Origin of the sequence: Neobacillus muris (genome assembly GCF_943193175.1) — a bacterium.
In the GTDB taxonomy this organism is placed as follows: Bacteria; Bacillota; Bacilli; order Bacillales; family Cytobacillaceae; genus Neobacillus; species Neobacillus muris.
On record NZ_CALPDF010000008.1, the window covers coordinates 1 to 115,343 of the forward strand.

The 115,343-nt window shown below is 41.3% G+C and carries 98 protein-coding genes, 1 rRNA gene, 1 pseudogene and 1 riboswitch (1 of these 101 running past the window's edge); of the genes and pseudogenes, 16 read left to right on the top strand and 84 right to left on the bottom strand.

Annotated features, from left to right (window positions below):
* Window positions 1-81, bottom strand: a 16S ribosomal RNA gene (locus tag NFS43_RS07980); the annotation flags it as partial.
* 250 nt (window positions 82-331) lie between these two features.
* Between NFS43_RS07980 and NFS43_RS07985 the strand changes: the two genes are divergently transcribed.
* On the top strand, window positions 332-544 hold the full coding sequence (locus NFS43_RS07985) for a hypothetical protein (protein ID WP_251551117.1): 213 nt from the start codon (window positions 332-334) through the stop codon (window positions 542-544).
* A 522-nt stretch (window positions 545-1,066) separates the two neighbouring features.
* Here the strand turns inward: NFS43_RS07985 and NFS43_RS07990 are convergent.
* Both NFS43_RS07990 and NFS43_RS07995 read right to left on the bottom strand, forming a co-directional pair.
* Window positions 1,067-2,476 (bottom strand): extracellular solute-binding protein, encoded by a 1,410-nt coding sequence (locus tag NFS43_RS07990; RefSeq protein ID WP_251551118.1) that lies wholly within the window; start codon window positions 2,474-2,476, stop codon window positions 1,067-1,069.
* A gap of 250 nt (window positions 2,477-2,726) precedes the next feature.
* On the bottom strand, window positions 2,727-6,185 hold the full coding sequence (locus tag NFS43_RS07995; protein WP_251551119.1) for a hypothetical protein: 3,459 nt from the start codon (window positions 6,183-6,185) through the stop codon (window positions 2,727-2,729).
* 380 nt (window positions 6,186-6,565) lie between these two features.
* On the opposite strand from NFS43_RS07995, the gene NFS43_RS08000 reads away from it, so the two are divergent.
* Entirely contained in the window at window positions 6,566-7,522 is a 957-nt protein-coding gene (locus tag NFS43_RS08000; RefSeq protein WP_420910309.1) for an LCP family protein, read from the top strand.
* A gap of 67 nt (window positions 7,523-7,589) precedes the next feature.
* Here NFS43_RS08000 and NFS43_RS08005 read toward each other — a convergent pair whose 3' ends face one another.
* Window positions 7,590-8,246 (bottom strand): SIMPL domain-containing protein, encoded by a 657-nt coding sequence (locus NFS43_RS08005; protein WP_251551121.1) that lies wholly within the window; start codon window positions 8,244-8,246, stop codon window positions 7,590-7,592.
* Window positions 8,247-8,452: 206 nt separating this feature from the next.
* Between NFS43_RS08005 and NFS43_RS08010 the strand changes: the two genes are divergently transcribed.
* Window positions 8,453-8,635, top strand: a complete 183-nt coding sequence (locus NFS43_RS08010) for a DUF2187 family protein (RefSeq protein WP_338150595.1) — start codon at window positions 8,453-8,455, stop codon at window positions 8,633-8,635.
* 440 nt (window positions 8,636-9,075) lie between these two features.
* Here NFS43_RS08010 and NFS43_RS08015 read toward each other — a convergent pair whose 3' ends face one another.
* The 5 genes from NFS43_RS08015 to NFS43_RS08035 form a co-directional block, all read right to left on the bottom strand.
* A complete protein-coding gene (locus tag NFS43_RS08015; protein WP_251551122.1) occupies window positions 9,076-10,545 on the bottom strand; it encodes a sodium/proline symporter in 1,470 nt (489 codons plus the stop codon).
* A 441-nt stretch (window positions 10,546-10,986) separates the two neighbouring features.
* Window positions 10,987-11,745 carry an SDR family NAD(P)-dependent oxidoreductase gene (locus NFS43_RS08020; RefSeq protein WP_251551123.1) on the bottom strand — a complete coding sequence of 253 codons (759 nt, stop codon included), beginning with the start codon at window positions 11,743-11,745 and terminating at the stop codon, window positions 10,987-10,989.
* Window positions 11,746-11,764: 19 nt separating this feature from the next.
* The gene (locus tag NFS43_RS08025; RefSeq protein ID WP_251551124.1) at window positions 11,765-12,862 is read right to left on the bottom strand and encodes a Glu/Leu/Phe/Val family dehydrogenase; all 1,098 of its coding nucleotides are present in this window, start codon (window positions 12,860-12,862) and stop codon (window positions 11,765-11,767) included.
* Between the two features lie 23 nt (window positions 12,863-12,885).
* Window positions 12,886-13,710, bottom strand: coding sequence for a thiamine pyrophosphate-dependent enzyme (locus NFS43_RS08030; protein ID WP_251551125.1), 825 nt, complete (start codon window positions 13,708-13,710; stop codon window positions 12,886-12,888).
* A 10-nt stretch (window positions 13,711-13,720) separates the two neighbouring features.
* Entirely contained in the window at window positions 13,721-15,397 is a 1,677-nt protein-coding gene (locus NFS43_RS08035) for a 2-oxoacid:acceptor oxidoreductase family protein (RefSeq protein WP_251551126.1), read from the bottom strand.
* Between the two features lie 131 nt (window positions 15,398-15,528).
* Between NFS43_RS08035 and NFS43_RS08040 the strand changes: the two genes are divergently transcribed.
* A complete protein-coding gene (locus tag NFS43_RS08040; RefSeq protein ID WP_251551127.1) occupies window positions 15,529-16,182 on the top strand; it encodes a GntR family transcriptional regulator in 654 nt (217 codons plus the stop codon).
* Window positions 16,183-16,252: 70 nt separating this feature from the next.
* Here the strand turns inward: NFS43_RS08040 and NFS43_RS08045 are convergent, their stop codons facing one another.
* The 6 genes from NFS43_RS08045 to NFS43_RS08070 form a co-directional block, all read right to left on the bottom strand.
* On the bottom strand, window positions 16,253-16,459 hold the full coding sequence (locus NFS43_RS08045) for a capping complex subunit for YIEGIA (protein WP_251551128.1): 207 nt from the start codon (window positions 16,457-16,459) through the stop codon (window positions 16,253-16,255).
* Window position 16,460: 1 nt separating this feature from the next.
* Window positions 16,461-17,369 carry a YIEGIA family protein gene (locus tag NFS43_RS08050; RefSeq protein WP_251551129.1) on the bottom strand — a complete coding sequence of 303 codons (909 nt, stop codon included), beginning with the start codon at window positions 17,367-17,369 and terminating at the stop codon, window positions 16,461-16,463.
* Window positions 17,370-17,546: 177 nt separating this feature from the next.
* Window positions 17,547-18,737 (bottom strand): M20 family metallopeptidase, encoded by a 1,191-nt coding sequence (locus tag NFS43_RS08055; protein WP_251551130.1) that lies wholly within the window; start codon window positions 18,735-18,737, stop codon window positions 17,547-17,549.
* A 24-nt stretch (window positions 18,738-18,761) separates the two neighbouring features.
* Window positions 18,762-20,102 carry a M20/M25/M40 family metallo-hydrolase gene (locus NFS43_RS08060; RefSeq protein WP_251551131.1) on the bottom strand — a complete coding sequence of 447 codons (1,341 nt, stop codon included), beginning with the start codon at window positions 20,100-20,102 and terminating at the stop codon, window positions 18,762-18,764.
* Window positions 20,103-20,130: 28 nt separating this feature from the next.
* A complete protein-coding gene (locus NFS43_RS08065; protein ID WP_251551132.1) occupies window positions 20,131-21,756 on the bottom strand; it encodes an alpha/beta hydrolase family protein in 1,626 nt (541 codons plus the stop codon).
* Window positions 21,757-22,297: 541 nt separating this feature from the next.
* On the bottom strand, window positions 22,298-23,872 hold the full coding sequence (locus NFS43_RS08070; protein WP_251551258.1) for an ABC transporter substrate-binding protein: 1,575 nt from the start codon (window positions 23,870-23,872) through the stop codon (window positions 22,298-22,300).
* A gap of 129 nt (window positions 23,873-24,001) precedes the next feature.
* Here NFS43_RS08070 and NFS43_RS08075 point away from each other — a divergent pair, with 129 nt between their 5' ends.
* Window positions 24,002-24,898, top strand: a complete 897-nt coding sequence (locus NFS43_RS08075) for a LysR family transcriptional regulator (RefSeq protein WP_251551134.1) — start codon at window positions 24,002-24,004, stop codon at window positions 24,896-24,898.
* A gap of 57 nt (window positions 24,899-24,955) precedes the next feature.
* On the opposite strand, the gene NFS43_RS08080 is transcribed toward NFS43_RS08075, so the two are convergent.
* The 10 genes from NFS43_RS08080 to NFS43_RS08125 all read right to left on the bottom strand — a co-directional run bounded on the left by NFS43_RS08080 (window position 24,956) and on the right by NFS43_RS08125 (window position 37,613).
* Complete coding sequence (locus tag NFS43_RS08080; protein ID WP_251551136.1) at window positions 24,956-26,167, bottom strand: threonine synthase; 1,212 nt, start codon at window positions 26,165-26,167, stop codon at window positions 24,956-24,958.
* A gap of 184 nt (window positions 26,168-26,351) precedes the next feature.
* Entirely contained in the window at window positions 26,352-27,800 is a 1,449-nt protein-coding gene (locus NFS43_RS08085) for a M20 family metallopeptidase (RefSeq protein WP_251551138.1), read from the bottom strand.
* A gap of 30 nt (window positions 27,801-27,830) precedes the next feature.
* On the bottom strand, window positions 27,831-29,189 hold the full coding sequence (locus NFS43_RS08090; protein WP_251551140.1) for a CapA family protein: 1,359 nt from the start codon (window positions 29,187-29,189) through the stop codon (window positions 27,831-27,833).
* A gap of 39 nt (window positions 29,190-29,228) precedes the next feature.
* Window positions 29,229-30,554: an amidohydrolase gene (locus tag NFS43_RS08095; RefSeq protein WP_251551141.1), complete on the bottom strand. Its 1,326-nt coding sequence runs from the start codon at window positions 30,552-30,554 to the stop codon at window positions 29,229-29,231.
* Window positions 30,555-30,588: 34 nt separating this feature from the next.
* Window positions 30,589-31,602 carry an ABC transporter ATP-binding protein gene (locus tag NFS43_RS08100; protein WP_251551142.1) on the bottom strand — a complete coding sequence of 338 codons (1,014 nt, stop codon included), beginning with the start codon at window positions 31,600-31,602 and terminating at the stop codon, window positions 30,589-30,591.
* Complete coding sequence (locus tag NFS43_RS08105) at window positions 31,592-32,593, bottom strand: ABC transporter ATP-binding protein (RefSeq protein WP_251551143.1); 1,002 nt, start codon at window positions 32,591-32,593, stop codon at window positions 31,592-31,594. The genes NFS43_RS08100 and NFS43_RS08105 overlap by 11 nt, the downstream gene beginning before the upstream one ends.
* A 36-nt stretch (window positions 32,594-32,629) precedes the next feature.
* Window positions 32,630-33,532, bottom strand: a complete 903-nt coding sequence (locus NFS43_RS08110) for an ABC transporter permease (RefSeq protein WP_251551144.1) — start codon at window positions 33,530-33,532, stop codon at window positions 32,630-32,632.
* A gap of 29 nt (window positions 33,533-33,561) precedes the next feature.
* Window positions 33,562-34,515: an ABC transporter permease gene (locus NFS43_RS08115; RefSeq protein ID WP_251551145.1), complete on the bottom strand. Its 954-nt coding sequence runs from the start codon at window positions 34,513-34,515 to the stop codon at window positions 33,562-33,564.
* Between the two features lie 173 nt (window positions 34,516-34,688).
* A complete protein-coding gene (locus tag NFS43_RS08120) occupies window positions 34,689-36,284 on the bottom strand; it encodes an ABC transporter substrate-binding protein (RefSeq protein ID WP_251551146.1) in 1,596 nt (531 codons plus the stop codon).
* A 72-nt stretch (window positions 36,285-36,356) separates the two neighbouring features.
* A complete protein-coding gene (locus tag NFS43_RS08125; RefSeq protein WP_251551148.1) occupies window positions 36,357-37,613 on the bottom strand; it encodes an amidohydrolase in 1,257 nt (418 codons plus the stop codon).
* A gap of 298 nt (window positions 37,614-37,911) precedes the next feature.
* Between NFS43_RS08125 and NFS43_RS08130 the strand changes: the two genes are divergently transcribed.
* A complete protein-coding gene (locus NFS43_RS08130; RefSeq protein ID WP_277613912.1) occupies window positions 37,912-38,691 on the top strand; it encodes an alpha/beta fold hydrolase in 780 nt (259 codons plus the stop codon).
* A gap of 49 nt (window positions 38,692-38,740) precedes the next feature.
* Here NFS43_RS08130 and NFS43_RS08135 read toward each other — a convergent pair whose 3' ends face one another.
* The 11 genes from NFS43_RS08135 to NFS43_RS08185 all read right to left on the bottom strand — a co-directional run bounded on the left by NFS43_RS08135 (window position 38,741) and on the right by NFS43_RS08185 (window position 51,695).
* Window positions 38,741-39,805 (bottom strand): C45 family autoproteolytic acyltransferase/hydrolase, encoded by a 1,065-nt coding sequence (locus tag NFS43_RS08135; RefSeq protein ID WP_251551150.1) that lies wholly within the window; start codon window positions 39,803-39,805, stop codon window positions 38,741-38,743.
* A 178-nt stretch (window positions 39,806-39,983) separates the two neighbouring features.
* On the bottom strand, window positions 39,984-41,165 hold the full coding sequence (locus NFS43_RS08140) for a class I SAM-dependent methyltransferase (protein WP_251551152.1): 1,182 nt from the start codon (window positions 41,163-41,165) through the stop codon (window positions 39,984-39,986).
* Window positions 41,166-41,542: 377 nt separating this feature from the next.
* On the bottom strand, window positions 41,543-42,202 hold the full coding sequence (locus tag NFS43_RS08145; RefSeq protein ID WP_251551154.1) for a vWA domain-containing protein: 660 nt from the start codon (window positions 42,200-42,202) through the stop codon (window positions 41,543-41,545).
* A gap of 77 nt (window positions 42,203-42,279) precedes the next feature.
* On the bottom strand, window positions 42,280-43,284 hold the full coding sequence (locus tag NFS43_RS08150; RefSeq protein ID WP_251551156.1) for a macro domain-containing protein: 1,005 nt from the start codon (window positions 43,282-43,284) through the stop codon (window positions 42,280-42,282).
* Window positions 43,285-43,464: 180 nt separating this feature from the next.
* Window positions 43,465-43,713: a hypothetical protein gene (locus NFS43_RS08155; RefSeq protein WP_251551158.1), complete on the bottom strand. Its 249-nt coding sequence runs from the start codon at window positions 43,711-43,713 to the stop codon at window positions 43,465-43,467.
* Window positions 43,714-43,719: 6 nt separating this feature from the next.
* On the bottom strand, window positions 43,720-46,917 hold the full coding sequence (locus tag NFS43_RS08160) for a tetratricopeptide repeat protein (protein WP_251551160.1): 3,198 nt from the start codon (window positions 46,915-46,917) through the stop codon (window positions 43,720-43,722).
* A gap of 17 nt (window positions 46,918-46,934) precedes the next feature.
* Window positions 46,935-47,408, bottom strand: a complete 474-nt coding sequence (locus NFS43_RS08165) for a GNAT family N-acetyltransferase (protein ID WP_251551162.1) — start codon at window positions 47,406-47,408, stop codon at window positions 46,935-46,937.
* Between the two features lies 1 nt (window position 47,409).
* Window positions 47,410-48,207 carry a nucleotidyltransferase domain-containing protein gene (locus NFS43_RS08170; protein WP_251551164.1) on the bottom strand — a complete coding sequence of 266 codons (798 nt, stop codon included), beginning with the start codon at window positions 48,205-48,207 and terminating at the stop codon, window positions 47,410-47,412.
* Window positions 48,208-48,289: 82 nt separating this feature from the next.
* Window positions 48,290-49,810, bottom strand: a complete 1,521-nt coding sequence (locus NFS43_RS08175; RefSeq protein ID WP_251551166.1) for a hypothetical protein — start codon at window positions 49,808-49,810, stop codon at window positions 48,290-48,292.
* 242 nt (window positions 49,811-50,052) lie between these two features.
* The gene (locus tag NFS43_RS08180; RefSeq protein ID WP_251551167.1) at window positions 50,053-51,015 is read right to left on the bottom strand and encodes a S8 family peptidase; all 963 of its coding nucleotides are present in this window, start codon (window positions 51,013-51,015) and stop codon (window positions 50,053-50,055) included.
* Window positions 51,016-51,323: 308 nt separating this feature from the next.
* Window positions 51,324-51,695, bottom strand: coding sequence for a hypothetical protein (locus NFS43_RS08185; protein WP_251551168.1), 372 nt, complete (start codon window positions 51,693-51,695; stop codon window positions 51,324-51,326).
* A 185-nt stretch (window positions 51,696-51,880) separates the two neighbouring features.
* Between NFS43_RS08185 and NFS43_RS08190 the strand changes: the two genes are divergently transcribed.
* The 7 genes from NFS43_RS08190 to NFS43_RS08220 all read left to right on the top strand — a co-directional run bounded on the left by NFS43_RS08190 (window position 51,881) and on the right by NFS43_RS08220 (window position 58,851).
* The gene (locus NFS43_RS08190; protein WP_251551169.1) at window positions 51,881-52,426 is read left to right on the top strand and encodes a PadR family transcriptional regulator; all 546 of its coding nucleotides are present in this window, start codon (window positions 51,881-51,883) and stop codon (window positions 52,424-52,426) included.
* Between the two features lie 154 nt (window positions 52,427-52,580).
* Window positions 52,581-53,219 (top strand): response regulator, encoded by a 639-nt coding sequence (locus tag NFS43_RS08195; protein ID WP_251551170.1) that lies wholly within the window; start codon window positions 52,581-52,583, stop codon window positions 53,217-53,219.
* 1 nt (window position 53,220) lies between these two features.
* The gene (locus NFS43_RS08200; RefSeq protein WP_251551171.1) at window positions 53,221-54,327 is read left to right on the top strand and encodes a sensor histidine kinase; all 1,107 of its coding nucleotides are present in this window, start codon (window positions 53,221-53,223) and stop codon (window positions 54,325-54,327) included.
* Between the two features lie 116 nt (window positions 54,328-54,443).
* Window positions 54,444-55,370, top strand: a complete 927-nt coding sequence (locus NFS43_RS08205) for an ABC transporter ATP-binding protein (protein ID WP_251551172.1) — start codon at window positions 54,444-54,446, stop codon at window positions 55,368-55,370.
* Between the two features lie 24 nt (window positions 55,371-55,394).
* Entirely contained in the window at window positions 55,395-56,507 is a 1,113-nt protein-coding gene (locus tag NFS43_RS08210; RefSeq protein ID WP_251551173.1) for an ABC transporter permease, read from the top strand.
* The gene (locus tag NFS43_RS08215; protein WP_251551174.1) at window positions 56,507-57,652 is read left to right on the top strand and encodes an ABC transporter permease; all 1,146 of its coding nucleotides are present in this window, start codon (window positions 56,507-56,509) and stop codon (window positions 57,650-57,652) included. Before NFS43_RS08210 ends, NFS43_RS08215 begins: the two co-directional genes overlap by 1 nt.
* 401 nt (window positions 57,653-58,053) lie before the next feature.
* Complete coding sequence (locus NFS43_RS08220) at window positions 58,054-58,851, top strand: HAD family hydrolase (protein WP_251551175.1); 798 nt, start codon at window positions 58,054-58,056, stop codon at window positions 58,849-58,851.
* 79 nt (window positions 58,852-58,930) lie between these two features.
* On the opposite strand, the gene NFS43_RS08225 is transcribed toward NFS43_RS08220, so the two are convergent.
* The 16 genes from NFS43_RS08225 to NFS43_RS08295 all read right to left on the bottom strand — a co-directional run bounded on the left by NFS43_RS08225 (window position 58,931) and on the right by NFS43_RS08295 (window position 75,147).
* On the bottom strand, window positions 58,931-59,389 hold the full coding sequence (locus NFS43_RS08225; RefSeq protein ID WP_251551176.1) for a GNAT family N-acetyltransferase: 459 nt from the start codon (window positions 59,387-59,389) through the stop codon (window positions 58,931-58,933).
* A 122-nt stretch (window positions 59,390-59,511) separates the two neighbouring features.
* Window positions 59,512-60,153 (bottom strand): GntR family transcriptional regulator, encoded by a 642-nt coding sequence (locus NFS43_RS08230; protein WP_251551177.1) that lies wholly within the window; start codon window positions 60,151-60,153, stop codon window positions 59,512-59,514.
* Between the two features lie 642 nt (window positions 60,154-60,795).
* The gene (locus tag NFS43_RS08235; protein ID WP_420910310.1) at window positions 60,796-61,911 is read right to left on the bottom strand and encodes a M20 peptidase aminoacylase family protein; all 1,116 of its coding nucleotides are present in this window, start codon (window positions 61,909-61,911) and stop codon (window positions 60,796-60,798) included.
* Between the two features lie 505 nt (window positions 61,912-62,416).
* Complete coding sequence (gene queE / locus NFS43_RS08240; RefSeq protein ID WP_251551178.1) at window positions 62,417-63,145, bottom strand: 7-carboxy-7-deazaguanine synthase QueE; 729 nt, start codon at window positions 63,143-63,145, stop codon at window positions 62,417-62,419.
* The gene (gene queD / locus NFS43_RS08245) at window positions 63,138-63,620 is read right to left on the bottom strand and encodes a 6-carboxytetrahydropterin synthase QueD (protein WP_251551179.1); all 483 of its coding nucleotides are present in this window, start codon (window positions 63,618-63,620) and stop codon (window positions 63,138-63,140) included. The genes queE and queD overlap by 8 nt, the downstream gene beginning before the upstream one ends.
* A 4-nt stretch (window positions 63,621-63,624) precedes the next feature.
* Complete coding sequence (queC, locus tag NFS43_RS08250; protein WP_277613917.1) at window positions 63,625-64,293, bottom strand: 7-cyano-7-deazaguanine synthase QueC; 669 nt, start codon at window positions 64,291-64,293, stop codon at window positions 63,625-63,627.
* Window positions 64,294-64,341: 48 nt separating this feature from the next.
* A riboswitch (PreQ1 riboswitch) is annotated at window positions 64,342-64,384 on the bottom strand.
* A gap of 146 nt (window positions 64,385-64,530) precedes the next feature.
* On the bottom strand, window positions 64,531-65,016 hold the full coding sequence (locus tag NFS43_RS08255; protein WP_251551181.1) for a carbonic anhydrase: 486 nt from the start codon (window positions 65,014-65,016) through the stop codon (window positions 64,531-64,533).
* A 55-nt stretch (window positions 65,017-65,071) separates the two neighbouring features.
* On the bottom strand, window positions 65,072-65,437 hold the full coding sequence (locus NFS43_RS08260; RefSeq protein ID WP_251551182.1) for a Na-translocating system protein MpsC family protein: 366 nt from the start codon (window positions 65,435-65,437) through the stop codon (window positions 65,072-65,074).
* 93 nt (window positions 65,438-65,530) lie between these two features.
* Window positions 65,531-68,143, bottom strand: a complete 2,613-nt coding sequence (locus tag NFS43_RS08265; RefSeq protein WP_251551183.1) for a DUF2309 domain-containing protein — start codon at window positions 68,141-68,143, stop codon at window positions 65,531-65,533.
* Window positions 68,140-69,675, bottom strand: coding sequence for an NADH dehydrogenase subunit 5 (locus NFS43_RS08270; RefSeq protein WP_251551184.1), 1,536 nt, complete (start codon window positions 69,673-69,675; stop codon window positions 68,140-68,142). The genes NFS43_RS08265 and NFS43_RS08270 overlap by 4 nt, the downstream gene beginning before the upstream one ends.
* Before the next feature lie 475 nt (window positions 69,676-70,150).
* Entirely contained in the window at window positions 70,151-70,966 is an 816-nt protein-coding gene (locus NFS43_RS08275; protein WP_251551185.1) for a CPBP family intramembrane glutamic endopeptidase, read from the bottom strand.
* A 202-nt stretch (window positions 70,967-71,168) separates the two neighbouring features.
* Window positions 71,169-71,831 (bottom strand): response regulator transcription factor, encoded by a 663-nt coding sequence (locus tag NFS43_RS08280; RefSeq protein WP_251551186.1) that lies wholly within the window; start codon window positions 71,829-71,831, stop codon window positions 71,169-71,171.
* A complete protein-coding gene (locus NFS43_RS08285) occupies window positions 71,828-72,907 on the bottom strand; it encodes a sensor histidine kinase (protein ID WP_251551187.1) in 1,080 nt (359 codons plus the stop codon). The genes NFS43_RS08280 and NFS43_RS08285 overlap by 4 nt, the downstream gene beginning before the upstream one ends.
* A gap of 160 nt (window positions 72,908-73,067) precedes the next feature.
* Complete coding sequence (locus NFS43_RS08290) at window positions 73,068-74,228, bottom strand: sensor histidine kinase (RefSeq protein WP_251551188.1); 1,161 nt, start codon at window positions 74,226-74,228, stop codon at window positions 73,068-73,070.
* A gap of 123 nt (window positions 74,229-74,351) precedes the next feature.
* Window positions 74,352-74,480, bottom strand: a complete 129-nt coding sequence (locus tag NFS43_RS24360; protein WP_277613913.1) for a hypothetical protein — start codon at window positions 74,478-74,480, stop codon at window positions 74,352-74,354.
* Between the two features lie 115 nt (window positions 74,481-74,595).
* Entirely contained in the window at window positions 74,596-75,147 is a 552-nt protein-coding gene (locus NFS43_RS08295; RefSeq protein WP_251551189.1) for a hypothetical protein, read from the bottom strand.
* 266 nt (window positions 75,148-75,413) lie between these two features.
* Here NFS43_RS08295 and NFS43_RS08300 point away from each other — a divergent pair, with 266 nt between their 5' ends.
* The 3 genes from NFS43_RS08300 (at window position 75,414) to NFS43_RS08310 (ending at window position 77,510) form a co-directional block, all read left to right on the top strand.
* Window positions 75,414-75,623 carry a hypothetical protein gene (locus NFS43_RS08300; RefSeq protein ID WP_251551190.1) on the top strand — a complete coding sequence of 70 codons (210 nt, stop codon included), beginning with the start codon at window positions 75,414-75,416 and terminating at the stop codon, window positions 75,621-75,623.
* A gap of 19 nt (window positions 75,624-75,642) precedes the next feature.
* Window positions 75,643-75,828, top strand: a complete 186-nt coding sequence (locus tag NFS43_RS08305) for a hypothetical protein (RefSeq protein ID WP_251551191.1) — start codon at window positions 75,643-75,645, stop codon at window positions 75,826-75,828.
* 290 nt (window positions 75,829-76,118) lie between these two features.
* Window positions 76,119-77,510, top strand: coding sequence for an amino acid permease (locus tag NFS43_RS08310; protein ID WP_251551192.1), 1,392 nt, complete (start codon window positions 76,119-76,121; stop codon window positions 77,508-77,510).
* Window positions 77,511-77,664: 154 nt separating this feature from the next.
* Here NFS43_RS08310 and NFS43_RS08315 read toward each other — a convergent pair whose 3' ends face one another.
* The 32 genes and pseudogenes from NFS43_RS08315 to NFS43_RS08470 all read right to left on the bottom strand — a co-directional run.
* On the bottom strand, window positions 77,665-79,152 hold the full coding sequence (locus NFS43_RS08315) for an amidase (protein ID WP_251551261.1): 1,488 nt from the start codon (window positions 79,150-79,152) through the stop codon (window positions 77,665-77,667).
* Between the two features lie 268 nt (window positions 79,153-79,420).
* Window positions 79,421-80,395, bottom strand: a complete 975-nt coding sequence (locus NFS43_RS08320; RefSeq protein WP_251551193.1) for a P1 family peptidase — start codon at window positions 80,393-80,395, stop codon at window positions 79,421-79,423.
* 3 nt (window positions 80,396-80,398) lie between these two features.
* Window positions 80,399-80,950, bottom strand: a complete 552-nt coding sequence (locus NFS43_RS08325; protein WP_251551194.1) for an ECF transporter S component — start codon at window positions 80,948-80,950, stop codon at window positions 80,399-80,401.
* Between the two features lie 21 nt (window positions 80,951-80,971).
* Window positions 80,972-81,814 carry an energy-coupling factor transporter transmembrane component T family protein gene (locus NFS43_RS08330; RefSeq protein ID WP_251551195.1) on the bottom strand — a complete coding sequence of 281 codons (843 nt, stop codon included), beginning with the start codon at window positions 81,812-81,814 and terminating at the stop codon, window positions 80,972-80,974.
* Complete coding sequence (locus NFS43_RS08335) at window positions 81,798-82,694, bottom strand: energy-coupling factor transporter ATPase (RefSeq protein WP_277613914.1); 897 nt, start codon at window positions 82,692-82,694, stop codon at window positions 81,798-81,800. Before NFS43_RS08335 ends, NFS43_RS08330 begins: the two co-directional genes overlap by 17 nt.
* Window positions 82,695-83,546, bottom strand: coding sequence for an energy-coupling factor transporter ATPase (locus NFS43_RS08340; RefSeq protein WP_251551196.1), 852 nt, complete (start codon window positions 83,544-83,546; stop codon window positions 82,695-82,697).
* A 76-nt stretch (window positions 83,547-83,622) separates the two neighbouring features.
* Window positions 83,623-85,080: an aldehyde dehydrogenase family protein gene (locus NFS43_RS08345; RefSeq protein WP_251551197.1), complete on the bottom strand. Its 1,458-nt coding sequence runs from the start codon at window positions 85,078-85,080 to the stop codon at window positions 83,623-83,625.
* 3 nt (window positions 85,081-85,083) lie between these two features.
* On the bottom strand, window positions 85,084-85,824 hold the full coding sequence (locus NFS43_RS08350; RefSeq protein WP_251551263.1) for an SDR family NAD(P)-dependent oxidoreductase: 741 nt from the start codon (window positions 85,822-85,824) through the stop codon (window positions 85,084-85,086).
* Window positions 85,824-86,909, bottom strand: a complete 1,086-nt coding sequence (locus NFS43_RS08355; protein WP_251551198.1) for a tartrate dehydrogenase — start codon at window positions 86,907-86,909, stop codon at window positions 85,824-85,826. The genes NFS43_RS08350 and NFS43_RS08355 overlap by 1 nt, the downstream gene beginning before the upstream one ends.
* An 87-nt stretch (window positions 86,910-86,996) precedes the next feature.
* Window positions 86,997-87,707, bottom strand: a complete 711-nt coding sequence (locus NFS43_RS08360; RefSeq protein ID WP_251551199.1) for a FadR/GntR family transcriptional regulator — start codon at window positions 87,705-87,707, stop codon at window positions 86,997-86,999.
* A 461-nt stretch (window positions 87,708-88,168) separates the two neighbouring features.
* Window positions 88,169-92,632 carry a coiled-coil domain-containing protein gene (locus tag NFS43_RS08365; RefSeq protein WP_251551200.1) on the bottom strand — a complete coding sequence of 1,488 codons (4,464 nt, stop codon included), beginning with the start codon at window positions 92,630-92,632 and terminating at the stop codon, window positions 88,169-88,171.
* Window positions 92,610-93,356, bottom strand: a complete 747-nt coding sequence (locus tag NFS43_RS08370) for a DUF6063 family protein (RefSeq protein WP_251551201.1) — start codon at window positions 93,354-93,356, stop codon at window positions 92,610-92,612. Before NFS43_RS08370 ends, NFS43_RS08365 begins: the two co-directional genes overlap by 23 nt.
* The gene (locus tag NFS43_RS08375; RefSeq protein WP_251551264.1) at window positions 93,357-94,868 is read right to left on the bottom strand and encodes a hypothetical protein; all 1,512 of its coding nucleotides are present in this window, start codon (window positions 94,866-94,868) and stop codon (window positions 93,357-93,359) included. It lies immediately after the preceding gene.
* Window positions 94,859-95,932, bottom strand: a complete 1,074-nt coding sequence (locus NFS43_RS08380) for a Wadjet anti-phage system protein JetD domain-containing protein (protein ID WP_251551202.1) — start codon at window positions 95,930-95,932, stop codon at window positions 94,859-94,861. Before NFS43_RS08380 ends, NFS43_RS08375 begins: the two co-directional genes overlap by 10 nt.
* Before the next feature lie 298 nt (window positions 95,933-96,230).
* On the bottom strand, window positions 96,231-97,019 hold the full coding sequence (locus NFS43_RS08385) for an enoyl-CoA hydratase/isomerase family protein (protein WP_251551203.1): 789 nt from the start codon (window positions 97,017-97,019) through the stop codon (window positions 96,231-96,233).
* A 422-nt stretch (window positions 97,020-97,441) separates the two neighbouring features.
* On the bottom strand, window positions 97,442-98,617 hold the full coding sequence (locus NFS43_RS08390) for a GNAT family N-acetyltransferase (RefSeq protein WP_251551204.1): 1,176 nt from the start codon (window positions 98,615-98,617) through the stop codon (window positions 97,442-97,444).
* 119 nt (window positions 98,618-98,736) lie between these two features.
* A complete protein-coding gene (locus NFS43_RS08395; protein ID WP_251551205.1) occupies window positions 98,737-99,423 on the bottom strand; it encodes an N-acetylmannosamine-6-phosphate 2-epimerase in 687 nt (228 codons plus the stop codon).
* Window positions 99,424-99,731: 308 nt separating this feature from the next.
* The gene (locus tag NFS43_RS08400) at window positions 99,732-100,136 is read right to left on the bottom strand and encodes a DnaA N-terminal domain-containing protein (RefSeq protein ID WP_251551206.1); all 405 of its coding nucleotides are present in this window, start codon (window positions 100,134-100,136) and stop codon (window positions 99,732-99,734) included.
* A 280-nt stretch (window positions 100,137-100,416) separates the two neighbouring features.
* A pseudogene (locus NFS43_RS08405) lies at window positions 100,417-100,811 on the bottom strand (acetyl-CoA C-acyltransferase); the annotation flags it as partial.
* A 72-nt stretch (window positions 100,812-100,883) separates the two neighbouring features.
* Window positions 100,884-102,116 (bottom strand): CaiB/BaiF CoA transferase family protein, encoded by a 1,233-nt coding sequence (locus NFS43_RS08410; RefSeq protein ID WP_251551207.1) that lies wholly within the window; start codon window positions 102,114-102,116, stop codon window positions 100,884-100,886.
* A 25-nt stretch (window positions 102,117-102,141) separates the two neighbouring features.
* Window positions 102,142-103,002, bottom strand: a complete 861-nt coding sequence (locus tag NFS43_RS08415) for a helix-turn-helix domain-containing protein (protein ID WP_251551208.1) — start codon at window positions 103,000-103,002, stop codon at window positions 102,142-102,144.
* 76 nt (window positions 103,003-103,078) lie between these two features.
* The gene (locus tag NFS43_RS08420) at window positions 103,079-103,822 is read right to left on the bottom strand and encodes an SDR family oxidoreductase (RefSeq protein ID WP_251551209.1); all 744 of its coding nucleotides are present in this window, start codon (window positions 103,820-103,822) and stop codon (window positions 103,079-103,081) included.
* A 58-nt stretch (window positions 103,823-103,880) separates the two neighbouring features.
* On the bottom strand, window positions 103,881-105,011 hold the full coding sequence (locus tag NFS43_RS08425) for a serine hydrolase domain-containing protein (RefSeq protein WP_251551210.1): 1,131 nt from the start codon (window positions 105,009-105,011) through the stop codon (window positions 103,881-103,883).
* Window positions 105,012-105,044: 33 nt separating this feature from the next.
* A complete protein-coding gene (locus tag NFS43_RS08430) occupies window positions 105,045-106,226 on the bottom strand; it encodes a CaiB/BaiF CoA transferase family protein (protein ID WP_251551211.1) in 1,182 nt (393 codons plus the stop codon).
* Window positions 106,227-106,268: 42 nt separating this feature from the next.
* The gene (locus tag NFS43_RS08435; protein ID WP_251551212.1) at window positions 106,269-107,273 is read right to left on the bottom strand and encodes an ABC transporter ATP-binding protein; all 1,005 of its coding nucleotides are present in this window, start codon (window positions 107,271-107,273) and stop codon (window positions 106,269-106,271) included.
* A complete protein-coding gene (locus NFS43_RS08440) occupies window positions 107,270-108,271 on the bottom strand; it encodes an ABC transporter ATP-binding protein (RefSeq protein ID WP_251551213.1) in 1,002 nt (333 codons plus the stop codon). The genes NFS43_RS08435 and NFS43_RS08440 overlap by 4 nt, the downstream gene beginning before the upstream one ends.
* A 17-nt stretch (window positions 108,272-108,288) precedes the next feature.
* Window positions 108,289-109,128 carry an ABC transporter permease gene (locus tag NFS43_RS08445; RefSeq protein WP_251551214.1) on the bottom strand — a complete coding sequence of 280 codons (840 nt, stop codon included), beginning with the start codon at window positions 109,126-109,128 and terminating at the stop codon, window positions 108,289-108,291.
* Between the two features lie 16 nt (window positions 109,129-109,144).
* Window positions 109,145-110,089, bottom strand: a complete 945-nt coding sequence (locus NFS43_RS08450) for an ABC transporter permease (RefSeq protein WP_251551215.1) — start codon at window positions 110,087-110,089, stop codon at window positions 109,145-109,147.
* Between the two features lie 61 nt (window positions 110,090-110,150).
* Window positions 110,151-111,719 (bottom strand): ABC transporter substrate-binding protein, encoded by a 1,569-nt coding sequence (locus NFS43_RS08455; protein WP_251551216.1) that lies wholly within the window; start codon window positions 111,717-111,719, stop codon window positions 110,151-110,153.
* A 19-nt stretch (window positions 111,720-111,738) separates the two neighbouring features.
* Entirely contained in the window at window positions 111,739-113,226 is a 1,488-nt protein-coding gene (locus NFS43_RS08460) for a carboxylesterase/lipase family protein (protein WP_251551217.1), read from the bottom strand.
* 897 nt (window positions 113,227-114,123) lie between these two features.
* A complete protein-coding gene (locus tag NFS43_RS08465) occupies window positions 114,124-114,576 on the bottom strand; it encodes a glycine zipper domain-containing protein (protein WP_251551218.1) in 453 nt (150 codons plus the stop codon).
* 235 nt (window positions 114,577-114,811) lie between these two features.
* Window positions 114,812-115,343: the 3' portion of a class I SAM-dependent methyltransferase gene (locus NFS43_RS08470; protein WP_251551219.1), read on the bottom strand. The gene runs 245 nt beyond the window's last position; the window shows 532 of its 777 coding nt (coding positions 246-777); its start codon lies off the right edge, out of view — the gene reads right to left on this strand; its stop codon occupies window positions 114,812-114,814.

Genomic DNA, 115,343 nt, shown 5'->3' on the forward strand with positions numbered 1-115,343 from the left:
GCTCCCAAAGATCCGCTCGACTTGCATGTATTAGGCACGCCGCCAGCGTTCGTCCTGAGCCAGGATCAAACTCTCCACAAAAGATGAATTTGATATAGCTCATAAAAATAACGTTGGCTTCGTTTCAAAAAGAAACGAATGTTTATTGTTGACGTATTTGTTTGTTTAGTTTTCAAAGAACAATTTCTCTCTGTCAAGAACGACTTACCTATCATAACACTAAAGATTATATAATACAATAGTATTTTTTTCGTACCTTCCTTTCATCCCAAGACCATTACCCCGCCATTCCACTTTCCGTATGATTAAAGGTTAAACGGGGATATTATCAATGTATCTTCAACTGCCGTCCGAAATGGTGTTTCTTCAGTTAAAACACGCTTCGGCAAATTATGATTATTTCGAGGTGAAATCAATGGATGAAAAAACAAAGAGCTTTCCTAATGTAAGTTTAGGCGGAGAAAGGGCTAAAGACAAAGGTGAGATTGATTCTGGCCAATTACGTTATGGTGAGGATCACAAAGGCAAAGGAAGAACAAAATAAGGCCAAAATAATGCTGGACTTCGATCCAACATTAAAAATACTTGGAATGAAAACAAGAGCGGCCCTTGGTGGACTGCTCTTATTTCTTATATTCCCTTCTCTCTATTTCATAATAGCACAAATGTAATTAACATAAATTTTTATTATGAGCTGATAGCGAGTAATGTCCCTTAGTATATTTCGGTGCTTTGGCATTTCCACATGAAATGCAAGAATCAGCAGCTTGATGGCTGTTTTTACTTTTCCATTGATCATATGTTAATAAACCTGAACTGTCATCATTTAAATATTTGATGAAATCATGTCCATAAATATATATCAAAGGAATCACCTCCATTCATCCATTAATAATGTATGCGCTTTCAATTATAAAGAACACCCTTTTCAGAAAAATGTGCGGATTGAAAGTTTGTGAGTTTCTTTCTTGGACCAATAAAAATGAAAATTGGGAATAGTCCTGTGACTACTCCCAACTTGTATTTATTGGTACAGTTTTTCATCGACGCAGACGTATCATTCATTTCATTCTATTTTTTTAGTCACTTGAATAGGAGATAATTTTGTCTTTAGCCGCTGCAGGAAAATTTTATCGTCCATAAAATCTGAAAGAAAAATGCGCAATTCATTTCGCAGTTTTAATATATCCTTTGAATTTAACCCAAGGTCTGAGAAAAGCTTAAAAGTCGGAATGATTTCCCTAAATAAATGGAATCTGGATGGCTTATAAACTACTTCCCCATCTGATTTCTCCGCAACCCGCTTCATTGCAGGAATACTTAGGGTTGTAGTGCGAATTTCTTCTTGAGCTGATTCACCCGACATAAAATCCACAAATTTTTTTGCTGCTTCTTTCTTTTTCGTGTGCTTATTGATTGCCAGACCAATTATTAATAACAAGGAACCTGGGTCTTTTATGTAAGGTAAAGGCGCAATATCATATTCAACTGGATGCTTTCTAATCTCATTTAAACTGAAATAGGAGGTAACAATCATCGAAGCCTGGTCCTCAACAAATAGCTTTTCAGCGTCCCGGTCATTATCTGATAAAAAAGAATGGGAAATCCCTTGTTCATCAAAAATCTTTCGGATGAAACTGGCACTTTCTAGCATTCTATCGGCTGGGAAGCTAATATTCCCTAATGAATCTCGTTTAAACCATACACGATTTTGCAGCATAAAAATCGGCCATCTATTTATGGAAAGAGGATGAAAGTAAAGTCCGCAGGCTTTGCCGTGATCCTTCATGAAAGATCTGGCTGTTTTTAATGCCTCGTCCCAGCTCCAGCCGCTATCAGGGTACGAAAGCTGGCTTTCATCGAAATGCCCCTTGTTATAGCACAAAATAATAGGTGAAAAGACAAACGGACGAACATGCACTTTATTTTTATTGGAGAATGACTCAAAGGGCCGCTGCAAAAATGGGTATATCCCGTTATCTCGCTCTTGCTCCTCAAACACATTGCTAGGCTCAGCAAAATCTAAAAAATCCTGATGATTAATAGTGACAACATCAATTAGTTCATTTTGAAAAAAATCATGAACAGTCTGTTGATAATGATCATATGGCAAAGTAATCGTCTGAACCTTGATCGAAGGAAGTTTTTGTTCAAACTTATGGATTAATTCAAGATATTGAGCTTCATTGACTAAAGAAGAATAATAACCTACCCGAAGAATGGTTTGATCGAAGGTATGATTTGAAATAACCTGGTTTCCAATTCGAGATTTCTTGACAATTAGCCCTTGTTCAACAAGCTCCTCAAGCCCTTTTCGTACAGAGTTTTTACTCAGTCCATACTGTTCAGCCAATACCAGCTCTGAAGGCAGATATTCCCCTATACCGATCTCCCCGCTTAAAATTCGTTGTCTTAAAGTTAAGACTAGGTTGTTTAGTTGTTCTTTAAAGACATCGCGACTTTTCTTTCCGCTCATGATGATCCTAATCCTTTCAAAATAGATTATCTATTTCACTGCAGCAACAAACGACTCCTATATAAGACTGGTGTATAACTGGTTTATTAAAATCGTACAGGAAAAGCGGTGAAGTTTCAAGTTTACTATTCGAAAATTCAGTTTAATGTTTATGAGAGCTGCCTTTAGTAATCTATCCTTCTCAGCCGTATCGGTCATTAAAATATCCCCAGCCAATGAAAAGCCAGGGATATTTTAATGACCTAACTGATTACTTCCCCGGTTGATCTGCTAGGATCCCCTCTTCAGAAAAAACGTACCATTGATTATGAATGAGCACCTTGCCAGTTTGCATGACACCATGATCGTCAAAGTAATACCACTGATGGTCCTTTTGCAGCCAGCTTGTTTTTGCTTGGCCATTTTGATTTAGAAAATAGGTGTATCCGTCCTCATGGAACCAGCCTGTTACCGGTTCACCAGATTCTGATGGTTTTACATACCATTTTGCTCCTTTTTTAACCCATTGATATGTGACAGGTTTCTCTGGATCCATTGGATCTTCTGGGTCACCTGGCTGGACTTCTCTTTCATAAGATAAGGTTAAGTGATCATAATAAACTCCATTGGTCGTCCAAGCATTCGAAACACCTGCAAATAACCTTACTGTTACAGCCCCTTCTGGTGCAACCGCATTTGCTGAGACCGTTTGCCATTGTTTATAGCCGCTTGTCACATGAACCAAGCTGGATGCGGTATCACCGCCGACCTGATTGCCGCTTGCGTCAAAGAAGCGCATGAAGAAGCTTGCTCTGCCATCCTCTAAATAAACATCAGAAGCAGCTGTATACTTTGTCCCAGGGATGACTGATTGCGGATCGCTTTGCAAATAGATGGATCCGGATGCAGCAGTATCCGCTACTTTTAAGCTAAATCTGCCTTTACTAGCTTGCGATTGGCTGATCTCATAGTTTGTCCCGGATGCTAAGTCACTATTCAGGAGTGACCAGCCGGGAATAGCTCCAGCCGTTAAAGCAGCTTCAAATCCAGCATTTTTGAGATCAACTGGCACAGTTATCCTTTCAGGCTCTGGTTCCACGATTCTCTCAAATGTCAGTTTAAAGTCATCATAATATGCTCCACTGGTCGTAAAATAATTGGATGTCCCAGCGAATAACCTAGCAAACTTTGCCCTTTCTGGTGCCACGACTTTAGCTGTTACTGTCTGCCACTCATTATGGCCGCTGCGTACATGAATGATATTTACGCCATCCGTATCCTTGTTGACCTGATTACCTGCTTCATCGTAATACCGGAGGAAGAAACTTGCGCTGCCATCCTCCAAAAATAGGTTGACGCTTCCCGTGTATTCAACGCCCTCCTCGATAGGGATTAAATTAGTTTGTGCAAAAACAGTTTCATTTTGTGCTTGATCCACCACCTTCAAACTGTTTTTTCCCGTTTTACTTCTCGTTTCGCTCACCTCAAAGGAAACATTAGGAGTGAAATTTCCAAACAAGGAAGACCATCCAGGGACATCCCCTTCCGGTCCTGTTTCCTCAAAACTGGCATTGTTGATGGGAACAGAAACGACTTCCGTTACCGGACCTGGAGGCGGCTGAACGACGGTTCCCCCATCAATGACCGGCACCATCTTTAGGACGGTTGTCCCATTTTCTAAGAAGTAGATATTTTCATTTCCGTTTGCATCTTCTGCCAGGGCCAAGAAGTCAACCTCAGGAGCTGCGGTAATGAGTGTGACGTGTTTTAAGTCAGTAGATTGAGGATCTACCACCGTTAATTTTCCAGCAAGATCGGTATACAATAGTCCGTCTTTTCCAAACAAGATATGAACCGGACGCCACATTCCACGGTTTTTCACTTCAGGATAAAAGTTTTTATATTTGACAATCTCATAGGTTTTGGGATTCATAGCAAAAAGAATGCCATCGACTGCGCCCCATAGGAGACCATCCTGATCAAATGTCAGTCCGCTGATCATTGGCGGTTGATCCAATTCAGGGATATTCAATTCAAATTCCGTTACTTTTTTCTTTGCAGCAACGTCCCAAACAAACATTTTTGCTTTCGATGCGGCTGGCTGAATATCCAAACCGCCGCGGATCGTGGTGGAACCATACAGTAACCCATCTTTATAGGCAAGTCCTACAATACTCTGATCCTGCACAATATTGCGATGGGTCTCACGATTTCCAGAGACAGGATCATAGATCGTTAAAGCCCCTCCTAATTTTTGATAATCGGGTATCGTGCCAATGAACAGCCTATTTTCGATAAATTTCATTATATAAGGACGATCCTGCTCATAAGTGTCTTTGATATTAAACAATGTTTCTTGTTCTAATGTTTCTGTATTCATTTTTTGAATGGACGCACCTGGATAAATGCCAAAATACATATCCGTCCCGTTTCCAGCTGCCATGCCTTCCGCCTGCCCTTGCGAATAAGACACAAAAGAATTCGTTTTCGGGTTATATTGTGCTCCTTTCGGTCCGCCCGGATAGGTCGTCATATACAGATTGCCATCAGGTCCTTTCCCTAGGTTATGTAACAATAATGGTTTCGCTTCCATAACGGTTGGGAGTTCCGTCAAAAGATTCTTCTCAAAGTTGGCTGCCAGCACTTGGCCGGTTCGCTTTAATGTTACCAGCGACAATCCAGGAAGATCTGTTCTGCCAAGGTCGACAATGGCACCGCCGCGCCACCCTGCTGGATAATTGAATCCGGTATTTCTTAACTCTAGGGTATTTAGATCAACTTCAGTGATGTAGCGATTGTAAATGACATACGCTTTATCTTCATGAATAGGAAGCTGTGTAAACCCAAAGGCTCCGAAATCATCTGCTGAACCATCATTTAATTTCGTCAGCTTTTTGTCCATCCATCTTTGTTCTGCCAAATTATAAAACAATAAAGTATTGGTTTGTCCATCATCAAATCGGACAAATAAATAATTCCCTGCAACAGCCATATCATAGGCAAATTTCACTTGTTCAATCGGTTTTCCGATTAACTCCGGGACATTTTTGGTAATGTCCTCTTTTTCCTTTGTTTGAACATTGATTCGGTATACCTTCCCCGTAACACCCAAACCTGCATAAAGGTATCCATCGTGGTATGCCATTGACCGAACATAACTGCCATCCCCGTCATCCACTTTCCCAAAATCCACAAATTCACCAGTAGAAGGCTTATATTGAATGATTCTGCCATCTGTTTCTTTATAGGTCCCCACATACACATTGCCTTCTTCGTCAACAGCACTGCTCCAAAGCTGATGTCCTGCGGCCGGGGTTCCTATTTTCTTCACGGTTCGAGTACTAGGAGTATAACTCCATAACTCCCCTTCGTTTCCGGCTGCTAAAGCAGCCATATACACTGTTCCATCTGGTGCAAGGGAATGTGACCAAACTTGAGTCACTTCTCCTAGTTGTTCTGAAAACAAAAGCTTATTGGTCTGTAACTCTACTACATTAAATTTGCCTCCATTTGCTGTCGCATAGGCCACATCCCTGCCATTTTCTTTTCCAAATACAGCACTGGTAAGAGCCACATCTGATGCCCCTGCGCCCACCTCAACTGCTTCTTTAAAACCACGGTTGTTCAACTGGGCTACAACTGGTTCTTCTGCATTAACCTTCATCTGTATTGGCAAGAAGGAAAGCATTAGAAAAAGGATCACTAAATTTAGACGGAATTTCTTTCTCATTCAAAATCTCCTTTCGTTTCACTGCTTAGAATATACCATATAAAATCCACAATTGTATATATTTTACAGAATATTAAAACAATATATTTTGACAGTTTTTTTATATACCAGATATGAACTAATACAAAAAATCTTTTTGATATTGCCTAACCTATTCTTAATGACTTTTATTTCCTCGAAAAATGTCGTAAAATTATTTCTAACTGTATTTGTAAGTACTCGAAAATGAACCTGTAATCAGAAATTGACTAAAATGTAATGTGATATTAAATAAAATGAAAACCAATTATGGGATAATTATTATTTCAAGGGGTCTTTTAAGTTAAACTTCATAATTTAATAGGTTTCATACTTCAAATAGATTGATTTAGTTTTAGGTGGTGCAAAAATTGGCAAGATCAAGAAAAAATAGAGTAAGAGTAAGATGGAGGAGGGTCTTCGGTGCCCTGCTTCTCCTAGGTATTTTTATAACAGGTCTTATTCAAATCGTTCAGTACATAGAAGGGACCTTCCATTCCGGCAGCGAGGAGCTTGCAAAAGTGGAGGGAAAACAGAAACCAGAAGCCATCAATGTCCTTTTATTAGGAAGTGATTCACGGGGAGAAAAACAAGCCCGTACCGATACAATCATGGTTGCCCATTATGACCCTCAAACACATAAGATAAAACTTATCTCATTGATGCGGGATATGATGGTCCCGGTACCCAATCATGGGCAGCAAAAACTAAATGCGGCCTTTTCGTTTGGAGGCACGGAATTACTGAGGAAAACCATTAAGAACAATTTTGGGCTCGATATTCCTTATTATGCGGTAGTAGACTTTAAAGGATTTGAAAAAGCGGTCGACCTCCTCGCTCCTAATGGTATTGAAGTCGAAATTCCCTATGATATGTCCTATGGAATAGATACGAAGTTAGAAAAAGGCAAGCAAACACTTCATGGCAAAGAGCTTCTTGGATACGTCCGGTTTCGCCACGATCGTTTAAGTGACTTTGGCCGGATTCAAAGGCAGCAAGAAGTCCTGTCAAAATTAACAGATGAAGCTGTTAGCCTGCAAAGTGTGGTAAAACTCCCTAAGCTATTAACACTAATGAATAAATATATCGATACAAATATGGATAGTTCGTCCATATTAACGATTGGAAAAGACATTGTAACAAAGAAAAGCAGTGGTATAGAAACTATACGCATTCCTGAGGACGGCAGTTTTGAGAATAAAAGGGAGCAAGGGCTTGGCGACGTGCTGGTAGTAGACTTCGATCAAAATATACAGGCACTTAATGTGTTTTTGAATGGAAAAAGTGTCGCTCAAAATGTTGAGCAAACAAAGGAATAAAAGATAAAAAAGCGTGGCCTGTTACCGTGGCAGGTCACGCTTTTTGTGTTTATCAATCATGAAACGGCTATAGATTGTATTGAAAAACAATGTAAACTCTAGCGTTTATTGTCATTTCTCCAGGTTCAATAGGAGCGGCTGGCCCTTTTGCCGCAAATGCGAATGTTTCAACGCCGGCGGGTGTGAATAATTGAGGGTTTTCAGTGATTCTTAGTGGAATGCGGATCAAACTTACCCCAATTGTAAGGGCGATTTGCTGTGCTTTAGCGAATGCATCATGAACCGCCATGGTTAATGCCTGAAGATAATGTAAGTCGGCATGTGAGTTTTGAAACTGGATTGTTCCTGTTCGGTTTGCTCCTCCTTGTATAGCTATATCATATATCATTCCAACTTTCGTTAAATCTTTCGCTGTAATTTGAAGCTGATGTTCTACTTCATAACCACGGAAGATGGAGTTTCCCTCCACAAAGTCATATCTCGGATTCACGGAATAAACAGTCGTTTTTATGTCATCCTCTCCCACTCCTGCCTGTCTAATGGCACCAATGATTCGATTAATAATCGACGTATTTTCTTGTTGAGCGGTTTGCAGATTTAAATCATTTGTGACCGCACCAATAGATAGCAGAGCCTGGTCGGGTGCTGCTGTTACCATCCCTCTCCCCTCTACCGTCATTGTGTAATCATCTCGATTTGTATAAGGCTGCTGATGGCTGGGCAACTGATTATATTCGGAATTCCCCCCCTTAAAATGGTGCAACCCGTTCACCCACTTCCTTGCTTTATGATAAAACTAATATATGTTGCAACCAAAAAATGGGTCAGAATTCCTCACAATTTTTATGACAAAAAATGGCTTTCCCTTTAAAATTCCAAGTAATCATTGATTTATTAGAAATCTGACTTCTAAGGTAAGGAGTGGTTTTTATGGATTTGAAAAGAGCGCGAGTTGGGGATAATATCGTCTCAACGAATGGAATAAAGGGCAAGGTGGAAAAAGTCGGTGAGAACTCTGTTATCGTAGAAATCCTTGAAAATTACTCTGGTCGAAGTTATGAGAACAATAAGACTGTGGTTTCCCACCAAAAATATGTTGTCCTTTTAAGTTGAAAATTTTTTTCCTGCTATAAGTATTTTAACATTATCCTCTGAAATCAAGTTTGAATGATCTCCATTTAGGTACATTACTGTCCGAGTTTATCGGACCTGACCAATTTTTTCAAAAATCCTCTCAATTATAGTTTGAGTCCTCACAAAAAAATCCAAGCATTGACGGGGATCAGCCTATTTTTCCTGGGTTTACATAACTCCCCACAGAGAATTCCCACTAATTCTAGAGATTGTAGCCGTACAGTGCAATAGTTTGCTGTACGGTATTTTATTTGATGGAACTCAAATATTTTTTTCAGCCATACTATCGGAGAAGTTTTCAGGTTCCTTTACAACAAAGTAATAGGAAGCTGTCATATTTCGCAGCTTCCTATTACAATTTAAAAGATTCATAATAGTCTTGGACTGGTACACCCGACTAAAAATAATCAGGCATTTTTTTAAGTTAAATTTGCCTCCTTTAAGTTCTTTGAAGGCATATCTTTTTTATTATCTGGAGCCGCCAAACTTACCACCACTCCAGCTAATAGGGCAAGAACTAAGGTTGCTCCACGAGACGTAACGATTCCCTCAAGAGGCGTATTAATCCAGATAATCGTACTGATAAAACCCGTTAACAGCGCAGCCAGCACCCCTGCACCAGACATTCGTTTCCAGAAGAAAGTTAGAAGTATAGCGGCCGCAAAGCTATTCCCAACTCCTGCCCAGGCCCAGCCAATTACAACATAAATTAAAGATTTTGACATGAGACCAATGACTAGACCAAGTATTCCAACTACCGAAACAATGAGACGGGAAATCAGTAAAAGTTGTTTCTCCGAAAACTTCATTCCTATGATTTTCACCAATATATCCTCGCTGATAGAACTTGCCACAACCAATAATTGTGAAGAGGCAGTCGACATAATTGCTGCAAGAATACCTGCTAGTAGAATCCCAACAAGCCAACCTGGAAGTAAATCTGTAAGCATCATTGGTAAGATCATTTCAACGTTATCTACGTTGCCTGAACCGTACAAGGTCAAACCAGTTATACCGATTAAAAAAGAACCGCCATATGCTAATATCCCCCAAATAATAGCGGTGTTTCTACCGATTTTCGCGTCCCTGTCATTTTTCAATGCCATAAATCTGGCACTTATATGCGGCTGCCCACCTAAATAACCCAACGCCCAGGAAAGATTGGTATAGATCAAAAGCCCTATTGCAAAACCTGAAACACCGCCTGTCCAAGAATCCGCTCCATTACCTGCTTGAATAAGCGCATCGCTAATCGATAAATCAGATGCCGCAATTTTAATTAACGCTACTATAGGCAGTACGGCAAGTGTAAGGACCATTAATATCGCTTGAACTGTATCTGTCCAAACAACGGATAAGAAACCTCCTAAACATGAATATACTATAACAACAACGGCTACAATAAGAATCCCCCACACCGGATCAATCCCCATTGTCTGTTCTAATGTATTTCCCGTTCCGCCGAACTGGGTCCCAACATAGAGGGTAAAGAAAGGAACAATGATAATGGCACCAATTGCTCGAATCCATTTTGCATATTTAGGAAATCTGGCAGATAAATAATCTGGGAGAGTGAGAGCGTTATACTTGATTCTCTCTTCCATAAATTTTTTAGCCAAAAATAACCATGAAACAATAATTCCTATTAACATCCCCACAAACAGCCATATGCTGGAAAGACCTGTTGAGAAAGCAAATCCAGTTGCCCCCAGCAGCAGCCAGGCAGAGGCTTCAGTTGATCTTTCTGAAAAGGCCAAAGCCCAGCCCGGAATTTTGTTCCCACCAAGGTGATAGTCGTCATACCCTAGTTCTTTTCGGCTATAAAAAACACCGATTCCTATCATGACCACAAAGTAAAAAATAAGTTCGACCAAAACAACCATATCCATACCATTTTCACTTCCCTTTTATAATTTTTTTCATAGAAAATGACTATAAATCTTCAACATTCATCATTAGATTCGTTAAATCACATTTAACGATGATATGTTATTCTAATTTCTTTGTCTGTTCACTTACCAAGTAAATATTAGGAAATTTAATGAGCATGTTGTCAATGCTAGGGAAGGATATAATGAAAAATCCATTGGTGTTTGTTAAAAAGTTTAAAATTAGATTTCTTAACATTTGAAATGAACAATCTTAGGAGTTTTTCGGGGCATTATTTAAGAATAAAGCATCTATTCTTTTGGAGGAGTATAGATGCTTTATCAAGAAAGTTATTTGTTTACCAATTCATTGGATATAAGGAAAATTGAAAGGTACCCGCAGAGACAGCTTTATAGACGAATGGTGTTCCTTTCTATATAAAAAATGAATCTCTTATCATTTTACCAACCGCCATAAGCGGTCCAACCGCCGTCAACATTATAAATCGAACCAGTAACATAACTTGATTCGTCTGATGCCAAAAATAAAACAACATCAGCCACTTCCTTTGTTGATCCAAAGCGTTTCAGTGGTGTACGTCTAATGACATCTTCATCTCCATAGCCTCCAGCTTCCTGATCTGTTTCATCCAATGGAGTTTTAATATAGGCTGGTGCCACTGCATTCACCCGTATATTATTCTCAGCCCATTCCACAGCGAGAACTTTTGTCAATCCATTTAGGGCAAATTTTGTTGAACTATAAGCAGCCCTCATTGGGACGCAAACCTGCCCGTAAACAGATGTGATATTGATAATGGATCCTCCATTACCTTGCATATACTTTGCTGCCTCTTGCGCTCCAAAAAAGGTTCCAGTGAGATTCGTATCTAGAACAGTCCGCCAGTCATCTTCACTTAATTCCATGGAAGGTCCAATTCGGTTTACCCCCGCATTATTGACCAAAACATCAATCTTACCGTAATTTTCTACTGTCTTTTCCATCAATTCTATTACAGATTGCTTATTAGACATATCGGCACCAATCCCACTTACATCGTATCCCTTATTCCTCAAAACAGCTGCCACCTTATCAGCTCGTTCTTGACTTCTTGAATTGACTACGACTTTCGCACCCTCCTGTACAAATCTTTCCGCTATTGCTTCACCAATTCCCATACTTGACCCTGTCACAATACACACCTTATCTTTTAAACGCAATTTGGCCACCCCCAAGAAATTAAGAATTAAAGATAGATACTTGTTTTCTTAACTGTTTCGCCTTTCCAACACTTTCAATTCTTCTTTCTGCAAGCAGATCTGCTGCTTTATAGGTCGGGATATGTTCCGTTTTGGAAATTTCAATTATATTCGTCATCGTTTCATAGATACGTTTAACTGCATTTGCTCCTCTTTGTTCATTGAAGCCGCCTGGCTTAATTCGATCGGTATCAAATATGGTTCCTCCTGCATTGGCAATATAATCAGGAGCATATAAAATCCCCAATTCATCCAGGAAATCGCCATGTTTTTCCTCTGCCAGCTGATTATTAGCACATCCTGCCACAATCGAACATTTCAATTCTTCAATAGAGTGGTCGTTAATCACTTTCCCGAGAGCACAAGGAGAGAATATATCCACTTCTAATGCATGAATTCTTTCTACTGAATCTATATTTGTACCAAATTCTTCTGCTACTTGTTTTACTTTCTTCTCATCTATATCTGCGACTGTTATTACGGCTCCCTCTTCAGCAAGATATTTAACAAGATGATAGCCCACGCTCCCTACACCCTGAACGGCAATGCGCACCCCATCCAGCTTATCTGTTCCCAGCTTTTCCTTCGCACATGCCCTAATAGACTGGTATACCCCCAAGGCTGTATAAGGTGCGATTTCTCCTGCTCCCCCAAACTCTCTCGGGAGTGTTACGACATATGGTGTTTCCAAGCGGATGGTTTCCATATCTCGTAATGTGGTACCAACATCCTGCCCTGTTATATAGAGTCCATTTAAGCGGTTAATAAAGCGCCCAAATGCCCGGAACAATGCTTCACTTTTTTGTTTTTTGGGATCACCGATTATAACCGCCTTTCCGCCGCCTAAGTCAACTCCGGCAGCGGCATATTTATAAGTCATGCCACGGCCCAGCCTAAGGGCATCCTCGATAGCATCCCACTCATTTTGGTAGGTCCACATTCTTAGACCGCCTGTCGCCGGCCCGAGAGTGGTGTCATGTATGCAGACGACACCCTTTAAGCCTGTTTCATTATCATTAAAAAAGAATAGATTTTCATAATTGTATTTTTCTAGATACTCATAGATTCTGCCTTCCATTTCTCTCACTCCATTTATTAGATTTATACAATTCTAGTCTTTAAATAGGTTAGCAAATCAGGCTCTTCCGATTTCTGTTTATGGTATCTGGTATTGTCTTTTTGTCTCTGCCAAAGAACACCAGCACTAAATGGATTTTCAGCAATTAAAGATACTAAGTCTTGAGGAGATGAAGCAGGACGCTCGTGATACGTTATAATATTTTTATAAAAGTCGTAACCTTGCGCCTTATTAAAAACAACACAGGGACTAAAAACATTGATTAAAGAAAATCCATCATGCTGGATACCCTTGATGATGAGATCCTCCAAATGCTTTATATCTCCTGAAAATCCCTGACCAATGAATGTAGCCCCGGAAGACCACGCCAGCAAAAGAGGATTAATCGGCTGGTCCAGATTTCCTTCTGGTGAAGTCGATGATTCATATCCTAAAGGACTGGTTGGAGAAGTTTGGCCCTTTGTATTTCCATAAACAGAATTATCCATGACAATATAGGTGACAGGCAGATTCCTCCTTGCAGCATGGACAAGATGACCTACCCCAATTCCATATCCATCCCCATCACCACCCGCCGCAATTACCGTCAACTCCGGTCTGGACGATTTGATTCCTAATGCCGTTGGCAAGGTCCGCCCATGTGTTGTATGGATGGAATATCCTCCAAAATAGTGTGATATTTTACCGCTGCATCCAATTCCTGAAACAAGGACCGAATCTTCGGGTTGAATATTTAATTTTGCAAGAGCACTTTGAATCCCCCTTAATACCCCATAGTCTCCGCAGCCCGGACACCAGGTAGGAGCATTTCCGTTAGAAAAATCTTTTGCCGTTAATGTTTCAACCATTTTATCCCCCCTATTTTGTTAGATCGCTAGTAAGTCCATCTAAAATCGTTAAGATTTCTTCCTGAAATTCTTGATCGGTAAAGTGTTCACCATCAAACCTCAAAAGAGAATAGATATGCTTGTCTTTTATGGCTTCTTTTAAAATGGTCCGTATTTGAGCTTTAGCATTATACTCTGCAATGATTACTTTTCTGGAATCCTTCAGAGCTTCTGCCAATTCCTCTTTTGCAAGTGGAGCAAGCTGGCGAATTAATAAACCTTGGTACAAACCAGGATGATTCTTCACAAAGTTTTCGATTAATTCGCCCATTGCACCTGTGCCAATAAGGGTAATTGGACTGTCATGGTTTCCAAATCTGGTAAAAGGTCTATTATAGTGAATCGAGTTTGCTTTGTTTAACCTACGGATATGTAAGGACCCTCTTACCTTTCTAAAATCTGGTTCCATAAAACCACTTTCATCATGCTCGTCACCACTAGCCACGTATGCCCCGCCTTTTACTCCAGGTACGGTTCTTAACGGAGGAGCAGTTCCAGCTGATTCAAATCTTTTATATTTTTCATCAATTGGTGAATCCATTATGGTTCGTCCTCTGTCAATTTCAACTGATTTGATAACGTCTTCTATTTCCTTCCATGGAATGGATATTTTTCTAAGGGCTAAGTCTAAATCTAGTGCAATAATGACGGGGCATTGATAAAATTCTGAGAGGTTAAGTGCTTCTTGAATCACGGTGATACAATCCAAAACACTTGTTGGGGTAAGAAGGATACGGGCAAATTCCCCATGTCCTGCATTCATAAGATGAAGTAAGTCACTTTGTTCGGTTTTTGTGGGCATCCCTGTTGATGGACCGCCACGCTGATTATCGACTAAAACCAGTGGAATTTCTGTTGCGGCTGCATATCCCAAACCCTCTGTCATTAGGGACAGACCAGGTCCGCTGGTGGCAACGAATGTCCGTTGTCCTGCATAGCTGCAGCCTATGGCCGCATGAATGGCAGCCATTTCATCCTCTACTTGAAATGCTCCACCTCCGATTGGCGGCAGCCATTTGAAGAAATTTTCCAATATCTCAGAAGCGGGAGTAATAGGGTAACCATAATAATATCTGACACCCCCAGCGATGGCACCAAGACACAACGCATCATTTCCCGAAATCGTCGCGTTTTCTATCGATAAGTCATTAAGAGGTTCCTCTATTTGAACAGTTAAACCCAATTGATAGCCGGCTTCAAATAAATCAGTATTTTTCCCCTTCCTAAATCGCATTTCTACTTCATTGTTTACTTTTTCAAAGGGAATTCCTAAAAAGCCGCTTATGATGCCTAAAGCCCAAACGTTAAAACCAAGTTTTGGTATATTTCCCTGGTGGGGTGTAGGAATTCCTTTAATATTTTCTGGTCCAAATATCTTGGACGAATCTTTTAATCGCGGTATATAACGTTCGACCCCTTCATCAGTCCAAACGACAGCTAAGTCAATAGATTGTAATCGGGGAGGTGGCTGGGAATCAAACTTGTCTGCAATATACATCTCAAAGGATGTGTGTCCGCCTCGGATAATAGTTGAAAAATCACGCCAATTTCGATGTGAATAACCAAGTGATTGAATTACATGGGATAGGATTTCACCTGCCGTTTCAATCCCTTGCCCTGTTAATCCGAATAGTGCAATACTCTTCAAAAAATTCCCTCCTTTATAACATTTGTCACTGGTCTTGATATATAATATCTGATATATTAGATAATAATACTAATTTTCTTAATTGTCAATAATTTCCGAAAATATATAAGCCGTTAATGGAGGTAGACACTGTGGTTAATGTTGCATTTGACAATCGCAATTTAAATGAAAAAATTTATTACTATCTTAGAGATAAAATCGTCAGTACAGAATTAAGGCCAGGTACAAGGATAGATTACAATGAAATTGCCAAAGAGTTAGGTGTCAGTAAAACTCCTGTAAGGGATGCATTACAATTGCTCCAGCAAGATGGTCTTGTTGAGGTAAAAAGCAGGTCCGGCACCTATGTTAGTCAGCCTAAAGTGAAGGATATTGAAGAAATTTATGAAGTTAGAAAGGCTTTAGAGAGGCAGGCTATAAAATTGGCTATGTCTAACCTTCCCAAGCAGACTTTGGAAGAGCTTTACCAAAACACATTAGATGTTGATAAGGACATTGATCGCGGAAACTTTCAGTCTTTTTTTCATTCAGATCGAAATCTGCACAAAACTTTAATCACCTGTTCAGAAAACAGCCGGTTAATCAAAATGATGGAATCAATCGAGGCGCAAATCAACTGGATTGGTGTCATTATTGCCCGTTCCCAGGAAAGGCCACGGCAGGCTAATAATGAGCATAAAGGTATTTTGCAAGCATTAATAAATTCAAATGTTAGTGTGGCGCAAAATTTAATGGAAGAGCACATAGAAGGAATTAAGCAAATGACCTTAAAAGATTTTAAGTAATGAATATGCTCTCTTGATTATCCAATGGGGACGATCCTTTTGCAGGCAAATGGCTCGTCCTCATAGCACTCTATACCCTAATGACTAAATAATCTCCTGATGTCATCTGGACCACATCCGCCTTCAGTGCTTTGGCAATATCGGCAGTCATGACTTTCTGTTCCGCCTCATCTTTTGCTAACAAAGTCAATTGCTTGCCGCCTAATATTCGATTTTTATCCAGCGTTACGAGAGCGAGAATATCATATTTTGGTTCTGAATTCGCTTCACGCCCCATTTTATTCCCTCCCTACCATATTCGTTTTCATAACGGATTCGCTTTTTTTGGTGCTTTCTAGAAGCGGTGTTTTCTTCACAGCTTCAATTAGTTTTTCGATGTCATTTATGATCGGAACTAAAGCAATTACGACACGGCCATTCTCAAAATCCCTCCGGGTAAAATGGTACCGTTTCACCCCCAAGGTCCTTGTTGCCTCGAACAAAGCTGCCTGTCTTTGCCCAAAATTCTCCAATGTAACACGAAGATAATCCTTCTTGGGACTAATGACCACAGCCCTACCCTCCTCTTGAAACAATTGCGCTGCATTCTCTGTCCCAAGAAGGTTTGAAACGTACATGCCGTCTACATACAATTCATGGTTTTTCACTTCAATTTTTGCTTCATTTACTTCTGCTACATCTCCGATTGTTTTTCCTTTTGAAAAACGTTTTAGTATGTAAAGGAAAAGGAACCCAACAATTGCACCTGAAATGATTTTAACTAAGCTTGATTTGCTGTCCACCAGCTGAATGGTAATGCCAGTAGCTAACGCTACGATAAGTGCAAAATAATTTCTGGATTCAAAGGTTTTGGCAATCCCATCAATGTAAGCATCCCCTCGATAGGCGTACTCCGTGTTTTCTAAGTCCTTTAGGCTCTCCCTTTCTGACTTTCGGACATCCCTAAATTGCTGGATAGCTAATGTTAAAAAAGTGACGGCCACAAAGTTTTTTGTCATAAGTGCGGGAATAGCAACAGCTCCCAGCGCTGCAGCCACAAAGCCTGTTACCAAATGGATCAGATACCCGTTTGGATAGCTCGGATACTGTCTAAAGTCCTCTTTAATGGTGATAATTCGGGCTAAAGTGCCGACAATAATCGAAGTAACAATTAAAATGATATGTTCCTTTGAAAGCACACCATCCACTCTATATTCCCCCTAGTGTTTTTTTACTAGTATTTGGTATTCGGATGAGGAATATTTTAAAACCGGCTAGAAAAATTATCCATTTATCAAAAGGGAAAATATTGGAATCGGAATGAGGGGAGCAGGCAAAACTAAGATTATTCTGCCTGCTTATTTTATCCAAATGGTTACGTGTTTTTAACCGATGGTGTCTTTTATGTTCAACAAATGCCTCTTTATTGGTTCGTTCGTATTCATATGGGTTAGTCTACTGATCGTTTCTGCCAGCAAAGCAGTTCGAACAGGTAACGAGGAGATTTCCAAGTATTCATCATCTCGATGGCCATTCCCGCCGATTGGACCCATCCCATCTACCGTTGCAATGCCCATGCAACTGGTAAATGACCCGTCGGAACAACCTCCTCTAAATTCCTCCTTGATCTTAATCCCCAGCTCTTTGCCAATTTCCTGCACTATACGGATCAGTTGGTTAGATTTTTCAGTTTTCACCATCGGTGGACGATTAAGCTGACCCGCCACTTCAATTTTTGTCCCTTTTATAGTTGGATCGGAACAAATTTCTTGAATCTTCTGTTCAACTGCTTTTATTTGCTCAAGTTTAGTGATCCTTACATCCACTTCCGCTTCAGCAATCGGGGCAATCGTATTGGCGGAGGTTCCGCCTTTTATCAAACCGACATTTACCGTGATTCCTTTATCATAGTCAGTAATTTTATGCAATTTAATTGTTTTATGTGCGATTTCTTCGATGGCACTGCGGCCCTTCTCATGATCTGACCCTGAATGGGCAGGCACACCTTTTACTTTTATTTTGTACCTCGCCCCTCCCTTACGCTGCGTGACAATCGAGCCATTTTTCCCTGCAGCTTCTACGATCAATGCAAACTCTTTCCCTTTGCCTACTTCTTCAATTAAAGTTCTTGAATGCCTCGATCCGATTTCTTCGTCACTATTCAGGACGATTTCAACGTTCTTGTAAGCTTCATCCTGTGATTCCATCAATGTCTTCATAGCAAATAGAACAGATACCAAGCTTGCTTTCATATCCACGACGCCAGGACCATAGGCATAGTTGCCATCTACCCTGAAGGGCCGCTGTTTTGCCGTTCCTATTGGAAATACGGTATCCATATGGGCAGCAATCATCACCTTAGGAGCAACGGCATCTGGATGCCTAATCACCAGATTGTTTCCTCTGTTTTCTTGTGGATGGACATGGACATCGAAGCCCAGTGATTTATATTCACTTGACAAGATAGCTCCAACTTGGTCAATGCCTTGCTTGAAATAACTTCCACTATCGATATTTACCAGATTTTCCAAGAGTTCTAACATTTCTTCCATCTTTTCATTTACTCTTTCACTCAAACTTTTCACTTCCTAAAAATGGATTTAAAACTCATGGATGACCAATGCCGCAAATTTGATCCCTTCGATAAAGTCATCCATATAAATGTTCTCATTTGGTGCATGATTTTGAGACCCCGCATGACCTACACCAAAGCCTACTGCTGGAATTCCGAATTTTTGACAGAGTGTATACATGGGTCCCGTGCCTGCCTGTGATCTCATCACCTGCGGCTTTTTATCAAAAAATTTCTCTGCACTGCTGACCACTTTTCTTACTAGAGGGTCTTCCAGATCTGTCACGGCAGCATGCTGACCCTTCAATGGGATGACTTCAATATCACTGAACCCGTGTTTGTCCAGATGCTTTCTCAGCAGCGTCAATATTTCTTCAGGGTCTTGTTCGGAAACTAATCGAAAATCAATTTTTGCTTTTGCAACAGATGGTAATACGGTTTTCGAACCTTCGTCCGTATACCCTGATTCTAATCCGCAAATGGTACATGCAGGCTGGAAAATTAGCTTCTCTTTAAGCTTAAAGCCTGTTAAATTATTTAAATAGTGCTTCAGTCCGAGCTGTTCCAACTCTTCCTCCTCTTTGTAATCAATCGACTCTGTTAATTCCTTTTCCGCTGGTGTCAGTTCTTGTATCCGGTCGTAAAAACCGTCTATTAAAATTTCTTCCTGTTCATTTTTTAACGTGCTTAAAGCCCAAACCAGCCTCCAAGCTGGGTTCGTGATAATGGCTGCTTTAGCTGAATGCAAATCAACATTGGCTCCTTTTGCTTGCAATTCCACATAAAGCATTCCCTTGCAGCCAAGTGTGATTTGCAGCCTGCCATCCGTACTTTTAAAGCCATTTTCCCAAATGCACCCGTCTGTTGATAATTTATCGGGGTATTTTTCTGTGAATTCATGAAGATGGGGACTGCCAATTTCTTCTTCCCCCTCGATAATGAATTTTAGATTGATCGGCAGCTCTTTATATATCTGCTGATAAGCATGAATCGCGCAAATCCTCGAAAGCAGAGTACCCTTATTATCAGCGGTTCCTCTTGCAAATAATTTCCCGTCTCGAATCTCTGGGGAAAAAGGCGGACTTTCCCAGAAATCAATGGGATCTTCTGGTTGTACATCATAATGATTATAAAAGGTAAGTGTTTTTTCTTTCCCGGAATCAAGCTCCCCATAAACGATAGGGTTTCCGGATGTTGGAAGGGTTTCAACTGCAAAAGAAACTTTATGTAAATATTTTTCTACTAATTGGACTGTTTCATTGATACCACGGTTTTGTGCTGCCACACTTGGCTGTCTGCAAATTTCCACTAACCAATTCAAGTACATTTCCTTATGATCTTCAATATATTGATAGACTTTTTCTAACAAATGAACCAACCTCCTTACTTCGTTATCGTCAATGAACTAAATGCTTGATAAAAAATTCAATCGTATTTTGATGCATGACAATATGATTAGCCCGTTTCTCAGTCTGATGTCCTTCATTGTCAAAGACAGTAAAATTCACCTCTTGACCGCGTGTTTTCATCTCCTTGACAAGCTGTTCAGATTCACTGATCGGTACACGGGTATCATTCCGGCCATGAAATACCAACAGCGGTGCCTTGATTTTATAAGAATGATGCAAAGGTGCAATATCATCAAAGAAATCACTGTCTTGATCCAAAAACCCGTACTCACACTCTCTTAGCCTTCTCCTCCATGGTCCAGTATTGGTCAATAATGTTTTCAAATTGGAAATCCCGACAATATCGACTCCCGCTGCCCATATATCTGGATAATGAGTCATCGCAGCCAATACCATAAAGCCCCCATAACTGCGTCCCACAATGCCTATTTTATGAGGGTTGATTTGATGTGTTTCGATTAAGACCTTTACGAGCGAGATAATGTCCTTAACTGAATCCATTCTTTTACGGGCATCATCCATTTGTATATAGCTGCGTCCATAGCCGCTGCTGCCCCTGACATTTGGTGCGGCTACTGCAAACCCTTGACTAGCTAAATACTGGATAACGGGATTATACTCTGCTTTAGTCTGTCCTTCAGGTCCGCCATGAACATAAATCACTGCCGGTTTATCGGTCCCTTGACCCTGATTATAGAAGAAGTACGGTACGTCCAGTTGATCAAAAGATGTAAATCTGCATAAATCAGGCTCTTGGCCATATCGGGCAATCGTTTCTGAATCACTGACAAACGTTAGTCTTGTCACTTCCCCGGGAATCAAGGAATATTGCCAAATATCACCTGGGATGACTGGAGTTTTTACTGTGAAAATCAATTCATCATTATTTCTCCATGAAATGGAATCAAAAACACCCGTAGGAATTCCAGTAATTTCTTTCTTACTAGTTGTTTCGACATGGTAAAGCCATAATCGGGAATAACCTTGATCGTTTACACTTAAAGCCAGCCATTCTTCATTCGGGGACTTTTTCACTTCTTCGATATCGCATCCTTGCCAATGAAGCAGCTTTACCAGCTGATCAGGCTCCTCAAAGGAAAAGCTGCTCAAATAGTAGGTTTCTTCCCCTTTATCTGTGAGCAAATAGCCTCCTGTTTTGTTTTTTCTTATTAGGACATTTTTATAGCCTGCTGTCACCTGCGAGTTTCCTATTCTCATTTTTTCGTTGGTTTCAAGGTTTAAACAATAGATAGTGTTGTCCAAATTCGATTCCGTAATACTAATCAATAAATGCTCCTGGTCAATCCAACTCAGTACATCACAATTACCATCAAATTGAAAAACCGTTTTCGATTCTTTTGATTCGATATCAACTATAAAAACGTCGAAGAAACCGGGATGACGACGGTTGCTAGTATAGGAAAAATATCGGCTATCTGGTGACCACCCGCCCCCATAATGAAAGTGCTCACGTGAAAGGACTAAAGTCTCCAGTCTCGAATGATCCTGATGATATAAATACAATTGTTGTTTTTCGTCACCATCACAATCCATGCCAATTATGGATTTCTCTCCGTTTGGAGAATGAAATACTCCTAATGTACGGTCCTCCATCCTGGTAAAAAGGATAGGATTTTTCTGGTCATCCAAGGTCCATATTTAGGGAATCCCCGTCTGATTGGAAATAAAAGTGAAAGAACCTTTGCCAGTAATGGTTTGTGATTTATACGCTGAGGGTACTTGTAAAAAGTCTTGAAGCAGCTGTTGATTCATCATCTTCATCTTACCTCCTTAGCATGAATGCTTTTATTAATTAGGCTCTGTAGGGTTCATTGTTGAATTTCGTGTAGGTATGAGAATGAATAGGCGGAGAATCTCCTTCTATTGTAGATAGAGGGGCCTTAAGAAGCCGATATAAGCGGAGAAATTCCGCTTAACGGCTCTAGATAAGCCAAAATTCAATGATTTTGATAAAATAAACGGAAAAAGCTCTCTTATTTTTAAGGAAATACCCATATTTCCCAATTTAAACGGAATTTCTCCGTTTATTTTTCAAGCACAGAGAATCCACGTTCAGTTATAACAGAGACATTTATTAAAAAAACTCTCCCCACTAATCAGACTTGGATTAAGAGGAGAGTTTTTTCAGATACATTTACTCAACCTTTTTTACATTCCAAGGAATGGCACCTTGAAATACCGTTAAGTCTTCAAGCTTATTGGACGTCGCTAGGATATTGGAATAGTGGCCAAATAGGGTAAATGGCAAATAGGCTTCCCACATATGGGCTTGTAATTCTTCCCATCCGCTTTTTGCCTTTTCTTGTGTCTCAGCTGTTCTAATCGAAGCAAGCAAGTCTGCCATCTTTTGATCATTTGTCCAGCCAACATAATCAGGATTAACAACCAATAGCTGTGATGGTGTCGTTACATATCCTGTACCAACGGTCATTAAATCCCAGTTTTCAGGATTTTCCCTTCTTTCAATCAAAGTAGGCCAGTCAAAAATTTCCAGTTTTACCTTCATGCCGATTTTTTCCAGCTCCTCTTTTATGACAACAGCCGAATTGTACATGTAATCATAATCTCGTGTCGCATACAGAACAATTTCCTCCCCGTTATAGCCGGCCTCTTTTAACTTGGCTTTGGCCGCTTCTGGGTCGGCAAGATTATAAGCCTTTTTCCCTGCATCTGTTGCCCAATCCACTTGTTCGATACTCATATAGCTAGGACTTAATTTATATAAATCCTTATTTCCGTAACTTGCCAGCATGATAGCATCCAAATCTAACGCTGTATTAACCGCATCCCGCATTTTTTGATCTGCGAATAAACCATGCTTTTTGTTATAAGTTAAATTTAATGTACCTGCATCAAAAGAGACATAGGTTTGGAGATCTTTGTTACTCTTCAACTGATCATAATTATCATATGGCAAATATGTGGCAATATCATATTCACCCGTTTGGACCCCGGCCGTTCTCGTTGACGGATCGTTTACGATATAATAATAGACTTCATCCACATAGGCCGTTTTTCTTCCTGCAGTTCCGCTTGGTTCTTCATCGACTGCTGCATAATCATCAAAGCGTTTTAACCGAATATACTGATCTTGTTTCCATTCAACAAATTGAAATGGGCCAGTTCCGATATACTCGGTTATCCCATCTTTACCGGCAGACTCAATTACTTCCTTTGGCATTATTGCGGGAAATTGTCCTCTTCCGGCCATAATGTCTAACACATCTGACACAAACGATTGTAATTTTAGTTCAACCGTATATTCATCCTTTGCCTCGAAGGTTGAACCGTCTAACAGTAATTTTGCCCTTGAGGATTGCTGCAGCCATCGGTCCATTGAGGCCTTAACATCCTCAGCCTTCATTTCCTTGCCATTATGAAATGGAACCCCTTTTCTTAAATGAAACGTATACGTTAAACCATCTTCACTTTTGTCAATAGATTCTGCTAACATCGGCACAGGCTGCTGTTTGGCATTCTGTGTGACCAAGGTCTCAAAAATATTTCTAGTCACCTCTAATGCAACTGTTGTCGTGGTTAAATGTGTGTCCAAAGTCGGAGGTTGTGCATTAAGAGCGATCTTTAACGTTCCTCCCGATTGGTCATTATTACTTTCCTTTTCCTTAGAATTAGTTGTACTGTCACTTCTGCATCCCGCAAGCGCAATCAACAAAGCCAGCATGAGAAAGACTATTTTTTTCACGATCATCATCCTTTAAAGTTTATTTTTAAGAGCATTTTTTTCCTTTTTTTCAAGCAAATATGTTATTCTGGTATTTGAAAATATACAATATTCTGAATTAAATTTTTATAATGGTTGATTCTCAAGGAGGTAGCAATGGATTACCATCTTCTCACATTTGTCACAGTTGCCGAGAAAAAGAACTTTACCCGTGCAGCCGAGGCATTACATATTTCACAATCTGCCGTTACTCTATCCATAAAGGTTCTTGAAAAGCAATATGAGTTAAAGTTACTTGACCGGAATAATAAATATGTACGATTAACCAAAGCTGGAGAAATCTTATATCAGAATGCCAAACAGATTCTTTCTCTATACGATCGGATGAATCGTTTAATAGAGGATTTATCCCATTCAGCCAGCGGGGTTATTACCATTGGTTCTAGTTATACGTTTGGGGAATATTTACTCCCAAAAATCATTGCAGAATTCACCGGAGATTTTCCACTCATTAAGCCTAATATTTCAATCAGAAACTCACATCGAATCATTGCCAAACTGCTTCGTGGCGAAATCGATTTGGCTATTGTGGAATGGATTGCGGAAAATCCCAAATTACATATCCACCCATTCGCCCAAGATGAAATGGTCCTTATTGTTTCACCCAAGCATCCTCTAGCCTCTAAACAAGAAGTGGAGATCCATGACTTAAGGGAAGAAACATGGATTATTCGTGAGCTGGGATCTGGAACACGCCAGGCCATTAATCAACTTTTCTCAGAAAACAATTTCCTGCCCAATGAGATCCGTTCGTTTGGAAGCTCCCAAATTATTAAAGAATCGGTTGAAGCCGGTTTAGGGATTTCCATTCTATCCTTACACACCATTCGTAAAGAATTAGAATTAAAAACATTGCATACGCTAAGAATTAAGAACAACCCAATTGTCCGCAATTTTTCCTATGTCATCCCTAAAATGGACATTCAACCGAAATCTGTCAGTTTATTTTTATCCTTCCTAGAAAACTACTCTACTTTAGATATTTTTGCTTAATGTACATTGGTTAAGATTATTCATGTGTAAACAGTTTAAGCTTTTGTTATTTTCCTATTATTTGAGGATGGCCTCTCCTTTTTCCAAGACTGGAACATCAACAGAAATGGTGTCAGGATATTTAATTCCCATTCCAGTATTTAAGGCTACTACTACTTCATTGTCTTTAATCCATCCTTGTTCTCTCAGTCTGCGGGCTGCTGCAAAAGTAGCAGCTCCTTCAGGGCAAACAAACGCCCCTTCTAGGCTTGCAAGCTTCTTTTGTTCTTCCAACAATACATCATCTTCAATTGCCACTGCACAGCCATTCGTTTGATAAATTGCATCCAGCACCAAAAAGTCGCCTATAGCTTTTGGCACATTAATTCCAAAGGCCGCCGTTTCAGAATCATACCAAAATTCGGATTCAGACTTCCCTTCTTCCCATGCCCTCACGATTGGGGCACAGCCCTCTGCTTGTACAGCGACCAATCGGGGAAGATTTCCTTCCACCCAGCCTAATTTTTTCAGCTCTGTTAGTGCCTTAAAAATGCCGATAATTCCGACACCGCCTCCTGTTGGATATAAAATGACATCAGGGAGCTTCCACTCTAATTGCTCGGCAATCTCAAGACCCATAGTCTTTTTCCCTTCTATCCGGTACGGTTCTTTTAATGTCGAGGCGTCAAATAAACCAAATTCCTGAACAGTTTGCGAAACGATTTTCCCTGCATCACTTATGAGCCCATCCACAAGATACAGATTTGAACCTGAGATAGCAGATTCATTTCTCGTAATTTTCGGAGCATCAATTGGCATGACGATAGTAGATTGAATGCCGCCCCTCGCCGCATACAGAGACCAAGCAGCTCCGGCATTACCATTGGTAGGCATGGCGAGCTCTGTTATCCCTAATTCTTTTGCTTTTGAAACACCTACTGCTGCACCCCGGGCTTTAAAGGTACCAGTAGGAATGATTCCCTCGTCCTTCATCAGTAAATTTGGTATATTCATATCTGCCCCCATCACAGGCATAGATAAAAGCGGAGTCATGCCTTCTCCCAAGGTCACAACATTTTTTTCATCACAGACCGGAAGCAGCTCATGATATCTCCACAAACTAGGCACTCTGCCTGTCAAAGCTTGTTTCGAAAGCACCTTGCCCAGCTCTTCTAAATCGTATTCAACTAATAATGGAGAACCACAGGAGCATAACTGGTTCTTTTGTTGATGTGAAAATGTATTACTGCACTTAGGGCAATATAATTGGGATATATAACTGTAGTTCATAGATTCTATTCCACTCCCTGATAATTACTAGTATTTGTAAAACATCTTACTTGATAATGCAGGATAATTGAAATTAATAATTTTAATTAGAATCATATAGAATTCTAATGGCAAATTTTCTTCCAAAAGAACTAAAAAAAGAGGACTGCTTAGCATTCAGAATTAAGCAGTCCACAATTTCATTTTAAACCAAAAGACTTTCTCTTAGTTTGGAAGGCTTGATATTGGCAGGGATCGGACATTCGTATGGATGATCTGCAAGCTGTTCTTGTAATTCCTGCTTTGCCTGCTTAATTAGATCTTGATTTTCCATCGCTTTAATAGCAGTTAACGCTAAGACCTTAGCGACCTGCAGCAGCCCTTTGTGGGCAATCGAGGACTTTCCTTGAGCTACCATCTGCCAGCTGTGCAGGACGGTTCCTAACGCAGATGTCGTATACATACATTGCGCAGTCGGGGTAATCCAGCTGACATCCCCCACATCGGTAGAGCCGGAAAGGAACCCTTTTCCGTCAAAAGGAATCAGCTCGGCAGTCAAGAACGGACCCTCTGGTTGGACAGGTAACCTCTTTAAATTTATTTCCTCACATAACTCAGTACTTTGTTTTTCAGCATCCGTTAATGTATTCCAAATGCTTTCGGCAAAATCATATTCTTCAGCCGTATAGGAAGGCATCCCAACCTCTTGGATCGACTGCTCTAAGACTTTGCCTAATGTATGGTTTGGGTTATAGTTGGAACAAGCTTTATCAAATACAATCTCGACTTCCGTTTCGGTCATTAACGCCGCCCCTTTAGCAATTTTGCAAAGACGGTCATAGATTTTCCTGGTTGCTTTCATGTTCTTATCCCTTACAAGATAAAGAACCTCTGCTTCTGACTGGACCACGTTTGGTGAAATGCCGCCAGAATTGGTAATGGCGTAATGAATTCGTGCTTCTTGGCTGACATGTTCACGCATGTAGTTAGCACCGATATTCATTAGCTCCACTGCATCCAATGCACTTCTACCTAAATGAGGGGTCGATGCTGCATGGGCACTTCTTCCCTTAAACCTAAAATATGCCTGAATATTGGCTAATGAGCTGCACCCTTGAACACCGGTCCGATTTTTTGGATGCCAGCTAAGCGCGAGGTCCACATCGTCAAATACCCCTTCACGGGCCATAAAGGTTTTTCCCGAACCGCCTTCCTCACCAGGACAGCCATAGAAACGGACCGTTCCTTTTAATTGATGTTCTTCCATATATTTTTTTAATGCGGCAGCAGCAGCTAAAGAACCGGTCCCTAATAAATTATGACCGCATCCATGGCCGTTCCCCCCCTGCTGAACCGCTTCCTGATAGTCGACATCACATTTCTGGCTCAATCCAGACAGTGCATCAAACTCACCCAAGAATCCAATAACCGGATTTCCTGAGCCATACTCCCCAATAAATGCTGTTTCAATACCAGCTACACCAGTTTGAACCTGAAATCCCTCTTTTCTAAGCTGCTCACTTAAATACCGGCTGGAAATAAATTCCTCAAATCTTGTTTCTGGATTTTCCCAGATAAAGTCACTGATAGACGTCCATTTCTCCTGTGTTTGTTCGATAAAATCATTTAACCAAGCTGCTTGCTTCAAAACCATTTCTCCCCCGTTCATACTATTATGTTCGCACTAAACAAACTTAACCTCAGGTGTCATTTTTTCTGCTTCCACGTTTGCATAAATCCGACCAATGCCATCTTCAATGATAATATTTGTTCCAAACGGTTCGGATAGCTCTTGCAGTCGTTTTAATATCGATTCATTTTTCGTGATTTCTGGAAATCCATTTTGATGGCGTCTTTTTCCGTGCGAAAGTTCTAATGGATATAGAGTTAATTCCATTAATTCTCCATCCTTCATCGTCCAAAAAGGCAGGACAGACTCCATCATTTCCGGAATATTCAATAATCCCTTTGTTCCGTTATGCGACTTCTTATCCATCGCCTGCATAACGCCATACTCATTCGGGATATGATGATTATCGTAAAAATCCTGAGGCAGGACATCAAGTGTTTCATTTTGAAAAATAAAATTTCCTAAACTATGAAAAATTGGTCTGCCACGGTAAATTTCTATGCCTCTCAAGGTATGCGGGCCATGGCCAATCACACCGTGTGCACCCGCATCAATGAATCTTCTCGCCGCTTTTCCTACAAAATCAGCGCCAATTTGCTTATTGGTCCCCTTCATTTCATGGGCATGGAAGTTTATCATCAAATAATCTGCCTGTCTTAATACATCATCAATAACCCCTTCGATGCGCTTCATATCTTTTTCATTTGGTTCGGTTATGAGACCCTGTTCCTCCCCTGTTTCAAACACCATCGGGTAGCCATATTGATCTCTGCCAAATGGCAGCATGCCTTCAGGGAACGGCAGCATAAACGCTTCCTTAATCGACATTTCCGTGAACGCATTCACCTCCGTTTTTTCGGCAATCGTCTTTAAGACTGCTAGTTCTTCAGAACTGATGATATGCCTTCGTATATGGCGAAGACCATTAATTCCCGGGCGACCTTTGATATTATGCCTTTGTTCTGTTGCCATGTGAGTCAAATGAGAAACAACAGAAACTGAAATAAACCCAATCCTTCCCGCAGGTGTATCCAGGAATATAGGTTTTCCCGCCTCATAAAGGTTCTCTCCAGTACCTGTATGTAGAATGCCAGCTTCGTCCAAATGACGGTTCGTTGCTTCGAGACCATCATAGCCATAGTCAAATGCATGATTATTTGCAGTGCCGACGAGATTGAATCCAAACGCCTTTAAATCGTCCAGCCGATCTGGTGTAGTTCTGATGTGTGTTCCTCCTGGAATCGCTCCGGGGGTACCTTCCTTGTTTAAAATACTAATCTCGAGATTGGTAATCCTTCCATCTGCTTGCTTAATAATATTTTCGATATTTTTGAAGCTGTCTTCCTCAAAGCTTGGGATTCGTCGTGTAGGCAGATAATCCCCTGTGGCTGCAAATTTGATCGTTTCCCTCATATCCTGGCACCCCTATCTCTCATCTTTAGTAGAAAAATATTAAACTACAGCATTTTTCACCTTTAGATTTTTTGTATTCAAAACCACTTGGGCCAATACCTTTATCCCTATTTTCATCCCTAGTTCATCGATATCAAATCTTTCATTATGATGACCGGCCGCAAGTGTTGTCCCAATGATTCCATAGGTCGCCAATCCCCCGTTATTTTTGACCCTTTCCATCATATAAGTGGCATCTTCAGAACCTGAGCTTTCATTCGTAAGGAGATGGAGCTTCTCGATTTCTTCTATATGTTTTATCGATTCCTGTACAAATTCAGCCAGTTCCTCGCTGCATTCAACCGATTTTGCCTCTCCGACGATATCAATATCGACATCAACCTGATGGGCCATGGCTGTCCCCTTCAAAATAGTTAGCGCATTGACTAAAATATACTCATTGACCTCAGGGGTATCACCACGGGTTTCAATCTTTAATTTTGCAGATGATGGGATTATATTTCTCCCTGTTCCTGCGTTTAGGACACCTACATTAATTCTTGAATTACCGCTCCCATGGCGCGAAATGGCATGCAGGTTCACAACCGCTGAGGCTGCTGCTAGTAAAGCGTTTCTGCCATCCTCTGGTTTTTTGCCTGCATGGGAAGCCACACCGGAAAAGGTAACATCAATTTTGGTGGTGGACAAATAGCCGTTATTGGAGCAAACTACCTCCCCCAGCGGCACTCCTGTCCCGATATGATTAGCAAAGAACAAGTCCACATCATCTAGCACGCCAGCTGCTACCATGGATTTGGCGCCTCTGACTCCCTCTTCCGCCGGCTGGAAAATCAGCTTAATTTTTCCCGATAATTCATCCTTTATCTCAGAAAACAGTTTTGCCGCACCCAACCCAATGGAGGTATGGGCATCATGGCCGCAGGCATGCATCATCCCTTCATTTACCGAACGAAAGCCTAGGGCTGCCGGGACATGCTCTGGATCATTGGCCTCTACTAAATCCAAGGCATCCATGTCAAAGCGAAGTCCAATTGTCGGTCCAGGGCGGCCAGTCTCGAGGATTCCTACAACACCGGTATAACCTCCTTTTACATATTCCAGCCATTTCGCATTGGCCCCTTGCTCAAGCGCTCGTTGTTCATGCTGCCGCAGGACCTCCTCTGGAGGAACACCCATTCTGGCTTGTGTATCAATAACTTCTTTTCCAATTTTAATTTCATATCCCCACTTCTCAAGCTTTTCCGCCACTATAGAAGCCGTACGAAATTCAAGCCAGCCGGATTCCGCGTGCTGATGGAGATCCCTTCTCCACTCAATCATTTCTGAAAAAATATCTTCTACTAGACTATTGATCTCCACTTTCATTTCATCACCCTATTCGAAAATTTTTTTCGGGGGATTATTGCTGTAAATGACATGCCACAAAATGTCCTGGTGTCTTCTCCACCCTTTTTGGTACAGCTTGTTTACAGATATCGGTTGCCAATGGACATCTAGTATGGAACGTACAACCTGACGGCGGATTAATGGGAGATGGAATTTCTCCTTTTAAATTAATCTTTTCTTGTTTCATTTTTGGATTAGGATGTGGGATCGACGATAATAGTGCTTGTGTATACGGATGAAGCGGATTAGCAAAAAGTTCATCCGTTTCTGCTTCCTCGACCATCTTTCCCAGGTACATGACGCCAATTCGGTCGGAAATATGCCTGACAACACTTAAATCATGCGCGACAAACAGATAGGTCAGTCCAAATTCTTCCTGTAAATCTTCTAATAGATTGATAATCTGGGATTGAATCGATACGTCCAGGGCCGAAACTGGTTCATCACAAATGACCAGCTTGGGGTTCACGACTAATGCACGGGCAAGACCAATTCTTTGCCGCTGACCTCCAGAAAATTCATGTGGAAAGCGATAATACGCCTCTGGATGAAGTCCCACTTTTTCCAGAATGTCAAATACTCGTTCCATCCGTTCATGACTATTCCCGATTTTATGAATCACCATCGGTTCTGCGATACTGTCTCCAATTCTTTTTCTAGGATTTAAGGAGGAATACGGATCCTGAAAAACCATTTGCAGGTCTTGTCGTTCTTTTCTAAACTCTAAGTCTGATAGTTTGAAAATATCCTTTCCTCCAAAAAACACTTCCCCTTCTGTCGGCTCCGTCAACCGTAGAATGGTCCGGCCAAGGGTACTTTTTCCGCAGCCTGACTCACCAACCAGCCCGTAGGTTTCTCCTTCATATAAATAAAAGGTAACATCATCTACCGCTTTGACAAATTTCTTGGTAACCCCAATCGAATTTTTAACCGGAAAGTATTTTTTGATGCCCTTAATATCCAGCAGTTTCTTTCTTGCAGACTCTGATTCCGGCTGTGCCTCCCATTTTACTGCTTCATGTTGCATTCGATACAGCCCCCTCTATCTCTTTATAGTGCCAGCACATAATTCGTTTATTGTTTTCCAGTGTTTCTAATGCCGGCTTCTCTTCGATACATTTGGCAGATGCATAAGGACATCTTGGTGCAAATCTGCATCCTTTCGGGATATCATTCAGGGACGGCACCATTCCTTTGATAATCGAGAGCTTTTGATTCCGATCCCCAGTGAGCTGGGGAATCGAATTAATCAGTCCTTGTGTATAAGGATGGAGCGGGTTTTCGAATAAGGAATCCACATCTCCTTCCTCGACTACCTCCCCTAAGTACATAACGGCAACTCGAGTACAATGCTGTGCAACAACCCCTAAATCATGGGTAATCAGCATGATGCCCATGTCCAATTTCTGCCGCAGGCTGTCAATCAATTCTAAAATCTGCGATTGGATGGTTACGTCCAAAGCTGTAGTCGGTTCGTCCGCAATCAATAGTTTAGGCTGACAGGCAAGCGCAATGGCAATCATTACCCTTTGGCGCATCCCGCCGGATATTTGATGAGGATATTCATGAACCCTTTGTTCCGGCGCCGGAATGCCAATTAATTTCAGCATTTCAATTGCTCTTTTATAGGCTTCCTTTTTCGAAAGCTTCTGATGGAGCATGATCGGTTCCATGATTTGATCACCAATTGTAAAAACAGGATTAAGGGAGCTTAATGGATCCTGAAAGATCATCGATATGTCATTCCCCCTAATCTTTCTCATCTCAGACAGGGGCTGCTCTAGAAGGTTTTTCCCTTCAAAATTAATTTCACCATCATACGTCGTGACCCCATTTTCTTCAAATAAACGTAAAATTGATTGAGCTGTCACACTCTTTCCACAGCCCGATTCCCCAACAATGGCTAACACTTCACCACGGTCCACATGAAGGGAAATTCCGTCAACAGCGGTAACCTTCCCTCTTTCGGTTTGGAAATGAGTTTTAAGCTTTTTTACTTCTAATAAGTGTTCTCCCATTTTCACAGCCTCCTTTCAGAACTAATCTAACCCGAATTATTTCTTCGAACGGTTTGTATGTGGGTCTAATAAGTCTCTTAATCCATCCCCAAACAGGTTCAAGCCTAAAACACTTAAAATTATGGCGATACCTGGAAAGAACGTCATCCACCAGGCAGTAAAAATCACCAATTTTCCATCATATAGAATGTTGCCCCAGCTTGGATCTGGCGCCGGCACACCCACACCTAAAAAGCTCAAGCCGGCCTCAATAATAATGGCATCAGCAAAAATAAAAGTTGCATAAACAATCAGAGGGGATAGCGTATTTGGTGCGATATGTGCCCAGATGATTCTTAGCGAAGAGGCTCCTTGGGCTTTCATCGCTTCAATATACGTCTGTTCCCGTACGACCAGCGCCGCTGAACGTACCACCCGCGCCACATAAGGGGTAAAAACGGCACTTAAAGCAATAATGACATTTTCAATTTTTGTCCCCAATGCGGCCATTAAAGCAATGGCCAATAAAATCGCAGGAAAAGCCATTAACCCATCACAAATCCGCATCAAAATATGATCCAATATTTTATAATAAGAGGAATATAAACCAACCACCATTCCTAAAATGGATGTGATAATAGCAACAGACAGCCCAACACCCATGGAGGCCCTTGCCCCATAAACGACCCTTGCAAATAGGTCACGCCCAAGATTATCTGTTCCAAACAAATGTTCACCACTTGGAGCTTTTAACCTGCTTGTCACTACCATTTCATATGGATTATAGGCCGAAATCATCGGACCAAAGATCGTGATGAGTAAGGTCAGCAGAAGAATGACACTCCCTGTTACCGTCAATTTATTTGAAAAAAATCGGCGAACAAACAAACGCCTTCTTTCCCGGTTAATGTCCCGTCTAAAATCGCTTAATTGTCGCTTTTTTTCAACCACCAGTTCCATTCAATAACCTCCATTCAGAGCAAGATGTTTTACGATTCTTTTTTCAAACGTACCCTCGGGTCAATGACACCATAGAGCAAGTCGACGATTAAGTTGATCAGAACATAGGTAACAGTAACCATTAATACCGTACCTTGAATGACCATATAGTCTCTTCGTTCGACAGAATTGATAATCAATTGTCCAATGCCGGGAATGTTAAATACCGTTTCGGTAACGGCTGCCCCGGCAACGAGTGTTCCAAAGGTCTGTCCAATTACGGTTAAGATGGGGATAAACGCATTTCTTAAAGTGTGCTTATAGATGACTTTCCGCTCATGGAGTCCTTTTGCCCTTGCTGTTTTAATAAAATTTAAGTTCAGGGTTTCAACCATTGAAGATCTGGTCATCCGTGCAATCAATGCGGCTTGGCCAGTACCTAAGGCAATAGCCGGCATAATGAGATATTTAATATGCTCCCAGAGTCCGGCACTTAATGGACGGTATCCAGCTACTGGAAGCCATCTTAAGTTTATGGCCAAAATAATAATCAAGAATAATCCGAAGAGGAAATGGGGGATGGAAATACCTAACAAGGAAATACCCATAAACGTTTGGTCGGTGACAGTACCCCGCTTTCTGGCAGCAAAAATCCCTAATGGCAATGCAATCAAAATCGCGGTAATTTGTGACAAAATGGCGAGCGAAATGGTAGGGCCAAGATGTTCAATGATGGCAGCCGTTACTGGTTTATCCATAAAAAAGGAATCTCCCAAATCACCTTGAAACACACCTTCCACCCAGTGGAAATATTGTTGGTAAACCGGATCATTTAGTCCCAGATGGTTCTTCAATTGTTCGACATCTTCCTGGCTGGCTTCTGGACCGAGCATAACGGATGCTGGGTCACCCGGGGTCAAATGGATAATCATAAACACGACAATTGAAACAATCAGAAGCACAGGTATGAGCGAGAGAATCCGTTTCAAAATATACGATTTCAAATAAATCAAGCCTCCTTCAGCAGAAATATAATGTGTAATAGAAAGATGCTGGTAAAAAGCAAGGCGAAACCTCACCGTGAAAATTCCAGGCTGAAGGTATTTCCCCCATCTTGAAATTGTTTCAGCGGTGAGGACTACCTTTCAAGACAGCCTCTTATTGTGCTATGAAGTGATTATTTTGTCAGACTAGTATTCCAAAGAATCATTCCTTCGAAATAGGTATTCCCCTTGATTTCTTGATTTCTATAGGCATGGAAAGTATAGTAATCACCGATTTTGATGTAAGGCACATAGTCCTTCCATACATATTCCTGCATTTCTTCCCAAACAGCATAAGCATCTTTATCTGAAGGAGCCGTCCGGATTTGCTCTGTGTACTGCTGCAGCTTTTCATCCACTGGCCAGCCGGCGTATCCAGGGTCTAACGGCAAGGTTTGAGTCGGCAGTGATACCGGGGAAAAGCCGGTAATAAAAGCATCCCAAGCAGCTGGGTCATTTCGTTTCGTTGTTAAGGTAGCCCAATCCACGACATCCAGCTTTACTTTAATCCCAATTTTTTCCATTTCTTCTTTCAAAACAACCGCAGAATTATAACTATACTCATAATCACGGGTAGTCAAAATACGTACCTCTTCCCCGTTATAGTTTGATTCTTTTAATAATTGTTTCGCCTTTTCTTTATCATTTTGGTTGTAATACTCTTTACCAGCATCTGTGTACCATTTCGCCTGATCTTTGTACATTAAGCCATTATCCAGACGGTAAAATTTATCATTACCATAGGCTCCGACTAATACATCCTTATTATTAATACCTGTGTTTACAGCTTGGCGAAGCTTTTGGTCGGTGAATGGGCCTTGCTTTTTATTGAATACCATCGTTAAACCGCCATATAAATTGAGGATTGGTTTCATGTCAGAAGAACTGGCAATTTGCTCATAGTTATCAGATGGTATTTGATAGGCAATCTGGTACTGGCCAGTTGTAATTCCGCCTAATCTAGTAGAGCCATCAGTGACGACTTCAAACATAATATTGTCTACTAAAGCTTCCTTTTTTCCTGCCAGGCCATCAGGCTTAGCTTCCACAGGCTTGTAATCATCATATTTTGCTACTTGAATATATTGGTCTGGCTTCCATTCCACAAATTTAAATGGCCCAGTACCAACAATTTCAGTGACACCTTCTTTAGGGGCATTTTCGATAATTTCCTTCGGCATAATTGCGGCAAACTGATTGGTTGACGCAATAACATCCAATACACCGACAGTCGGCTTTTCAATTTTTAATTCAACCGTATATTTATCTTTTTCTGTAAATTGACCTTTACCAATCGCATTGGCTGCCCGCGTTGATACTGTTAACCAACGGTTCATGGATGCCACAACATCCTCAGCTGTCATTTCTTTGCCATTATGGAATTTAACGCCCTGTCTTAAATGGAAGGTGTAGGTTAACCCATCTTCACTTTTGTCGACACTCTCTGCCAGCATGGGCTGCACTTCGTAATCCGGGCTCAGTACCAATAATGTTTCAAAGATATGTCTGGCAATTTCTTTGGTAGCCGTAGTGGTGGAGACTTGCGGATCAAGTGTTGGCGGCTGTGCATCAATGGCTACGTGAAGGTCTCCCCCTTTTTTCACCGCAGTGTCACCGCTAGCTGAATCTTTTTCTTTGCTCGTGTTTTCTGAACTACATCCGATTAAGGCAACAGACAGCAGCAACAAAACAGTGATAAGCCAACTGAAATTTTTTAAACGTTTTGACATAAATAAACCCCCTTTAAAATTAGTTATTAATGATTCGGAAAATGGTATGTATGGTTATAAAATAAAAATCTATTAAATTAACATACGTTTTCCGATTCTTACCAGTAGTTGAACTGCTAATGGCAGCACCGCTTCATCGATATCAAATTTATGATGATGATGTGGTGCCGGTAAAGGAGAACCAATATTCATATAGGTTGCTTTCCCTCCTCTTTCTTGTACCCGTTTAATCAGGAAAGAGGCATCTTCACTACCTAAACTAATGTCACAATCCTCTTTGAAACTAGTAAACCCCTCTATTTGCTTTGCCTCCTCAAGCACTACGGAAACCATTTCGGAATCTGGCTGAATGATAGTGGCCTCACCAATGGTTTCGATACTAGATGTTAGCCCATGCATCAGGGCACTATGTTCCACAATGGCTTTCACACGCTCAGCGAGATCGTCTTTTATGTCTCCTGAATCGGAGCGGACCTCAATGACCATAGAGGCTTCACTTGGAATAATATTGGCCGCTGTGCCGCCTTCTAAAATTCCGACATTCACCCGGGTTGTCCCTCCGCTGAACCGAGGAATCGCATGGATATTTAATAGAGCAGTTGCGGCCCCTAAGAGGGCATTTCGGCCTTTTTCCGGACTGCCTCCGGCATGTGATGGAACGCCGTAAAAGTTGGCTTTCAATTTGCTTGAAGCTAAAAATTTGGAATTTCCCCCGTGGACTTCACCAAGTGGGAGGTCTAAGCCAAGATGGGAGCAAAATAGAAAGTCCACATCATCGACGATCCCTTTTTTGGCCATGGAAAATCCGCCGCGTCCGCCTTCTTCTGCAGGTTGAAAAATTATTTTCAACGTGCCGGCAAATTCCCGATCTGCCATTCTTTCTGCTAGCAGCAATCCCATTGCCGTATGCCCATCATGGGCACATGCATGCATATTTCCAGAGAATTCGGAGGCAAATTCATTTATATTAGGATAATGATCTTCATCCTTGCTCTCATGAATGGGCAAAGCATCGATATCAAATCGGAATGCTACTGTCGGACCCTCCTTTTTCCCTTTTAACACCCCAACAACCGCTGTATTGCCGCCTTTCATTTTTTCGGCTATAGCTGGATCGGCGCCATATTTTATGGCTCTTTTATACGCTTCATCCAATTCGTGCATAGAAGGAACCCCGCGGCGGGAGGCAGAATCTATGGCATCCTTACCATAAATAACGTGATAGTCTAGTGATTTTAATATTTCTACCACTTTGGAAGCTGTTCGGAATTCAGTGAAACCTAATTCGGGATAACGATGAAAATCTCTTCTTAACTGTATGACGTCCATGAAGTCTCTCTCCTTTTCCCACAAATTAATGATTTTGGATATACCATGTAAGATTTTTTGACACCTTTCCATAAATTTATTAGAATAATAACAAAATTAAGATAATAAATAAAATAAGTTTTCTAAATCCTCATTATTAGTTTTTTTAATCATTGTTTCCCGATATCAGGTAAGAACTAAGTCCTGCGTGGAATGGTAATATTTCACAAAACTTTAAGTATTGTGGTGTAATTTCCGAGACTTTCATCCTATAATTATAGAAAAATAGGTTTCATACAGAGTTAGGAGGTGTTATGTTTTGCTTCAAGCAGAGGTTAATGGAGTCAATCTCTTCTATGATCGGCTCGGCATCGGGGAACCTTTAGTACTTATTCATGGTTTGGGAGAACGGATAGAAGGCTGGGAATTTCAGCGTACACTTGCCGAGCATTTTGAGTTAATTATTCCTGATTTACGGGGGTTTGGAAAAACCAGAGCCCCCCAAAATCAGGATATAACGATAAACGCAATGGCTCAGGACATCGTTGCCCTATTGGATCATTTAAGTATAAGAAAAGCCCATATTCTTGGTTTTTCTATGGGCGGCATGGTGGCCCAGGAGATCTATAAGATAAATCCGGAAAAAATAGATACCCTTATTCTGGCAAGCACACTTTTTTATGTCCCCAAGTGGTTAAAAAAACTATTGTTATTGAGCAATAAAAGGATAATACACCACTTGACGGTTGAAAAATTCAAAGCTTTTGCCACTTCAAAATGCCTGTACGATAAAAGTAACGAACACATTCAAAAAGTTATGCCAATCTGGTCCGATCACCTGGACGGATTTCTTCTCGGATTAATGGCATGTTTTGAAATCGACTATCGAAAAACGCTGAAAAAAATCACGGTGCCCACTTTAGTGATTTCATGTAACAACGATAGAATTTGCCTGCCCTTTAATCAAATAATCATGCATAAATTAATCCCAAGCTCGAACCTTTACAGAATTAAGGAAGCCGGCCATATGGGAAAAATTGAAAAGTCAGAGGAATTCAATTCAGCGGTAATAAACTTTTTAAATAACGTCTCTGCTTAAAAAAAGAGGAACCTTTTAGCAAAAGTTCCTCTTTTATCGATTAAATTGGTCATGATCGATACCAGTCCGCTTTTTCCATATTGACAAAAGGAATATCTGTATCCACTTCCCCTTCAATCCGATCGATCACTAGGTCTTTCCCCTTCAACCACTCAGAAAAATGAAATTCAATCGGTTCCTGATCCCCGCCTAAAACAAACCAAACCTTCATGCCTTTTGGAAAGTAAGCGGAAGTATGAATGGTTCCCGCCCAGCTGCCGTATAGTTTGGAGAAAACCCCCTGGCCGGTGTTATTTAAGAGCCGAAATGCCTCAGAAGCCTTCAAATCATGGATTCGATTCTTTTCCATCATTTCCTGCCGCTGCAGCGAATCATCTAAATTATGGCGATTCTCTTCTGTCATGATATGAAAATGATTGGTACAGGAATATCCTTGCCGGACTTCTACCCTTCTCGGAGAAGTTTCCACAATGTACGGTGCTTGACACTTCTTATCGAAAAAAATATAGCTGAAGGAATGGCGGTGAGGAATCTCCTTCAGCAAATCGACTGCTTCCTCAGCTGTGGCGCATAGCTCCAGTGCCAGTCTGCCGATCATATTACAGACAAATCCGTCACCTGGGCGTTTTCGGTTCATAAAGGTATATCCCATTGTTAAACCTTTTTCATTTAGCCCATCCATTCTTCCGGTCACCTTCTGGCAGGGTCCCATGATGGCATATCCACCGTCTGCTGGTTGGAAAACGGTGAATCGGCCATCATATGTTTTCGGATGGTAATCGTAATTTCGGATCAGATAATCTTCTCCCACGTAAATGGAACAACCAGAAGGATGGATGTTGGTTCGGTACCCGCCGAATTCCAGTAATACCCGTTCCATCGGCCACTTCATGGCATCCTGCAAACCCAAGAATTCTTCCCAAATAAATGGAGCCAATTTCTTGAAAACATGTTTCGTTTCCTCTATGTCAATCCGAAAAAGAGGTTTCCGGACTTTCCATTGCTGTTCCCGGTTTTTTACCAAGATCGAATCCTTAAGGAGTTCCCCTTGCATAAAACCAAAGTCATAATGGGTGCCGCGAAATTGAATGATATCGGCAAATATTTTCTTCATGCTGTTAACCTCCATACCTGCAATGCTTTAAGGATACATGAATGAAGGGAAAAAATAAAAGGAGATGTTTTAATTGGTAAGGGCCATTTACTTTCTTCTATTTATTTAAGGTGCTATTTTTTTATTTTCCAGAAGTTTCTATATGGAGATTTTTAAATCCTCCCCATTTAAATCACAATTATTCCTGACATTCTTCCATGCTTTTGTAATGTACAATCGATCCTAGATGATGAAATAGCTTCATCGATTCCTGTAACAGCAGCCGCGCTTCACTAAAGGCACCACCCGGAAGGATCTCCAGCTGGCGATGTCCCATATTCCCGTAACAATAAACTAGCAAAAAGTTCATAGTCTCCCATATTTCAAATCGATACTCATGCCAGTGATTGGTTACATCAAGATACTGTCCTGTGTGGAACTTCTTCTTCCCTAATCGATGGAAAGCAAACTCTGCTGCAACACCGCTATATGAATTCCCAGCCTCTAAAACCACATCCTGATGTTTCATACATAGGTGTTCGATTCCATCCAAGGTGGCCCTGCCAGCCTTGCTTTTCGTTGCTAGAATAATCGGAGATCGTTTATGAATTCCTAATTCCTGATATTCGATGATTTCACTTTCATCCCATCCGACATTTAGATTTGCTTCATGGAGCGCATTTGCCCATTTCCCTAAATCAGCAGGATTCTCCAACCGTTCACATGATAGATAGGTTCCATCTTCGGATAACAAATGGTCCACAATCTGCAAATATTTACGGTCACCATACGTCGGGTTTCCCTTCAAATATTCTGTCAGAGACCAGTACCTGGAAATAAGAATCGGTCCCATAATTTCATGAAATGTTCGGACAGAAATAATCAGATCAAAGGAATTACTCGAAAAGCCTTGCTTTAATTCCGAGAAATCCATTTGCAAAAATCTTACGTTATCCACCTCTAGCTGCATTGCCAATTGCTTGGCACAGTGAATGCTGTTCGCTTCCCTGTCTATTCCGACAATTTCTGCGTCCGGAAAATGTGTGGCGTACCAGCATGCCAACAAGCCGTTATCACATCCTATTTCCAAGATTCTCTTGGGCTTAAGCTTCTCTTGACCATTTACCCAGTTGAGGAAGGCTAAATGAAAAGACATTGTCCATGATTCAACCGCCAAACTGAAGGGCAATGACTGATTCTTCAGCTCATAGATATTCCCTTTCATTTTACGGGTGAATAGCGGCTCTAGTTTCTCAGCCAAGCTGGAGTCTACATTGGCAGCATGCTTCCAAAATCCATTCCTGCTATGACACGCCTTTATTCCCATTGACTCAAAATATTCATCAATGCTCAGTTTCTTTTGAATCATTTCTATTTTCATGGAATGATCTCCAGTAATCATTAATTAGTACCAAAGATTAGGACTTGGTCACAAATATTGGTTATATTCATCATAATAGATTCATTCATTTTTATCAAAAATAAATCCATTATTTTTTTGTCAATATGTGGCTAGAACACGCAAATTCCAAGTTCGACTAGCTTAAGCCCAAATATCCCAATAAAAAAAACGCCACTGAATATGGTGACGTTTGGACAATTCTATACGCCCCTTCTCTCACAAATTTTCTTAGCTGAATTTTACCATCCTTTTTAGTCAAAGTGGATACCAACAATTGATTTAGGTTTAAACGAAAAAATAAAGAGGCTCCAGAAAGCCAGTTATCGGACTTTTTGGTCACCCCCTTTGCATGAATATTATTTTACCTCATTCCTTGACCTGCGATTATTATCCCTTTCAATACTTTTTTTCCAGCTACGATCAATCTTTTTTCCGCCTCGAAGGTTCATAACGGCTTCATTTACCGCCTCATAATTTAACTGGGTCCCACGTGAATCCGCATGGAAGTCTACGGCAAAATCTTCTGCAATTCCGAAACGGGCTGCCGTCGAAATCGCATCAATATTGGCGCCAAGGAACATGAATTCCCAGCCAAACTTTAGCTTTTGATGCTGCACCATTTTTTTGATTTTGTCCGCTGTGTATTCCCGGCTCGCGTTTTCCATTCCATCCGTTGTTATCACAAAAAGGACCTTTTCAGCACGTTCTTCTTCACTGGTTCGCTTTTGTACATTCACGATTTTTTGAATGGTAAAACCAATGGCATCTAATAGCGCCGTGCTGCCCCCGACCTCATAGTCCTTTTCGGAAATGGGCGATATTCCGCTGACAGAAATTCGGTCATGTAATAATTCGTATTGATGATTGAACAATACAGTAGTAACGTTTGCCTCTCCTTCGGCTTTTTGCTGTTTCTTCAGCATAGCATTGAAGCCGCCAATCGTGTCAGTTTCTAATCCTGCCATGGAGCCGCTTTTGTCCAAAATAAACACTAATTCGGTTAGATAATTTTTCATCCTTCTCATCCTTTGTTAGTTGATAAACTTAGGATAGCAAGGATTCTTTAAACAAAGGTCGCTTGGAAAGCGACATTTTATGCACCCAGCAAGGGCTGATCAAAAGCAAATAAGGCTTCATTAATTTCATGGATATTGTAATTGGCTTGTTGGATAAAATACTCAATAATCACATCAAATTTGCTGCTATGTGATAACGTATAACCGGCAGTCTTCAATAAATCAACCGTTTCCTTCCTATTCAATTCCAAAGCAATCGCAAAGGCAACTGCCGTTTTCTTCGTCGGCGTGTAACCAACACCATTGCGGATTTTTGAGAATAACCTGCGGTCAATATTAGCCCGTTTATACGTCTCGACATCGGACATTCCTTTTTCATCAATGAAGCGGAGCAGCCGTTCGGAGAACGATTCATCAAGTTGGTTTAACAATGCTGCTAAAGACTCGCTTGCTTTTACCTCAAGGTCCTCTTGAAGATTTCGCGCCTCCTGAATATGCCTGTTTAAAAACCGTTCATCACGGCCCACTCGAAGAAAAGTAACTTCTGCTTCCTCCACATAATGTTCATCAATATATTGATGGATGGAAGTAAATAACTTCTTGCTTAATCCAAATGCCTTTTTGTCAAACACCACGAGATAAACAAGCATGTCGTGGTTCATTAAGAAGGTACCGATCGCAGAAACTGCGATTTGTAAAGCTTCCTCTTTGGGATATCCATAGATTCCTGTTGAAATCAAAGGAAACGCGATGGACTCACATTGATAATGTTGGGCTAACTCCAAAGAATTTCGATAAGAAGCTTTTAACAAGTCTGCCTCTTGGTTTTCCCCGCCTTTCCAAATCGGGCCTGGTGTGTGGATGATATATTTCGCTTCAAGCTGGAAACCATTTGTGATAACAGCCTCACCTACCTGGCATCCGCCAATTTTGTCGCAGGCTTCTTGCAACTCACTGGCACCCGCTGCATGAAAGATGGCTCCGCAAACACCGCCCCCCATTTTCAATGCTGTGTTGGCAGCATTGACGATCACATCTACCTTCATCTTGGTAATATCATGGCGAACAATTTCTAACGGCATAACATTTCCTCATCCCCGCATTATATTTACTTCTATCATAGCAAAAATGAATTGATTAAAAAAAGAGAAAGTAAAAGGGACATTGGTTTGCAACAAAAACTCTATTTTATTGATCAGTTGTTCTTTAACTAATAAATACTCTTTGGCGATTTTCAGTCCAAACGTATTACGAAGGCACAGTTAATAATTAGCTACTTCTCCCTCGCTTCTTACATTGATAATATACGCACCCGTATCGATCCGTTTCATTAAGGTCTCTATGACACTTTTGGGCACTGATACACAGCCAGCTGTCGGGCGGCCGCTGCCTACATGCAAGAAAAAGGCTGAACCGGCACCTCTTATTGCACTACTATTATAATTGATGACAATCGCGTAATAATATTGCAATTTCTCATCAGCCATTTTTTCTATTTGATCATCTGCCAACCTAAATCATGAACTGATTCCTAATAACTTGGATACCCGTTCATTAAACTTTTCCTCTGTCATTCGTCCTTTATCTACTCTTTGTTTCCATGATAATATATCTTCTTTATCCAATTCATCCGTTATGAGTTCAATCCAATTTTCAAGCTCGCCAAACTCAAAACTAGGATCTTCCTTTGGTTGAATGATTCCAACATAATTTGCCGCACCATTAAATAATGCGGAATAAGACTCAACTAATCGATTCGTCAAATGTCCACAAACTTCATTTTCCTCTTCGCCACCAAATACACGAATAACAGCCGTACACTTTGAAGCATAAAATCCGGCACCAATCATCTTAGCAAGATTCTTTGCCCGCCTTGCCAGATGGATGGCCTGATTTTTATCGATTAATCCAGCCGCTAATGCTTTCTTTTGATAAACATAGGCTCGTAGATTCGCAATATAGACCCCTTTTAACTCTGTGTCCACGTCTCCCCAGCTAATTGGCTCATGAGGGTTTAGAAACGCTTTTACTGTCTGGAGACCCGCCTTTCCAGCAATGAGCCTCCATTTGTTTCCTGTGATAGTTGCATATTTTATGCATTGCTCGAAATTAAACTGCGCTTTTTTAAACTTACCCATCGTAAAATAGATATCACCGAGCAGCTGGGACGATGCTGTTAGTCCATTCATTTCCTCTGATAATAAACTTCGATAACGATTTTCTTCCAGGTAATCAATCCCTTTTTGCCAATCCCCTAAACCAAAATAAGTGTAGCCTATATCCCCAAAACTTTTGGACATTCCATTATAATTACGGATTTCACGAAATAACCTCATTCCCATTTGCAAATCAGAGAGCGCATCTGCGAGTTTTCCTTCCTCTGCCTTTATAATCCCTAAAAAATTATAAATGAGTGGAAGACTTTGTTTATCAACCGTTTCCTCTAATAAATCAGTCAACAGACTTTCAGCTTGCTTTAGCCCGCCGCGATCTGCCAGCAATTCCGCATATTGCAGCTTGGCTGAAACCATTTGAGGATGCCCCTCAGGGAGCAGGGAAATCGCAGTTTCAAACGATTGCTGTGCTGACCGGTAAAGATCTCGCACATAGTCAATATAGCCTTTATAAATAAAATACTCGGGGCACTTTTCTTTGTCCTTAATCCGCACCTTCAGGACAGTACCATCCAATTGATATTTTGTTATCATAATTTCGGCGTTCAATTGATCAGTTAAAGATGCCGGCAATTTAGGTATTTGCTGGATAATCGATAAACACCGGACTGCCGGTGACAAAAGGCCCTGTTCCCGCAATGACTTTCCAAACTGAATCGCCGCCTGGATAAATTTTGGATCAAGCATTAACAGTGCCCTAAAGGTTTCCGTATAGGGAAGCAATGTATCCAACACTTTAATAAAAAGTTCTTTCTTTAATTGACGGAGCAACATGGCCATCACAGATAAATCTACTCTTTCAGACATGATGGCAATATAATGGGCGATGGATGATTCTTTATTTTCAAAAATACTCCAGTCCTTAATTAATCCCCGTTCCGAATAAATAATCGAGGCAATCTTATAATTCAAATAATCCTCTGAAGCAAATCGATAGCCCTCATTATTTTCCTCTAAAATGCCGATATTTAATAAGTAAGCAAGATCATTTCCACATTGTTTCGCTTCCTCAAAAGAAATTTGGTTTATTTGTTTATTCCAGCTTTTTTTACAAAGGTAATGAACACTCTCAAGCAAAGAATGGCTGACAAAATACTTCTTTTCAAACATCTTGTATAATTGGTTGGTATTGATCCAATTCATTTCAATTTTGGAAAATGTTATCGTTTCGCAAAAGATCCCTAAAAAAATCGGTGTCCTCATGGAAACATTGGCAAATTGCAAGAATATATAGAGCATTTTTAGTGGGGCGGTATGATGGTTCACTTCTTGATACTTTTGAAAGAACATTTTTACTTCATCATCATCAAATGCCGATATTTCCACTTGATCAAAAGGGGTATCCCAAATAAGCTGTTGTTTTTCAAGGTAGCCCCGAATATGTTTACGCCCACCAATGATATACTGGCAAGTCGGTTTCCCAGTTGCTTCCAAAAATCGAAACAAAGAGATAAGATCTGATTCCCTTTCCACCTTATCAATAATCACAAGTGTATTTTCAAGCGCCTTATTACCATTCTTGCGGATATTTAACTCATCCAATGCCAGGCTTAACATCCCAACAGATGAAACAAAAAGAATTTGAAAAGAATCTTTATATTGATGGGCAAGATTATTTAGGAAGTGAGACACGCCTGATCCTGATTCTCCTAATACAAAACACAGTGGAGCATCATTCCTTATAAATTCTTCGATTTGTAAACTAGGTTCTCTTCTTTCGATAAAAAAAGGCTGGAAGGAAAACGGAGCCATGGCCTCCTTTGTATATCGTGTGATGATCTTTGACCATACTTCTGTTTCCAGCTGTTCCACATTTGTGGCTACCAAATCAGAATAGACGGAGTCAAAGGGCAATTTCTTCACATGTTCACCGTTTAAAGGAAGATAGCTAAATTCATTTTTTTGAATAGAATCCAAAATATAATATTCTTCCTTTGTTTCTTCGTTTATCCCTATCATAAAAGGTGCTAACGGCATGGCATCCCCATCCGAAAACAACCAATAAATTCCATTTGAATCAAACTTTTGATTCAGCAGGGCAATTCGGTGAAAAGAGGATAAGTCTGGACCCGTTAAACCAATTTTTTCTTGATTGATATATGTAAGTTCTCCTTCATTCAAAACCTCCATAACATGGGAAAGAAACTCGTAAAACACTTCAAGCGCAATATTGACCTTCGTTTCAGGTATATCAAGCGGATCAATCTCTGTATGAGCTTCATAATTCCTAAGGTTAACCAATTTATAGGCTAATGTAACAATTTTGTTGGTCGCAAACTGGTTTTTGCTATTTTCTAATAGTCGTACCCAATCACTATTAAGATGTTTTGGCTTATTCATGATTGTTATGGCATTTCTATTAATATATTCTTTCCGATGCAGGGATAAAGCAAGAGACAACCAACCAAGGAAACGGACCGTCTTATTAGCAGCATGCCCAATCCGTTTCAGTTGAATGACCGGCAAATCATTTGCTAATGCCAGTTGAATAGCTGACGCTATGGGATAAGGAAGTAAGTTTATATCAACATGATTATTCACGATTCACCATCCTGCTTTCACTGAAATGGCATAACCATTTTTTCGTGTGTAGAAGATGTACTAAATGGCTGGAACCCTAGTTTTTTATAGAGTCTTTTCGCATAATCGTTGCCATGCTTTACTTCCAAAAAAAGTTGATGAAGTTTTAACATGTCTTTTGCATACTGAATGAGCCATTGGCAGACCAATGTTCCAATCCCCTTGCCCCAAAAGGCTTCATCAATCATAATACCAAACTCTGAACTATTTTCCGGCAAATAGTCAGCCTTAAAGATACGGCAGTTTCCTACAACTATTCCACGATATTCGATGGTCCAAACATGCTGTTGGCTGTCTTTAAGGGAATGGTACCATTGTATTTCATCTTCGATAGATGGCGGGTGGACAAGATCAATTTTTGAATAGACATTGGGATTTTGAAGAATTTGATAAAACCGTGTTAAATCAGTGTACTCTACGGCTCGCAAAAGAACTGAATTTTGAGTTTCCATCTTAATACGCTCCTAGTTCCACCACAAGATAATCATACATGTCTGTAGGCAGATCATCCATCACCATTTCATAGCACGCATCAATGAGCGTTTGAAATAGGGCTGCTTTCTGATTAAATTCCTCTTCTGTGATGGAAGCAACCAATAAAAGCGATGCCATCGTTTCAGCGTACTTCTCAGGCAGCCATGGCAATTGGAGGGATTTGAAATACTTCCATTTAAAATCCGGAGTCCATCTCCGATTAATCGCATAAAGCAGATCCATCAGCAAATCACGGCAATGATGAAGGATATAGAAGGCATTTTCTATGGAACCCCTTTGAATCCATAAATCATGAGGAAGTGACCAGTTGTAACCTCTCCATTCCTTCCCTTTGGCTTCTGTATAGGACCATCCATGCCACCCTAAATCAAACAATAACTCGACTATTTCCTTCATTCGATCTTCATCGGAGTATGCCAGTGCCGCTTCTAAAAATGGCTTCACTTCCCCGCTTGGGTCATAAACAAGTATTCCTTCTTGATAGGCTTCCTTTTGAGCGGAGTCCCAGTCTTCATTTCCTTCCGTCATATCCACTTGAAATATTTCAATATCCCATCCTTCGATCCACTTCTCACCACGGTGAAGCATATCAATTTTTTCATTCGTAAACACAGCAATGTCAATGTCCGAATGCTTATCTCCAAAATTACGCCCAATACTGCCAAGAAAGGCAATGCCTTTGATTCGTTTATCGTCCTTTAGAGGTTCAATAAATCTTTCTGCAATTTCTCTATGTTTTGCTGCTAAATTTTCCATGTTCGCCTTACACCTCAATAATTGATATCTGTCATTTGACTACTATTTTTGTACTGTAAGCAGGTATCCTATTCCCTAGGTTTTAATTACGAGAATCTCTAGATGGTTTCCACTTCCTTTTAACACTTACAAACGCACCGATCCCTCCAAGAATTAACACGATGGAAACGATCAACATCGCTTTAGCGGCAGAATAATGAAACAAGGGTTCCGTTGATTTCCTAAACAAATCAGCAATAACAGACCAGGTGCCCGTAATGGCTGAAAAAACAACAAATACAGTAGACCAAATTAAAAAGGTATCTGCATGCTTTTCTTTTTGCTGATCTTCCTGCTCCCTTAATTTTCTCATCTCGTTTTCTTGTTCTTTTAAACGATAGTACTGCTGCAGCTCAGCAACGGAAGACAGAGCCTCCAGCTCTAAATGCAGGTCTCCCTTCAACTCCTCAATCTGCAAGCATTTTTCTATTCTTTCATAAAGTGCTTGCTGATGGGTGATACTTGATACATGCTTAAAAAAGCTCCTCAAAATAAAAAAATTGATTTCTTTGCGGAGCTTTTGAATTTCCTCAAAATCCCCTGCACTCAGCTGTTCATTCTTCGGGATGTCTTGTGCCCGTGAATTCAGCGCCAGAAGGGCAAATCGTTGATGCAATGCGATCATATAGATGTAAAAATAGGACTGTGATAGATTGGACTGGTAATTCCCATTGAAAAACTCATTTGTCACCTGGTCATTGGTCAAATGGACCACATTCGTCAAACCCTCCAAAGAAACGCCCCAGAAACTATTTTCAAACAGCTGGATGATTTGCGGGTTATCTTTAAGCATTAGTTCACTCGGAGCAGGCTTGTACGATTCCTTAAAAGACCTTCTCAGCTTAAATAAGTATTCACCCAGCAGTTTTTCCTTATTTTCTGTGACTTCAAACGTATCTAGAAGCATGAGTGAATTGTATACAAGAGCACTCTCAGGCTGATTGTTTTCAGAAGAAAAATAGCGTTCTACGCCGATTGGCTCCAATATCTTCATCGTAATACTTGACATAGTCCTTCGAGATTCTTCCGATTCAACAGATTCGTCTACTAACCCCTGACTAGATAAGTAATATTCCTTTTGATTCAATAATTGGGACTGATAAAGATGATGTAAGTGTTTAATATAGTAGTTGGCACCAACAATTTGATCCAAATTTTTATTTGTATGTATGACTTCAAATGTTAAAAAGCCCGTTCTCGTTTCAAACAGAAATAAAGAAACTTTGTTAACTTTAAAAATGTATTCCCCTTTTTTGGTGATAAGATATAGCTTGTGAGATGCATTTACAGGAAGATTATATTTTTCTCTAGCATGTTCCTTTAATATGTACTCTCTTCCAATGGTTCCGTTTCCCAAACTTTGATCATCAAATTGAATAAGATGCTTAACATGATCTAAGATATATTTCCTGGAAGCCTTTCCAGGAAAATCCCAGTCACTATTTATGAGCCTGTCATGAAGATGTTTATAATCTTCTCTTAGGGTAAATGGGATAATAAACACGGTTTTACTTTTTTTAAGATTTACATGTAAAGCTTCTTGATTCTGTACTTCGTATGACAATAACAATGAAAAAGCCACCCCCAAAAATCAGCCATATAATGTAATAGACTAACTATCGTTTATCTGTGACTATTTCATTATAGCTAAGAATTCGATTCCTTAAATGCAATATGAATAAAAATATGAAAATTTGAAGCAGAAAATGCCAAAAGGCTGTCGAGAGACTCTCGACAGCCTGAATGCCAAAGAAAATCTTCAGCATTGTTCTTATATTCGTCATTATCCAATAATCTAGTTCTTTATCAAACCTTTAATTCCTCTGTTTTTTCATCTGTTTTAAATACATCAGCTAAGTAATTAACTGCGGTCAGATACACCAATCCATTCCCCTCCAGCTTTGGTGAAAATCCAAGGGGGACCGTCCGCTTGATTAATTGTGCGTAGATTTCTGGCTCTGTGAGCTCTCTTTCAAAACCTTGGTTTGCTAGGGCTTTGATTAGGGCTAATGCACCGGATACATGCGGAGTGGCCATGGAAGTTCCGCTAAGTCTAGCATATTTACCGTTCAGATAGGTTGATAGAATATTTTCACCAGGAGCGACAAGATCCACTTCATTGTTGGAATTGCTAAATTCAGCTATTCCCCGGTTTAAGCTGATAGCTCCGACGCTAATGACTTCATTATAACTTCCAGGGTAGCTGAATTCATTGGTTGTATCTCGCCCATCCCCTTCGTTGCCGGCAGCACAGACAACCAGGATATTATTTTCAACTGCCTTTTGAATCGCTTCGTGTAATTCTGAAACATCCTCGGGACCGCCGAGGCTCATCGAAATAATGTCAACCTTTTGTTCAATAGCATAATAGATGCCATTAATGATCCATTCATATTGGCCGGAACCATTTCTATCAAGGACTTTCACAATTAATAGATTGGCTTCAGGCGCAACACCTACTACTCCTGTTTGATTGGATGTTGCTGCGATAGTACCAGCAACATGTGTGCCGTGTCCATTGTAATCGCGGTAAATTTCTCGGTTGCCTTTATCATCATTGGTGAAGTTTCTTCCGCCAATAATCCTTTCCTTCAGGTCGGGATGAGCGAGAGCGCAGCCAGTGTCTAAGATCGCGATGGTCATTCCTTTCCCTTTCGATTGTTCCCAGACTTTTGGGGCTTGTATCATTTCCACCCCTGCTGGCACTTCGGATACTTCTTCAACCTCTGCATTCAATTGGTACGGAATCAAGCGCATTTTTCGCTCCATTATTTTCCCTCCTACACAGATTTTTTTTGAAGTTACCCTGATGTTATTAATAGTTTAACAATTCTGAATCTATTTAAATAGATTCCATTGTCGCATTTTTTTTTGATCTCTCTCATTATTTTGTGAAAAAAGTCATCTCTCATTTTCATTAATTAAAATTCAGTTAATAGAAAGGTTTAACTTACTCATTATTGGCTGAATACCTTGTATACTTTCCAGTGCATGTTGTTTGGCTTTACAGATGATGAGGAATCCATCTGCATATCTTTACTAGTTCACCGAGATGAGAAACATTCTTCTGGCATAGCCTATCTATTGCATAATCCAAGCAATTGTTCTTCTTGTTCGTCCCACCTCGCAAACAATGATTGCATCTCGGACCCTGTGTAGGCACCAACCACTCTGACATTCCGATGTACCAGCTGCACCCCAACCATTACCGAAACAAACTCATCTTCTGCCCGAAGCTGGGCCACAGTTTCTTTGTCCCCTGTTATAAGAACAAACCCGTTGAGATCACTGCCATGAGGCTCCAGTGCAACTACCTCAAAACGGTCAATTTTTCCTTCCTGCTCCAATCGAATACAGTATTGCATGGCCTTGATGAGTGTAGCCTGTGCTGCCTTCTCACGCCCCGGAATGATTTCTCCCCAACCAACCATTAATGAACCCTTTGTCATATTATTCTCTCCTCATGCATTTTATAGGTTAATTTTAATCTATGTTAAAATTAACACAACAATTTTTAGAAATCAACAAAAATATAGGTTAAAATTAACATATTATTTTTTGCTTGATAAAAATAAGGTACCAATATATATTAAAATGAACCTATAAAATTCAACTAAGGATAAGGAGTGGTCTAATGAGTTCCATTCGTTTTGCCATGCTTACTTTATTGGCACGAGAGCCGCTAAGCGGATACGATATAAAACAGCAGATGAATAGCCGAATGGGTCCATTCTGGAAAGCGGGAAGCAATCAAGTATATCCCGAATTGGCAAAGATGGATGAGGAAGGACTTGTGGTACTGCATGGAGTCGAGCAAAATGATTATCGGCCTGCTCGAAAAGTATATAAAATGACAGAAAGCGGGCTTCAAGAACTAATTCGTTGGACACTGGGGCCTACTGAACCAGAAATAATACGAGATGAATTCCTTTTGAAGGCATACAATTCTTGGCTTGTTGAATTCGAAGAAATGATTCCACGGTTAGAAGAAAAAAAGAAGGAACATGAGGAAAAATTGACTATCTATTTAGACAAGGTAAACGAGCTGAACGATATTCTTGATCGATCCAATCCACGGGATCCCATTCTATCCAGCATAAACGTCGTGGAATTCGGAATTGAATATGAAAAGCTCTATATTAAGTGGTGTGATAATTTAATTGAAAAGCTAAAAAGTTAATTCTGAGGTGTAAATAAGAATCAAGACCAGCTTTATAAAATGGAATAAATAAACTAACACAGTCCGGTAATTTGGCCCATGAATTTTACTGTTATGTAATAATAAGAAATAGAAATACCCTTAAAAGAAAGGAAGTGAACGGCCCCCAGGCCCTATGAAAATAAAAATCCTAATTGCTGATGATAACTCCTTTATTCGGGAAGGAATGAAAATTATCCTGTCCACCTACGAAGAATTTGAAGTAGTAACTACCGTTAACGATGGAAAAGTTGCCGTGGAATATTGTCTGAACCATGAAGTCGACATTGCCTTACTAGATGTCCGAATGCCAAATATGAATGGTGTTGAAGCAACAAAGCATCTAACCGAACAAACGAAGACCAAACCCCTTATTCTGACAACCTTTGACGATGACGAATACATACTTGATGCGATAAAAAACGGAGCAAAAGGGTACTTATTAAAAAATAAGGACCCAGAGGAAATTCGAAATGCGATCCATAGTGTTTATAAAGGCAACAGTATCATCCAGGATGTGATCTTAGAAAAAATCAAGTCGAATCTGACCGGAACAAGACAACCAGAAACCAAGATTGATCTCTCCCAATTTACAGAACGGGAGCAGAACATCCTCGCTTTAATAGCAAAAGGTTATTCCAATAAAGCCATTTCAAAGGAATTGTTTATCTCGGAAGGCACAGTCGCCAACTACATAACCTCTATTTTAAATAAGACTGGGCTTGAGCACCGCACACAAATAGCGATTTACTATTTGACCGGGAAAGTGGATTAAGATGGATTTCTGGATTATCTTTTCAAAGCTCGCCATCCTATTGTTCATCGCCTATACCAGCGTACAAACGGCTACGGGCCATCAGGCCTGGACCGTTTTGGCGCTATTAATCTATGTCTGCATTAACATTGCACAGCATACGTTCAAAAACGACAACTTGAGAAAATGCCTGCAGGGACTATCGATTGTCCTTTCGCTAGGCTCCTATCTCTTTGTCTATCCATTATTTTGTTTAGTTTTACCCTTATCCCTTGTTGAACTGACAGCAAGTTTTTCTTGCAAAAAAGTCATACTATTGTTGATTTCATTACTGCCTATCTTCTATATTCAGGAGATGCTGCGGCCTATTTACGGTTTAACAGCCATCTTTTGTTGGATGCTCTTTTGCATCGTGTCCCATTCCAAAGAAAAATGGACCAAAAATGAAATGCAGTTAGATGGGATGCGTAGACAACTCGAGCAATTAACGAAACGCTTAAATGAAAATACGGAATTTATCCGCCAGTCAGAATACACGTTTCGATTAGAGGAAAGAAATAGGATTTCTCAGGAGATTCATGATAAAATCGGCCATTCAATGACCGGAGCCCTGATACAAATGGAAGCTGCCAAGCGGCTGATCGATACGGATAAGAACAAAGCGGAGGAGCTGCTTCAAAATGCGATCAGCATTTCTAAGGACGGTATCGAAAACATTCGCTTGACACTAAAAAATTTGAAGCCGCCGACAGAACAAATCGGGGTTCACCGTCTAAAACTGTTAATTGATGATTTTGACGCCAAAAACCTCTTTCAAACTATTCTTATTCATGAGGGAAATTTAGATGTGATCACCCCTATTCAATGGAAAATTATCCATGAAAATGTGACAGAGGCTTTAACCAACGCGATGAAGTATTCCAAGGCAACCCAGGTTTCCGTTGGCATTAAGGTATTAAATAAAATCATCCGAGTGGAAATAAAGGACAATGGTATCGGATCGGGACAAGTGACAAAGGGTTTGGGGATCCTTGGTATGGAGGAGAGGACTGCCTCTGTTGATGGTACAATCATTATTGACAGTTCTAACGGATTTTCCGTCACCGTGCTCCTCCCGCTTACCATATGAAATTCTCACCCTCACAAAATGAATATCTTCATATGAAAAGAATGAACGTTTGCACTTATATACCGTTCGTTCTTTTTTTATACTGATAATACACTAGCGATTTAGGAGTGAATGACATGAATGTTTTAGAAATACAAAACCTGACGAAAAAATTCGGCGATTTTATCGCGGTTGATAATATGTCCTTATCCGTTGCTGAAGGAGAAATTTTTGGTTTTCTCGGAACCAATGGTGCCGGAAAAAGTACAACGATCAACATGATTGCAGGCCTATTGCGGAGCAATGATGGCACCATTGAGATTCTTGGAAAAAACAGCCGGTTTGCCAAAATGAACCTCGGCATGGTCCCTCAGGATTTGGCCATCTACGAGGATATGACCGCTTTTGAAAACGTGAAATTCTTTGCCGGTCTTTACGGCCTGCGAGGCAATCTATTAAAGGAACGAGTCGAGGAAGCACTGGAGTTCGTCGGGCTAGAGGATAAACACAAGAGCTATCCAAAAAGTTTTTCAGGCGGAATGAAAAGACGCCTAAATATCGCCTGTTCCATTGCCCACCGCCCAAAGCTGATTATTATGGATGAACCAACAGTTGGGATTGATCCCCAGTCACGAAACTATATTCTCAACTCTGTCCGCAAATTAAACGAAATGGGCTGTACGATCATTTATACCAGCCACTATATGGAGGAAGTAGAAGAAATTTGCACCCGGGTAGCCATCATTGACCATGGAAAAATCATCGCTGAAGGAACCAAGGACCAGCTAAAATCGATTATTACCAATACGAAGGATATATGGATTGAAGTCAGGTCAGCTGAACAGTTGAATTTAGAGTCCGTTAAAGAAATTCATGGTGTAGAAGCCGTTCAATTAGAGGACAACGTTTTAAAAATCAACTCGGACACTGGTGTCAATAATTTAAATAAAATCATTGAGCACCTTATCAATCATCAGATTGAAATCCGGTCTTGTGAAGAAAAAGCGCCTAACTTGGAAACTGTCTTTTTAACCTTAACAGGCAGAAATCTGCGCGACCACTAAACAAACGGAAAGAAGGCTTTTTCAATGAACGTATTCTTGATTGCTTGGAAGGAAATAAAAACATCATTCCGGGATCTCCGGACATTGTTATTTTTAATTGCCTTTCCCATTTTGTTAATGCTTGTACTCGGCACCGCCTTGACAAATGCGTTTTCAACAAGTATTACCGTTGATGAAATGAAGGTTTTATATAAAGATACAACACATGCTGATTATTTTAAACAATTTGTAGAACAAGCAAAGAAATCAGGCATTCAATTTAAGGAAGTATCTGTAAATATAAATGGAAAAAATGAAGTCAAGCAAGGCAAGTATCATGGGTATATTGAAACTGATCCAAATGGAATCCAGCTTTACCTGAATAATAAGACATCGATAGAAGGAAATATCCTGCAAGGAATGCTTTCCGCCTATGTCGATCAATACAATATTGCATCGGTCATCATCAAAACCAATCCCGAAAAGATGGAAGATGCCTTCTCACGTGAGAAACAAGACGATTTTATTAAGGAAACCTCTCTCCTTCCTGGTAAACAGCCCAGTTCTATGGACTACTACGCCATTGCGACAACAACCTTAATCATTCTTTTCGGTTCCTTGAATGCAAGTTCCTTAATCGTTAGTGAAAGAACAAGAAAGACGGCTGACCGTTTGATTGCTTCACCTGTGTCGAAAAGCGAAATCTTTATTGGAAAAGTACTGGGGGGGCTTGTTACCAATATCCTTTGCGTTTTGCTTGTCGTCTTTTTTAGTAAACTCGTTTTCAAAGCGAATTGGGGCGACCATCTAGGATTGGTATTCCTTGTTCTTTTGACTGAGATTGTCTTTGCTGTAAGTCTGGGGATTGGTATCAGCTTTTTAGCAAAAGCAAGCGGCGGTCCGTCCATTATTCTCATGGTGGCGATCCAATTGGCAGGTTTTTTTGGCGGAGCCTATTATAAAATTGATAACGCGGAAGGACTCTATAAGCTGCTAACCGACCTTTCCCCGCTAACTTGGGTCAACTCAAGTATAACCAAAATCATTTATTCACATGACTTTTCGGCTGCTATACCAGCTATAGGTTTCAATCTTGCCGGAGCGATTGTATTTTTACTGGTAGCCGTTATCTCTTTACAAAGACGGGAGGGATTATGATGAAGGATATCCTCTGGTTAATTCAACATACACTTCGGAAAACGTTTAGAAATAAGAAAAATATCATTTTGTATCTCTGTATGCCTTTAATCGGTATCTTCATCGCCCTGTTAGCCCATAGCGATGACCAAACGGTGACCCTCCATGTTGGAATTGTCGATCAGGACAAAGGTGAAATCACGACCGATACGATTCAGTTTTTAAAAGGATTGGAAAACGTTGAAATTTCGATGATAAATGAAGATATGGTTAGTGAGCTGATTTCTTCCGGAAAGCTGGATACCGTCATAACCTTTGAAGCAGGATATGCCGCAAGTATCTACCAAGGCAATCCAGGCCATCTTCGGATTACCTCCATTAAAGGGGACACGGTTAATGCCTATATCAAATCTTATTTACATCAATATATTGATAACCTTGCCACCATTGGATATGCTGCCGGCGGAAATTTGCAAACCTTTGAAACCATGTATAACAACTTTCAACAAATTGATTTTAAGCTTACCACCAATAATTTGGAGGATAGCTCCAGCAGCAAATATATGACCAATCAGACCATCGGTTTTCTTATTTTCATCATGCTTATGTCTGCGACAAACCTATCTGAGATCATTTTGTTAGAAAAAGAACAACGGACCTATTACCGATTGTTATCAACACCGATCAATGCGAGAAAGTATATCCTTTCCAATATCATCGTGAATCTGATCGTAATGATTATGCAAATTCTGGTCACCATTACCATTATGAGAACCCTCTTTCATATCGGAACGAATATCCCATTTTGGCAAATCTTTGTTGTCATGCTGTTGTTTTCTTTCGTTTCGATCGGGCTGTCGCTTGTGATTATTTCTTTCTCAAACAGCCGTGCTTTGGCCTCTGCCTTGCAAAATTTTATTGTCACACCGACGGTTATGCTGTCAGGATGCTTTTGGCCAATTGATGTCATGCCGGAATCTCTGCAAAAAATCGCCGATTTTCTGCCGCAGCGCTGGACGTTAGATACGTTGACCAAGCTGCAGGAAGGAAATTCGTTTGCAAGCTTGTATCTAAATCTGATGATACTAGTTGCCTTTGCCTTAACGTTTTTCTTGATAGCCGTCTACAAATTTAGCAGAAATAACACCACACAGAATTTTATATGATACTCTTCAAAATCGTTTGGAAACGTCTAACTTGCTATTCTTTCACTATTAATAAATAGAAAAGCTTACCTTATTTGGTTAATTATTTCAAGTCAACACGCTATACCAAATATGGGGCTTTTCTATTTATTTTGGAAAACCAAAATATTTTACACTTTTATATTATACTTCTTTTCAATGGTTTCGAAATTTGCCAATGAATCTTTTTCTTTCAAAGCTAAAACCTGAATGATTGAAAAAACCCTCGGGTAATTTTTGGCCAAAGAGGTTATATCTTGGTTGTTTACGTCTACGCTCAAACCCCTTCCCATTAATCTTAATTGAATCTGTACACTGAGTTTACATATCCTTAATATTCAGGTGATATGATGGGTTCACCAACGAATGAGGAGGCAGATAAAATGAATGTGCGTGCAATGTTTATTGATATGGATGGTACACTGCTAAAAGCCTCAAACAAGATTTCCAGCCGAAATATAGAAGCTATTCATATGCTCATCAATCAGGGAACCAAGGTTTTTCTGGCTACCGGCCGGCATTATGAAGTAACCGCCCCTTACCATAAAGAAATTGGATTACGAACCCCGATGATCTGCTTGAATGGTGCCGCTATTCACGATCCAATGACAGGTAAAGCGATCCAAATGAAAACAGTCCATCTGGACGAACAACGCTTCCACGCCCTGACAGCTGATCATGATTACAATGTTATTATTAATACAGCAGATGGGGTTTATTGTAAGGAAACCAATGAAGAAATCGATTATTGGACAAAAGTTGGGCAAATTCCTCCTCGCTTTATTGGTGATTTAAGACAGGCAAATTATCAAGATGTCCTTAAATACAGTGTTCGAACAGGGGCAGCATGCCCGGAGGTTTCCGCATTGTTTAAACAAGAGGCACAAGTCATCGATTGGAATGACGGGTTTGAGTTGATTGCTCCCAATGTATCCAAATGGACCGCCATAAAAAGCTTGATTCGCGCCTATCGAATTAGTCCAAATGAGGTTGTCGCCATTGGGGACGGTCCCAATGACATAGAAATGCTTCGTCAAGCTGGAACTGGTGTGGCAATGGGAAATGCTGGCGAAGAGGTTAAAGCTGCGGCAGACTTTGTTACAGGACACCACGAACAGGATGGATTAGCCGGGTTTATCGAACGGTATCTTCTTGAACCATATAAGTCATATGTGATTTAGGGATTTTTATAAATAAAAAAATGACAGGTGTGATCTGGTTCCATAGATCCATACCTGTCATTTTTCGGGATTGAAGAAATCACTTCAATGCTTTTGTCATAAAAACACTGTTTGGGTCGTCTTTATAGTCTGAAAATGGAGAGCAATATTCAAACCCGAAGCTGGCATACAACCTCCTGGCTGGATCAAATGCATCCATTGAGCCTGTTTCCAAACTTAGCCTTGAATAGCCGCGACGCTTGGCCTCTTCCATGATGTGTTCAAGTATTCGTTTGGCAGCCCCTTTTCTTAAATGTTTGGCCGCTGTTCGCATGGATTTGATTTCGCCATGCTGAAGATCAATTTCTTTCAGCGCGCCGCAGCCAAGCAATTCATTCCCTTCCCATGCACTCCAGAACGTAATCTCTGGTCCTCGCAATTGCTCAAGATTTAGAGCATGGATGCTTTCGGGCGGAGAATTTAATGCCATACCTAAAAGGTGTTCCCTAATCAATTCAGCAATATCAGGTCCTGTTAAATCATCGAGTTTAATATCCATATTAACCATCCTGAAGTTTAGAATATTTAAATACAACAAAACATTTAGGTCTTAAAAAGATGATTTGTTTTTTCAATGCGTGCATTTATTTGTTTTAAAAAGATGAGTCCTTTTTCTTGAATTCAATTATTACGTAAATCCTTTAAAGTATTTTTGTAATGCTCTGAGAATACTTGTTTAATTCTTTCCTCATTCTGTCCTTTCAGAGCCTCTATTAGATAAATATGGTTATCCACCAATTGGTTAATACGGACAGGTACAATATTGGCAACAGTAAGGAACATTGCTCCAACCTGGGTATCGAGCTGCTGATGGAATTTAATTAACCTAGCATTTCCACATTTTGAAACAATTTTTTTATGGAACTCTAAGTCTATTTTTGCCAGATTCTCTAAGTCCTCTTCTAAGGTGAATTTACGAAAGCTTTCCACTAATTCTTCGAGTTCATGATAGTCGGATGGCGTTAACTGTTTTGAAGCCAGTTTAGCAGCCTCGCCTTCAAGTAAAGCCCTCAATGTATAAATTTCAACTTGATCCTGCCGAGATAACGTGGTAACAAAGGTACCTTTGTTAGTTTCATGCTTTATCAACCCTTCATTCTGAAGAAGTCTTAACGCCTCCCGAATTGGACCTCTTGATATATCCATTTTCTCAGCTAATTGGACCTGATTAATTCTTTCACCGGGTTTAAGGGTGCCATTAAAAATCATTTTTCGTATTATACTTGCTACACTATCTGATAAGGTTTGATGATTTAATAACATTCTTTCATAGTATCCCCTTTCAAGGTATTGAGGCTGCCTTGATGTCCGTTCCTAACAGTTGAATCCATCTAACACTATATTTATCATACCAAACATTGCATAAATCGCACTGACATCATCAACCGATTCATTCCTTAAGAAGTCATGAACCAATATAAACCAGACTTCTAAAAGTTTTCGGCTTTAAAAGCCAACTGTATTAGTAAACATCCTATTTTAGACTTTCACTAACTGTTAACAGTCAACTATAAATGAATATTTGAAAATATAATATATTAAAAAAAAGAATTCAGCAAGTAAAATTCTCACTTTTCCGAAAATGCTGGTTAGAAAATCTGACATTAAAAAATCGAAATTCTACAGTGTCCCGTTGTATCGTTGTAATTATAACTGTTGAAGCATCCTGAACTTTTTCAGAAGATGCAGACTCTATTTTCTTGAAGTGGCTTATTCTGTCTGCAGCATAATGACGCTGTGGTTCCGTTATCATGAACAAGGGATTGTACAAAACAAAAACAGCCCAAAATGGACTGCCAATTCATTTTTATCCGCATGATTTAGGATAATAGTCGGGTTTACCCTCCTGGCTGACTGTTACCATTATTGAGTTTTAGTTTTTCGAACCTGACCGTCTGCATGTCCTTACACCTCTTCACCATGAAGAAGCAATATTTCATTAAAAATGTTGATTCCATTAAACAATGAGTCAACTTCAAAATGCATGTAAGGATGATGAAGACCTGGCTGCAAATCACATCCTAATCCGATCATAGTTGCTTTTAACTGAGGCTTATTCACTTTATAAAAGTGAAAATCGTCGCCCCCTGAAGTGATAACGGCCGGTGCTAATTTATCTTCCCCTAAAACCGTTTCAATCGCCTTCGCCGCCAATTCCTCGGCCCCTTCACTTGACTCCGCTGCCACAATTCCATAATCATTGGTAATCTCAATATCTGTTTGGTAAATGTCTTTTGCATGTTCAATAATCTGAAGAACCTGCTTATGCATTTCATCCATAAGTTGGTTTGTTTGGGCTCTCATATCAATGGCCAATGACGCTTTTCCAGGAATAATATTCGTATTTTTACCACCTGCGATAAACCGGGTTACCTTCGCAGAGTGTGGAATATTGGGGTTAAAATACAAGGAATGAATCGTATTGATCAAATAGGTGCCAATTTCAATGGCATTATGGGTTAAATGAGGCCGGGCGCCATGCGCATCCTCCCCATTAATCTCAAACTCTATGGACCGGGTTGCACTGTGGACAATCGAAGGTGAAGCAAAACCAGTCCGCATTTCCTCTATTGGACGGAGGTGAATGCCATATAAGTAATCAACGTCATCCACAACTCCCTTTTCGACCATTTTTAACGCACCTGCTCCCACTTCTTCTGCTGGCTGGAAAATAAACCGGACACCGATTTGCTTTTTCAATTCTTCATTTTGATGAAGGCTCCATAATACGCCTAATACCATGGTCATATGAGCATCGTGTCCGCATGAGTGATTGGCTTGCATTTTTCCATGCACTTCTTGGAACAAAGCATCCATATCCGCACGGATGGCAATAACGGGCCGATTGCCGCTAAAGTTTCCGATATCACCGATGACACCGGTGCAATCATCAAAGGTGGTGACTCGCAGGCATCCTGCATCTTTTAGGATTTGTGCCACATATTTCGTCGTCTCTTTCTCTTCCCAACTGAGTTCTGGGTTTTGATGAAGGTATTGAAACGTTTCATAGATTTTTTTCATAAAGGTTTGATTTAAAGTTTGCGTTTGTATCCCCACTTCACACATCCCCTTCTATATTTCATGCAGTACTTGCTGATTGGATTGAATCTGTTCTCCGATACTCCAGTTTATGTTTCCAGGCACTAGAAGGATATCCCTTCATCATGCTTTCCGAAGAATTGTCCTGCTTCAGTTCCTGACATCTGATAATCATGCATAATACTTTAACACTATTTTAATATTACAAATATTTAAAAATTGTCTTAATTATAGGGAATGATTTCTAATATTTCAATACAAAAAGAGAAAAAGATTTGTTTTTTAGAAAATTATACGTCTGATATTCTTCATTCATTCTATTTAAAATATGGCGCACCTAAAACGATATGGGAGGATACGTTCTCGAGTGACATCCTTTCTCACCTAGCCATCAAATGGTAACCCGGGGTTCGAAAATAGCGGTATTGTGTGGAATTAGACATCATTTTCCCCCCAAAAAAAAAAAATGTTGGCTGCCCAACATTTTTTACACTCCCCGCTTATTTCCCCAGATAAAGGTATGCAGCTGAGGCAGTATTTTGATATTGTTCAAATCATGATCCTGCATGGCTTTATTGATAAGCCATTCATACTTAGAAAGCAGCTGCTGCAGCAATTGCTGATTATCAGTCGTTTTGCTGTCATCATTGCCGGCTTGCAGGAAAAACGGAACATCGGGATAACGCAAATGAATGGTTTTGGCATATTGATAGTCTTGATCGTCAAATACCACAACCTTCAAGCTTACATGATGAGAGGGGTCCGTTTCCTTGAGCCTGTCAACGATTCGGTCTAAAACGGTAAGATCCGTCATCATCCCAGAGCTTGGTGCCTTTGGGGAAATGGTTAATTCATCAATCTCCAAAAACCAATCCTGCCATTTGCTTCCCTGCGTTTCTAATCCAGTTTTAATATTTTTTTCTTTTAAAAGATCAATCAAGCAACGAAGATTTTTGATTAATGCAGGATTCCCGCCAGAGATAGTAACAAAAGAAAATCCATCTCCTCCTAGTGAAACAAGTTCCTGCCAGATTTCTTCTGCATTCATTTGCTTAATCAAATCTTTTCCTGAACCGTCCCACGTAAAAGAAGAATCGCACCATGAGCATGAATAGTCACAGCCGGCAGTCCGGACAAACATGGTTTTTTGCCCGATTACCATTCCTTCCCCTTGGATTGTTGGTCCAAATATTTCCATCACTGGTATTTTACTCAACTTCCATCCACTCCCGTCTTGCTTCGGCATAGCTGGTTGGCGTTTCGTATAAACGAACAAACTCTACGCGTGCACCGTTGTATGGCTGCTGCTTTTCCTCATTTTGCAAGGATTCCTGCATCTTCTCATAGATCCAGACCACCATGTTTTCAGCTGTTGTATTCATCGGCGGCAGGGTTTCATTTAAATATCGATGATCAAGAAAAATTTCAATTTCATTTTTCCAGATCTCTTTAATTTCACCAAAATCGATCATTAAACCGCGGTCATCCACATAACCGCTGATTCCAAAAATTACTTTATACGTGTGGCCATGGAGGTTTTTGCATTTGCCCCCATAGCAATGCAAATGATGGGCCGCATCAAACGTGAATTCCTTGCTCACGAGGACGCGTTTGTTATGGTATTTAAGCTGGCTGCGATTGATATCTTCGTCGATTTTTTGGAGTTTGTCCACGATTCGAAAGCCGTACATGGGTTTATAACTCCTCTCTTAATCTTAAATATTGATCAAGGCCGCGTTTTCTTAAATGACAAGCAGGGCATTCACCGCAGCCATCGGCAATGATCCCGTTATAACAAGTTAAGGTTTTTTCTCTGACAAAATCTAATGCGTTCAGTTCATCGGCCATTTGCCAGGTTTCCGCTTTATTCAGCCACATTAACGGTGTGTGAATGACAAATTCCTTGTCCATCGACAGGTTTAATGTGACATTTAACGATTTGATAAAAATATCACGGCAATCCGGATAGCCGCTGAAGTCTGTTTCACAAACGCCTGTCACGATATGTTTGGCACCTATTTGGCTGGCCAAAACACCTGCAAATGAGATGAACAGCAGATTTCGTCCTGGAACAAACGTTGAGGGCAGTTCTCCTTCCGCTCCTTTTTTCACCTCGATGTCATCACGGGTTAAGGCATTCGGAGCCAGCTGGTTTAATAACGACATGTCTAAAATGTGGTGTCTGATGCCAAGTTCTTTGGCAATATTTTTGGCACATTCGATTTCCAGGCTGTGCCTTTGATTGTAATTAAAGGTCACTGCTTCGACTTCGGCAAATTGCTTAAGTGCCCAAAATAAGCAGGTAGTGCTGTCCTGACCGCCGCTGAATACGACAACCGCTTTTTCTTGTTTCATGTTGAATATCTCCTTTGTAAACAGAAAAAACAGGCCTACTAAAGAAAGCAGACCTGTTTTTCCTTAGTTTTTTAAAGAGGGTAGCTAGAACCTCTACCGCCGTTCAGCGGATTTCTTATTGAGTTATATGAACATATAAAACGATTCTACAATTTTTTATTTGATTTGTCGATACATTTTGGCCGTTTTAGAAATTCCTAAGGATAAACTTTACCTTCTCCGGCACCAGAGCATTTAGAGCATTTCTCAAAGAACGGCCAATTTTGATTGATTTTCGATTTTTAATTCTGTCACTTTTACGTTCGAAGGCATCAACGGATGGTTTCGAATGACCTCTGCACTAGTTTGCCTTCTGGCATCTGAGGCTTCGTTGCCCTCCAGCCATTCTCTTATGCTGCTTTTCGGGTACACTGGCATGCTATTTTTAAACAGATAATCCAACGTTTGAATTTTCTCTTGCAATTCTTTATTGCCATAGATTTGATTAAGAGTCTCTCTTGGGGTCTTTCGCTTCTCTTTTGGAACAGCAACGAATATTTCTTCCACCTTTTCCCGGTAAACAGCCAGGATGATGTCCCGCATGATATCACTGAAAGGGGAAAATTCTGGTCCATAAGATTGCAAGACTAATAGTTGATCGTGATGAAGAATGCCCAGCTTTTTCATAATGTTCTCCGGACTTTGCTCCATTCCCATCACCAGCAGTACTTTTTTCTTTTCGTCCCTATTCATTACGTTCACTCCATTTTTGAATTGAATTCCGTTCTCAATCGGACTCTTCCAGTTGTTAAGAAAATTTTTTCTGCAAATCTCCTGAGAGTTTAAAGACCATGACTCTTTCACCGGTTTGAGTGCTTAAATCGGTATGAAAACTGATGACTTCCTCGCCTGTGATGGAAAGGATTATTTGCTTTAATTCTTCCTGACCTGATTCCACCAAGCTGTTTCGCGTTGTTTTTATCGATAACAGCCCCTCTTTATCCCTGCATAAGGCATATTCAGCAGGGGTTAATATGCCGCACAATGTAACGATGATCATGTCCCGTAAAATATCCGTCTTAACGGAAACGGACCCGCGGCCCAGATAATTTTTTTCCCAATGCGTTAATGTTTTGCTAATTTCAGCCTCAAGCGCGCCTTTTGACTTCTCCATATTGGTTCTATCCCTTCTCTACAATAAACTGGCTCTATTCCTTTTTACCCAATTATAGTACCAGCAAAAATTATTTGCTGCATCGGGAGCTCGTTACGGCCAGCTTTTCCAATTTCCTTCCGGATCAATGGATGCAAGCCGAAGCCACCCGTTTTGGACCTTTTGTTTAAAGGCCGGATCCTGATTCAACAGCCGTTCTACATACTCTGTTGGCGCTTGGATGACCACCAACAGTCTGATGGGTGCATGATAGAGTGTGTGATCCGATTGCATGACCGACTGCCATGGGAGTCCCGTTAATAAATCACTGCCATTCCCCTGCATCACTCCGATTCCGGCCGTCACGGTCTGTGTTGCTTTATTGCCGCTGCCATAAAAATGAGGCGCTACCGAAGAGGCGTAATATTGCAGGTTTATCCATTGAGAAACCGTTGCCGGCCCTGCGATTATTCCAGCGAGCAGAGCGCCATTTTTATCCTTTATCCAGTTGTAATTATGGAGAAAAACTCTACCCTCCAGATCGCACGCCTCTGTCAAACTTCGTTCCCCGATGATAAACGCCGCATTCCCTGCCAGCCCCCATTCCGGACGGATCTCACTCCAGTCCTCTGAAAGACGCTGTGCTTCCATTTTAGGATGCTTAATTTTGGTTTTGAGATTGGGCAATTTCGAAATCCGCTCGGTGTTAGCCTCTTCACTCACCTTTGGCAGCACGGCCTGAATGCGGGTCAAGGCTTCCTCAGCCTGATCCGAGAGCTTTGGCAAATACACCCAATGCAGTTCATCCAGCGTAGTAATATGCTCTGCCGCCGCAAAAACGGTGTCTTCCGGAATCAAAATCCCCTCTGCTTTAAGTGCCAGCCGTACATGGGGAAGATTGCATAATTCAGCCAGGACACGTGCATTAAAGGCGCTTGAGGCCCCGCCGCATGCCCCGCAATCGATGGAGGCTGCATACGGGTTATTAACGCTGCGGCTACCATGCCCGCAGATCACTACGAAAGGTGCGAAATGATCGGTGAGTCCAATCGTCTTTAAAGCCTGCTTTGCATATTGGATTTTCTCATCCTCTGAAAAACCGATCGGCAATTCTGTTTCAGGATGCTCCGTTCGGTCAAGCGATAGTTCCACATCAGGCTTCATCATCCATGTATCAATCAGCTTCCTGAACGTACGGCCGGCACCTCTTGGCAAAAAGGTCCGTGCCAATGTCTGCATGCTCAGCCAGGGTCCGCTTACCTCCGGGAGCAAAAGACTCGCCAGCAGGTTGTGTTTCATCGTTTTGAAGGTGCCCTTCAATGAATGGACTGTCTGCAGCCGTTCGTGAAAGGATTTGTATTGGAAATCAGGCAAGTATTCCATTACCTTGAATTGTGGTTTCGACATGACTGGCAAGGAAGGATGGCTATGGTGATGATCGAGTTTGCAGGTTTCAATCGGCAAACCAAAGAACCCTGCTGCCCCAAAGGTTTCAAAACCGCCTATCTGCTCCAATTTTCGGCGGAATGGCTCTGAGCGCACATCGATGCAAAAAACGAATTGTGCAATAGAAGGCATTTTAGGCTCAGCGGCCAGCTGCTGCACCAAAACGATTTTTTCCCTTAATTGTTTTTCATATGTTTTTTCCCATGCTTCGAGCCATAGTCGATTGCGGACCATCTTATCAAACTGCCAGGCAAGATTCAAACGTGCTTTTTGTTCCGCAGCAGGCAATTGATACCATCCATTTATCGGGAGGTTCCCCCAATGGAGCCAGGCTGCAATGAATGGTTCTAAAAGCTCTTGCTCTTCTCTTCTTTGTTTGGGCAAAGGGAGAAAAGGCTTCAACAATACCAGCTCCATTGAAATCCTAACTGCCAAGTAGTCCATCAGCAAGGAGCGATTCTTTGTCTGCTGCTCCGTACGCCACAGCATCATCCCTGCCCATCCTGGCAGGGCTAGCAAATGAGCTTCAAGATATTCTCGTGTCTCTGAATGGGAAATTTCTAATTGAGATAATGCCGCTTTTAAAGCCATGTCCGCTTCATTCGGCAAATTTTTTATCTGTGTACGTGCCTCTAGCTTTAAAGCTGGGTCTAAGGAAGCCAGCTGCCGCCATGCCTGATAGAAACCATTTTCGCGATTAGGCATCGGCCAAACGGCCTGGGATTCATCCAGAAACAATTTGCACCATTTAATCATGTGGCGGTTAAGATCCTTTAATGCCCACTCGCCGCCGATTTGTTCGAAACGCTGGCAAACGGGTTTCACGGATGGTCTTGCCTTTAGATGGGACTTCAAGCCACTCAATTTATTTGCCAATCTTTTCACATCAGGAAGTGTGATCAAATCATTCGGCGGCGGGTTTTCCATAAGTGCTGCCCGGCAAAAGGGCTCCACCGCTGTTCGCGGCAGTTCAAAAGAATGCTGCCCAAGCCAATTCTGCAGCCCTTCATCTAAAAATTTTCCATCGATTTCTCCTCGATTCCGTGCCGATTGCAAGACTGATTCATTCGGAAATAGCTCGATATCACATAAATCTTTAAACTGGCGTGCAATCTGTTCAAAGGTTTCCTGTTCCAATCCTGACCAGGGACTGCGCGCCGCAAACTGGCGAATCGGGCCAAGCGGTGCAATGACGCTGCTGGCTGCTTTTACTAAATCCTGAAGATCCAGCTCTTCAACAGCTTTTTCCCAAATCAAGGTTTCAGCTAATGTCGTTGTCATCTTAATGACCTCCTATAGGACAAGGATTTTGACAAATAGGTTGGATGGCTTTCCACTGCATCCTTGTGTGGCTCACCCAAATAGACCAGCCAAAGATAAAGGACTGTAAATACTTTTGAGGGCCGCTTTGGTGCCAGACAGAATCCAATGGCGCTGCCCCCCAGCAAGATAACCAGGACCCAGATGAGACCAGGTGCAGGCGGCTGGTTGCCAGATAGAACCGTTTCATGCAGCAGACTGTCTATAGCTATATGGATGAATTTAAACATGAATGCTGCTCCGCCTAGGATGGCCAAGCCTGCTAATCTGCCAATTCTGCCGCTTCCAAAGGCAACCAGTCCACTCCATGCGAATAGGACGGACCAAGCTAAGATGAGGGTGCTGATGATGGGATAGCCCTCTCCGCCAGAGGCGAGCCAATAGCCAATACCGGCAGCAAGGCCCAGCATCCCTCCTATGATCACCCACAAATAGGGAAATCGACGATCCTTGAAGGCAGCTGTCTCCCTGTACTGGATGGCGGATCCAGCCTGCAGGAATAAGCTCGCTTTAAACAATCCATGCAAGAGGGCATGAATAATCGCTGCTATATAGGCTCCTAAGGCACACTGAATCAACATAAATCCCATTTGGGCAATGGTGGAGCCGACCAGCTGCCGTTTATAGTCGACATGGACCAGCATCATCCCAGTCCCCAGCAGGATGGAAAAGCCAGACAAAATGACCAATATCATCTGTACAGCCTCACCGCTAATAAGCGGTGCAAAACGAGTAAACATAAGTCCCCCTGCATTAACGATACCGGCATGCATGACGGCTGAAACAGGCGTCGGAGCCACTACCGAGTCCAACAGCCAACGTTGGAAAGGAAACTGGGCAGCCGGAATCATCATCGAGACAATCAATAAGAGGTTCATACCGGTTCTCTCCCATGAAGCAAGTTGAGCAAGATTGTTTTTTTCAAGAACGAGTGAGAGCTGCCACTCTCCTGCCGCTTGTGCAATCCAAATGACAGCCGCCAGCAGGATCAGCCAACTGATTAAAAATTGCTGCCCTGTAAACGCAGCTGCCTTTCTGGCTGCCGCCCACTCCTTATTTAATCGGATAAGCCAAGTAAGTCCCAAAAGGGTCACTCCCCAACAGGCCAACAAAAGGCGAAGATCGTTAGATAGCCAGGTAAGGGTGTCAGCAAATGTCGTGAGCGTCAATAATGTAAAATATTTTCGGTAAAAACGGTCACCGAATAAATAACGGACAGAATAGCGCTGCACAATCAATCCGATTGTTAGAACGAAAAGGGCCAGGAGCCAAGACAGCGGGTCAAATCGCCAAGGGCCCGCCATCACACTTCGATTGCTTGAGAGTACCCCGCATAAGGCGACAATTGGAGGCAGCGAAATGATGCCAATGTGATACCGAACAAAAGATAAGGGAACCTTTTTGAAAAGGAATAAAATGGCGCTTGCCATAGATACGGCAAGAACGGTTAAAAATGCAGCTGGCAATGAAATGAACTCAAGATAATGGGACATTCTATCTCTCCCCCATAGATTTTCAAACTATGAATCTTTGTGGTTGGTAAAAACAAAAAAACCGGCAACTCTAAAGTTAATGGTCCTGTTAAAACCATTAAGCTTTGAAGATTGCCGGTTTACCTTTAACTGCCACATCGGGCTTTTAAATAGTCTACCTTTATCGTATGTAATTTAAGAATGCAATTAGATAAGATTTCTAGTTTCAAAAGGGTTCCTTTTTCATCAAGTCAATAGGAGCTATTAACTTTCTGCTAAAGGTTCTGCTTTTAAAGAAATCATTTATTATTATCACGTACTAAATGTTACTATTTATGAAACATACTGTCAAGTTCCCTTTATCTTAAGTTTCCTAGAAAGGATGTTAGACTGTCATTAACTAGTTAACTATTGCAGATTCCCGAAGGAATAGAATGGTACCAGATATGCCAAATGACAGTCGACAGAAGAGTCTGCTTGCTATTTTAGTGCTCCTTTATGACGAATAGACTTGACGATTTGTGATGACTTTACCGGTCTTTTTTCTATAAAATATTTTTGTCAAAATAATCATGCAAAGAGAAAAGGCAATAATACTGATCAAATTGTATATACCTAAATCTCCTGAATATTTTAGAATGGCAATATCACTGTTTCCGATGAGATGGGTATTTGTGAAGTTGAAAATAAAATGAGTAAACGTACTTGGAAGCAGCGAACCGCTCTTTAAATAGATTGTTAAGAATACGCAGCTCATCCCCATTAAAATGATGTTACTCAGCAGATCATACCCTTTGAAAATATGAAAAATCATAAATATCAAACTCGTCATGACATACAACTTCTTGGTTGAAAGGAAGTTTAAATTGGCAACAAAGTATCCTCTAAATAAGAACTCCTCATAAAAAGCGGCTGCCAGCCAAGAAACCATGACCAATAAAAAAGAAAGATAAAAGTCTAGTTTAGAAAATGCCTCCATGTTCAGTTCGGGTGATATGATTCCTTGATTAGCGGCGAAAACCACAACCAATGCGAAAATCGTCAATGTTGTCAAAATGGCAGCAACCGAGAACAAGAAATCCTTGCGAACTAACGTAAAACCAATCGAGCGGACTGGTTTTCGATCCACTAATTTATAGAATAAAATGGTGGTTAACGCTGGAATTCCACTAACTACCACTCCCATTAACCCAAACATTTTTAGGTCAGGTGTGTCGAGATACTTAAACAAGCCTAACGGGAAAAGCAATAAATAATTGAGAACAAAATTGATGACACATATACTCGCGATCTGAATAAACCCTTTTTTCATTTTCATCATCCTTTTCAATTTTTTACAGTTCCCATTCTAGCTATAAAAGGTAATAGCCATAAGTGACATGCGGATAAATAAAGTCACAACCTTCTTTTATCGAAAAATTACTTTGGGACGTGACCAAATCAAAAAAAGAGGATGCCCCTAAATTTTTAGGGACACCCTCTTTTGATTATGAATTTTGGCAGAAAACTAAATATCACTTAATGATCTTTTCATCGATGGCTTTCGTGATGGCGGATGTCCGATTCTTGACATCTAATTTAGAATAAATATTGGAAATATAGTTTTTGACAGTGCCCAAGGATAAATACATTCTTTCAGCGATTGCCTTATTGGAGAGTCCTTGGGCTACATATTTTAAAACCTTTAATTCCTGTTTATTTAAATCATAAGTGTTCAACACGGTTGAAGTGGTGACTCCTGCCCCTTCTTTTACCGCAACAGCATGGAGCGATTGAAAAACTTCTTTTGCTAACTCTTGCGGGATTAGGGACCCGCCATGATAAACCATCTTTATTCCATTTATTAAAAATTGCGGATTGACTGCTTTTAAAATATAGCCCTCAGCACCAGCATTTAAGGCATTCAACACATATGTAATGTCTTGAAAGGTAGTCAAAATAATCACTTTAATATGCGGCATGCGTTTTTTTATTTCCTCTGTCGCCTTTACTCCATCCATCACAGGCATTTGAATATCCATAAGGACAACTTCGGGATTTTCTTTTTCACATAATTCAATAGCTTCTTCTCCATTCGAAGCCATACCGATGATCTTGATGTCGGACATGCTCTCTAAAAGGATCTTTAGACTCTTGCGTATCAGTTCCTGGTCCTCCACAATGATGGTTCTGATCATTTATTTGCCACTTCCTTCCCAAGAGGAATCAAACAATGAATTTCCATTCCTTCATTTACTTTAGATCTAATCGTCAATGAACCATTTACTGAGATTAATCGGTCCTTCATGGTCTGTAATCCAAAACCAGGCTGAACGGAGTCGGTTCCCACCCCATTATCTTTGATTTGCAGCATAAAAAATTCCTTATCATAGCACGTTTTAACAACTATTTGAGTGGCCTGGCCATGTCTTTTTGCATTCGTTAACCCTTCTTGCAAGCAGCGAATAAGGGTATTCTTCATCCCCTTTTCCAATTCTCTTTCGGTTCCTTCCATTTGAAAAACAACGTTCGTTCCTGTATGCTTGATAAACTCATCAATGATCTGATGAAAGGAATGGGATAAAGGCTGCTGTGGTTCAGATGGGGTTATCTGATGGATGGTTTGTCTTACATCATCCAATCCCTTTCTGGCAAGATCACAAACTTCCTTTATGGTGTTTTCAGCCTCTTCCATACTTGCATTCATGAGGAAAGGCAGTGCATCCAAACTAGTGATAACAGATGTGAAAATATGGCCAACCGTGTCATGCAAGTCTTGTGATACCCGATTCCTTTCTTCCATGATGGTAAGTTCTTCGATTTTCCTAGAGTATTGATCCAGTGCTTTATTTTTCTCTTGAATGGAGGCTGCTAATCTTTTCATATCATGGTTGGCTGACGTAATCCTCCCTAGGCAGAACCCAATCACATAGAATAGAGACGTATTAATGAATACAGCCGGGAGCTGTTCATTAAATTGGCCCCCTAACCAGGTTCCAGCTAGGAAAATGAAAAAACTTGCCACCATGCCAATCCAGATGAACGGCTTCCGTTGACAGGCATAAGCAGTCATAATAAAAGGCACATACAGGAAATCATATACACCCATTATATGGTAATGGTTTATCATGAACAAGAACATACTCCCCGACAACACCGTATCTATCATAAAAAAAACTACCAGATTCATATAACCTGGCCGATAAATGACCAGCGGGGCTAAGTAAATCAGGACAAACCAAGCAAATAGGATCCATTTATTTGTTGTATCCATCGTCGCACTCAAGACCCAACTGGCATTATAAAAAATCCAAAGCGTTCTCATAAAAAAAAGTAAAGTATCCAACCAATTCCATTTTCTTTGATCTAAGCTCATCCCCACCCTATCACCTTCTCCCCTCTTTCAAGCAAACGCTGCCAGAAACTTCAATCTGCTATTTTGCTAAAGGAACGGAGCACCCTATTTTGGTACCACTATTCACCTTTGATTCAATTGCAAACGTCCCGCCAAGTGAATGGATTCTTTCCTTTATGGTCTGTAAACCGAAGCCAAGATTATGTGGATCAAAGCCAAGCCCATTATCCTGAATGAAAAGGCGGATTGCCTCCTCTTCAAACGAAAGCTTAACTTTTATTTCCGCTGCCTGCCCGTGTCTGATTGCATTTGTCAGTCCTTCCTGTAAACAGCGAATTAATGTATATTTGATTCTCTCTCCAGGAACTCTTTCAGAACCTCTTATCTGAAAATCAACTTGTGTTTCCGTATTCTTTAAAAAATCTTCCATTACTTCATGAAAAGATTGAATCAAAGTCTGACGATTTTCAATAGGCGACATTTGATGAATGGTTTTTCTAACATCATATAATCCTTCCCTGGCAAGCTCCGAAATTTCCTTAATGACGTTTTCTGCTCCTTCCCGGTTTGTTTTCATAAAGGAAGGAAGCTCATCCAAATTCGTGACAACCGATGTTAAGATGTGATCCACTGTATGATCTAACTCTTGTGAAATTCGGTTTCTTTCTTCTACAATCGTCAGTTCTTCAATTATTCTAGAATATTGTTCTAACATTTTATTTTTTTCTTGGATCGATTCGATTAATTTTTTCTCCTTATTATTGACGACTGTTACTCTTCCTAAGCAAAACCCGATCAAATAGCAAAAGGTTGTATAAATGAAAACATCAAGGAAGTTTTCTGTAAACTGATCCCCTGCCCATGTGCCAATAACAAAATTCAGCAAGCTCAATAATGGCGCTATCCATATCAATGGTCTGAGTTGGGCGGCATACCCGATCATGATACTGGGCAAAAAAATGAAATTATAAACATCTATGGAATGATAGCGGTACATCAGAAAAAGAAACATGCAGCTAGTTAACAACCATTCTGCTAAATAATAATGAAGTACATTTATGGAGCCCGGCCGATAAAATAATAACGGCACAAGGTAAATGGCCATAAAAGCGAAAAATAATATCCATTTAAATATCAAACCATTTGAGATACTTAAGAATGAATAAGCATTGTAAAATATCCATAAAGTACGAAACAAGAACAAGATCGTATCCAGCCAATACCATTTTCTTTGATCCAAAGCTAGCTGCACCTAAAATCAGCTTCTTTCATTTTAGTTATTTTTTTCTCTCTATCAAAATAACATAAATTGATTCTCCTTGGAAAAAAGATTTAATGGAGGAAGAAAATAGAAACGATGCACTTACATTAAGATTTCCTTTTCTTCCTGAAGAGATAGATCACAGCCATTATAAAAATAATGGGCAGCATCAGATAAAATGCCCCCAAATTTAAAAAATGATATAAAAGTGCTTTTAATAACGTCATTCATTTTTTCCTCCTAAAAAAGAACTTGGACTAGTTTTCCAAGCTCCTAAAGTCATCAAATCGCAGTTATGCGGCAGCATCCTGCTATTTATTTTCTGAAATGCTCCACGGCGCCTAACTTAACTGCCAAATAAACTGAATTCAAAATCATCTGAAACAGTGTTCATGATTTTTTTTATATCAGAAATATCTGCTGTTTCATTTTCTGCCTTTTCCCGAATGTTTAACAGAATTTTTTCTTTTTTGTTCAGCTGGTTCATCGCTAGTTTTTTTGCCGCTTTACCAATTAGGGTGCCGTCCTCATCTTTAAATTGTTCGATTTCCTCTATTAATTGTTCCAAGTTCTTAACGATCAATTTTTGATCTTCAGCTGTTAGTGTTTCTTGATCCTTAAGCAGCTCCATTGTTTCTTTCGTCTCTTCAAAGGACAGCCCTAGCTCTTCGGCGGCTGTGGCAAGCTGTTCTTCTTTTAAAGACCCAGTATCAATCTCAACGGAACAACCCGTCAATAAACAGATAAGCATCAATGATAAAATCCCATATTTTTTCATATATTTCCCTGCCTTTAAGATATTTTTCTTTACCCCTAAAGAGTAATCCAGAAAAGTCATATTCCATAGTGTCTGAAGGTCATATGTTAAGTCATTATTTGCATCATCACTTAATGTCATTGACTAATTTAACCAATAGAGTATCACCTCAAAAACGAACAGCACCGAATTGACGATTGGAGCGCACGCAGCCAATAATATGCTGTTAGTGAGAAAATACAAATATACCAGACTTTAAAAAGCTGTCAGGCACCTTGCCATTTCTGCAAGGTACTTGGCAGCTTTTTGCCGGTAATTAGATTTTTGTTTATCCTAAGCCCCTAGATGATCGTGGAAATTTCTAATTAAATTCAGGAATATTTTACCAATTAATTCCACCCTATTTTATGAAAATTAATAGAGTAATAAAACAAAGGGGGAAAACCTATGAAAAGGAAAAAATCTTCAAGGATGGTAACGTCCTTGGCAATCGCAGGTGCTTAGTGATTCCAACCGTAGTTTCGGCACAATCATTGCCGTCTAACGGGACTGAAGCTTCCAAAAAGCATGTTTCGGCCAACACCCAAACACCCGCCAATAAAAGAATTGTACTTTAATTTATGGGGCAATGCTGACATGTTCACAAGCAATGGCGGCGGGATCGATGTATCCAATATCAAAGTAAATGGAAAATCTGCAGACTACGATGTGAACGGAACGGCCTTACATATTACGGGAGTTTCATTAAAGAAAGCAGCTCAAGCTAATGTTAGTATGGAGTTTTCCGCAGCGGTTTTCTGCTTCTTTGTGCCGTCACAATAGGATTGGCTTCAAGACCATGCCAGCGCGGGATCATTTCCGGCAGGAGAATTCCGGGTGCCCTGCACCCTTAATCGCTAAAGAAACTCAAGTTTTTATTGAATACGGCCTCCCATTTCAAATGTGACGTATTCGTAAAAATATTTTTGTAAGTTCATATCATTTATTTCAATCAGATTAGCAATAAGCAATCTTTGTATATCTCCATATTTTCATCATAGCTTTTTTAGTAACCTTAAAACCTCATACAAAAAAATAGGTTGTTACTTTTAAGGTAGAAATGGAGGACATCGATGAAAACTTTTCTGAGAAGGAAGTCCATTAGCCAGTTACAAAAGGAAGGCACAAGTAGTGCAGGTCTGCAACGTGTCTTAGGATTATGGCAGCTGACCGCCATCGGGTTAGGAGGAATCATTGGTGTAGGAATTTTCGTACTGACAGGAGTGGCAGCGGCAGAACAAGCAGGACCAGCCGTTATCCTATCGTTTATGATTGCAGGTCTTGCCAGCGCGGCAGCGGCATTGTGCTATGCGGAATTCGCTGGGTTGATTCCGGTTGCAGGCAGCGCTTATACCTATAGCTATGCGGTTCTGGGTGAAGGTGCAGCTTGGCTGATTGGGTGGGATTTATTGCTTGAATATACCCTGGTCATCGCAGTAGTAGCGATTGGATGGTCAGGGTATATGCAAGAAATATTGCACCAAATTGGGATCCATCTCCCCTTGTGGGCACAGGGGGCTCCAGGGACAGGTGCCGGCCATAAAGTCGACCTGATTGCAATGATCATCAGTTTGGCGATTGCCGGGCTGCTTACCATTGGGATGAAATGGGGAGCACGATTCAACAACCTGATGGTCATCATTAAATTATCCATCGTGATAGTGGTCATTGCAGTGGGCAGCTTTTATGTAAATTCCGCCAATTGGCACCCGTTTATGCCATTTGGTTTTCATGGCGTGATGGGTGGTGCTGCGCTCGTATTTTTCGCCGTATTCGGCTATGACACCTTGACCACAGCGGCGGAGGAATCGAAAAATCCGCAGCGGGACCTGCCCCGTGCGGTAGTCTTTTCCTTGGCGATTGCTCTCTGCCTTTATATAGGCATGTCTCTCGTGATTACCGTAATGGCCCCCTATGAAACATTAAATAATGCCGCACCGATTGCGAAGGCTTTTAGCCAAGCAGGTTTAAATTGGATCACTTTGATTATTTCTGCTGCCGCCATTGCCGGAATCTTATCGGTCCTGTTTTCCTTTATGCTCGCCGGTTCACGCATTTGGTTCGCGATGAGCCGCGATGGATTGCTTCCTAACTGGTTTGCCAAGGTCCACAGCAAATATAAAACTCCCTATCGGCCAACCCTCATTATTGGAGCGGTAACAGCGGTTGTATCCGGTTTAACGCCCATCAATGAGGTCGCTGAATTGGTGAACATCGGTACGCTGTCAGCGTTTATCCTTATTTGTGCATCGATCATGGTGCTGCGTGTTAAACAGCCGAATTTGGAAAGAAGGTTTAAAACACCGTTTGTTCCATTTGTCCCGATTATCGGAATTGGCTTTTCTATTTATCTGATTATCAGCCTGCCATCGATTACTTGGATCCGCTTTGTGATTTGGATGGTGGTGGGATTGGTCATTTATCTTTTATATGGCAGACGCAAGAGCAATCTTTCAAAAAATTAACACCCAGCAGATCTTATTCTGAGAACTTAATAGAGATCGACTTTTTTGCAGAATAATCCACTTAAACCGCGGGGACGGTTCTGATGGCTAAATATGATCAAGAAAGCCTTTGTATTGCCATTCTATATTACCAATAGAACCGTCCCCATGGATCTTATAGTTGTTTCGTCACTGCATCAATCGATGTTACGTGTAGAGCCGGTCGCCGGCCGTGGTTCCATTTACCATTGAGAGCACGTTCGATTTGGGCTCCCAGCTGCAGCAACAATCCATCTTCCCCTTGCTTTGAGAGCGCGTGAATTCCCATCGGCAGCCCGTTTTCAAGCACAGCCATTGGCAATGAGATACCCGGAAGACCGCAGAGATTGGCGATCGGAGTATAAGAGAAGATGCCCCAGAGATTATCAAACCAATCATAGACAGACGGATTATCACTGATGGTCAGATACTCCTTTGTGCCAACCAAAGGCGTAGGCCGGGCCATCGTCGGTGTAAGGATAATATCCCAGTCCTCAAAGAACGCGGCCAGCTTGCGGGAAGTATTGTTAAACACCCCTTGCATTTTAGCACGTTGCGTATAGGTGGCGGAACGGCCTTCTTCCCAAACACGAATGCACATCGGTTCAACCAGGTCCGCTGGCGGATGTTCTAAACCTTTTTGCTCCAACAGACCGATTATGGTTTGCGCAAAATTCATAATATAACATTCGGTTTGAGCCATGTAGACAGCACGATAGTCAATATCCGGAATTACCCACTCAACGTGATGTCCCAGTTCTTCGAGGAAGTGAGCCGAACGCTCTAACTCAGCTACAATGTGCGGAGTGGCCTGGTAATCTCCCCACTCATGGGATACGGCGATACGAAGTTTTTGTGGATCCCTACGGATGAGCTCCGAATAAGGCTCAGGCGGCATCCAATATGGCATGAACTCGCCTGGTGCTCCCCCCCTGCAATTATCCACAAAGACAGCAGTGTCACGGATCGTGCGTGTGTGGCAGCCCTGTACGGAGACGACTCCCATCAAGTCCGAACTGTAAGGGGCGACCGACAAAACACCACGAGACGGCTTCAATCCAATGTTGCCGTTTACACCCGCGGGAATGCGAATCGAGCCGCCGCCATCAGTGGCATGCCCAATTGGAACGATTCCCGCTGCTACAGATGCAGCCGTACCAGCTGAAGAGCCGCAAGTGGTAAAGTCGGGGTTCCAAGGGTTTCGCGTCACATAGACGTCAGGATTCTCGGCAGAACTGCATAGCCCAAACTCTGGTGTGGTCGTCCGGCCGATGATGTTAAGACCTGCTTGACGGATGCGCTGGGTTAGGTAGCTATCGGTAGTAGAACGATTTCCCCGCATCAACAGGGATCCCATTTCCTGGAGGCGACCTTTAATTGTGGGTCCCAAATCCTTCATCAAGAATGGTACGCCGGCAAACCCCCCGGCTGGATTGGTACCGTCAATCATCGGGTCATGGACCGCATCATCGAAGACCTCGATGACGGCACTAATCGCCGGATTTAAGGCATCGACTGCGAGGGCAACCTGTTGGGCAACCTCTTGCGGGGTAATGTGACCCGCTCGTATCAAATCGGCGAGACCAATGGCATCCAGGTTAGCCCATTCATCCCAACTCATCACTGATTTCAAAAAGTTTCACTCCTTCACATTTTGATAAAATACTAATAAAGTTTATTTTCTAATATTTGATACCCAATAGGAGGATAAGCGACCGCACGGGTAGTTTTTCCAAGCGCTCGGGGCTTAAAGTTAATTAGCTTACGGTCTCGTGATTTTCCCGAGAGTTCGGTCGCTAATAATAGGCAACCTGCTAACACTTCTTCCGGTGATCTATGAATGTAGAAATAGCAACAATCCTTTAGAAAAGAGCCTTATTATAAAAGCATTATCACCGCTCCGGAGAAAGGTCTTTCAATAAATCTTTATGAGCGATAATTCCTTTCACACTTTCAGCTGACATAACCGCATCAATGATGGCTCGTTCCATGACCTTTGCAGCCAGGGCGCCAATGACGTCAACAGGGGCCCTTAACCCTCCGGTGGCAACAGCAAAAATGGTATCGCCATCAAACATGGTATGGGCTGGAAAAATTGTTCTGGCATATCCATCCTGAGCCATCTGTGCCACCTTGGTGGCCTCCGCTTTGGTCAAATCAGCATTCACCGCGACCACTCCAATGGTCGTATTAGACCCTGCTGACATAGTGGGAAGATAGTTTTGTTCAAGAAGCTCGAGGCTATCAAGTATCTTGCCATCTTTATAGGGTCCAGCTAATATTCTATCAGAGGAAGCATCCCGGACATCACCAGCTGGATTGACAGCCACAATTGCACCAATCACAAGACCATTTTCCAAGGCGATCGATGCACTTCCGAGGCCGCCCTTCATGCAAAAGTCCGGACCGGCCATTTTGCCAACGGTAGCTCCACACCCCGCCCCAACATTTCCTGTGCTGAACTTTTCAGCTGTTGCCGCTTTTGCTGCTTCATATCCCATCTTTTTATCCGGTCTGACCTTTGGGTCGCCGCAAACAAGATCGAACAGGACCGCGGCAGGGACGATCGGCACCTTGGCAACACCCACATCCAAACCAATTCCTTTTTCCTCCAAAATTTGCATCACGCCTGTTGCCGCATCCAATCCAAATGCACTTCCGCCGCTTAAACAGATGGCATGCACTTTTTCCACTAAATTAACAGGATTCAGAAGATCGGTTTCCCGTGTTCCGGGAGCGGACCCTCTCACGTCCACTCCGGCAACCGCACCTTCTTCAAAAAGAATGGCTGTACAACCGGTTAACGCCAGCACGTTCTCTTTATTGCCTACTTTTACTCCAGGCACATCTGTAATTTGATGATGCATATCCTACAAATCCTTAGAGATCTTCGATTTTTGGTTTTTGCCGATTTGTTTCCAAGCCAATACAACGGCTAACGTAATAATGGTCCCTACTATTGCTTCTGGAATCCCATTGGTAATGCCAACGGTCCAGGCAACACCTACAGTAAAGTAGTTTCTGATGACTGCCATTACCAAAACAAGGACTGTATTGGTTAAAGTCCCGATAAACGCAGAAACAGCTACGGCAACGTACTCGTTCCTGCGGCGGAGTCCAACATAGACAAGCCATGAGACCACCCCAATAAATAACCGAGGTAATATTGCTACCAATGGATCCTTAAATAAAGGAACCGTTGCATTCAAAAAGGAGGAAATTCCAAATATGGCACCTACTATGAGCCCGACAACCGGTCCCTGCATAATCCCCCCGATAATCGCGGGAATATGCATGATGGTTGCATTCCCTGCTGCTGTTGGAACAGGGATATAGCCCAACCGGGTTACCCCTAAAAGAATCGCTACCGCACCCAGTACACCTGCTATCACGATATCGCGAACCGTTAATGTTTTTTTCATTTCATTATTCCTCCTTGTTTTTTAAATAGGAAAAGGATAAACAAACAACAAAATTGCAAATAGAAGTCCGGCAACTAAAGCAAGATAATCCCTTGCTTCTATACGATACGTGGTGTACGAGCTCCTTTCGCCCCCTGGTGTGTAACAGCGGGATTCCATTGCCAGAATCAGATCTTCCGCCCTTGATAGGGCGATATTAAATAATGGAATAATGATGGGGAACGTTTCTTTTGTTCTTTGAACAATTCTCCACCAGCCCCCGGTACCAAAGTCAGCTCCCCTCGAAGCTTGTGCTTTCATCATTTTTTCCATCTCGATGGCAAAGGTCGGCACGAAGCGAATCGCAATAGTGGTAATCAGGGAGATTTCGTGGACAGGAAACTTTATTTTCTTTAAAGGACTCAGTAAGCTTTGAATGGAATGTGTTAACTCTGTTGTGGAAGTTGCTAAGGTAAGAACACTACTTAAGAAGATAATTTCAACGAAGCGAACGGCCGAAACAACGACCAAGCGTATACTTTCACTGGTGATTAAGATAAACCCGTAATCCACATATACCTTGCCATGTGAAAAAAGCTGTCCTTGGAAAAGCAGCTGCAAAATAGCCAGAATGACAATGAATGGGATCGCTGGAATGATGCCCGATAGCCCGTAACGGATCGGGATTTTGGATACCAAGAATAAATAAAGCGATAGAACGAGACCAATAGCGTTTCCGATATAACTCGTATTAAGGGCAATCGCCAATACAAGAATTGTAAAAGCAAAGACTTTTACTCTCGGATCCAATCGATGGATGAACGAGCCGGTTGGTACATATTGGCCGATGGTAATCCGTTTGGATATTTCAAATTCGCTGGACATGCTTAGAACACTCCTTCTTGCAGGCAAGAACCTTGATAATTTCGTTGGCTGCTTCTGTAATCGAAAAAGCATCCGTTTTTACTTCATAACCAAGATCAGTTAATCTATAAAGAACCTGTACGGATTCTGGGGTGCCGATCTGATAACGCTGCAGTTTTTCTTTATCCGTAAAAATTTCTTTAGGGGTGCCGTTTAACACATCAGTTCCATCCGCCATCACATAGACCCGATCAGCAAGAAGTGCGACCTCCTCCATGTTGTGGGACACGAAAATAACGGTTAATTTTTCTTCCTTGTTTAACCGTTTAATTTTTTCCAGCAATTCATTCCTTGACCGTGGATCGAGACCAGCTGTCGGTTCATCAAGTACTAAAATTTTTGGCTTTAATGCAAGGATTCCCGCCAAGGCTACTTTACGTTTCTGTCCACCACTTAAAGCAAAAGTTTGTCTGTCGATCATTTCCTCGAAATCCAACCCAACAACGGACATGGCCCACTTTACGCGCTCCCTCACCTCCTTTAGCGGAAGACCGAGTTTGAATGGACCGTAGGCGATATCGTCACCGATGATCTTTTCAAAAATTTGATCCTCCGGGTTTTGAAAAACAAGTCCCACTTTCTGTCTCAACGTTTTCAAATTGACCTTTTTGTTTGACAGATCTTCCCCATCAATAAGGACCTTTCCGGATTCCGGACGCATCAGTCCATTGAAATGCTGGATCAAGGTCGACTTTCCAGACCCTGTATGGCCAATAATAGCGACACAATCCCCTTCTTCCACAAAAAGGTTGGCCCCTTTTAAGGCAACATGTTCCATGGGGGTTCCTTTCATATAGGTATGAGACAAATTCTCGATTTCGATGATTGGTCTGCCCGCCAATTAGCTCACCTCCTCTTTAGATAATTTCACCACTTCTTCTATGAATTCACTTTCTTGGATGATATTCTTTGAAAATTCGGCAAAACGGTTGTGGATCATCTCAGCCATTTGACTGACAGCCGGAACTTCTAATTGCAGCTGCTCTAATTCCTGTTTATGCTTAAAAATTTCCCGCGCTGGGCCGTCCATGACAATCTGTCCGCCTTCAATAACGATAATTCGGTCTGCCTCTGCAGCTTCCGACATATGGTGGGTGACGGTAACAATCGTCATCCCCTTATCGTTCATTTTTCTCATCACCTGAAGAACTTCTTTTCGCCCAAAACTGTCGAGCATACTGGTTGCTTCATCAAACACAATGCACTCCGGACGCATCGCCAAAACACCAGCAATCGCTACCCTTTGCTTCTGTCCTCCAGAGAGGTGATGTGGCGGCCTGTGGCGGAACTGGGACATTTTGACGATATCTAAAGCTTCATCGACTCTCTGTTTCATTTCATCTCTTGGAACGTTAATATTCTCTAGTCCAAATGCGACGTCCTCCTCCACGATGGTCGCCACAATTTGGTTATCAGGATGTTGGAAGACCGTGCCGACCGTTTGACGAATGGCTCGTTTCTGATTGACATCCTTCGTGTTATACCCATGAATCCAGACATCCCCGATGTCCGGGGTTAAGATTCCGTTAAGGTGTTTGGATAAAGTGGATTTTCCTGATCCATTGTGGCCAATAATGGCTACATATTCTCCAGGGAAAATCGAAAAATCAATATCCCTAAGGACAGGCACTTTTGTTTGTTCATTAATTTTGTAGGAAAACGAAACATTTTCTAAACGAATAAGGGGCTCCATTTCATTCTCCTTTCAATTTTTATAATTTTCAGGAATCAAAATCCGCTTTGATATCCCCATTACGGTTGTAACACCCTTAGTATTTCAAAGCTACATTCTTCAGTTGCGTATAATTTCGCAAAGCCTCTAACCCTTTTTCTCGGCCAAAACCGCTTTTTTTGTATCCTCCAAATGGCTGCGCCATACCGCCACCTGCCCCGTAATGATTGATGAATACTTGGCCGCATTGGAGCCCGCTAGCAACTCGGTGTGCAAGGCCGACGTTTTCCGTCCATACGCCAGCAACCAGTCCATATGGTGTGCCATTGGCAATTTCGACAGCTTCTTCTTCTGTTTGGAAGGTGGTAACGGTCAAGACAGGGCCGAAAATTTCCTCCTGGGCAAGAATATGGTCCGCAGGAACATTATCCAAAATGGTTGGCGGAAGATAATAGCCTGCTTCACACCCATTTATCTCCCTTCGCTCTCCTCCAGTAAGGATCCTGATTCCGTCTTTCTTGGCCAGATCAAGAAAACCTTGGATGCGGTCAAATTGCTTTTTGGAGAGCACGGGTCCCAGGTCGTGATTGTCTATTCCGGGTCCGATGGAGAGCTTCTCCATGGCTGCCGCAAGCTTCTGGACGAATTTTTCTTTTATGGACTTTTCAATAACTAGACGGGACCCGGCAGAACAAGTCTGACCGGCGTTTTGAACAATCGACTTCAGCACCCACTCCAGTCCCAATTCTTCCTGACAATCTGCAAAGACAATATTGGGGGATTTTCCACCAAGTTCAAGGGTTACGGGAACGATATTTTGTGCCGCTGATGCCATCACCCTTTTCCCCGTATCGACTGAACCTGTAAACGTAATATGGTTGATTTCAGGATGACCTGAAAGTGCCGACCCTGCTTCATGGCCGTAACCGGTGACAACATTTAAAATACCTTTTGGCAGCCCTAAAGGCTCCATGAATTCCACTAGCTTAAGCGTCGTTAACGGGGTATCCTCTGCTGGCTTCAGAATGGCAGCGTTGCCAGTGGCAATGGAAACAGCAATGCTTCGTGCAGCTATTTGCAATGGATAATTCCACGGAATAATATGGCCGATTATCCCGATGGGTTCACGGACCGTGTAATCGATGATCCCTGGTTCCACTGGAATCGTTTCTCCAAAAATTTTATCGGCGATACCTGCATAGTATTCAAAATAACGGGCCGCAATCTCTACATCCATAGCGGATTGATTCAGTGGTTTTCCGACGTCCAATGTCTCTAATCGGGCCAATTCTTCTTTATGCTCCCGGATGACTTCCGCTGCCTGAAAAAGAAATTTCCCTCGCTGGTATGGATGAAACGTCCTCCATTCCTTTGAATGAAAGGCTTTTTTGGCAGCTTTTACGGCGAGGTCTATTTCTTCCTTGTCTCCCCTTGGGACATAAGCCAAACTAGAACCGTCCGCTGGATTTTTTACATCTATCAATCGATCTTGTTTAGGAACTACCCACTTACCGTCAATGTAACAGCCACGTACTTGAGCATCGACTGCAGTCACTCGTTAAATCCCCCTTCCTCCATCTACATTTAAAACTGCACCTGTCACAATGGATGCTTCACTTGAACACAAATACACTAAGGAGTTGGCGATATCTAGAGGATCAATCAGCCTGCCCATTGGAACACTCTTCTTAAAGACGGTCTCTTTTGTTGACTCGATATCCGCATCCTTTGACGAAAATTTCCCAAGCATACTCGTATCGGCAGGACCTGGGTTGACCACATTGACCCGAATCCCATACTCAGCTAATTCAATGGCCAATGCTTGTGAAAAGGAAACGACGGCTCCCTTTGAAGCGATATAGGCATTTAAGCCAGGCCTAGGTCTTATCATGGAAATGGATGCAACATTGACAATGACGCCGCCCCCTTGCTGTTTCATAGGAGATACAGCAGCACGGCAAGTTAGAAATGGAGCTGTTGCATTAACCCGGATAATCTTCTCCCAATCTGCTAAACTCACTTCCTCAATCGGTGTGGCCGCCTGTGCGATCCCTGCAAGATTGACAAGCCCGTCTATCCGCTCAAATTTCCTCAGAGCTAATGAAAAAACATTCGAAACTTCCTCTTCTTTTGTTAAATCCGCTGCAATCGGCAATAGAGTTTTTGTTTCCTCTACCCCGTCCACATTTAGATCAACAGCAACAACGAAGGCTCCTTCTTCTATAAATCGTTTAACGGTTTCTTTCCCCATGCCTCCCTGTGCACCGGTAACCACCAAAACTTTATTTTCCAAGCGCATCATGATTGCCCCTCCTTTACCAATAGTAATAGTTGGATTGCTTCCCGTATGGCAGATCCCATGTCCATCGTCGTTGCACTTCCGCCTAAATCGGGTGTCCGTACTTGTTTTTGCACGAGGACCCGCTCAATAGCTGCCAAAATAACGTCTGCTAAATCTTTTCTCCCCAAATGTTCGAGCATAAGAGCTGCCGACCATATTTGGGCAATCGGATTGGCAATGCCTTTACCCGCAATATCAGGAGCAGATCCATGGACTGGTTCAAACATCGAAGGGAATTCTCCTTCCGGATTTAAATTGGCAGAAGGAGAAAGCCCGAGTCCTCCTACAATCGCGGCGCCTAAGTCACTTAAAATATCCCCAAACAAGTTGGAGGCCACCACGACGTCGAGCTCCTCCGGTCTCATAACAAAATAGGCGGCAAGTGCGTCAATATAATAGCTTTGCAGCTGAACAGCCGGAAACTCTTTTCCTACTTCCTTTACCGCCTCATCCCATAGTTTCATGGAATGGACGATGGCATTGGATTTTGTCGCGCTTGTAACCGTGCTTTTGCCGTGCTTTTTCGCATAGTCAAAGGCAAATCGGGCGACCTTTTTCGTCCCGGTCCTAGTGATAACCGTATTTTGGATCGCCATCTCCTGTTCCGTGCCTGGGTACAATCGGCCGCCGCTATTGGAGTACTCGCCTTCCGCGTTTTCCCTGACAATCGCAAAATCAATCGTTTCCCCTTGATAGCGGCCAGGTACTCCCTTCAATAATTTAACCGGCCGCAGGTTGATATACTGGTTGAAACGTTTTCGGATCGGCATGATCAGCTCCCATACCGTCACATCATCCGGCACCCGCTTATCCCCGATGGCACCGAATAATATCGCATCATAGTTTTTCAAGGTATCAAGGGCATCTTCCGGCATCATTTTTCCATTTACCAAGAAATACTCGCTATTCCAATCAAATGCAGCAAATTCCATTTGAAAGGAAGGATCCAGCTTTTCGAGAAGTTCAAGCACATGAACGGCTTCCTTCACGACTTCCGGGCCGATTCCATCTCCAGGGATTACAGCAACTCGATAGTTAGTCATATTTCATCCACCTCTTATGATTTGAGATCTTATCAATCTAAAATGAAGGGCTTACATTATAAGAATGGAACTAGGGCACTTCTCGTTTTAATTCTCTGATTCAGCCATTTTTGCGGAAAACACCTTTTCAGGCAATTCAAGATGGTTTCGCATGATGAAAGAAGCCTTTCTGCTATTTCTATATAAAATTTGATAATAGATGCTTTCATGTTCCATTAAGATCTTTTCAATCACGCCCGGAACCTGAAAAAATTTGGCTATTTCTGTGCGATAACTATCAATCAGAAGCGTCGTCAATTTTTGGAGGACTTGATTATTGGAAGCTTTGGCAACAGCGATATGAAATTCAACATCCCACTTGGCAAAAGTCTCATAATCATGTAGGCTTTCCTTCATTCCTTCGATCGTTTTTTCTATTTCTAATAGATTGTGATGGGTTCTTCGTTTTGCCGCTAATGAGCTTGTTTCACTCTCAACGATTTGTCTGGCTTCGACAATTTCAAGGAGGTTATTGATATTATGAAAAATGAGAGAGGAAAATTCAGGAGTAGTAAACGTTTCTTGTTCGGTTTTATTCAGGTAGGTCCCTTTTCCTTGATGAAAATGGATGATTCCGACTGCAGATAATTTGGTCAGTGCTTCTCGAATTACAATCAAGCTGACCTGGTAACGGTTGGCCAATTCTTTCTGGGAAGGCAATTTATCACCATATGTATAGAGGCCATTTTCCACATCTTTTAAAAAGACTTCAATCACATCATCGACGAGGGATTTACGTTTAATTGCGATGGTTTCCACCTCCCTTTCACTCTTCATATGATATGATAACTTAAGAGTATTTTATTAACATAATTTGGAATTGTCAATATATTTTTAATTATCAAACTTCTGTTTTTGGTACAAAAATTTCTCAATATATTAAAACTGCACAACCAATTGTTAGCTGTTGTCTAACAATTGGGATGCAGTTTTTTTGACGACGTGGTTTTTCTTATTTATTAGAATTCCTCAGAAAAGTTGGTTTAGCCTTCTTCAATCAAAAAAGGCATCCCGAAACGACCATTTCAATTCTTGAATCGTTCTTTCGATCAGCATTGTTGACCTTTGGGCGGTTAATTAGGCACTGATTCCCTTGCTTCCGGTATGAGGGTCCGTTTTGGCAAAACCGCGAGAACCGCGGGGACGGTTCTGATGGCTACATATTATCAAGAAAGCCTTTGGTATTCAATTTTACCAATAGAACCGTCCCCATGGTTCCACTATTGAATAACTTCCTCTCCTTGATAGATGCGAAATGCGGGAACAATCGTGTCTGAAACGATTTCTTTTCCTTTTTCACGAATGAAGTCCAATTTATAATAGGCATCAAACCGTTGGCTGATTTCTGTTTTCACTAATTCAGGCGGTGTCACAACGATGAATTGAAATTTCAGTTTCTCGGCAACAGCGAAAATCGGGTCAAGAACATGTGCCGAGGCTGCCTGGCCAAATGGATTATCGCAGACTAACGGCACCCAGCTTTGATCCGTTTCCCCTTTCACCGACAATAACATCATCATCATCACCATCCGAGCCGATAGCTTTTGTCCGCCGCTGCCGTCCGACTTCGTCTTCGAGCCTTGATTAATCGTCTGCCAGGTTGAATAATGCTCTCTTTTTGGCTTCCCGTACATAAAGGTGTTATCTGTCCGCATGTTATAGACGAGCAGCTCCGGATAGCGATTCCTGAGCGAGACAAATAAAATTTGCTCATCACTGATAAGCTGCTTGATTTCTTGTTCTAATAGTAGATTGTTATTATCAATAAGATCAAACTGTTTGGTAATTTTGTTAATGGCAGCAACAAAATGCTGCTTCAGCAAAGGCTCGATCTCTTCCGCCCGTTTCGGCAAAATGTCCTCTTTCAGCTGGACAAGCGGAAACGAACCTCGTTCATTTTTCAGCTTCATTTTCGCAATCATCGACCGAATCGATTCGGAAATGCTCATTACCTTCATGCTGGCACGGCTGGCCCAGAAGTTTTGCGCCTTTTCAGCTCGTTCTTTGTCACGCTCTAATTGCTCCAAACCGCTTTGTGAAAAACGCTTCATATTTTTGACAATCGTTTGAATATGTGAATAATGCCTTGTATCCATATGGTCAAGCGTGGTTAATACTTCATTTTTAAAACGAATCTCCCAATCTTTCCCTTCAATCGCCAGCTTAAGATTGCGCAGCGATTGTTCGATTTTCGCATGCTTCTCTTGGGCTTCTTCCTGAATGGCTTGATGCCCCTCACACCAGGACAAGATACAAGCCTTCCCTTGATGCTTAATTTTTTCGACATCCTGATCCGTGAATGCAGCAGCATCCTCTTTTAGAATAACGGATAAAGTTAACAAATCGCCTTCATAACCAGTAATAGCCGCTTCTGTATCCTTTAATCGTTTTTCCGCCTCCTTTACTTCATCCTTCGCGATCTTCGTTTGATCGTTAATTTCGACAGCCTTCACTTCTAAGTCAAGGTCTTCCCATTCTTTAGGCTGTTTATCGTGCTTGGCAGCCTTCTTGGCTAACTTTTCACGCTGCTCTTTCGAATGCTCTAAAGAGGTTTCTGCAACAGTTACGGCCGTCCCCTGGTCACGCTCCTGTTTTTCTGCCGTCTTTGCTTCCTTTTGGGCGGTTTGCAGCATATTTTCCAAGATACTAATCGGTTCATCTGGTTCAGGCGTTTCCTTCCAGCTCTCCTGATAAGCCATCAGTTTTTTCTCCAGTTTCTTTTGCTGCTTTTGCTCTGATTCTCTTTTGGCTTGAATCACCAATAATTCACTAGCTTGCTCTTCCTTTGATTTTTGCAGCTGCTTTAACTCCTCGATACTCCCCTTCATTTCTTCTAATAAATGGTGGGAAAGCCGTGGAACTTCTTCACTTGGATTGGCCTTTTCCTCTGCAGGAAACGCTGCATCCTTAATAAAAACGGAAATTTCCTTGATCGTTTGTTCGAGGGTTAGCTTCCATTCAAAATAGGTTTGCTTCCACTTGCTTTGCAGGTCAGCCATCGTTTGCTGCTCGTTACTTATTTCCTTTTGTTTGATGGTCAAAGCTTCCTTTTGTTTCTCTTTGTCTAGCTTAGCTTGTTTATTCTCTTGATGCAGCGCTTTTTCTTCCTCAAATGTCGTTAAGGTTACTACGTCGGCTGCAAGCTCTTTCGATTTTCGTTTCACCTGCTCTAACTGTTCTTTAATCTGCCCCTGTGATTCCTTCTCTTTTTCCTCCTGTGCACTGATTTCTTGTAGTTTCACTTGCTCTGAAAGAAGAAGATTCTGCTCCTGGCTGAGCGTTCTTTCGAGATCCACCGCAAGCTCACTTGATAGGAATCGGTCGATATCTTTTAACATATGACGGAGGGACGACTCGGTTTTCTCGATTTCATCAAGCGTTTCTTGCTTTTCTTTGATTTGTTTAGCAATCTGTAATTTCCAGTTGATGAAGTGATTTTTATCCGCTATGAGCGCTTGCTCGTTTCCGTTCATGATGACAAAGGAAGCTTGATCCTTTTCTTGGTTCATTTCCTCACGCAGGAAGATCGGAACAGGGCTATTAAACAATCTTCCCGATAGAACTTGCTGATTAATTTTTTGCCATTGAGGCTGACTGACCACCAGCCCATACGGAAGGAGCGGATAGTCCAGCAGGGTTTTCGCTAAATCCTCAGGCGTTAAGGATTGGAGGAATTGGGTTCCATAGAACACATCAATCCCCGTTTTTTCATCAATCCATTCCTTTAACTCTTTCACATCCTTATTGGCAATCCAAAAATGATCATCATTTAAGGAATGGTCGAGCTGTGTTTCCCATAGCTCTTTTTTCACTTTCTCCGCCTGCTGCTTATTTTGGATTAGGAGTTCTTCTATCTGAAGCGAATATTTTGATAACAGCGCGTGGCCTAACGGAACCGTGACATCCTCTAGTAAACCGCGAAGCTTCTCCACTAATGATGCTTCCTTTTGCAACTGTTCTTTATGGGCTTGCTGCAGATCGCTGCATTTTTCTTCTAAAAACGTAATCGATTGAGCAAGAGTTCCGTGAGATGCAGCCAGCTGCTTTTGCTTTTCTATTGATTCATGTTCTTTCGCAGCCAGCTCTTCTAGCTGAGCGTTTTTGGCTTCCACTTGTTTGGATAGACTTTCGATATACCCCGTTAAATCATAGGTGATGCGGTCACCAAACTCGTTTGTAAGGGCCTCTTCCTTCGTTTCGAATGTATCGATTTGCGAATTGAGACGATCCAGTTCTGTCGCAAGCTGCGCCAGTTCCATCGTCTTTTGTTTCTCCTGCCGCGTCAGTTCGGTTTCAGTTTCCTTTAAGAACCTTTGATAGCCGGCATACTGCGCCATCGCTTGCTGGATCGATTGGTAAGCATTCTCCCATTGCCCGAAGGCCTCTGTTTTGATTTCATCCATTCGTTGATTCACCTGCACTAAGCCGCTATTCTGTTCCAATTTGGCCATTTGCTCGGTGAGGGAGTGAATCGTTTGCTCGTATTCAAACCACTCTTTTAAAATCGTTTGAAAGGCCAGCTCGTCTTTACGCTCCTGTTTTCCCTTCAAATGTTCTTGTAAAGAGGTGTGCTTGTTCCGTTCAGCCGCTAATTTCTTCTCCCAATCTAGTACCTCTCTATGGGCTTTGGCGAACTCCAGGTTGTCTTTCTGAAACCGTAAATCGGCTTGCCTGATGGTTAGGTTTTCCATGTCTTTTTCTAAGGCAAGGAGCGCTTCCTCTTCTGTTTTCTTCAAATGCTCCAATGCACCAAGTAGCTGCCTTCCTGCCTTACTATCCGCTTCGATGATTTCCTTATGTTCGATTCCTTTTGCCAGGTGTTCTTCAAAAGGAATAATATCCTCTAAGAACTCCTTATGGGCTTGCTCCCGTTTTAACAGGACAGGCAGGTCCTTCGCGATACTTGCCTGACTCTTGAAGATCTCCACAAGATCGTTCTTTTGATGCTCCGTTCGATGCAGCACTTGACTAACTGTTGGAATGATGCGTTTTTGGAACAAGGAATGATCATCCTCTGCTCCCTCAAAGTATTTTCCAACACCGCCTTCATCCTTGTTAATATCCTTCAGAATATCCCAGTCTTTACGATTAATTCCGTATGTATCAAGAATGCGATAATGCTTCTTCGTATCTCGGTAAACATCATAGCCGTTCCATTTTAAATAGTCCTTCAATACCTCAGTATCCGCCACTTCCTCATTTTCATAGAGCGGAATATGCTCGAGGGCTGCCTCTTCCTTCCGTTCAAACTCTCTTGTATAAAACGTAAACGTAGGGAGGATTTTTGCTTCCTGTTCCAATGTCCTGCTCTCATTCCCCGTTTCTTCACTCATAGAGATCCGCTGTTCAGCAGAGAACATTCCCCCGGTAACGAGATGACGGCGGTCCGCCCCATCTAATTCCCACTGAACCACCACATGGAAGGTATAAGGGATAAATTGCTCCTTATTATTAAAGAAGAATTGCTGATAATAGCGATTGTTCTGTTTTCCCCATGCTGTTCCAGGTTTGAGAATTTGGAAGATGGTCTGTAGAAATACGCCCTTCCCGCCGCCGTTCATCATCGAAATGAGGCCATTGGTTGAAGTCTCCTCATTATGGAAGTTAAACGTAGTATCTTTATATTGTTTTTGCATGCCATCGTATTTCAGGCCCACAATTCTAATTCGATGAATCTTCGGCATGCCCATCCTCCTTTACTGTCATTAATTGTTTCAATAATTCATAACGATCATAATCATGGTACAAGTATTCAATCCGTTCAAAAAGCTCCTGCTTCGGAATTACCTTTGGAATATCTTCGCGATCCAAAATGACCACTAGCCGCTCCGTCTCCAATAACCGCATCGCGGTAGCAATTAATCCGATTCTCGTTCGGCGATTGGCTTTTTTCGCGCCATAATCATCCGTTTCTACTTCCATGTATTTCCACGTCGTCACAACATCCTTCATATCAATCCGTTCTTCTTCCCCAAAGTCAGGCTTTGCTTTGAGAATGGTCTCCCAATTCATGATCAAATCGTTGACCTGCCGTTCTAACGTGTAATAGCTAATTCCTTCCCGCTGCGAGCGAATTTTCGCTGCCTGGTTTCGGTCAATACCCGCTAAAAATGACATGATCACCACACTAATCAGATGGAAATGTTTTTTCGATTCGATTTGCTTATGCTTTTCCTTCATATGGGTAAAATTAGTCGCAAACACGGAGCCAGTGGGCTGGACGACCAATTGAATCCGTTTCGGCGATTCAATGATATAGGTACCTGATTCATCTGCTAATAAGAGAACTGTCTGTCTGACCTCCGGATCAAAATATGTCTGAAAGTGTTCACTATATTCATCGATCACTTTATCTTTTAATAATGTAAAATAGACAGCTGCCGCCTTCTTCATCGTTTCTGCACTCATTTAGTAAGCCTCCTGGATACATAGTTTAAAAGGAGTGATTTTCGTACGCTGCCACAGGATCGGCTCCGCCCGATGATCAAACATCGTATAGATTTTCGTGCCTTCAAACACTTGAAACTGCGGGTACTCTTTCATGAGTTTATATAGAAGAATTTCCCTTTCATCACTCAAGGTTTCTTCCTTCCGATGCAGTACTTGAACCTTCAGCGGCTTCTTGTCAAACATCATCCATAAATCAATCGTTTCCGATTCTTCAAGCCATAGATCTTGTACTTCTAATGGAAAGGTGGATAATTCCGCCAATGAAAACTCTCCCGTTGCTTGTAACTGTTGAAATACATAACTCCATGCCTTGCTAACAGAATTCCAGTCCGTCACCCGCATCTGAGTGATGCTTTCTTCTGTCTCCTCGTCGACAACGGCATCCACCACCTGTTTTTCATCGAATTCCTGTTCTCCCCATATCCAATCAAGCGGGAGGATGAATTCATTCTTAGGTGAAAATAACGGAGACAGTACTGTTTCGATTGCCGAAAACGAACGAATTCCTTCCTTCATGAACACATTTTCATAAAGATGTTCACGGAATGAAACCAAGCTATTTTCCCAAAACAAAGAAGGATTTTCCGCTTTTAATTTCATTTCATAAGAAATGTTTTGGATGACGAGCTTGGCAAACCGATCATGCAATTGCCTTGTATGGCCCACCTTTTCTTGGAGGAGATGCAATTCTTTTTGGATATCATCATCCTGCTCATTTCTCCGTTTTGTTTTTTCAATCATGCTCGTAATCGTCCGGAAGTGCGATTTTTCCTCATCAAATTGCTTTTCGATCTCAACGCGGTTATCGGCCCGCTGCATTTCTTCTTCCATTAATAAGATTTTGGGATTGTTGATCATTTCCTTTTGAAAGGAGAATTCTTTCGCCATTAAGCGGTTTACACGTGAAATGAGGTGATCGAGGTTTCGAGTTGCTTTACGGAAATTTCCGTTTTTAATCAGCTGCATACTGTACAGCTGCTCAATAGTGATGGAGAATTCCTCCGCCATTTCCCGGCTCATAAATATCATTTCCTGTGATACTTCGGTGAGTTTATAGACAATCGAACCGCCCAGCTCTAAATTGGTGTATAACTCATCCATTGTCACATACCGGAATACCTGCGTCTCCCAGGACTGCCTGATTTCATCAAAATAGAATGCTTCGAACGGTTGACTGTATTCTTCTTTTCCTGAATATAAAAGTCCGCTTGTCATCCGCTCAATTTGTTTATCGTCGGCGAGAAGCTTCATTTGTTTAATCGTATCTTCCACCATGTACTTAATATCTGACTTTCGTCTTTGATCATCATCATTTAATTCCCGATAAAAGATGGTGAGGAGCACTTGCATGAGAATCGTTTGAATATATGGCTTCAACTCGCCTACATCCATTCCCCTGCCAAGCTCGAACAATGGATTTAATCGCTGCATTCTTCCGGAGAAGCCTTCCCATGATTCGTTCACATCCATCGCCTCCATGATTCAATTGTCAGCACTTCCTGTGGAATCCGCTTATTTTCCTTCCATAATTGCAGGAGTATGGCTTGTTCCTCTCCGCTAAACCATTGAAGGAAGGTATCCCGGTAATAGGAATTTTGTGTTTGACCTTGCTTTTGATCATTTTTTTGTTCCACGCATTCGAGCATTTTTCGATAAATTTTTAAGGCAGGCTGAATGCAGCAGTCCGGGTATTTTTCAATCAGCCGAATGAGGATGCCGTACCCGGCGGCATCAAGATCACCTGCGTAATAAAACAGATAGTTTTTCGGCGGAAACAGGCGAAAGAAAAACGAGAAGCTCCGTTCGATTTTCGTCCCTTCCCCATAAATAATAAGATCAGGCTCATAATCCAACTGGCCTGCTTCTACTAATTGAATCGTAGTATGAAAGAATGATAGATTTTCGACGATGAGGATCCGCTGAATCTCATGGATGACTGTTCCTTGTTTCATCCAAAACACAAATGGCTCTCCATAGTTCACCATTTTAAGCTGTTCGGCTGTGATGCCCATTCTCGTTAAAAAGCCTTTGCCATCTGAAAACTGTTCGCCATCTAGGAGGAATTTTTCATGGCCAAACAGCTCCAAGCTTCTTTCTTCGACGGATACCCATTCCCGCTCCTGACTCGATTGTAAAAAAGAATAGATCTTTTTGATCCGATTCCATTCCTCTTCTGTTTGCCATTCGGGATGCCGTTCATAATAGGAGAAATCAAACAGATCACTTAATTTCATCATCTCCAAACGATCCCATTTAGAATTCTGGGTTTTGATATTCACCCAATAATATAAAGCAAGCGCTGGTGTTTTCCCGTTATATTGATTATTTCGTATCGGGATTAGCTGCCCTTCCTCTTGTAAGTTTTGTATAGTATTAAAAAATTGGGAATACCCATCCCGTTCAAAATAATCATCCATCAGCTTGCGTAATTGCAGTTCTAAATCATTTAGGTTGATTCTTTTTTTTTGACTTGGGTGTTGGATATCTGCAATAAACCCTCTCACCCGTGTTTCTATGATATCGATTGTGCCCACCTACTTACATCTTCTAAAGTCATAGGAATAACTTCCTGCTTTTCATACTGGTATCGTTCTATTATAAACTAATAGTGGATGTGAGGCACGCTCCGAAATATCAATCCCTTGTTGATTCATCACCCTTCAAAGCTCTGAGAATAAAGATAGGTGATATAATGTAGAAATTAAAAAAGACCGGACATGCTGTCACATGTCTGGTCAAGGAATGACCTTCCCCTTAATGTTAATAAAAACAGTGACATGATTCTTTTCACTTGTCACTGTTTTTTCAATTAACTAACGGCTAGGAATGGACCTATTCTCCTCGGAACACAGGCTTTCTCTTCTCAGCAAAGGCTTGAACACCTTCCTGAACATCCTTTGTTCCAAAACATTGCTTAATAAAAGCGTACTCTTGTTTTAGCATCGTTGTAAGATCTGTGTCAGGGCTTGCAGCAAGCAATCTCTTAGAAAGCGTCATTGCTACCGCCGGTCCTTCTGCTAATTCCCTGGCAAAATTCATCACCTGTTCCTGAAATTCTTCATCAGGGAATATTCGGTTCACCAATCCCATTCGTTCTGCTTCCTCAGGGTAAATGTCCCGGCCAGTTAAGATCAATTCAGCAGCCTTTGCCTGCCCGACCAATCGAGGTAAAAAATAACTCATTCCCGCATCAGGGCTGAGTCCACGGCGAATGTATCCAGCTGTTACCCTTGCATCAGCAGACATGAAGCGGATGTCACATGACAGTGCTAGTGCTAATCCTGCACCAGCCGCAATTCCATTGATTGCAGCAATAACTGGCTTATCACAATGAACAATCCCCAATGCTTGACGGCCAACCCAACCCAATTCATCTAATTTTTGATGACGAGATTGAGCATCTGGATTTCTTTTCGCATAATCACTCAAATCTAGACCTGCACAGAATCCTCGTCCACTCCCGGTAATAACAATGACACAGACTTCATCGTCAGCAGAAGCCTCTGAAATGGCCTGGATAATCTCATTACTCAGTGTATCATTTACCGCATTCAGACGCTCCGGCCTGTTCAGGGTCAGTGTACGTACCCCCTCTTTCGTTTCAATTATAATATGTTCCATTTCATTCCTCCTCAAACTCTTTTTATTTACTAACTATTCGGACTATTCAAAGTATAACACACTACTTATTTATCAAAAATACCAATCTTACAGATTAGTAGAGACAATGGCAAAGAGCCCCATACTCCCTCGGAAACCCATAAAACAGTATAGTAAAGATAGAATTCATAATTCTTGGATTGACTCACTAATCATAATGGCCTTTGTCATCGGAGGGACGAATATTTCCCCTGAAAATAACGTGCCGGTTTTTATATCAAAAAAAGAGATACAATCCCTTCCTTTCCGATCTAAAGATAGGGTTGTATCTCTTAGCGGCAGCGCTTCTAAACTCTATAAAAAGACAGACTTTTTTTGCAGAACAATATCATTGGCTTCTAAACTTTCCTTTGTACGTGGCAGAAGTTCCCTTTTATAATAGGTTAAAAGAAATCAAAAAATGATGACTTCGTTGTCGGGACCTTTTTTTCAAAAAGCTCTATTTCGCTTATAGATCCCTTTAAATAGCCCATTTCAAAAAGCTCCATTGGTCTTCTATAACCTAATAAAATGGCTGAAAGAGAATTGATCGTTAACTGAATTCCCTTTTTCGGTGGATGGGCACACTGGCCCCCCGTTTTTTCTTTATACACTTTCATTTCTCCATTTCCAAGAAAATAGCTCCCGTTATTCCATGGGGCAAATGAATCTTCAAGATGCAGGAATAGCGGTTCATTCTCATGTAAAAACGGAAGTCTTCGCAAAGCTTCCTCAGCATCCACCACTCTTGCCATAAAATAAGGTGTTACCTCGGTTTTCACCTTTGGCTGCGGGAGAAAATAAGGAAAAGGGTCCTGGCTGGCAAGATTAAGCGTCACCGATTCAACCATTGAGTCATGCTGGCATATAAAATTCCATAGTCCTATTCTGGCCTCGTGGTCAAGAGCCAAGAACTCTTCCACTTCCATTTTCCTTTGCTTGACTTTATAAAGAAGATAACCCTTTGGCTCATTCACGGACGTATAATAGACAGCCACCTGTGAGTCATCCTCATATACATGTTCTTTCCACCATTTGGTGTCCCGTTTTAACATTCCCGTATGCCTGATGCAAAATTGGTCATACATCTTTTCTATCGCTTCATGATGGGTCTGTTTGGAAAATCTTCTTATCCTTCCTGGCTGGGGTTCGAGAAACTTTAAGTTCATTTTTTCAATGATGATTTTTTTCTGTTCATTTAAGATTTCCCAGCCATATTTCCGATAAAAAGAAATATCAAATGGATGCAAAAGCGATACGATTTGATTGTCGTTTTTCAGGTGTTTTAGCGCATCCGTAATGAGGGCTTTTACATAGCCGGTCCTCCTGAATTCAGGGTAGGTCGCAACCCCAGCGATTCCCCCCATTGGCCATTCGGCTTCTTTCATATAAATAGTTAGTGGAATAATATGCAGTTTGGCTGCTAAACTGCTCTCATCCCATATTCCTAAAATTTTATGATCTTTTATCGCATCTACTCTAGCCGGTATGTCAGCTTCCTGAACCTTATATTGAAACGCATACATGGAAAGGTTTAGTGATTCTAAGTATTCCTTTTCCGTGAGTTCCCGAACCTGCATTAAGACCAACCCCTTTGTTTACTCCGTCTCAACTATTCTATGAATTTAATAATAAAATAATTTGCTGGTTTAACAACAAAATTTGGATAAGACTTTCACATCATTTCAGGTTTCACCTTTTAACGGATTGCTTCAATAAACCTCTTTGTGATCTCCATCGGTCTAGTAAAAGCAGATCCAACTACTGCCGTATAGGCTCCATGGTCAAATACAGCCTTTAGGTCATCAGGCGACCAAATACCGCCCTCTGCAATGACGGGGACAGGAATTTCTTTCGCCATTCTTTCAATTAAATCAAGGTCAGGTACATGATGACCTTTCGTGTAGTCTGTATAACCAATTAAAGTGGTTCCGACACAATCGAAACCCAATTCATAGGCTAATTTTGCTTCTTCAAACGTTGAGCAATCTGCCATAAAGAGCTGGTTAGGATACTTTTCCCTTACAAGCGGAAAGATCTCCTGAATCGTTTTTCCAACAGGCCTGACTCTGGCCGTTGCATCTAATGCAATAATATCTACCCCTTCTTGATAAAGGAGCTCGATTTCTTCAAGGGTTGGTGTGATGAACACATCTGATCCTTCCATAACCCGTTTGATAATACCGATAATAGGCAAATCAACATTTTTTTTGATTTCTTTGATATCTTCCACACTATTGGCCCTTATACCAGCAGCACCGCCCAGCATCGCAGCATAGGCCATTCTCCCCATAATAAATGGACTATGAAGCGGCTCTTCAGGCAATGCTTGACAGGAAACAATCAGTTTTCCTTTCATCTGTTCCAATACGTTATTTGGGTTCATTTTTTAGACATCTCCAATTTGAAATATTTACTCTTTCACTGTCCCAATGAAAGTCCTATGTACTCTATTTCTTCCAACGACAATCGGACTCCGATCCAAAAGGTCTTTACCGAGAGTTTAACAAGCCAGCAGCAAAAACTGCCAGTAATTTATATCCTTGGTGTTTTTAATATTTGCTTCTCTTTAACTATTTTCTTGTTTACATAATAATATTTTAGTCAACTTAAACGACAGTTACTAGGGTGAGTTTGTTTGCTCCCTCGCCCTCTTCCAATGAATTGTAAAACGCTCCTTTATTCGTTGGAGGTCTATGGCAAAATTACGATTTTCTCCAAATTGTTGATTCGCGCTTCTAATTCTTCTATTTTTTCTTGTTGTTTCTTAATTAAGACGTTCTGTTCGTTGATAAGATCCTTTAATTCATCAACTGGTTTTTTTTCGTGACGGTTTTGGAACCTCAATGGTTCCCTTACAGATTTCCCGTCAACAGAAGAAATCTCAATTTCGAATGTTCTGCCCATCAATTCCTCTACTGTTTCCATAATTAGATTTTTATATCGTTCATTTAGCCAGTCAGTTTGAAATAGGTTGCCAGCCTTTACAATCATCACATCATCGTTTATTTCAGCAGTTGTATTGGCAAACCATGTCTCAAAACTGGGTCTTGATATTTTTCCGCTAATCTTTTTTAGAACTTCAGCCCATAATTCCAATGCCTTTCAACTCCCATAAGCTTTTTGAATAATCCTCTATATTTCACAATTATTTTACTATAAAAAGGTATGAATTTATTAATGATTTAACTCTTTGTTTAGATTCATTAATAAGTCATTTAATATTTTGAATTAAAAACCGAACATGCTGTTGCATGTCCGGTCAAGTAAATAAACATTTTTCTTCTAAAGAGAACATCCATTTGTCGGGATATTCCACCCCGGTTAGCCTTAAACTCCTTGGTGGATTATATTTTATGGTAATTACGACACTTCATAATTATAATGCTTCAACAATTATAGCAATTCCTTTGCCGCCGCCGCTGCAGAGAGAAGCTGCCCCATATTTTTTATTACTTCGTTTTGAGTGAGTACAAAATCCTTGTACCGCTCGCCCCGACAGGATGACCAAGTGCTATGGCACCGCCATTCACATTGTTAATGGTGCGATCCAGTCCCAGCTCCTTTTCAACAGCTAGAAATTGGACAGCAAACGCTTCGTTAATTTCGAATAAAACGATATCCCCGATCGTTATGTTTGCTCTGTTCAAAGGCTAATGGAATGGCATGAACTGGACCGATCCCCATAATGCTCGGTTCACCCCCTGCTATCCCCCATGAAACGATACGGTCGATCGGCTTCCGATTTTGATTTTTTACGATTGTTTCGGAAGCATACCTGCTCCTATGTAGTCATCGGTTAATGCTGTATGCTCTAAAACTGTCTTTTAAAACTTATTAAATCTATTATGAATTTAGATTCAATTCATTATGGTTTCCGGTATTTGTTTCCATTCTTACGATATTGCTGGCGATAAATTCCTTTATTTCCACTTCAGAAAAACCCAATTGTGCTAAAATTTCCTCTGAGTGTTCGCCTAGAGTTGGCGGTGCGGTAAACTCTTTAACTGGATTTCCAAGAAGCTTAATCGCAGCTCCAGGAACCGGCACATCCATCTCTTCTATATTTAAAGTTTTAATCATGTCTCTGTGTTGAATTTGAGGATTATCGATTACATCTTCTAAATTATTGACTGGACTGCTGGCAATCCCCTTTTGCTGCAACAGTTGAAATGCTTCCTCTTTTGTATGTTGGACAGTCCACTCAGCAATCGCCTGATCCATTTTTTCTCTGTTTTTGAATCTTCCTTCTTCCAGAAAGAATGGAGAATTACTTTGTCCCCATTCACTTTTGCCAATAAGTGCAGCAAAATCCATCCACTTTTTTTCCGGTGCATTGATATAGGCACCTAAAAATACATAGCCATCTTTTGTCGGGAAAGCTTTCGAATACTGAAAGCGGTCACTCGTTCCCCACCTTTGTTGTTTAATTCCATGCAACTTGGCCTCGGCCACGCTAAAGCCTAATAAGGAAACTAATCCATCGAGCATACTAATATCCACCAATCGCCCTTTTCCCGTTCTTTCTTTATGAAATAAGGCTAACATCGTCCCTAGCGCGGCTTGTAACCCCGCAATATGATCAGCGATGAACGTTCCAACATATGTCGGCGGACCATCTGGATGTCCTGTTAATTCGGCTAAGCCGCTCATGGACTGAATGACACCGTCATAGGCTCCGTAACCCCGGTAAGGGCCAGTTATTCCGAATCCAGTGATATGGACCATGCTGATTTCTGGATTAATAGCGGAAATCGTTTCATAGTTAAAGCCTAATTTTTCGGGTACATTGGAACCATAATTGGTTACTAAAACATCTGACGTTTCAACTAAACGGTGAAGAATCTCTTTTCCCTTTACACTTTTCAAGTCTAATGCCAACCCTCGTTTATTCCGATTTTCCGAGGCAAAATACAGACTGATATCCTCATACATCGGGGCAGATGTTCTTCCAACTTCGCCATCCAGCCGTTCAATCTTTATGACATCAGCTCCATAATCAGCAAGTATTTGGCTGCAAAATGGCCCCGCAATATAATGGGTTAAATCTAAAACTTTTACTCCTGAAAGAACAGTCATAAATTTCACCTCATGTTTTTAGATGCTATACATCATTTCTTGTTTGTTGAGCCGGAATCGTGGCAATTGCCCTAACTTCAGAACTCACTAATGCATTGCCGCTTAGTTCATTTTTGCGGAAGTTTCCTGGTGAAGTCCCGACAATTTTTTTAAACGTCTTGATGAAATGGTAGATGTTGTTATATCCGACATCATTACTGATCTCAGCTATATCCAAATTGGTGTTAACTAATAATTCTGCTGCTTTATCGATTCGTACTTTATTGAGATACAAATTGATGGTCATGCCGGTATTTTCTTTAAATGTTTTACAAAGATAATTTTTGCTATGGCCAACAAACTGCGCAAGATGGTCCAAGGATATTTCATTCTTGTAATTTGCTTGGATATTCTCTTTAATTTGCTCCACCACTTTTGACTTTTGCGGCGTTGCCGAAATTTCTATTTTTTGAAAACGAATCATATAATAGAGCGCTGAAATGAATGTATGGGTGGCAATTTCGAGATACCAGGGAAGTGTGTCAATTCCCTCTTTAAAGACCAGCTCCAGCATTTCCTCAATCGTATCTGAGCCTTGGCAGACAATCGGGATCTGGTTTAGGCTCTCTTGAAACTCGTTATCAAAAACAACATATTTTACTTCCAGCATTCGCAATGGTTTTCCGTCTACATCTCGTGTATCGGAGATGCCGTGAATATCATTTGGTCTTGTAAATAGGTACATCCCGTGTCCCAGTTTCATATTCTTCTTTCCGACAATAAAATCTCCTTCTCCACTAATGACATAGTAGATTTGATAGTATTCATGCTTATGAGCTGTTAGACTGCTGCCAGCGGGATATTCACTTTTTGCAAGCCATAGTAGATTGATCATTTGTGTATTCATTTATCAGTCACCTTAACATAATTTTAGTATTCTAGTATTTCTTGCCCCTCCTCTCAAATTCCTTTTTGTCGTTTCATCAAGTTGTCGCGCCCCCGCTCAAAATGAGACACTGGCCCGATATGAAACTGGCATCATCACTGGATAGAAAGGATACTGCACTTGCCACTTCATTTGGCTGCCCAAGTCTTCTTAAAGGAATTAGCTTCATATGTTCTGCGATGATTTCTTCTGGTACATTATTGTACATATCCGTTTCAATATAACCAGGAGCAACACAGTTTACAGTAATATTTTTCGGCCCGCCTTCCTTTGCCAGCGTTTTTGAAAATCCAATTAAACCTGCTTTTGAGGCGGCGTAATTCGCTTGCCCTGGATTGCCGAAGGCCGAAACCGATGAAATGTTAACGATTCTTCCGTACGCATTGTTTCTCATAATCGGGATGACGTATTTACATAGGTGGTAGGCACCTTTTAGATTCACATTTAAAACCGCATCCCAGGCGTCATCTGCCAACTTATGAAACATGCGGTCCTTCGTAATACCAGCATTATTGACGAGAATGTCAATGGTACCGAAACGTTCCACTGTTTGAGATACAGCGGTTTTTACTTGTGCATCGTTAGATACATCGCATTGGATCGGCAGGACTTTATCCCCAGCTTCACCAAAATTCGAAAGCATTTTTTCTACGAGCGTTACTTCGTATTCTAGTACCGCCACTCCTTCAATACCATCCTCCAAAAAGCGCTTGACGATGGATTCGCCGATTCCCTTGCCGCCGCCAGTCACAATGGCGTATTTACCAGACAATTTCCCCATATCGTAACCTCCCATAACTCTCAAAATATCAAATTAGATAAACGGTTATTTTCCAATCTTATATACTGGAATAAAGGATGTTCAGCATTTTAGGCTCAATCAGATGTTTTGGGCTGTAAAGGGTATGCTGCGCCACAAAATAGGAAAGTTTGTTGGCAGGATCGATAAATACTTGGACACCACCGAGACCGCCCCATGAGAACGAGTTCTCTGGAACAAGCCGAAATGCTGCTGCAGCATCCATCACCACAGATACCCCGAGCCCATATCCAATTCCTTCGGACACGACCATTTCCCGATAGTCGCTCAGACATTTCCCCTTCAACTGGTTTCTGCGCATCAGATTGATGGCATTTTCGCTAATGATCTTGCTGCCATTTTTACCAATGCCGCCGCAGGCCAGGGCGTCCGCGAATAAAATGTAATCTTCTGCGGTCGTGATCAGTCCGCCTCCGCCGCTTTCATGCCTTAATCCTGCGGCACCAATACAATCACTGCTTACCCGTACGACCGATTCTGTTTCATAGCTATATTGGTACTGGGGCGCTATTCTTCCGCGTTTTTCCTCCGGTACCGAAAAACCGCTGTCCTCCATTCCCAGTGGGTCAAAGATGTTCTTCTTCAAGTATTCGCCAAAGGACATGCCCGATACGGCTTCAACCACAGCTCCAAGTACATCATGGCAATAACTGTAATTCCAGCCTTCACCCGGTTCAAACAGAAGAGGTTCCTTTGCCAATGCCTTGACAAAATCTCTCGTATTGAAATCCCGGCTGGTTTCGGCTATCAGCTTCCGCATCTCCGGAGTGTCCAGCTCGTAGCTGAGACCTGCGCACATCGTAAACAGATCAACAACCCGGATATGCTGTTTTGCCGGTTTGATCACAAAAGTGCCGCTTTTGACCTTCATATCCTTAAATTCTGGCAGATAAAAATAAAGAGGATCGTTCAGAAGCAGCTTTCCTTTTTCAACGAGCTGCATAGCGGCAACGCATGTGATGATTTTTGTAGCTGAATAAATGTTATAGAGTGCATTTGGCTGCATCGGAATCCGATTTTCGATATCGGAGTAACCCGCTGCATGGCGGAAAATCATATTATGATCCTGATAAACGATACAATCAATGCCTGAAACGCCAAGCTCGTTCACAGTGTCCATAAAGTGTTTAAGATCTTCAAAATTTTCCATCGTTTTCCTCCCACAATTATTTCTTTCTAACGATTAAATAACCCCATGTCGTTTTAATTCATTGAATTCTTCATCAGATAGGTCGAGTAAGCCTTTATAAATCTCGGTATTGTGCCACCCTAATGGCGCTCCGGCCCAATTGACTTGACCAGGTGTCTTGGAAAATTTCGGTACAATCCCTTGCATTTTGATTTCCTTATTAAGTCCATAATCAATTACGGAAATGATATTCTCTCGTTCTTGAACATGCGGATCATGAATAAGATCAGCTACTGAATTGACTGGAGAATAAGCAACCTCATGCTTTTCTAATAAGTCACGTAATTGTTCAAATGTGTGTTCCGAAAAGAAAGAAAGGATATATTCATCTAATTGATCGCGATTTCTTACTCTTAATTGATTCGTAAGAAATCTTGGATCCCTCACTAATTCTGGATGCCCGATCACGATCATTAATCTTTCAAACATATTTTGCGTTGAAGCAGGAATAACCATCCACTTATGATCTTTTGTATCATAGAGATCATTTGGGGCAACCACAGGGTTATGAGTACCTTGCCTCTCAGGAATTTTCCCTTCCAGATCATAATCTGCGATGTAGTTCTCCATCACTCTTACAAGTGGTTCATATAATGATAAATCTACTAGCTGACCTTCTCCTGTCTGCTTATAATGATAGAGTGCTAACATGACAGAAAAAGCGCCATACACTCCCCCCATTGCGTCAGCAATGGGATAACCAGAAAACATAGGTTTCCGATCCGGGTAACCCGTCATATAGGTTAATCCAGAGAACGATTCTGCTACCCTGGCAAATCCCGGTTTCTCTGCGTAAGGTCCATTTCTACCAAATGCAGAAAAATGAATCATGACAAGGTTTTCTTTTATTTTGACTAAATCAGAGTAATCAATTTTCCATTTTTTTAACGTTCCAGGACGGAAATTTGTAATTACAACATCAGCCTTAGAAACTAGTTGATAATATAGCTGCACACCTTTTTCTTTGTTAAAATCTAACGTAATCGCTTTTTTATTTCTGTTGGTAACCTTCCATGTCCCTTCACCAAAACTGCGGGTTTGGTCCCCTTTACCAGGTTGTTCAATCTTAATGACTTCAGCTCCGAAGTCGCCAAGCAAGTTGGCGATCAAAGGAGCTGCCAAGACGGTCGATGCATCAATGACGCGTATTCCTCGCAATATATTATTTTTTGACAAACTATTCTCCCCCTTGCCATACCACACTTCCATCATACATGCTCACATAATCATCTTATTTTCCGCTGTTATTTCCTCTTCATAAAGTAGACAAGCTGTCAGCCTATCCTTTGAGGTTTGGATTAGCTCGGGGTTTATGCTCTTACATTTATCCATAGCAGCAGGACAGCGTGTATGGAAACGACAGCCTGTTGGCGGATTGGCCGGACTGGGCAAGTCGCCTTTTAAAATTATCCGCTCGCGGTCCCGAAGCTTTGGATCAGGCAGAGGTACGGCAGACAATAAGGCCTTTGTATAAGGATGCTGCGGGTCTTCAAACAGTTCCTCTTTCGCAGCGAATTCGGCCATTTTCCCTAAATACATGACGGCAATTTTATCACTGATATGCTTGACGGCTTGAATCCCGTGGGCGATAAAAAGGTAGGACAGCCCCATATCTTTTTGAATTTCTTTTAATAGATTCAAGATTTGCGCTTGAATGGAAACGTCTAACGCCGAAACAGGCTCATCGCAGACAATCAATTTTGGCTGTAAGGCAAGGGCACGAGCAATCCCGATTCTTTGTCTTTGTCCCCCTGAAAATTCAATCGGATATCTGCTGCCATGATAGGAGGCCAGCCCCACTCTTTCAAGCAGTTCATCCACCCGTTTTCTTCGTTCCTGTTTTGTTCCCACTTTATGAAGAATAAGAGGCTCTGAAATAATATCAGCAATTGTCATTCTCGGATCCAGTGAAGAATAGGAATCTTGGAAAATCATTTGCAGATTTTTGCCCAAATCTTTTTTATTTTTATAGTCAGATAGTTTTTTTCCTTCAAAAAAGATTTCCCCAGCTGTCGGATTGGTAAGCCCGACAACCATTCTCCCGATTGTTGATTTCCCGCAGCCAGACTCTCCAACCAACCCCAGCGTTTCACCGGGATAAATATCGAGATCAACACCGTCCACCGCTTTGACAAATTGATTTTTCTTGCCAAAAAGCCCGCTTCCTACTGGAAAGTGTTTTTTGATGCCTTTCAGTGACACGAGCGGCTGATTCTCTGTCATTTTGCCTCAACCCCTTCCTTGGTCAGTGGATTCCAACAAGAAACACGAGTCCCTGAAGCGTGTTCCTTCAATACAGGAGAGACTTGGTGGCATTTTTCCGTCGCAAAGGCGCAGCGGGTCACGAAATGACAGCCATTTGGCAGCTCCAGGGGATTCGGCACAATCCCTGGAATGGCATCCAATAGGTCCTTTGAGGGTCCGTATAATGCTGGAATACTATCCATTAGCCCCTTCGTATATGGATGCTGCGGATTTTCAAAAATTTCTTCCACCGTTCCTTCCTCGACAATTTTTCCGCAATACATAACAAGAACGCGGTCAGCCGTTTCGGCCACAACACCAAGGTCATGCGTAATTAACAGGATGGATATCCCGAATTCCTTCTGTAAATCTCGTAACAGATTTAAGATTTGTGACTGAATCGTAACGTCAAGGGCAGTGGTCGGTTCATCCGCAATCAGTAGTTTCGGATTGCAGGCAAGGGCAATGGCAATCATCGCTCTTTGCCTCATCCCGCCAGATAATTGATGGGGGTAATCATTGAGACGCCTTTGGGCATCAGGAATCCCAACTTTATTCAATAAATTCAGGGCTGTTTTTTTCGCTTCCTTATAGCTTACTTTTTTATGTAGAACGATCGATTCTGCAATTTGCCGGCCAATCGGATGGACCGGGTTAAGCGAAGACATCGGATCCTGGAAAATCATCGCAATGTCATTTCCACGTATTTTTCTTAGCTCCTTTTCTTTTAATTTCAATAAATCTTGGCCTTCAAACATGATTGAGCTTTCCGGACGGTATTTGATGGCATTCGCATTCAACCCCATTATCGAAAGAGAAGAAACACTTTTCCCGCTTCCCGATTCACCAACTAAGGCAACAATCTCACCCTTCTTAATGGAAAAGGTAATATCATTGACAGGCTTAATCTCTCCTTTTGCTGAAGGGATATAAGCTTTTAAATGATTGACTTCTAGTAAAGGAGTTTCTATTTTCAACTGGTCTCCCCCCTTTTTTAAGAATATTTTTGTTTTGGATCAAGCGCTACCCTTAAACCATCACCGAGAAAATTCCCAGCCAGGATGGTCAGTAAAATGGCAATCCCAGGATACACCATCATCCATGGATTCAAATCAATCATACTATAACCCTGCTGGATCAAATTCCCCCAGCTGACATCAGGAGGCTGGGCACCCAATCCAAGAAAGCTAAGAGTGGTTTCTATCAGAATCGCAATACTGAGATTAAAGGATGCTTGCACAACGATAGGTGGAGAAATATTGGGAATAATATGCCTCACCATAATCCACACGGATCCGGCACCTGAAATTTTTGCGGCCTCGACATACGGTTCTGAACGTATTTGCAGCGTTTGACCTCTGGCAAGCCGAGCAAACTGCGGCGTAAAGATTATCCCAATCGCCATCATCGCATTCCAGAGGTTGACCCCTAAAGCACTTGTAATGCCTAAGGCAAGAATGATGGCAGGAATGGCAATGATGCCATCTACAATTCGCATAAAAATATCATCAATGATCCCGCCAAAATAACCGCTCAAAATCCCTAAAGGAACCCCGACAAACAGTGGAATCATAATCGCAAACAAGGAAGCTTTAATCGCTGTCTGCGTACCATTTAGCAGCTGGCTGAATATATCCGATCCCAACCCATCTGTACCCAGCCAGTGCTTGGAACTTGGGGGAGACATGACTGCTGATAAATCTTGCTTAAAAGGATCAAATGGTGCAATATAAGGAGCCAGCAGGGCAATGATGACGAGAATGGAGAGAAAGATAAAACTGATGAACGCAAGTCTTTCTGCCATTAATCGTTTGAAGATGGTTTTAAAACTCATAACTTAAGCTCCTCTCCTAATATTCGATTCGTGGATCCAATAAGGCATACACAAGGTCTGTAATAAAGTTAATGATAATGACCATGACAATCATAACGAGGACAACTCCCTGCACCATCGTAAAATCACGCTGTTCAATTGCATTTACCACCAGCTGGCCCATGCCGGGAATCGCAAAAATATTTTCAACTACAACCGTTGCTCCTAAGGCGGTTCCAAATAAAAGGCCAATGGTTGTTACAACTGGCAATAGCGCATTTTGAAGACTGTGTTTAAAAATCGCCTGATAGCGGCTTGCCCCTTTGGAATAGGCGGTTCGAACATAGTCGGCATCCATCGTTTCCATAAGTGAGGAGCGCAAATGCCGGGTAATAACGGCAATCCCTGCTAAACTCAATGAAAAACCTGGCAGCAGGATGCCTTTTATAAAGGGGACCGGCCCATCTGCTATGCTGGTAAACCCAGTCGCTGGAAGCCAATTCAGTTTTAAACTAAAAAAGATAATCAGTATCATGGCTACTAAAAAGTTGGGAATTGCTGTACCTAACGTTCCGAAAAAGCGTGCCACATAATCCATCCAGCTATTTGGGTAATAAATAGAAGTAACCGCAAAAAACATCCCGCCTGTAATGGAAAAAAACATCCCCACCAACACAAGCTGCATCGTAACAGAAAGTGTCTGCATCAAGGCTTCATCAACCTGCTGTCCGGTAAAGATGGACCTTCCTAAATCCCCATGAACCGCATTATTTAACCAATGAAAATATTGAAGCATCAATGGCTGGTCAAGACCTAATTGCTGGCGCAATTCAGCTATTTTTTCATGTGTAGCGCTATCGCCAAGCATGGCCAAGACAGGATCACCGGGAATGAGTAAAATTAAAGAAAAGACGATAAGAGTTGTAATAAATAGCATCGGGATGACATAAAGCAGGCGTCGAAGCAGGAATTTCAAAAACATCATTAGACCTCCTTTTAAAAGAGAGTGAAGCAGGACTTAAAATCCCACTTCACCGTTCGAATCATTTTTCAACCCAAAGCGTTGAGAAGATTGGCTTTCCTAACAAGTTAGGCTCAAAGCCTTTGACCTTCTTGTTCATAGCATGAGTGGCCGGCGTGGTGAATAGTGGAATGGCTATTCCTTGTTGAATAATCGCCTCATTGCTTATTTTCCCATAAAGCTCGGCACGTTTTTCCTGCTCATAGGTGGAGGCCGCCTCAGAAATTAGGCCTTCCAATTCTGGTGTTGAAATTTTCCCAGGATTATAGAAGCTATCTTTTGAGTAAAGGCTATTAATCGTCATTTGTGGATCCGGACGCCCTGACCAGCTTCCTGTCAGAGCATCTGTGTTGTTATCCGTCATAAACTTCTGGACAGCTGCGTTGGCTTCTAATGTTTCGATGTTGACGGTTATGCCTACCTTTTCCAGCTGCCCTTTAATTGCATTCGCTAACCTTGACCAATATTCAATTGGATAGGTTACTAGTGTGAAAGAAACATCCTTAAGACCAGCATCCTTCAACAGCTGCTTTGATTTTTCAGGGTCATATTTGAGGCTAATGCTATCGTCATGTGCCCAATATCCTTTAGGGAATGGCTGATCGGCTACTTCCCCTTGGCCAAAGTTAATCGCTTTAATCAATTCCTCTCGATCAATTCCGTATAAGACAGCTAACCTTACCGCTTTGTTATCAAACGGTTCGACACTCGCTTTAAGATACAGCATAAAATGCCCTAAAGTATTTTCGCTGTTTAAGACAATATCAGCATTTTTCTCTAATGAAGCAGCGTTTTGTACTGCTACCCCCGGAACAAAATCAACCTGGCCAGACTTCAAGGCATTGATTTGCGAATTAGCATCAGGAATCACTTTGACCGTTATTTTATCAAGGTACGGTTTGCCCTTATCCCAGTAATCTTTATTGGCTTCATACACAATCTCGCCATTTGGAACATGACTTTTCACTTTAAACGGCCCGGCACCAACCGGATGCTGAGAATAATCTGCTCCATACTGTTCAACCGCAGTTGGAGAAACCATCATTCCGCCGCGATCAGATAACGCTAGCAAGATAGATGAATCTGGCTTTGACAAATGAAGTTTCACTGTTGAATCGTCCACCACTTCAACACTTTCAATACTCTTTAAATCACTAATTTGTGAATCCTTTGAATTCACGCGGTCAATGTTAAATTTCACGGCCTCACCATTAAATGGCGTCCCATCATGGAACTTTACATCTTTTTTAAGATGAAGAACCAGCGTCTTGTCGTCTGGATATTCCCAAGACTCCGCTAAACCAGGTTCTGGTTTCATATCTGGGGTGAATTTTACCAGTGGTTCATAAACCGGCCATAATAGCGCATGGTCATTACCTGTCGTCCCCTTAATTGGGTCAAAGTTAGTAATATCTACAGCATAGGCAACCGTTAATTCACCGCCTTGCTTGGGTTCCCCTGATGCTTCACTGTCCGGTTTCGTACTTGGTTTTTCTTTAGTACTTGAATTCGAACTACATCCAGCCATTACCATCGTCAAAGCAACTAATAGCATAACTATCGTTAGAAAACTTTTCTTTCGTTTTGACATTGTATTTCCCCCATTTTTACTATCTATTCTGTAAAACTTGTTCCCAATTCAGACGGTTTTGACGATCAAGGTCATGGACCACCTCAGTTTTCGTATTAAAAACCATGGTCGCCCTGTTTTCTAATTCATATTTCGGCCACTCAGGTAATTCTGGTGTATTCGGATCCCCATGACGCGCGAAGGCAATCCATGCATGGTGCATCTGTTCGGCTAACTGGCAACGATGAGGATCATTTCCTGTCATCTTTTCCGTCTCTGGATAATCCAGGGTGTTCCAAACGAATGGAATCTCAAGTGCATGAAAAGCCTTTAAAGCTCCAGCAAATACCGGACTTTCATAGTCAAAGCGGTACATCCACACTGGCGCACCGTGCTTTGCTTGGCTCTCACTAAATGAAATGGCGGGATATGTAAAGACGTAGTGAGTCATTGCCTCTTCATAGAGTGTTTGATCTAACTCATTCTCCTGGATGACATATTTGGAAACATTCTGCCAAAAAGGTGCAAATGAAAGTTCAAAAATAGGCTTGAGTTTACTTTGATCTATGTGTGCCCACATCGGATCGAAATGTGTAAAAAGCAGTGATTCATCCTTATTCGTACCGACTAATACAGGGATATCACATGCATTACCTTCTTCTAGTACTTTTTCTGGCTGGCCGGAGAGTATGATACCATCTCCAACAGGACCGAATGCTGTTCGTGGAAAAATCTTTATGGCCTTTAATATTGTTTCTGCCGGAATTTTTTCTAATGTTGACAAGTCTTCGGGGTCCACCTGAAGTTCAGCGAGCAGCTGCTCTGTCATTTCGTTTGCTTTTTCTCTCGTTACCTTACATCTAGCCGTCCCGCTTTGCAGGATCGCTTTATGAAAAAGCCCTTTTGCCATTGGCATCGATAATAAATTACCGACGCTGACAGCTCCAGCTGATTCACCAAAAATTGTGATGTTTTCCGGATCGCCGCCAAACGCTTCGATATTTTCCTTGACCCATAATAAGGCAGCCATTTGATCGAGGAGTCCGCAATTTCCTGAACCTCGATAGGCTTCACCCGCTACATCCGTTAAATGGAGAAAGCCAAAAACGCCGAGTCGATAATTGAGCGTGACGACCACCACATCGCCCCGCTGGGCAAAGGATTTCCCATCATACATATGGCTTGAACCAGAGCCATACATAAAAGAACCGCCATGGATCCATACCATTACAGGCCGCCGTTTATCATCTGCACCAGGGGACCAAATATTGAGATATAAACAATCCTCATGTTTATTCACTGGTGCGTCACCCAAAAACCTCATAGCCGGACTCTCGGATTGAACTGCTGCCGGAGCAAACTCTTTCGCGTCCCTCACCCCGGCCCAGATTTCCAGCTCTTGCGGCGGACGAAACCGAAGTGAGTGAATGGGTGGTGCCGCATAGGGTATCCCTCTCCAACTATAAACCTCTCCCTCTCGTATCCCTTCGACGACCCCAAACCGGGTTTTTACCAAGGTTTCCGACATTTTATAACCTCCTACTCCAAAACCGAATCACAAAATCAGCAAGTTGAAAATCACTTTCCTTAGTATTACGAAAAACTCAGTTTTGAGATAAATCATTCTTTGGTATTGTGAGGAAAAAGTGCGTTACATTACACAAAAGGTAAACGCTTTCTCTTTTCTTTAAATAAATTGCTATCAAATAAGACAAATACTTGGTTGGTATTGCAGAATATAAACTTTGGGTAAGAGCTGGTAAAGGGATCTCCTGAGGTAGTTTTTGCGGACTTTTCAATGATGAACAGGACTCACAACCCGTGAAACCTTTAAGAGTTAGAATATAAAGCGTTTTCATTTTATTGGTAAAAAATAGGTTTTTAGATTAATGGACTTCTTTTTCTTTCACTCACCACCTTTACATATTCTAGAAAACACGAATAATTTAAAACAATTGCAACCAATAAATTAACCTATATTAACCAAGCTAAATTTAGGTATTTATCACTCTTTTTAGAATTGTCAGATTAATTTAACAACAATATAACATGTGATATATTTTTAAGTCAACAAAAAATTGATATATATTAACCATTAATTAGGTATAAATTTTTTTCAAGAATTAACTTTTTTGTACAGGATTAGAGGGAAGTCAGATCGCTTTCAATCATGAAAATGCCGCCCCATTGATGTCTGAAGCGGCAAAGTTCTGTCCAAATTAAAAGGGAAAATAATCAAATTGACTTGTAAATTCGAACTAAGTTGATTTTTTCTGATTCGTTTACGAGTTTCCTTTATATTTCTTCTTGCTGCTCAGTTCTGTTTATACGCAAAAAGCTAACTAGATTATACTTAGGCATTTTTCCCCGTTTCTATTAATTTGGCTAATTCCATCCACCTATTCATTGAAGCCGTTTCCCAGGACTATATCGTCTTCCCTTTTTTATTTGCATCTGCATCCAAACCTGCCCCAATGGCTAAACCTGTACACATTCCAATAGCTATTCCTATACCAATATTTTCAAAAATAGTTAGTCCAAACACAACACCTATGCTCATTCCCAAAGACATGAAAATGGATAGATAATATCCCTCTGGCAGCAGCTTATGATTTTTCTGGAGGTGAGAAGTGATCCCATAGATAAATTGTTTATGTTGTTTAAAATCAGTCTCATCCTGGTTCGCTTCGAGTTGAATGAAATACTCCTCTAATTCAAGCAAATAGTACTGACATTCTTCGCAGCTTTCTGAAAAGATACTTAGCTTTTCTACTGCCCGTTCACATTTATCCAAATCAAGCTGCTTTAATCTTTCTTTACTTACGGTATCTCTTAGCTTCTTTAAAATCGTTTTGACGAACTCAATTCGATCTTCCAAGGATCCCACCTCCTAATTTGTCATACGGTTGATTAATGATTTTGTTTCACTTTTTAGTTTTGTAGTAATTTCAATCGTATATAATAAGTGAGATCATGATTAAATTAAAAAAGACCAGACATGCAGCCACATGTCTGATCCAGCAATTTACTGGTCTCTATAAGGAATCGGCTATTACGGGGAAATAATCCACCAGAGCTATGTTAACTCAAGAATTGATTTTATAGAGGCTTCCCTATTTTACCGCCTTCCAAATTGTCCATCTATCTTTTTCAACTATTGTCGAATTAGCTGAAATCGAGTGACCGATTACTCGTACAAGTTCCAGCAATTCTTTATCGGTTAATTCGTGCAAAATGCTTCTGCCCGTTCTCTCAAGTAAATCCGTTTGTAATTGCTCTTTTGTTTCATATACTTTTCTTGTTTCCCATAAGGTAACTTCTTGAATATCTCTAAACCCCGCTTCCTTTAGCGCCTCCACCACAACTTGGCTGCTATGCCTGCGCCTTGTCTCCTTTTCAATTAATTCAGGAAATTGTTCAAAAAAATAACCTCGAATATGACTTTCGCTTCCTTTTACTAAACAATCTTCCGGTGTCCGATCTTGAACAATTAAATATCCTTTGTCTTTTAATATTCGATTCGCTTCCTTAAAGCATTGATGTAAATCATCAAGATGGTGAATTAGCGCCCTTTCTAACAATAAATCATATCTGCTGCTAGTTAATCCTGAACAGTAAGCATTCCCCTGCTTGAACATGATATTC

What these genes read in the sequence shown, in the direction of transcription:
- NFS43_RS07985 (WP_251551117.1), top strand. Translation starts at nt 332, where the DNA reads ATGTATCTTCAACTGCCGTCCGAAATGGTGTTTCTTCAGTTAAAACAC.
- NFS43_RS07990 (WP_251551118.1), bottom strand. Translation starts at nt 2,476, where the DNA reads ATGAGCGGAAAGAAAAGTCGCGATGTCTTTAAAGAACAACTAAACAAC.
- NFS43_RS07995 (WP_251551119.1), bottom strand. Translation starts at nt 6,185, where the DNA reads ATGAGAAAGAAATTCCGTCTAAATTTAGTGATCCTTTTTCTAATGCTT.
- NFS43_RS08010 (WP_338150595.1), top strand. Translation starts at nt 8,453, where the DNA reads ATGGATTTGAAAAGAGCGCGAGTTGGGGATAATATCGTCTCAACGAAT.
- NFS43_RS08015 (WP_251551122.1), bottom strand. Translation starts at nt 10,545, where the DNA reads ATGGATATGGTTGTTTTGGTCGAACTTATTTTTTACTTTGTGGTCATG.
- NFS43_RS08025 (WP_251551124.1), bottom strand. Translation starts at nt 12,862, where the DNA reads ATGGAAGGCAGAATCTATGAGTATCTAGAAAAATACAATTATGAAAAT.
- NFS43_RS08030 (WP_251551125.1), bottom strand. Translation starts at nt 13,710, where the DNA reads ATGGTTGAAACATTAACGGCAAAAGATTTTTCTAACGGAAATGCTCCT.
- NFS43_RS08045 (WP_251551128.1), bottom strand. Translation starts at nt 16,459, where the DNA reads ATGGGGCGTGAAGCGAATTCAGAACCAAAATATGATATTCTCGCTCTC.
- NFS43_RS08065 (WP_251551132.1), bottom strand. Translation starts at nt 21,756, where the DNA reads ATGGAGGACCGTACATTAGGAGTATTTCATTCTCCAAACGGAGAGAAA.
- NFS43_RS08070 (WP_251551258.1), bottom strand. Translation starts at nt 23,872, where the DNA reads ATGATCGTGAAAAAAATAGTCTTTCTCATGCTGGCTTTGTTGATTGCG.
- NFS43_RS08075 (WP_251551134.1), top strand. Translation starts at nt 24,002, where the DNA reads ATGGATTACCATCTTCTCACATTTGTCACAGTTGCCGAGAAAAAGAAC.
- NFS43_RS08080 (WP_251551136.1), bottom strand. Translation starts at nt 26,167, where the DNA reads ATGAACTACAGTTATATATCCCAATTATATTGCCCTAAGTGCAGTAAT.
- NFS43_RS08085 (WP_251551138.1), bottom strand. Translation starts at nt 27,800, where the DNA reads ATGGTTTTGAAGCAAGCAGCTTGGTTAAATGATTTTATCGAACAAACA.
- NFS43_RS08090 (WP_251551140.1), bottom strand. Translation starts at nt 29,189, where the DNA reads ATGAGGGAAACGATCAAATTTGCAGCCACAGGGGATTATCTGCCTACA.
- NFS43_RS08095 (WP_251551141.1), bottom strand. Translation starts at nt 30,554, where the DNA reads ATGAAAGTGGAGATCAATAGTCTAGTAGAAGATATTTTTTCAGAAATG.
- NFS43_RS08100 (WP_251551142.1), bottom strand. Translation starts at nt 31,602, where the DNA reads ATGCAACATGAAGCAGTAAAATGGGAGGCACAGCCGGAATCAGAGTCT.
- NFS43_RS08105 (WP_251551143.1), bottom strand. Translation starts at nt 32,593, where the DNA reads ATGGGAGAACACTTATTAGAAGTAAAAAAGCTTAAAACTCATTTCCAA.
- NFS43_RS08110 (WP_251551144.1), bottom strand. Translation starts at nt 33,532, where the DNA reads ATGGAACTGGTGGTTGAAAAAAAGCGACAATTAAGCGATTTTAGACGG.
- NFS43_RS08120 (WP_251551146.1), bottom strand. Translation starts at nt 36,284, where the DNA reads ATGTCAAAACGTTTAAAAAATTTCAGTTGGCTTATCACTGTTTTGTTG.
- NFS43_RS08125 (WP_251551148.1), bottom strand. Translation starts at nt 37,613, where the DNA reads ATGGACGTCATACAGTTAAGAAGAGATTTTCATCGTTATCCCGAATTA.
- NFS43_RS08135 (WP_251551150.1), bottom strand. Translation starts at nt 39,805, where the DNA reads ATGAAGAAAATATTTGCCGATATCATTCAATTTCGCGGCACCCATTAT.
- NFS43_RS08140 (WP_251551152.1), bottom strand. Translation starts at nt 41,165, where the DNA reads ATGAAAATAGAAATGATTCAAAAGAAACTGAGCATTGATGAATATTTT.
- NFS43_RS08145 (WP_251551154.1), bottom strand. Translation starts at nt 42,202, where the DNA reads ATGAAAAATTATCTAACCGAATTAGTGTTTATTTTGGACAAAAGCGGC.
- NFS43_RS08150 (WP_251551156.1), bottom strand. Translation starts at nt 43,284, where the DNA reads ATGCCGTTAGAAATTGTTCGCCATGATATTACCAAGATGAAGGTAGAT.
- NFS43_RS08165 (WP_251551162.1), bottom strand. Translation starts at nt 47,408, where the DNA reads ATGGAAACTCAAAATTCAGTTCTTTTGCGAGCCGTAGAGTACACTGAT.
- NFS43_RS08170 (WP_251551164.1), bottom strand. Translation starts at nt 48,207, where the DNA reads ATGGAAAATTTAGCAGCAAAACATAGAGAAATTGCAGAAAGATTTATT.
- NFS43_RS08180 (WP_251551167.1), bottom strand. Translation starts at nt 51,015, where the DNA reads ATGGAGCGAAAAATGCGCTTGATTCCGTACCAATTGAATGCAGAGGTT.
- NFS43_RS08185 (WP_251551168.1), bottom strand. Translation starts at nt 51,695, where the DNA reads ATGACAAAGGGTTCATTAATGGTTGGTTGGGGAGAAATCATTCCGGGG.
- NFS43_RS08190 (WP_251551169.1), top strand. Translation starts at nt 51,881, where the DNA reads ATGAGTTCCATTCGTTTTGCCATGCTTACTTTATTGGCACGAGAGCCG.
- NFS43_RS08195 (WP_251551170.1), top strand. Translation starts at nt 52,581, where the DNA reads ATGAAAATAAAAATCCTAATTGCTGATGATAACTCCTTTATTCGGGAA.
- NFS43_RS08200 (WP_251551171.1), top strand. Translation starts at nt 53,221, where the DNA reads ATGGATTTCTGGATTATCTTTTCAAAGCTCGCCATCCTATTGTTCATC.
- NFS43_RS08205 (WP_251551172.1), top strand. Translation starts at nt 54,444, where the DNA reads ATGAATGTTTTAGAAATACAAAACCTGACGAAAAAATTCGGCGATTTT.
- NFS43_RS08210 (WP_251551173.1), top strand. Translation starts at nt 55,395, where the DNA reads ATGAACGTATTCTTGATTGCTTGGAAGGAAATAAAAACATCATTCCGG.
- NFS43_RS08215 (WP_251551174.1), top strand. Translation starts at nt 56,507, where the DNA reads ATGAAGGATATCCTCTGGTTAATTCAACATACACTTCGGAAAACGTTT.
- NFS43_RS08220 (WP_251551175.1), top strand. Translation starts at nt 58,054, where the DNA reads ATGAATGTGCGTGCAATGTTTATTGATATGGATGGTACACTGCTAAAA.
- NFS43_RS08225 (WP_251551176.1), bottom strand. Translation starts at nt 59,389, where the DNA reads ATGGATATTAAACTCGATGATTTAACAGGACCTGATATTGCTGAATTG.
- NFS43_RS08230 (WP_251551177.1), bottom strand. Translation starts at nt 60,153, where the DNA reads ATGTTATTAAATCATCAAACCTTATCAGATAGTGTAGCAAGTATAATA.
- NFS43_RS08235 (WP_420910310.1), bottom strand. Translation starts at nt 61,911, where the DNA reads ATGAAAAAAATCTATGAAACGTTTCAATACCTTCATCAAAACCCAGAA.
- queD (WP_251551179.1), bottom strand. Translation starts at nt 63,620, where the DNA reads ATGTACGGCTTTCGAATCGTGGACAAACTCCAAAAAATCGACGAAGAT.
- NFS43_RS08255 (WP_251551181.1), bottom strand. Translation starts at nt 65,016, where the DNA reads ATGAATAGGGACGAAAAGAAAAAAGTACTGCTGGTGATGGGAATGGAG.
- NFS43_RS08260 (WP_251551182.1), bottom strand. Translation starts at nt 65,437, where the DNA reads ATGGAGAAGTCAAAAGGCGCGCTTGAGGCTGAAATTAGCAAAACATTA.
- NFS43_RS08265 (WP_251551183.1), bottom strand. Translation starts at nt 68,143, where the DNA reads ATGACAACGACATTAGCTGAAACCTTGATTTGGGAAAAAGCTGTTGAA.
- NFS43_RS08270 (WP_251551184.1), bottom strand. Translation starts at nt 69,675, where the DNA reads ATGTCCCATTATCTTGAGTTCATTTCATTGCCAGCTGCATTTTTAACC.
- NFS43_RS08275 (WP_251551185.1), bottom strand. Translation starts at nt 70,966, where the DNA reads ATGAAAAAAGGGTTTATTCAGATCGCGAGTATATGTGTCATCAATTTT.
- NFS43_RS08280 (WP_251551186.1), bottom strand. Translation starts at nt 71,831, where the DNA reads ATGATCAGAACCATCATTGTGGAGGACCAGGAACTGATACGCAAGAGT.
- NFS43_RS08285 (WP_251551187.1), bottom strand. Translation starts at nt 72,907, where the DNA reads ATGGATACAACAAATAAATGGATCCTATTTGCTTGGTTTGTCCTGATT.
- NFS43_RS24360 (WP_277613913.1), bottom strand. Translation starts at nt 74,480, where the DNA reads ATGAATGACGTTATTAAAAGCACTTTTATATCATTTTTTAAATTTGGG.
- NFS43_RS08295 (WP_251551189.1), bottom strand. Translation starts at nt 75,147, where the DNA reads ATGACATTAAGTGATGATGCAAATAATGACTTAACATATGACCTTCAG.
- NFS43_RS08300 (WP_251551190.1), top strand. Translation starts at nt 75,414, where the DNA reads ATGAAAATTAATAGAGTAATAAAACAAAGGGGGAAAACCTATGAAAAG.
- NFS43_RS08305 (WP_251551191.1), top strand. Translation starts at nt 75,643, where the DNA reads ATGTTCACAAGCAATGGCGGCGGGATCGATGTATCCAATATCAAAGTA.
- NFS43_RS08310 (WP_251551192.1), top strand. Translation starts at nt 76,119, where the DNA reads ATGAAAACTTTTCTGAGAAGGAAGTCCATTAGCCAGTTACAAAAGGAA.
- NFS43_RS08320 (WP_251551193.1), bottom strand. Translation starts at nt 80,395, where the DNA reads ATGCATCATCAAATTACAGATGTGCCTGGAGTAAAAGTAGGCAATAAA.
- NFS43_RS08325 (WP_251551194.1), bottom strand. Translation starts at nt 80,950, where the DNA reads ATGAAAAAAACATTAACGGTTCGCGATATCGTGATAGCAGGTGTACTG.
- NFS43_RS08330 (WP_251551195.1), bottom strand. Translation starts at nt 81,814, where the DNA reads ATGTCCAGCGAATTTGAAATATCCAAACGGATTACCATCGGCCAATAT.
- NFS43_RS08340 (WP_251551196.1), bottom strand. Translation starts at nt 83,546, where the DNA reads ATGGAGCCCCTTATTCGTTTAGAAAATGTTTCGTTTTCCTACAAAATT.
- NFS43_RS08350 (WP_251551263.1), bottom strand. Translation starts at nt 85,824, where the DNA reads ATGCGCTTGGAAAATAAAGTTTTGGTGGTTACCGGTGCACAGGGAGGC.
- NFS43_RS08355 (WP_251551198.1), bottom strand. Translation starts at nt 86,909, where the DNA reads ATGACTAACTATCGAGTTGCTGTAATCCCTGGAGATGGAATCGGCCCG.
- NFS43_RS08365 (WP_251551200.1), bottom strand. Translation starts at nt 92,632, where the DNA reads ATGCCGAAGATTCATCGAATTAGAATTGTGGGCCTGAAATACGATGGC.
- NFS43_RS08370 (WP_251551201.1), bottom strand. Translation starts at nt 93,356, where the DNA reads ATGAGTGCAGAAACGATGAAGAAGGCGGCAGCTGTCTATTTTACATTA.
- NFS43_RS08375 (WP_251551264.1), bottom strand. Translation starts at nt 94,868, where the DNA reads ATGGATGTGAACGAATCATGGGAAGGCTTCTCCGGAAGAATGCAGCGA.
- NFS43_RS08385 (WP_251551203.1), bottom strand. Translation starts at nt 97,019, where the DNA reads ATGGAACATATTATAATTGAAACGAAAGAGGGGGTACGTACACTGACC.
- NFS43_RS08390 (WP_251551204.1), bottom strand. Translation starts at nt 98,617, where the DNA reads ATGCAGGTTCGGGAACTCACGGAAAAGGAATACTTAGAATCACTAAAC.
- NFS43_RS08395 (WP_251551205.1), bottom strand. Translation starts at nt 99,423, where the DNA reads ATGAACCCAAATAACGTATTGGAACAGATGAAAGGAAAACTGATTGTT.
- NFS43_RS08410 (WP_251551207.1), bottom strand. Translation starts at nt 102,116, where the DNA reads ATGACTGTTCTTTCAGGAGTAAAAGTTTTAGATTTAACCCATTATATT.
- NFS43_RS08415 (WP_251551208.1), bottom strand. Translation starts at nt 103,002, where the DNA reads ATGAATACACAAATGATCAATCTACTATGGCTTGCAAAAAGTGAATAT.
- NFS43_RS08420 (WP_251551209.1), bottom strand. Translation starts at nt 103,822, where the DNA reads ATGGGGAAATTGTCTGGTAAATACGCCATTGTGACTGGCGGCGGCAAG.
- NFS43_RS08425 (WP_251551210.1), bottom strand. Translation starts at nt 105,011, where the DNA reads ATGGAAAATTTTGAAGATCTTAAACACTTTATGGACACTGTGAACGAG.
- NFS43_RS08435 (WP_251551212.1), bottom strand. Translation starts at nt 107,273, where the DNA reads ATGACAGAGAATCAGCCGCTCGTGTCACTGAAAGGCATCAAAAAACAC.
- NFS43_RS08445 (WP_251551214.1), bottom strand. Translation starts at nt 109,128, where the DNA reads ATGAGTTTTAAAACCATCTTCAAACGATTAATGGCAGAAAGACTTGCG.
- NFS43_RS08450 (WP_251551215.1), bottom strand. Translation starts at nt 110,089, where the DNA reads ATGTTTTTGAAATTCCTGCTTCGACGCCTGCTTTATGTCATCCCGATG.
- NFS43_RS08455 (WP_251551216.1), bottom strand. Translation starts at nt 111,719, where the DNA reads ATGTCAAAACGAAAGAAAAGTTTTCTAACGATAGTTATGCTATTAGTT.
- NFS43_RS08460 (WP_251551217.1), bottom strand. Translation starts at nt 113,226, where the DNA reads ATGTCGGAAACCTTGGTAAAAACCCGGTTTGGGGTCGTCGAAGGGATA.